Annotated in this window: 106 protein-coding genes, 1 other RNA gene and 4 pseudogenes (1 of these 111 cut by a window edge); 45 read left to right on the top strand and 66 right to left on the bottom strand. The window is 34.3% G+C overall.

Going from position 1 to position 115,343, the window contains the following annotated elements; genetic code table 11:
* The 4 genes in view from xerC to FC97_RS08260 are tightly spaced (at most 19 nt apart) and all read left to right on the top strand, a layout consistent with a single transcriptional unit that may run on beyond the window.
* Positions 1-786, top strand: partial view of a tyrosine recombinase XerC gene (gene xerC / locus FC97_RS08275; RefSeq protein ID WP_054642269.1) — the 3' portion only. Its footprint begins 114 nt before the window's first position; the window shows 786 of its 900 coding nt (coding positions 115-900); its start codon lies off the left edge, out of view; its stop codon occupies positions 784-786.
* An 11-nt stretch (positions 787-797) separates the two neighbouring features.
* Positions 798-1,322 (top strand): HslVU peptidase proteolytic subunit, encoded by a 525-nt coding sequence (hslV, locus tag FC97_RS08270; protein WP_054642268.1) that lies wholly within the window; start codon positions 798-800, stop codon positions 1,320-1,322.
* Between the two features lie 19 nt (positions 1,323-1,341).
* The gene (hslU, locus tag FC97_RS08265; protein ID WP_054642267.1) at positions 1,342-2,781 is read left to right on the top strand and encodes an ATP-dependent protease ATPase subunit HslU; all 1,440 of its coding nucleotides are present in this window, start codon (positions 1,342-1,344) and stop codon (positions 2,779-2,781) included.
* Between the two features lie 9 nt (positions 2,782-2,790).
* Positions 2,791-3,672, top strand: a complete 882-nt coding sequence (locus FC97_RS08260) for an aldose 1-epimerase family protein (protein ID WP_056968063.1) — start codon at positions 2,791-2,793, stop codon at positions 3,670-3,672.
* A 149-nt stretch (positions 3,673-3,821) separates the two neighbouring features.
* Here the strand turns inward: FC97_RS08260 and FC97_RS13575 are convergent, their stop codons facing one another.
* The 3 genes from FC97_RS13575 to plsY all read right to left on the bottom strand — a co-directional run bounded on the left by FC97_RS13575 (position 3,822) and on the right by plsY (position 5,833).
* Positions 3,822-4,154 carry a hypothetical protein gene (locus tag FC97_RS13575; protein ID WP_054642266.1) on the bottom strand — a complete coding sequence of 111 codons (333 nt, stop codon included), beginning with the start codon at positions 4,152-4,154 and terminating at the stop codon, positions 3,822-3,824.
* Between the two features lie 220 nt (positions 4,155-4,374).
* Positions 4,375-5,082 carry a DUF3862 domain-containing protein gene (locus tag FC97_RS08250; protein ID WP_054642265.1) on the bottom strand — a complete coding sequence of 236 codons (708 nt, stop codon included), beginning with the start codon at positions 5,080-5,082 and terminating at the stop codon, positions 4,375-4,377.
* Between the two features lie 130 nt (positions 5,083-5,212).
* Positions 5,213-5,833, bottom strand: a complete 621-nt coding sequence (plsY, locus tag FC97_RS08245) for a glycerol-3-phosphate 1-O-acyltransferase PlsY (protein ID WP_054642264.1) — start codon at positions 5,831-5,833, stop codon at positions 5,213-5,215.
* Between the two features lie 209 nt (positions 5,834-6,042).
* Here plsY and parE point away from each other — a divergent pair, with 209 nt between their 5' ends.
* The 11 genes from parE (at position 6,043) to rbsK (ending at position 19,747) form a co-directional block, all read left to right on the top strand.
* A complete protein-coding gene (gene parE, locus FC97_RS08240; protein ID WP_054642263.1) occupies positions 6,043-8,046 on the top strand; it encodes a DNA topoisomerase IV subunit B in 2,004 nt (667 codons plus the stop codon).
* A gap of 10 nt (positions 8,047-8,056) precedes the next feature.
* Positions 8,057-10,504 carry a DNA topoisomerase IV subunit A gene (parC, locus tag FC97_RS08235; protein WP_087882313.1) on the top strand — a complete coding sequence of 816 codons (2,448 nt, stop codon included), beginning with the start codon at positions 8,057-8,059 and terminating at the stop codon, positions 10,502-10,504.
* A gap of 88 nt (positions 10,505-10,592) precedes the next feature.
* Positions 10,593-11,552, top strand: a complete 960-nt coding sequence (locus FC97_RS08230; protein WP_054642262.1) for a LysR family transcriptional regulator — start codon at positions 10,593-10,595, stop codon at positions 11,550-11,552.
* 24 nt (positions 11,553-11,576) lie between these two features.
* Positions 11,577-12,512 (top strand): manganese-dependent inorganic pyrophosphatase, encoded by a 936-nt coding sequence (locus FC97_RS08225; protein WP_054642261.1) that lies wholly within the window; start codon positions 11,577-11,579, stop codon positions 12,510-12,512.
* A 332-nt stretch (positions 12,513-12,844) separates the two neighbouring features.
* A complete protein-coding gene (rbsU, locus tag FC97_RS08220) occupies positions 12,845-13,729 on the top strand; it encodes a ribose/proton symporter RbsU (RefSeq protein ID WP_054642260.1) in 885 nt (294 codons plus the stop codon).
* 146 nt (positions 13,730-13,875) lie between these two features.
* Positions 13,876-14,892 (top strand): LacI family DNA-binding transcriptional regulator, encoded by a 1,017-nt coding sequence (locus tag FC97_RS08215; RefSeq protein WP_054642259.1) that lies wholly within the window; start codon positions 13,876-13,878, stop codon positions 14,890-14,892.
* 15 nt (positions 14,893-14,907) lie between these two features.
* Positions 14,908-15,300: a D-ribose pyranase gene (rbsD, locus tag FC97_RS08210; RefSeq protein ID WP_054642258.1), complete on the top strand. Its 393-nt coding sequence runs from the start codon at positions 14,908-14,910 to the stop codon at positions 15,298-15,300.
* 16 nt (positions 15,301-15,316) lie between these two features.
* A complete protein-coding gene (locus FC97_RS08205; protein ID WP_054642257.1) occupies positions 15,317-16,816 on the top strand; it encodes a sugar ABC transporter ATP-binding protein in 1,500 nt (499 codons plus the stop codon).
* Positions 16,800-17,786 (top strand): ABC transporter permease subunit, encoded by a 987-nt coding sequence (locus FC97_RS08200; RefSeq protein WP_056968061.1) that lies wholly within the window; start codon positions 16,800-16,802, stop codon positions 17,784-17,786. Before FC97_RS08205 ends, FC97_RS08200 begins: the two co-directional genes overlap by 17 nt.
* 24 nt (positions 17,787-17,810) lie before the next feature.
* Entirely contained in the window at positions 17,811-18,770 is a 960-nt protein-coding gene (locus FC97_RS08195; protein ID WP_054642256.1) for a D-ribose ABC transporter substrate-binding protein, read from the top strand.
* A gap of 65 nt (positions 18,771-18,835) precedes the next feature.
* Positions 18,836-19,747 (top strand): ribokinase, encoded by a 912-nt coding sequence (rbsK, locus tag FC97_RS08190; RefSeq protein ID WP_056968059.1) that lies wholly within the window; start codon positions 18,836-18,838, stop codon positions 19,745-19,747.
* 263 nt (positions 19,748-20,010) lie between these two features.
* On the opposite strand, the gene FC97_RS08185 is transcribed toward rbsK, so the two are convergent.
* The 3 genes from FC97_RS08185 to FC97_RS08175 form a co-directional block, all read right to left on the bottom strand.
* Positions 20,011-20,580, bottom strand: coding sequence for an LOG family protein (locus tag FC97_RS08185; protein ID WP_054642255.1), 570 nt, complete (start codon positions 20,578-20,580; stop codon positions 20,011-20,013).
* A gap of 15 nt (positions 20,581-20,595) precedes the next feature.
* Positions 20,596-21,423 carry a site-specific integrase gene (locus tag FC97_RS08180; RefSeq protein ID WP_056968057.1) on the bottom strand — a complete coding sequence of 276 codons (828 nt, stop codon included), beginning with the start codon at positions 21,421-21,423 and terminating at the stop codon, positions 20,596-20,598.
* A gap of 124 nt (positions 21,424-21,547) precedes the next feature.
* Positions 21,548-22,027, bottom strand: a complete 480-nt coding sequence (locus tag FC97_RS08175; protein ID WP_034543968.1) for a PTS sugar transporter subunit IIA — start codon at positions 22,025-22,027, stop codon at positions 21,548-21,550.
* Between the two features lie 245 nt (positions 22,028-22,272).
* On the opposite strand from FC97_RS08175, the gene FC97_RS08170 reads away from it, so the two are divergent.
* The 6 genes from FC97_RS08170 to FC97_RS08145 all read left to right on the top strand — a co-directional run bounded on the left by FC97_RS08170 (position 22,273) and on the right by FC97_RS08145 (position 28,377).
* On the top strand, positions 22,273-22,773 hold the full coding sequence (locus FC97_RS08170; RefSeq protein ID WP_054642254.1) for a methylated-DNA--[protein]-cysteine S-methyltransferase: 501 nt from the start codon (positions 22,273-22,275) through the stop codon (positions 22,771-22,773).
* 94 nt (positions 22,774-22,867) lie between these two features.
* Positions 22,868-23,593 carry an ABC transporter ATP-binding protein gene (locus FC97_RS08165; protein ID WP_054642253.1) on the top strand — a complete coding sequence of 242 codons (726 nt, stop codon included), beginning with the start codon at positions 22,868-22,870 and terminating at the stop codon, positions 23,591-23,593.
* A complete protein-coding gene (locus tag FC97_RS08160; RefSeq protein ID WP_054642252.1) occupies positions 23,590-24,690 on the top strand; it encodes an ABC transporter permease in 1,101 nt (366 codons plus the stop codon). The genes FC97_RS08165 and FC97_RS08160 overlap by 4 nt, the downstream gene beginning before the upstream one ends.
* A 4-nt stretch (positions 24,691-24,694) precedes the next feature.
* Positions 24,695-25,339, top strand: a complete 645-nt coding sequence (locus FC97_RS08155; RefSeq protein WP_054642251.1) for a TetR/AcrR family transcriptional regulator — start codon at positions 24,695-24,697, stop codon at positions 25,337-25,339.
* A gap of 65 nt (positions 25,340-25,404) precedes the next feature.
* Positions 25,405-27,201 (top strand): DNA helicase RecQ, encoded by a 1,797-nt coding sequence (recQ, locus tag FC97_RS08150; RefSeq protein WP_056968055.1) that lies wholly within the window; start codon positions 25,405-25,407, stop codon positions 27,199-27,201.
* Between the two features lie 273 nt (positions 27,202-27,474).
* Positions 27,475-28,377, top strand: a complete 903-nt coding sequence (locus tag FC97_RS08145) for a metallophosphoesterase family protein (RefSeq protein ID WP_054642250.1) — start codon at positions 27,475-27,477, stop codon at positions 28,375-28,377.
* A 464-nt stretch (positions 28,378-28,841) separates the two neighbouring features.
* Here FC97_RS08145 and FC97_RS13615 read toward each other — a convergent pair whose 3' ends face one another.
* From FC97_RS13615 to FC97_RS08130, 4 genes are all read right to left on the bottom strand, one after another.
* Positions 28,842-29,081 (bottom strand): hypothetical protein, encoded by a 240-nt coding sequence (locus FC97_RS13615; protein WP_220096033.1) that lies wholly within the window; start codon positions 29,079-29,081, stop codon positions 28,842-28,844.
* A 202-nt stretch (positions 29,082-29,283) separates the two neighbouring features.
* Positions 29,284-29,718 (bottom strand): HAD family hydrolase, encoded by a 435-nt coding sequence (locus FC97_RS08140; RefSeq protein ID WP_275472410.1) that lies wholly within the window; start codon positions 29,716-29,718, stop codon positions 29,284-29,286.
* A gap of 78 nt (positions 29,719-29,796) precedes the next feature.
* Positions 29,797-30,552, bottom strand: a complete 756-nt coding sequence (locus tag FC97_RS08135) for an SDR family NAD(P)-dependent oxidoreductase (RefSeq protein ID WP_054642248.1) — start codon at positions 30,550-30,552, stop codon at positions 29,797-29,799.
* A 61-nt stretch (positions 30,553-30,613) separates the two neighbouring features.
* On the bottom strand, positions 30,614-31,357 hold the full coding sequence (locus FC97_RS08130) for an SDR family oxidoreductase (RefSeq protein WP_054642247.1): 744 nt from the start codon (positions 31,355-31,357) through the stop codon (positions 30,614-30,616).
* Positions 31,358-31,766: 409 nt separating this feature from the next.
* On the opposite strand from FC97_RS08130, the gene FC97_RS08125 reads away from it, so the two are divergent.
* Complete coding sequence (locus FC97_RS08125; protein ID WP_054642246.1) at positions 31,767-33,149, top strand: hypothetical protein; 1,383 nt, start codon at positions 31,767-31,769, stop codon at positions 33,147-33,149.
* A gap of 88 nt (positions 33,150-33,237) precedes the next feature.
* On the opposite strand, the gene FC97_RS08120 is transcribed toward FC97_RS08125, so the two are convergent.
* Both FC97_RS08120 and FC97_RS08115 read right to left on the bottom strand, forming a co-directional pair.
* The gene (locus FC97_RS08120) at positions 33,238-34,131 is read right to left on the bottom strand and encodes a MurR/RpiR family transcriptional regulator (protein WP_054642245.1); all 894 of its coding nucleotides are present in this window, start codon (positions 34,129-34,131) and stop codon (positions 33,238-33,240) included.
* A 25-nt stretch (positions 34,132-34,156) separates the two neighbouring features.
* Positions 34,157-35,647, bottom strand: a complete 1,491-nt coding sequence (locus FC97_RS08115; RefSeq protein ID WP_199800796.1) for a glycoside hydrolase family 1 protein — start codon at positions 35,645-35,647, stop codon at positions 34,157-34,159.
* Between the two features lie 210 nt (positions 35,648-35,857).
* On the opposite strand from FC97_RS08115, the gene FC97_RS08110 reads away from it, so the two are divergent.
* On the top strand, positions 35,858-37,726 hold the full coding sequence (locus FC97_RS08110; protein WP_054642244.1) for a beta-glucoside-specific PTS transporter subunit IIABC: 1,869 nt from the start codon (positions 35,858-35,860) through the stop codon (positions 37,724-37,726).
* Between the two features lie 104 nt (positions 37,727-37,830).
* Here the strand turns inward: FC97_RS08110 and FC97_RS08105 are convergent, their stop codons facing one another.
* From FC97_RS08105 to FC97_RS08070, 8 genes are all read right to left on the bottom strand, one after another.
* A complete protein-coding gene (locus FC97_RS08105; protein ID WP_054642243.1) occupies positions 37,831-39,024 on the bottom strand; it encodes an MFS transporter in 1,194 nt (397 codons plus the stop codon).
* Positions 39,025-39,097: 73 nt separating this feature from the next.
* Positions 39,098-39,757, bottom strand: coding sequence for an NAD(P)H-binding protein (locus FC97_RS08100; RefSeq protein WP_054642242.1), 660 nt, complete (start codon positions 39,755-39,757; stop codon positions 39,098-39,100).
* Between the two features lie 8 nt (positions 39,758-39,765).
* Positions 39,766-40,113, bottom strand: a complete 348-nt coding sequence (locus tag FC97_RS08095) for a cyclophilin-like fold protein (protein ID WP_054642241.1) — start codon at positions 40,111-40,113, stop codon at positions 39,766-39,768.
* On the bottom strand, positions 40,106-40,543 hold the full coding sequence (locus tag FC97_RS08090) for a cupin domain-containing protein (RefSeq protein ID WP_054642240.1): 438 nt from the start codon (positions 40,541-40,543) through the stop codon (positions 40,106-40,108). Before FC97_RS08090 ends, FC97_RS08095 begins: the two co-directional genes overlap by 8 nt.
* Before the next feature lie 15 nt (positions 40,544-40,558).
* Positions 40,559-41,053, bottom strand: a complete 495-nt coding sequence (locus FC97_RS08085; RefSeq protein WP_054642239.1) for a YbhB/YbcL family Raf kinase inhibitor-like protein — start codon at positions 41,051-41,053, stop codon at positions 40,559-40,561.
* Between the two features lie 15 nt (positions 41,054-41,068).
* On the bottom strand, positions 41,069-41,707 hold the full coding sequence (locus FC97_RS08080) for an NAD(P)H-binding protein (RefSeq protein ID WP_054642238.1): 639 nt from the start codon (positions 41,705-41,707) through the stop codon (positions 41,069-41,071).
* 9 nt (positions 41,708-41,716) lie between these two features.
* Positions 41,717-42,460, bottom strand: coding sequence for an SDR family oxidoreductase (locus tag FC97_RS08075; protein WP_054642237.1), 744 nt, complete (start codon positions 42,458-42,460; stop codon positions 41,717-41,719).
* A 12-nt stretch (positions 42,461-42,472) separates the two neighbouring features.
* A complete protein-coding gene (locus FC97_RS08070) occupies positions 42,473-42,859 on the bottom strand; it encodes a hypothetical protein (RefSeq protein ID WP_054642236.1) in 387 nt (128 codons plus the stop codon).
* 132 nt (positions 42,860-42,991) lie between these two features.
* Here FC97_RS08070 and FC97_RS08065 point away from each other — a divergent pair, with 132 nt between their 5' ends.
* Positions 42,992-43,900 (top strand): LysR family transcriptional regulator, encoded by a 909-nt coding sequence (locus tag FC97_RS08065; protein ID WP_054642235.1) that lies wholly within the window; start codon positions 42,992-42,994, stop codon positions 43,898-43,900.
* Positions 43,901-44,409: 509 nt separating this feature from the next.
* On the opposite strand, the gene FC97_RS08060 is transcribed toward FC97_RS08065, so the two are convergent.
* Entirely contained in the window at positions 44,410-45,792 is a 1,383-nt protein-coding gene (locus FC97_RS08060) for an MFS transporter (protein ID WP_082604736.1), read from the bottom strand.
* 299 nt (positions 45,793-46,091) lie between these two features.
* On the opposite strand from FC97_RS08060, the gene FC97_RS08055 reads away from it, so the two are divergent.
* Complete coding sequence (locus tag FC97_RS08055; RefSeq protein ID WP_054642234.1) at positions 46,092-46,718, top strand: TetR/AcrR family transcriptional regulator; 627 nt, start codon at positions 46,092-46,094, stop codon at positions 46,716-46,718.
* Between the two features lie 161 nt (positions 46,719-46,879).
* Here FC97_RS08055 and FC97_RS08050 read toward each other — a convergent pair whose 3' ends face one another.
* The 4 genes from FC97_RS08050 to FC97_RS08035 all read right to left on the bottom strand — a co-directional run bounded on the left by FC97_RS08050 (position 46,880) and on the right by FC97_RS08035 (position 49,148).
* Positions 46,880-47,449 (bottom strand): sugar O-acetyltransferase, encoded by a 570-nt coding sequence (locus tag FC97_RS08050; protein WP_054642233.1) that lies wholly within the window; start codon positions 47,447-47,449, stop codon positions 46,880-46,882.
* Between the two features lie 713 nt (positions 47,450-48,162).
* Entirely contained in the window at positions 48,163-48,366 is a 204-nt protein-coding gene (locus tag FC97_RS08045) for a hypothetical protein (RefSeq protein WP_054642232.1), read from the bottom strand.
* Positions 48,367-48,624: 258 nt separating this feature from the next.
* On the bottom strand, positions 48,625-48,885 hold the full coding sequence (locus FC97_RS08040) for a Txe/YoeB family addiction module toxin (protein WP_054642231.1): 261 nt from the start codon (positions 48,883-48,885) through the stop codon (positions 48,625-48,627).
* Complete coding sequence (locus tag FC97_RS08035) at positions 48,885-49,148, bottom strand: type II toxin-antitoxin system Phd/YefM family antitoxin (protein WP_054642230.1); 264 nt, start codon at positions 49,146-49,148, stop codon at positions 48,885-48,887. The genes FC97_RS08040 and FC97_RS08035 overlap by 1 nt, the downstream gene beginning before the upstream one ends.
* Before the next feature lie 248 nt (positions 49,149-49,396).
* Between FC97_RS08035 and FC97_RS08030 the strand changes: the two genes are divergently transcribed.
* Both FC97_RS08030 and FC97_RS08025 read left to right on the top strand, forming a co-directional pair.
* A complete protein-coding gene (locus FC97_RS08030; protein WP_054642229.1) occupies positions 49,397-50,650 on the top strand; it encodes a bifunctional helix-turn-helix transcriptional regulator/GNAT family N-acetyltransferase in 1,254 nt (417 codons plus the stop codon).
* A 146-nt stretch (positions 50,651-50,796) separates the two neighbouring features.
* Positions 50,797-51,705, top strand: coding sequence for a LysR family transcriptional regulator (locus FC97_RS08025; protein ID WP_056968051.1), 909 nt, complete (start codon positions 50,797-50,799; stop codon positions 51,703-51,705).
* A gap of 29 nt (positions 51,706-51,734) precedes the next feature.
* On the opposite strand, the gene FC97_RS08020 is transcribed toward FC97_RS08025, so the two are convergent.
* Complete coding sequence (locus FC97_RS08020; RefSeq protein ID WP_054642228.1) at positions 51,735-54,461, bottom strand: HAD-IC family P-type ATPase; 2,727 nt, start codon at positions 54,459-54,461, stop codon at positions 51,735-51,737.
* A gap of 359 nt (positions 54,462-54,820) precedes the next feature.
* Between FC97_RS08020 and FC97_RS08015 the strand changes: the two genes are divergently transcribed.
* Positions 54,821-55,654 (top strand): N-acyl homoserine lactonase family protein, encoded by an 834-nt coding sequence (locus FC97_RS08015; RefSeq protein WP_054642227.1) that lies wholly within the window; start codon positions 54,821-54,823, stop codon positions 55,652-55,654.
* Here FC97_RS08015 and FC97_RS08010 read toward each other — a convergent pair.
* The 9 genes from FC97_RS08010 to FC97_RS07970 all read right to left on the bottom strand — a co-directional run bounded on the left by FC97_RS08010 (position 55,643) and on the right by FC97_RS07970 (position 61,594).
* Entirely contained in the window at positions 55,643-56,176 is a 534-nt protein-coding gene (locus FC97_RS08010) for a TetR/AcrR family transcriptional regulator (protein WP_054642226.1), read from the bottom strand. The genes FC97_RS08015 and FC97_RS08010 overlap by 12 nt on opposite strands.
* Before the next feature lie 111 nt (positions 56,177-56,287).
* Positions 56,288-56,947 carry an NAD(P)H-binding protein gene (locus tag FC97_RS08005; RefSeq protein WP_054642225.1) on the bottom strand — a complete coding sequence of 220 codons (660 nt, stop codon included), beginning with the start codon at positions 56,945-56,947 and terminating at the stop codon, positions 56,288-56,290.
* A gap of 13 nt (positions 56,948-56,960) precedes the next feature.
* Entirely contained in the window at positions 56,961-57,311 is a 351-nt protein-coding gene (locus tag FC97_RS08000) for a cyclophilin-like fold protein (protein WP_054642224.1), read from the bottom strand.
* 15 nt (positions 57,312-57,326) lie between these two features.
* Positions 57,327-57,965 carry an NAD(P)H-binding protein gene (locus tag FC97_RS07995; RefSeq protein ID WP_054642223.1) on the bottom strand — a complete coding sequence of 213 codons (639 nt, stop codon included), beginning with the start codon at positions 57,963-57,965 and terminating at the stop codon, positions 57,327-57,329.
* 14 nt (positions 57,966-57,979) lie between these two features.
* Positions 57,980-58,723: an SDR family oxidoreductase gene (locus FC97_RS07990; protein ID WP_054642222.1), complete on the bottom strand. Its 744-nt coding sequence runs from the start codon at positions 58,721-58,723 to the stop codon at positions 57,980-57,982.
* Positions 58,724-58,735: 12 nt separating this feature from the next.
* Entirely contained in the window at positions 58,736-59,125 is a 390-nt protein-coding gene (locus FC97_RS07985) for a lipocalin-like domain-containing protein (protein WP_054642221.1), read from the bottom strand.
* Positions 59,126-59,321: 196 nt separating this feature from the next.
* Complete coding sequence (locus FC97_RS07980; RefSeq protein ID WP_054642220.1) at positions 59,322-60,329, bottom strand: alpha/beta hydrolase; 1,008 nt, start codon at positions 60,327-60,329, stop codon at positions 59,322-59,324.
* 23 nt (positions 60,330-60,352) lie between these two features.
* A complete protein-coding gene (locus FC97_RS07975) occupies positions 60,353-61,087 on the bottom strand; it encodes an SDR family oxidoreductase (protein WP_054642219.1) in 735 nt (244 codons plus the stop codon).
* The gene (locus tag FC97_RS07970) at positions 61,088-61,594 is read right to left on the bottom strand and encodes a DapH/DapD/GlmU-related protein (RefSeq protein ID WP_054642218.1); all 507 of its coding nucleotides are present in this window, start codon (positions 61,592-61,594) and stop codon (positions 61,088-61,090) included. It abuts the gene before it with no gap.
* A 110-nt stretch (positions 61,595-61,704) separates the two neighbouring features.
* On the opposite strand from FC97_RS07970, the gene FC97_RS07965 reads away from it, so the two are divergent.
* From FC97_RS07965 to FC97_RS07960, 3 genes are all read left to right on the top strand, one after another.
* Entirely contained in the window at positions 61,705-62,583 is an 879-nt protein-coding gene (locus FC97_RS07965; RefSeq protein ID WP_054642217.1) for a LysR family transcriptional regulator, read from the top strand.
* Positions 62,584-63,156: 573 nt separating this feature from the next.
* Complete coding sequence (locus tag FC97_RS13270; RefSeq protein WP_225868691.1) at positions 63,157-63,450, top strand: type II toxin-antitoxin system Phd/YefM family antitoxin; 294 nt, start codon at positions 63,157-63,159, stop codon at positions 63,448-63,450.
* A gap of 436 nt (positions 63,451-63,886) precedes the next feature.
* The gene (locus FC97_RS07960) at positions 63,887-64,474 is read left to right on the top strand and encodes a site-specific integrase (RefSeq protein WP_025085773.1); all 588 of its coding nucleotides are present in this window, start codon (positions 63,887-63,889) and stop codon (positions 64,472-64,474) included.
* Between the two features lie 412 nt (positions 64,475-64,886).
* Here FC97_RS07960 and FC97_RS07955 read toward each other — a convergent pair whose 3' ends face one another.
* The 8 genes from FC97_RS07955 to FC97_RS07925 all read right to left on the bottom strand — a co-directional run bounded on the left by FC97_RS07955 (position 64,887) and on the right by FC97_RS07925 (position 70,785).
* Entirely contained in the window at positions 64,887-66,371 is a 1,485-nt protein-coding gene (locus FC97_RS07955) for a phage tail tape measure protein (RefSeq protein ID WP_054642216.1), read from the bottom strand.
* 2 nt (positions 66,372-66,373) lie between these two features.
* The gene (locus tag FC97_RS07950; RefSeq protein ID WP_054642215.1) at positions 66,374-67,630 is read right to left on the bottom strand and encodes a hypothetical protein; all 1,257 of its coding nucleotides are present in this window, start codon (positions 67,628-67,630) and stop codon (positions 66,374-66,376) included.
* Between the two features lie 421 nt (positions 67,631-68,051).
* A complete protein-coding gene (locus tag FC97_RS13705; protein ID WP_234030744.1) occupies positions 68,052-68,288 on the bottom strand; it encodes an NAD(P)H-binding protein in 237 nt (78 codons plus the stop codon).
* A gap of 111 nt (positions 68,289-68,399) precedes the next feature.
* On the bottom strand, positions 68,400-68,540 hold the full coding sequence (locus tag FC97_RS13700; RefSeq protein ID WP_235628559.1) for a hypothetical protein: 141 nt from the start codon (positions 68,538-68,540) through the stop codon (positions 68,400-68,402).
* A gap of 22 nt (positions 68,541-68,562) precedes the next feature.
* A complete protein-coding gene (locus FC97_RS07940) occupies positions 68,563-68,841 on the bottom strand; it encodes an SDR family NAD(P)-dependent oxidoreductase (RefSeq protein WP_225868668.1) in 279 nt (92 codons plus the stop codon).
* Between the two features lie 304 nt (positions 68,842-69,145).
* Positions 69,146-69,490, bottom strand: coding sequence for a cyclophilin-like fold protein (locus FC97_RS07935; protein WP_054642213.1), 345 nt, complete (start codon positions 69,488-69,490; stop codon positions 69,146-69,148).
* A 531-nt stretch (positions 69,491-70,021) separates the two neighbouring features.
* Positions 70,022-70,513 (bottom strand): hypothetical protein, encoded by a 492-nt coding sequence (locus FC97_RS07930; protein ID WP_054642212.1) that lies wholly within the window; start codon positions 70,511-70,513, stop codon positions 70,022-70,024.
* A gap of 20 nt (positions 70,514-70,533) precedes the next feature.
* The gene (locus tag FC97_RS07925; RefSeq protein ID WP_054642211.1) at positions 70,534-70,785 is read right to left on the bottom strand and encodes a hypothetical protein; all 252 of its coding nucleotides are present in this window, start codon (positions 70,783-70,785) and stop codon (positions 70,534-70,536) included.
* A gap of 321 nt (positions 70,786-71,106) precedes the next feature.
* Here FC97_RS07925 and FC97_RS13265 point away from each other — a divergent pair.
* The 3 genes and pseudogenes from FC97_RS13265 (at position 71,107) to FC97_RS07915 (ending at position 75,292) form a co-directional block, all read left to right on the top strand.
* Positions 71,107-71,663: pseudogene (locus FC97_RS13265) on the top strand (tyrosine-type recombinase/integrase).
* A 199-nt stretch (positions 71,664-71,862) separates the two neighbouring features.
* On the top strand, positions 71,863-73,587 hold the full coding sequence (locus FC97_RS07920; protein ID WP_054642210.1) for an ATP-dependent nuclease: 1,725 nt from the start codon (positions 71,863-71,865) through the stop codon (positions 73,585-73,587).
* Entirely contained in the window at positions 73,577-75,292 is a 1,716-nt protein-coding gene (locus tag FC97_RS07915; RefSeq protein WP_056968049.1) for a UvrD-helicase domain-containing protein, read from the top strand. Before FC97_RS07920 ends, FC97_RS07915 begins: the two co-directional genes overlap by 11 nt.
* 573 nt (positions 75,293-75,865) lie before the next feature.
* Here FC97_RS07915 and FC97_RS13695 read toward each other — a convergent pair.
* From FC97_RS13695 to FC97_RS07905, 3 genes are all read right to left on the bottom strand, one after another.
* Positions 75,866-76,027, bottom strand: coding sequence for a TetR/AcrR family transcriptional regulator (locus tag FC97_RS13695; protein ID WP_225868667.1), 162 nt, complete (start codon positions 76,025-76,027; stop codon positions 75,866-75,868).
* Positions 76,028-76,262: 235 nt separating this feature from the next.
* On the bottom strand, positions 76,263-77,561 hold the full coding sequence (locus FC97_RS07910; protein ID WP_054642207.1) for a CAP domain-containing protein: 1,299 nt from the start codon (positions 77,559-77,561) through the stop codon (positions 76,263-76,265).
* A 130-nt stretch (positions 77,562-77,691) separates the two neighbouring features.
* Positions 77,692-78,558 carry a DegV family protein gene (locus FC97_RS07905; protein WP_054642348.1) on the bottom strand — a complete coding sequence of 289 codons (867 nt, stop codon included), beginning with the start codon at positions 78,556-78,558 and terminating at the stop codon, positions 77,692-77,694.
* Between the two features lie 135 nt (positions 78,559-78,693).
* Between FC97_RS07905 and FC97_RS07900 the strand changes: the two genes are divergently transcribed.
* Entirely contained in the window at positions 78,694-80,358 is a 1,665-nt protein-coding gene (locus FC97_RS07900) for an Rqc2 family fibronectin-binding protein (RefSeq protein ID WP_054642206.1), read from the top strand.
* Positions 80,359-80,403: 45 nt separating this feature from the next.
* Here FC97_RS07900 and FC97_RS07895 read toward each other — a convergent pair whose 3' ends face one another.
* The 7 genes from FC97_RS07895 to FC97_RS07865 form a co-directional block, all read right to left on the bottom strand.
* Complete coding sequence (locus tag FC97_RS07895; RefSeq protein ID WP_054642205.1) at positions 80,404-82,797, bottom strand: ATP-binding protein; 2,394 nt, start codon at positions 82,795-82,797, stop codon at positions 80,404-80,406.
* On the bottom strand, positions 82,788-83,876 hold the full coding sequence (locus tag FC97_RS07890; RefSeq protein WP_054642204.1) for a carbamoyl phosphate synthase small subunit: 1,089 nt from the start codon (positions 83,874-83,876) through the stop codon (positions 82,788-82,790). Before FC97_RS07890 ends, FC97_RS07895 begins: the two co-directional genes overlap by 10 nt.
* Before the next feature lie 28 nt (positions 83,877-83,904).
* Positions 83,905-84,432: a bifunctional pyr operon transcriptional regulator/uracil phosphoribosyltransferase PyrR gene (pyrR, locus tag FC97_RS07885; protein WP_054642203.1), complete on the bottom strand. Its 528-nt coding sequence runs from the start codon at positions 84,430-84,432 to the stop codon at positions 83,905-83,907.
* Positions 84,433-84,525: 93 nt separating this feature from the next.
* The gene (locus FC97_RS07880) at positions 84,526-85,434 is read right to left on the bottom strand and encodes an RluA family pseudouridine synthase (RefSeq protein ID WP_056968101.1); all 909 of its coding nucleotides are present in this window, start codon (positions 85,432-85,434) and stop codon (positions 84,526-84,528) included.
* Positions 85,427-85,891, bottom strand: coding sequence for a signal peptidase II (gene lspA, locus FC97_RS07875; RefSeq protein WP_054642201.1), 465 nt, complete (start codon positions 85,889-85,891; stop codon positions 85,427-85,429). The genes FC97_RS07880 and lspA overlap by 8 nt, the downstream gene beginning before the upstream one ends.
* The gene (locus tag FC97_RS07870; RefSeq protein WP_054642200.1) at positions 85,891-87,573 is read right to left on the bottom strand and encodes a formate--tetrahydrofolate ligase; all 1,683 of its coding nucleotides are present in this window, start codon (positions 87,571-87,573) and stop codon (positions 85,891-85,893) included. The genes lspA and FC97_RS07870 overlap by 1 nt, the downstream gene beginning before the upstream one ends.
* Entirely contained in the window at positions 87,557-87,955 is a 399-nt protein-coding gene (locus FC97_RS07865; protein WP_054642199.1) for an EbsA family protein, read from the bottom strand. The genes FC97_RS07870 and FC97_RS07865 overlap by 17 nt, the downstream gene beginning before the upstream one ends.
* A 28-nt stretch (positions 87,956-87,983) precedes the next feature.
* Here FC97_RS07865 and FC97_RS07860 point away from each other — a divergent pair, with 28 nt between their 5' ends.
* The 3 genes from FC97_RS07860 (at position 87,984) to FC97_RS07850 (ending at position 90,506) form a co-directional block, all read left to right on the top strand.
* Complete coding sequence (locus tag FC97_RS07860; RefSeq protein WP_056968047.1) at positions 87,984-88,385, top strand: ribonuclease HI family protein; 402 nt, start codon at positions 87,984-87,986, stop codon at positions 88,383-88,385.
* 69 nt (positions 88,386-88,454) lie between these two features.
* Positions 88,455-89,468, top strand: coding sequence for a lipoate--protein ligase (locus tag FC97_RS07855; protein ID WP_056968045.1), 1,014 nt, complete (start codon positions 88,455-88,457; stop codon positions 89,466-89,468).
* A 93-nt stretch (positions 89,469-89,561) separates the two neighbouring features.
* Complete coding sequence (locus FC97_RS07850) at positions 89,562-90,506, top strand: magnesium transporter CorA family protein (RefSeq protein ID WP_054642198.1); 945 nt, start codon at positions 89,562-89,564, stop codon at positions 90,504-90,506.
* Here the strand turns inward: FC97_RS07850 and FC97_RS07845 are convergent.
* From FC97_RS07845 to FC97_RS07835, 4 genes and pseudogenes are all read right to left on the bottom strand, one after another.
* Complete coding sequence (locus FC97_RS07845; protein ID WP_054642197.1) at positions 90,503-91,621, bottom strand: THUMP domain-containing class I SAM-dependent RNA methyltransferase; 1,119 nt, start codon at positions 91,619-91,621, stop codon at positions 90,503-90,505. The two genes, FC97_RS07850 and FC97_RS07845, sit on opposite strands and share 4 nt — an antisense overlap.
* 77 nt (positions 91,622-91,698) lie before the next feature.
* An RNA gene (rnpB, locus tag FC97_RS13260) (RNase P RNA component class B) lies at positions 91,699-92,057 on the bottom strand.
* A gap of 225 nt (positions 92,058-92,282) precedes the next feature.
* A pseudogene (gene gpsB, locus FC97_RS13255) lies at positions 92,283-92,699 on the bottom strand (cell division regulator GpsB); the annotation flags it as partial.
* A gap of 63 nt (positions 92,700-92,762) precedes the next feature.
* Positions 92,763-93,314, bottom strand: a complete 552-nt coding sequence (locus FC97_RS07835; RefSeq protein WP_054642196.1) for an SLOG family protein — start codon at positions 93,312-93,314, stop codon at positions 92,763-92,765.
* A gap of 66 nt (positions 93,315-93,380) precedes the next feature.
* Here FC97_RS07835 and recU point away from each other — a divergent pair, with 66 nt between their 5' ends.
* The 5 genes and pseudogenes from recU to FC97_RS07810 all read left to right on the top strand — a co-directional run bounded on the left by recU (position 93,381) and on the right by FC97_RS07810 (position 101,507).
* On the top strand, positions 93,381-94,010 hold the full coding sequence (gene recU / locus FC97_RS07830; RefSeq protein WP_054642195.1) for a Holliday junction resolvase RecU: 630 nt from the start codon (positions 93,381-93,383) through the stop codon (positions 94,008-94,010).
* Entirely contained in the window at positions 94,007-96,496 is a 2,490-nt protein-coding gene (locus tag FC97_RS07825) for a transglycosylase domain-containing protein (RefSeq protein ID WP_054642194.1), read from the top strand. Before recU ends, FC97_RS07825 begins: the two co-directional genes overlap by 4 nt.
* A 192-nt stretch (positions 96,497-96,688) precedes the next feature.
* A pseudogene (locus FC97_RS13250) lies at positions 96,689-97,138 on the top strand (glycoside hydrolase family 3 protein); the annotation flags it as partial.
* An 11-nt stretch (positions 97,139-97,149) separates the two neighbouring features.
* The gene (locus FC97_RS07815) at positions 97,150-99,954 is read left to right on the top strand and encodes an alpha-L-rhamnosidase (RefSeq protein ID WP_054642192.1); all 2,805 of its coding nucleotides are present in this window, start codon (positions 97,150-97,152) and stop codon (positions 99,952-99,954) included.
* A 5-nt stretch (positions 99,955-99,959) separates the two neighbouring features.
* The gene (locus FC97_RS07810; protein WP_054642191.1) at positions 99,960-101,507 is read left to right on the top strand and encodes a glycoside hydrolase family 43 protein; all 1,548 of its coding nucleotides are present in this window, start codon (positions 99,960-99,962) and stop codon (positions 101,505-101,507) included.
* A 74-nt stretch (positions 101,508-101,581) separates the two neighbouring features.
* Here FC97_RS07810 and FC97_RS07805 read toward each other — a convergent pair whose 3' ends face one another.
* Both FC97_RS07805 and FC97_RS07800 read right to left on the bottom strand, forming a co-directional pair.
* A complete protein-coding gene (locus tag FC97_RS07805; RefSeq protein ID WP_054642190.1) occupies positions 101,582-104,167 on the bottom strand; it encodes a glycosyl hydrolase in 2,586 nt (861 codons plus the stop codon).
* Between the two features lie 12 nt (positions 104,168-104,179).
* A complete protein-coding gene (locus FC97_RS07800) occupies positions 104,180-106,066 on the bottom strand; it encodes a beta-glucoside-specific PTS transporter subunit IIABC (RefSeq protein WP_056968040.1) in 1,887 nt (628 codons plus the stop codon).
* A 113-nt stretch (positions 106,067-106,179) separates the two neighbouring features.
* Between FC97_RS07800 and FC97_RS07795 the strand changes: the two genes are divergently transcribed.
* Positions 106,180-107,184: an AraC family transcriptional regulator gene (locus FC97_RS07795; protein WP_054642189.1), complete on the top strand. Its 1,005-nt coding sequence runs from the start codon at positions 106,180-106,182 to the stop codon at positions 107,182-107,184.
* Positions 107,185-107,222: 38 nt separating this feature from the next.
* Here FC97_RS07795 and FC97_RS13885 read toward each other — a convergent pair whose 3' ends face one another.
* The 3 genes from FC97_RS13885 to FC97_RS07785 form a co-directional block, all read right to left on the bottom strand.
* On the bottom strand, positions 107,223-107,450 hold the full coding sequence (locus FC97_RS13885) for an alpha-L-rhamnosidase C-terminal domain-containing protein (protein WP_225868687.1): 228 nt from the start codon (positions 107,448-107,450) through the stop codon (positions 107,223-107,225).
* 43 nt (positions 107,451-107,493) lie between these two features.
* Positions 107,494-109,134: an MFS transporter gene (locus FC97_RS07790; protein WP_054642188.1), complete on the bottom strand. Its 1,641-nt coding sequence runs from the start codon at positions 109,132-109,134 to the stop codon at positions 107,494-107,496.
* A gap of 171 nt (positions 109,135-109,305) precedes the next feature.
* Positions 109,306-111,690 (bottom strand): glycoside hydrolase family 2 TIM barrel-domain containing protein, encoded by a 2,385-nt coding sequence (locus tag FC97_RS07785; protein WP_054642187.1) that lies wholly within the window; start codon positions 111,688-111,690, stop codon positions 109,306-109,308.
* 117 nt (positions 111,691-111,807) lie between these two features.
* Between FC97_RS07785 and FC97_RS07780 the strand changes: the two genes are divergently transcribed.
* A complete protein-coding gene (locus FC97_RS07780; RefSeq protein ID WP_054642186.1) occupies positions 111,808-112,776 on the top strand; it encodes an AraC family transcriptional regulator in 969 nt (322 codons plus the stop codon).
* A 446-nt stretch (positions 112,777-113,222) separates the two neighbouring features.
* On the opposite strand, the gene rhaD is transcribed toward FC97_RS07780, so the two are convergent.
* The 4 genes and pseudogenes from rhaD to FC97_RS13690 all read right to left on the bottom strand — a co-directional run.
* Positions 113,223-114,056 (bottom strand): rhamnulose-1-phosphate aldolase, encoded by an 834-nt coding sequence (rhaD, locus tag FC97_RS07775; protein WP_054642185.1) that lies wholly within the window; start codon positions 114,054-114,056, stop codon positions 113,223-113,225.
* A gap of 41 nt (positions 114,057-114,097) precedes the next feature.
* A complete protein-coding gene (locus FC97_RS07770; RefSeq protein WP_054642184.1) occupies positions 114,098-114,820 on the bottom strand; it encodes a class II aldolase/adducin family protein in 723 nt (240 codons plus the stop codon).
* 23 nt (positions 114,821-114,843) lie between these two features.
* On the bottom strand, positions 114,844-115,098 hold the full coding sequence (locus tag FC97_RS07765) for a hypothetical protein (RefSeq protein WP_054642183.1): 255 nt from the start codon (positions 115,096-115,098) through the stop codon (positions 114,844-114,846).
* 19 nt (positions 115,099-115,117) lie between these two features.
* Positions 115,118-115,343, bottom strand: a pseudogene (locus FC97_RS13690) (PTS galactitol transporter subunit IIC); the annotation flags it as partial.

The raw sequence follows: 115,343 nt of genomic DNA, 5'->3' as shown, positions 1-115,343 counted from the left end.
TTGTCTAAAAATGGTGGTTTTACTGGATTCACTAAAATTGGCCGAGTTGATGTTGAAACCTACCTGACGTACTTAGATGAGGAGAACTATGCTACCGATACCGTGGCACGAAGGATCTCAGCCTTACGCTCGTTTTATAACTTCTTGGTAAGAAATAAGTTCATTAAACAAAATCCATTTGATTTAGTACAGATACGTCATAAGGGACGCAAGTTGCCGCGATTCTTTTATGAAAAAGAAATGGAAGAATTGTTTAGTGCGGTCAAAGGGGATGAACCGTTATCCCAGAGAAATTCAGCTTTGTTAGAATTGCTCTATGCCACTGGCATGCGTGTGAGTGAATGTGCTAATCTAGTATTAGACCAGCTTGACTTTGCTAACAATATTGTTTTGATACATGGTAAAGGGGATAAGGATCGTTACGTTCCCTTTGGAAGTTATGCCAAAAGTGCGTTAGAGAAATACTTCAATGATGGTCGCAAAGAATTGATGCAAAAGAATCATCAGGACCACCAATACGTTTTTGTAAATAGTCGTGGTAAAGGTTTGACAAGTAGAGGAATTGAGTATATCTTGAATCAAATTATCAAGAAAACTAGCTTAACAGCTGATATTCATCCGCACATGATTCGTCATACTTTTGCTACACATATGCTGGAACATGGTGCTGATTTAAGAACTGTCCAAGAATTATTGGGACATGCCAGTTTGTCGACGACGCAGATATATACGCACGTGACAATGGAACATTTGCAAAAAGATTATAAAAAATATTTTCCAAGATAGAAGGTAAATAAATGACTACAATAGTTGCTGTAAAACATGATGGACACACTGCAATTGCCGGTGATGGCCAAGTTACATTAGGTGAAAAATATATTATGAAGGGCTCAGCCCATAAAGTAAGACGCATTTTTGATGATCAAGTTGTCATTGGATTTGCTGGTGGTGTAGCAGACGCTATTACACTTCAAGATTGGTTAGAAAAGAAATTAAAGGCCTATTCAGGTAATCTAAAACGTGCCGCAGTTGAATTGGCACAAGATTGGCGTAAAGATCCAACTTTACAGAAACTTGAAGCTATGTTAATTGCTATGGATAAAGATAATCTTCTTTTAATTTCTGGTAGTGGTGAAGTTATTGAACCAGATGAAGATGTTGTAGCAATTGGTTCAGGTGGTAACTTTGCTCAAGCAGCTGCCATCGCTATGCAACGTCATGCTAAAGATATGGACGCCCAAGAAATGGCTGTCGAAGCCATCAAGATTGCTTCTTCAATCGATATCTTTACCAATGAAAATATTATTTCAGATAAATTTTAATTAGAGTGAGGATTAATAAATGACAGAAGTATTGACACCAAAACAAATTGTTGCTCAATTGGATAACTATATTATTGGTCAAACTGATGCTAAAAAGGCCGTAGCGATTGCTTTATATAATCGTTACCGTCGTATGCAAGTACCTGAAAAGTTACAACAAGAAATCACACCCAAGAACTTAATGATGATTGGACCTACAGGTGTTGGTAAAACTGAAATTGCCCGTAGATTAGCTAAAATTGTTAATGCTCCCTTTGTTAAAGTAGAAGCTACTAAGTTTACTGAAGTTGGTTATGTTGGTCGTGATGTTGAATCGATGGTTCGTGACTTAGTTAGTGTTGCCGTTTCAATGGTTGAAAAGGAAAAGATTGATGACATCAGACCAGAAGTTCGTCGCGATGTAGATAAGAAATTGGTTAAATTGTTAGCTCCTGGTGTTAAGAAGGAACAAAAGCAAAATAACAATGACTTCATGAGCATGCTTAACAACATGCAAAATGGTGGAGGTCAGGCTTTAGGCAATATCTTTAATAATGCTGATACAGTTGACGAAGATCCTGATGCTAACGCTGAAGTTACAGACGATATTCGTGATCAACGTTTGTCAGTTAAAGAACAATTGGATAAAGGTTTACTTGAAGATGAAGAAGTAACTATCAAAGTTGAAGAGTCTAAAAAAGTTGGTCCTATGGATGATCAAATGGGACAAATGGGCCTTGATATGAGTGGCATGATGGATTCATTGATGCCTAAGAAGACTATTACAAGAACATTGCCTGTTAGAGAAGCACGTGAGTTATTGATTCAACAAGAGTCTCAAAAGCGTATTGATCATGATGAGATTTATCAAAAAGCTATTGAAAGAACTCAAAATAACGGAATTATCTTTATTGATGAGTTTGATAAAATTGCTGCTGGAGATAAAAAGACATCTGGTGAGGTTTCTCGTGAAGGTGTTCAACGTGATATTTTGCCTATCGTTGAAGGTTCAAGAATCAATACTAAATATGGTCCAGTAGATACTGATCATATTCTCTTTATTGCCAGTGGTGCATTTGCCGAAAGTAAGCCAAGTGATTTGATTGCCGAGTTGCAAGGACGTTTCCCAATTCGTGTTGAGTTACAAGACTTGACTGAAGATGACTTCATTCAAATTTTGACTAAACCGGATAATGCTTTAACGAAACAATATGTTGCGCTTACAAGAGCTGATGGAATACATTTAACATTTACTAAAGAATCAGTTGAAGAAATTGCAAAAATTGCTTTTGAGTTAAATAATAGTAATCAAAACATCGGTGCAAGAAGACTTTCAACTGTATTAGAGAAGATTCTAGCTGATATTCTCTATGAAGGTCCTGACATGCAAATGGGAGATATTACTATTACACGTGAATATGTTCGTGAACAAGTTGGTAAGATTGCCAGCGATCAAGATCTTTCACGTTACATTCTATAGGGGGCAATTATGACAGTCTATCAATTAAAAAATGACTTTTTAACAGTTAAGGTGGAGTCTCTAGGTGCTGAGGTAATCAGTGTCAAGAATACTAAAGGGGTAGAATTCATGTGGCAAGCTAACCCTAATGTTTGGGGAAGACATGCTCCAGTATTGTTCCCAATTGTTGGTCGCTTAAAAGATAATCATTATTATGTTGATGATAAAGAGTATCAAATGACACAACACGGATTCGCCAGAGATCAAGAATTTGCACTTGATTCTCAGTCAGATTCTAAATTGGTTTTGAGTTTAACAACAAGTGAAGCCAGTTTAGAAAAATACCCATATCACTTTAAGTTAAGAATTGTTTATCAATTAGTTAAGGGAACACTTCAAATTTCCTACTTAGTTGATAGTTTGGAAGAATCAGAAGATATGTACTTCTCAATTGGTGCACATCCTGGATTCTCAGTGCCTTTTGAAAAGGGACTTAATTATGAAGACTTTACTGTCAAAGTTGATCCCAAAGAATCCAGAACTTTGATTCCAATTAATGGAGAAACAGGAAATATTGATCTTAACAACGAAAAGAAAGTTGATAATCAAGATTTCCCATTGAGTCATGAAGCTTTTGTTAATGATGCAATCGTTTATCGCTTGAATGAACCCACACAAGTGACAATTTCAAGTGATAAGAGTGAACGTCAGGTCATCCTAGATACAGGTAACGCTAAATTCTTTGGTATGTGGTCCTCATATCCCACAGAAGGCAATTTTATGTGTATCGAACCCTGGTGGGGGATTGCTGATAAAAATGATAGTGACAATCAATTAAAGACTAAATACGGTATTAACCGTTTAGCACCTAATGAACAGTTCGAAGCATATTTCAGTATATCGGTTAAATAAAATTTAAAGCTCTAATACCTCAAATGGGATTAGAGCTTTTTTATGTAATTTATTTGATAAAAGGATTAAAAATTACAATTTCAATCTAAATAAAAAGCATCCTGAATAAAGAAATTACTTTACTCAAGGATGCTCTTTAAATTGTTTTTTTATTTATGATTACGTCTTTGACGATATTGAGATCTAGTAGGCATGGAATTAAATTCTTGATTAGAAGAATAATTACTAGCTTGAGTTTGATTTTTCATATTACTATTATTGTTGATTTTATTGGTAATAATATGCCATATCAAGAAGCCAAATCCAATAATAAACCCAAGTATGATCCAAACTAATAAATCCTGATATACTTTATCAGAATTTGCTAGACCAACGATTCCAAATAGTCCTAAGATAATTGCATTTGCTATATCCCCACCAAGGCCGCTTTTCTTTCTAGTAACGATGTATACAATTCCTGTAGCAAGAAAGCCGATTGCCATTATAACTCCGGCAGACCCACTAGTATTTCCTTTGTTCTAAACTGTATTAACAAATCCGGCAGCCATGCTTTCGAAAAAAATGAATAGAGATAAGACAATCATAAGTATGCCAATAACTAATTTAGTAACTTTCAAGATTTAAACATCCCCCTACGTTATCTTTATAAGAATATTGTATGACTTAGTGAAGGCAATATACAGTGATCTACTTCTTCAATCATTATTTTAATCCGGTTTGACTTTTACCACTAACATTACCATTAGTGAAATTGATCGTGCAGTTAGCACCATCTTCGCCATCTAATCCAGTTGTATATTTATATGTTGTATTTGTAGTACCATCGACATTCGTTTCAGAATAATAATTGGGTTTGCCAAGTGTTTGAGTAACTTGATCAGTTGTTTGATCATTATCGATCTTTGCATAATCAGCTAGAGTGATCTTCGAATTTCGATTAACTGTAAGTCCGGAGATAGTTTTTTCAATGGCGTGATCATTGTAAAATTGTACGACCAGTTTGGAACCCTTAGTACCATTAGCAATTTTAGACCATGTTTCCATATTAGTCTGTTTATCATTTACCTTACTTACAGTGCTAGTTTTAGACTTACCGAAGAATTTCGTTAAAATATCTAAAGATAGACCGTCCTTGTCACTGATATAAATGCTATTGTACTGTTTTAAAGTTATCCCCGAAGAGGTTACTGATTTTTTCTTCTTTTTGGGTTTAGCTTTTGAAGTAGTAGTTTTCTTTTGAACATTCGAGGTATTTTTTTCCTGGGAATGAGAATATAAATAATAACCGCCAGCGCTTCCGCCAACAATTAAAAGAATAATTATGATCCAGAACCACCATCTTTGATAGAAAGATTTTTTAAGACCATTTGAACGACGATATTCGGATCTACTAGGATATTTTTTATCCATTGTCATGTTCCCCCTAAACGGTGCTAATCACTTTAATCATATTTTATCAGTAACTAGGGCTTTTGAGGCTTAATTTAAAGAAAATAAAAGAAAAAAACGGCCAATTAAATGGTCGTTTTTTAAGCGGTAATTATTTTTGTTGTTTCCTTTGTTGTTTCTTATATCTCAAACCAATTGGAACTAAATTTTCTTTTCCTTTGAGTAGTCGCTTGATATTTGGAATATGACGTACATAAATAATAACAGTAATAATAGCGGCAACGGTAGTTAAAATCCAATCGTGAAGGAATAGAGTAGCAATCGTAAAGAATAGAATTGTAGTTAAACTGGCTACACTAACCATGCTTGTTGTATAAACTATTGTGGCAAGGAAAGCAAAACAAATGACAAATAGTAAAGGATTGTAAGCCAGTAGAATTCCTGCACTGGTTGCGACAGCCTTTCCACCACGGAATTTAAGGAAAATAGAGAAACAATGCCCAATAACGGCGAAAATACCGATAAATAAAATCCAGTGACGATCGAGATTAAAGAAGACTGGCATCAATGCACCTAAAGTTCCCTTTAAAATATCGATAACTAGGACGACTGTTCCAGCAAATTTGCCAAAAACACGGTAAGCATTGGTAGTTCCTACGTTTCCACTACCGTAATCAAAAATATTTTTATGAAAGAAAACTTTTCCAACGATATAGGCGGTTGGAAATGAGCCAATTAGATAGGCTAATATTGCACAAATGAGAAGTTTCATCAAAAAATCACTCTCTTAGCTTTATTTTTTGGTATATTGTATTTCTATGGTGCTTTTATTAGAGAATTATAAATACCAACCTAGACATTATCCACTATTTTGTTAGAAATTAAAAGATTTCTTATGTACGAACATATATTCGTGTTAAGGTAATAGTGTTATAATATTGAAATATTGCACTACGTAGTAAATGAAAAGGAATGATATAAATGCCAAAATCATCTTATGATGATTCGTCAATTCAAATCCTTGAAGGATTAGAAGCTGTACGAAAAAGACCAGGTATGTACATTGGTTCCACTGATTCACGTGGATTACATCACTTGGTATATGAAATTGTCGATAATGCAGTCGATGAAGCTCTATCAGGATTTGGTAAAGAAATCAACGTTACTATCAATGAAGACAGTAGTATTACTGTTGTTGATCATGGACGTGGAATGCCAACAGGGATGCACGCTAGTGGTAAGCCAACCATTGAAGTAATTTTGACGGTTCTACATGCCGGTGGTAAGTTCTCAGAAAATAGTTACAAGACGTCTGGTGGACTGCACGGTGTTGGTTCTTCAGTTGTTAATGCTTTATCAGAATGGATGACTGTTCGAGTTGTTCGTGATCATAAAGTTTATGAAGAACGCTTTGAAAATGGCGGTCATCCAGTTGGAACTTTGAAGAAGACTGGTACTACCAAAGAAGATAGTGGAACAACCATTAGTTTTAAACCGGATGCTACTATTTTTCAAACTACTAAATTTAACTACGATACGTTAGCTGAAAGATTAAGAGAATCAGCTTTTCTACTAAAGGGTGTTAAATTTACTATCACTGATAAACGTGGTGAAGAAGAAAAACAAGATATTTTTCATTACGAAGATGGAATCCAATCATTTGTAAAGTACTTGAACGAAGGAAAAGATGCTTTAGGCGGAATTTTCTATGTTGAGGGTACTAACTCTGATATTGAAATCGAATTTTCTGGTCAATACAATGACGGTTATTCGGAGAACATCATCTCGTTTGTTAATAACGTACGTACTGCCGATGGTGGGACACATGAAGCCGGAATGAAGTCTGGTTTGACTAAAGCCTTTAATGACTATGCTCGTAAGGTAGGATTATTAAAAGAAAACAGCAAGAACTTAGAAGGTAGCGATGTTCGTGAAGGTCTATCAGCTATCATTTCTGTTCGAATTCCTGAAGAAATTCTACAATTCGAAGGTCAGACAAAGGGTAAGTTGGGAACTCCTCAAGCTAGATCGGCTGTTGACCAATTAGTTTATGAACAAATGAGCTTTTATCTATTGGAAAATGGTGAACAGGCTCAAATGTTAGTCAAAAAGGCTTTGAAGGCCCGGGAAGCTCGTGATGCTGCACGTAAGGCTCGTGAGAGTACTCGTAGTGGTAAAAAGAATAAGAAGACCGATGGTCTGCTTTCTGGTAAACTAACTCCTGCTCAATCTAAGAATCCTGATAAGAATGAATTATTCCTTGTCGAGGGTGATTCAGCCGGTGGTTCCGCAAAACAAGGACGAGACCGTAAGTTCCAAGCCATCTTGCCTTTGCGTGGTAAAGTTTTAAATACTCAAAAAGCCAAATTGGAAGATATTTATAAAAACGAAGAAATCAATACTATGATTTATACAATCGGTGCCGGTGTTGGTGCTGATTTTAAATTGGAAGATCGTAATTATGACAAAGTTATTATCATGACTGATGCCGATGATGATGGCTCCCATATTCAGATCTTGTTATTGACTTTCTTCTACCGTTATATGCGCCCCTTAGTTGAATCTGGACATGTTTATATTGCTTTGTCACCACTTTACAAGCTTCAAAAGGGTAAAGGTGCTAAGACTAAGATTGAATATGCCTGGACTCCAGATGAACTTCAAAAGGACATCGAAAAGATGGGTAAAGGTTATGAATTGCAGCGTTTCAAAGGCTTAGGTGAAATGAATGCCGATCAACTTTGGAAAACAACAATGGATCCAACAAATCGTATTCTAATCAGAGTTAATATCGATGATGCTGCTTTGGCGGAGCGTCGTGTAACAACTTTGATGGGTGATAAAGTTAAGCCTAGACGTGACTGGATCGAAGATAATGTTCGTTTCAATGGAACTGAAGAAGGCGACAATATCTTGGAAAAAGTTGATGAAGATACTGATCCAATTGATAGTAAACTCGTTGACGATTTATTGAATAAGGAATAGGTGATATATAGTGACTGAAAATTCTCCTAAAATTCAAGATATCTCGCTCGAAAAAATCATGGGAGATCGATTTGCGAGATATTCAAAATCAATTATTCAAGAAAGAGCATTACCAGATATTCGTGACGGCTTGAAACCCGTTCAGCGAAGAATTCTTTATTCAATGTTCTTGGATGGTAATACTTATGATAAAGGTTTTCGTAAGTCAGCCAAGGGTGTTGGTAACGTCATGGGTAATTTTCATCCCCATGGTGATTCTTCAATTTATGAGGCGATGGTTCGTTTGTCTCAAGATTGGAAATTGCGTAATCCCTTAATTGAAATGCATGGTAACAATGGTTCAATGGATGGTGATCCACCAGCTGCTATGCGTTATACTGAAGCACGTTTAAGCAAGATTTCAACTGAAATGTTGCGTGATATTAACAAAGATACTGTTGATGAAGAATGGAACTTTGATGATACCGAAAAAGAACCTAAGGTTTTACCAGCTCGTTTCCCTAATTTATTAGTTAACGGTGCCACCGGAATTTCAGCTGGTTATGCCACAGAAATTCCACCTCATAATTTAGGTGAGGTTATTGATGCCACAATCAAAATGATCGATAATCCTGACATTACTTTGGATGAGCTGATGAAGATCGTTAAGGGTCCAGATTTTCCAACTGGTGGTATTTTACAAGGTAAACAAGGAATTAAAGATGCTTATACCAATGGCCGTGGACGTGTCTACATTCGTTCCAAGACTTCAATTCAAGAGATTCGTGGACATAAGTCTCAAATTGTTATTACTGAAATTCCATACGAAGTTAATAAGGCTCAACTGGTTAAGAAAATGGACGAAATCCGTGTTCTTAAAAAGGTTGAAGGAATTGCAGAAGTACGTGATGAGAGTGACCGTCAAGGATTGTCAATTGTTGTTGAATTAAAGCGTGATGTTGACGCCAATGGTATCTTGAATTATTTGTTTAAGAATACTGATTTGCAAGTTTCATACAATTTTAATATGGTTGCCATTGCTGACATGCGTCCTCAACAGGTCGGTTTGATTCAAATCCTGAAGGAATATATTAAACATCAAGAAGACGTCGTCTTACGTCGTAGTAGATTTGACTTAAACAAGGCTAAGAAACGTCTTCATATTGTTGAAGGTCTGATCAAGGCTTTATCAATTTTGGACAAGGTTATTAAAACCATTCGTTCAAGCAAGAATAAATCTGATGCTAAGAATAACTTAATTGAGAGTTATAAGTTTAGTGATGAACAAGCTGAAGCTATCGTTTCCTTGCAGCTATATCGTTTAACTAATACCGATGTAACAGAGTTGGAAAAAGAAGATGCAGAACTTCACAAGCAAATTGACCATTTGAATGGAATTATTGATAATCACACTACTTTGATGACATTAATCAAAAAAGAATTGACACAGGTACGAGATACTTATGCCGATAAGCGTCGTACTAAAATTGAAGCTAAAGTTGCCGAGATAGAAGTCGATACAAAAGTTATGGTTGCCAGTGAAGATGTTCGTTTATTGGTTAGTCATGATGGTTATGTTAAACGAAGCAGTTTACGTTCTTATCAAGCTTCTGATGCTGGTGATAATGGTCTGAAGAATGAAGATTATCCAATTATTGATGAAAACGTTAATACATTGGATCACGTCTTTATTTTCACTGACAAGGGTAATTTGATTTATCGTCAAATCTTTGAAATTGAGGATAGTCGTTGGAAGGATACCGGATCACATCTTTCCCAAGAAATTGGATTGGATACGGATGAATCAATTCTTAAGGCTTTTGTTTTCAAGAAACTGGAAGAAGAAACTGGTAACTTCTTGATAGGAACCAATGAAAACTATATCAAGCAAGTAGCATTTAGTGACTTATTGCCAGGAAGAACTTACAAATCTAGAGCTTCTAAGTATTGTAAGTTGAAGGCTGATACTTCACGAGTAATGGATGTCTATTATGTACCAAATGATTCTAAGAAATTGGTTTACGTCTTTACAGAACATTCATATGCTTCAGCCTTTCCAATTGAGGAAGTACCAGTTGTTAGCGGAAAAGCTATGGGTGTTAAATTTGTCAGTTTGAAGGACGATGATCAGTTGGCTGGTTATTTCTTAGCTACTAACGACAATGATAAGATTGCAGTCTTGACGCAACGTGGATCTTACAAGCAAATGAAACTGTCTGAAATACCCGTAACTAGTCGTGCTCGTCGTGGTGTTCTAACTCTCAGAGAGTTGAAACGTCAACCACATCGTATTTGTTTAGTAACAAACATCAGTAACGATATACAATTATCGATTGTAACGGATTCAAATAAGGAAATTGAAATCGATCCATCAATGCATCAAAATGCTGACCGTTATTCCAATGGTTCCTTTATAATGGATCCAGAGACGGATGGTACCCCACTCAGATTTGTGAAAAAAATGTTAGAAAATGAGTAATATGAATAACAGATTTTCAATTTATATAGTATTATTATCTTATTGATTACATTATTTTTTACTTCCACAAACTAGGAGGATCTTCTTATTGCTAGATGAGAAATCGAGACGTGTTTTTAGTTCTAAAGCATTGAATTATTTTGATGAATTAACTAAGAATATGAGTTATACAAAAACCGCTCAATTGTTGGGAATCACACAGCCTGCATTGACACAACAGATTAAAAAGATTGAAAGAGTTGTTGGTGCACCATTGTTTTATAGTATCGGTAAGAAGATTTATCTAACCGATGCAGGTACTTTACTTTTAAAGTCAACGCATCAGATGTTTGACTTGATCAATGATGTAACTGATCAAATTCAGCAAGAGTCTTCGGAGAGATCTGGAACAATTAGTATTGGACTTTTGTCGACCGCTGAGTCAGTTGTAATTGAAGATTTTATCGTCGAGTACAATCGAGTTAATCCTAATGTTGTTATTGATTTGAATTTATTAACTCGTAAAGAACTTTGGGATAATATTCAAAATAATAAAATTGATCTAGCCATTATGTATTTACCAGATAAAAGTATTAAGAGCTGGAAAATTTATCGTTCTAAGAAGATTATGAGCGATAATATTATGTTGGTTCACAATGATGAAAAGATTAATAAAAAGAAAAGTGTCAGTTATAAGGATGCCACAGCCAAACCTTGGGCTACTTATTTGAAGAGTTACTATTTTTATGAATTGATTAGTGAGAGATATCGGGATGCTTTAGTTGATTTTCCTAAAGTGATTGCTCGATTCTCAGCACCTTATCAATTATTGAAATTTGCACAGGAGTCATCAGATGTTTATACGGTTTTACCATTGAGTTTTTGTATTGCACATCAGTCAATGTTTAAACTTTATCAAACACCACTTGAACCAGCCATAACAAGTGATTTATCATTTGTATATCGAGAGGATAAAGAGAAGATTCCAAGAATTGAAGATTTCCTCAATGAATGGGATAATTTCTTAGATAAGATGAGCTATGTTGATCGTCTTAAGTCTTCAAGATAAATATTAAAAAGGGGCGCACAATTCATGCCAAAAGAAAAAGAATTAGTTTTTGGACACAGAAATCCTGATACAGATGCAGTTTCAGCAGCTGTTGCTTATTCATATTTACAAAATCAATTAGGATACAATACTGAAGCCGTTGCTTTGGGTGAACCTAACTTGGAAACAAAATTTGTTTATAATCATTTCGATGCTAAGTACCCACGTATCATTTCAGCTATCGATGGTGAAGTTAAAAAAGTTATGTTAGTTGATCATAATGAAAAACAACAAAGTGTACCTGACATCGATGATGTTCAAATTACACATGTTGTGGACCATCATAGAATTGCTAACTTCGAAACAAAATTGCCTCTATATTACCGTGCAGAACCACTTGGCTGTGTAAGTACAATCATCTGGAAGATGTACAATGAAAATGATGTCGAAGTTCCTGCTAAAATTGCTGCATTGATGGCTTCATCAATCATTTCTGATACTCTACTATTGAAATCACCTACAACAACTGATGAAGATAGAGCTGCTTTGAAGAGCCTAGCTAAGACAGCTGGTATCGACTACGAAGCATATGGTCTTGAAATGTTGAAAGCTGGTACAAATCTTGACAGCAAATCAACACAAGAATTAATTGATATGGATGCTAAGAGCTTTGATATGAAGGGTAATAGTGTACGTATTGCTCAAGTTAATACTGTTGATATCGATGATACTCTCAAGCGTGAAGCTGACTTTGTTAAAGACATTAAAGCTGAAAGTGCTGACAAAGGCTACAACCTGTTCGTATTACTAATTACAAATATTCTAACAAGTGACACAACTGGTATTATTATCGGTGACGATAGTGCTGTTAAGACATTTGAAGAGGCACTTAATACTAAAGTTTCAGACAACAAGGCTAGTTTGCCTGGTGTTGTATCACGTAAGAAGCAAGTTGTTCCTCCATTGGATGCTAAATTTTAATTCAATATTATAATTTTAAAAAGATAAGAAATCCTTTTGGGTTTCTTATTTTTTTTGTGGCTAGGATTTTTAAAAATCGTTATGTTATAAGAGAACAAATTATCAGAAATTTTAACATACGCTTTCATAATAATTTTTGTAAAGAATAATTAAGTGATTTGGAGGAATACTATGGCTATCAGTACTTATTTGATTTATCAAAATTAAAATATTGATAATAAAATTAATGAAAACGAACATTTTTCTTGAAAACGTATTCTTAAGTCTGATATAATGGCAACATTGTTGAAAATTTACTTTTTTATTTTAGAATTAGAGGGAGTCTTTTTTTTATGAATGTTATGAATATTTTAATTGGTCTTTTGCCAATGATTGGTTGGGGTGTTTTCCCAATTATGACTGGAAAGTTCGGAGGGAAACCAGTCAATCAAATTATTGGTGCTACATATGGTACTTTGCTGTCAGCAATTGTTGTTGCAGTTGCTATGCAGACGCCTTTGTTAACAGGTAAGAATTTCTTATTTACATTTTTGTCTGGTGCTTGTTGGTCTATTGCACAAAGTTTAGTATTCTATGCTTTTGGTGAAATGGGTGTTTCTAAGACAATGCCAGTTTCGACTGGTTTTCAATTGATCGGTACTTCATTATGGGGTGTAGTAGTTTTAGGTGAATGGCCCTCAGTAACGGCTAAACTGATTGGTTTCTTCTCAATTGTATTAATTATTATCGGAGTTTACTTAACAACATATAGTGAGAAAAAAGTTTCAGAGAGTGAATCAAGTGTTGTTAAAGGTATTTCTTTAGTTTTAATTGCTACAATTGGTTATGTTGGTTATTCAGCATTTCCACAGGCCGTGTCTGTCGATAGTTTTCAAGCATTCTTGCCACAAGCTTTAGGTATGGCAGTCGCATCAACTATCTTTGCCTTTATTACAAAGAGTAATCGTCAAGCTAAACCATATAGATCTAAAAGCACTTATTTGAATATAATCAGTGGTATTTTCTTTGCTTTTGCTGCTTTGACATATTTGATCTCGTCACGTAAAGACGTGAACGGATTAGCCACTGGATTTACTCTTTCTCAAATGAATGTTATTATCGGAACCCTTGGTGGTATCTACATTTTGCATGAAGGAAAAACTCATAAAGAAATGATTATGGTTATTTCTGGTTTGATTTTGGTAGTTGTGGCCGGAATTATTACAGCTTTTATATAAAATTTATTTAAGTCTTGATTCGAAAGGATTGAGACTATTTTTCTCCGTGACTTATACAAAATTATTGTTGACAGCGCTTACATAACGGGATATGATGTGCTCGTAAGCTTAGTAAAACGGTTTACTGATTTGAGGGGTGATTTACTTTGAAAGGAAATCATAAGACAACAATTAGAGATGTTGCAAGTAAGGCAGGTATTTCAGTTACGACGGTTTCTTTAATCCTAAATGGCAAAGGGGAACGATTCAGTGAAGAAACGAAAGAAAAGGTTCATAAAGCCCAAACTGAATTAGATTATTATCCGGATTATTATGCAAGAGGATTGGTTGGACAGAGAACTAATTCAATTGGAGTTGTGATTCCGGATATTATGAATCCTTTCTTTGCTAGTTTAGGATTAAGTGTTGAACAGGCCGCTATCCCCAAAGGCTACTTTCCTCAAATCTTCAGTGTTAATGGTTTCAAAGAGAATATTGATTATTTTATTGAGCAATTTGCTTCAGGAACGCAAAAGGGATTAATCTTGGCGGCTCCAGGAGCATCTAAAGAAATTGTCGATAAATTATCAACGCATAATAATGTTCCCATGGTACTTACTGACCAAGCTGATTTAAATATTAACGATGATCGGGTTTTGATTGATGAGGAAGAATCAGGAGAAAAAATTGCGGAATATATATTATCTTTAGGGCATAAGCATGTTGCGTTTGTGATACCTGAAATGTTGACAATGAACTTAGTAAAACGTTTTACTGGTTACGAGAAGGCTTTTGAAAAATATAGTTTAAAGATAGAAAAGGAGCTAATTTTTAAAGCAACTTTTGGACCAGAGGGTGGTGTTGAAGCAGCACATAAAATTGTTCAGACCAATGCAACAGCCATTATAGCCATTAATGATGATGTAGCAATGGGTGTTTACAAAGGATTGAACCTATTGAATAAAAGAATACCTGAAGACTATTCGGTCGTTGGTTTTGATGATATTAGTTTGAATAAGTATCTAACACCAAGTTTAACGACTATGGCTCAGCCAATAAATGAAATTGGTGAACAAGTAGTAAGGTTATTAATTAATAGAATCAAGAATCCCAGTAGTGCTAAAAAGACAATTATTCTGAATACTAAATTAAAAATTGGGGATTCTACGCAAGAACTAATTTAAGAAGGGGACAAACTGATGAAAAAAGGTTTAGTTTTAAATACTCAAATTTCTGCAGTAATAGCTGACATGGGGCATTTCGATACTTTGTCAATTGGAGATGCCGGTATGCCGGTACCTGCTGGAACTAAAAAAATTGATTTAGCTGTTCAAAAAGGTTTACCAAGTTTTATCGATGTTTTACAGAATGTACTGTCAGAATTGCAAATTCAAAAAGTATATCTAGCAGAAGAAATTAAGACACAAAATCCTGAACAATTATCTAGTATTAAAAAACTGATTGATGTACCGATCGAATTTATTCCACACGATGAAATGAAAAAAAGATTAAGTACTAATAAGGCTTTTATCCGTACTGGCGAGGCTAGTCCGTTTTCAAATATCATTTTAGAGAGTGGAGTCACATTTTAACCGGAGGTGATTTTTTATGAAGATTGAAATGAAAAATATTTCTAAAGCCTTTGGTACTAATAAAGTTTTGGAAGGTGTTAATTTCACTGTTCAATCTGGAGAAGTTCATGCTTTGATGGGTGAAAATGGTGCTGGTAAATCGACACTGATGAATATTCTTACCGGCCTTTATAGTGATGATGGTGGAGAAATTTATGTCGATGGTAAGCAAACACAATTTAATGGCCCACTTGATGCGGAACAACATGGAATTTCTTTTATTCATCAGGAAATGAATAATTTCTTGGAAATGTCAGTTGTTGATAATATGTTTCTTAACAAAGAAATAAAAAACAAATTTGGCATTATGAATGAAAGTAAAATGCGTGAACAAGCTCGATTTTACTTAGATAAATTGGGCACTAAGATTGATGTCGATAAACCAATTGGAACGTTAAGTGTTGGACGCCAACAGATGATTGAAATTGCTAAATCCTTGATGACTGATGCTAAGATCATTATCATGGATGAGCCAACAGCAGCTTTAACTGAAAATGAAATTGCACAACTATTTGAAGTAGTACGTGATTTGAAAAAGCAAGGTGTTGGTTTCATCTATATTTCTCATCGTATGGAAGAGATTTTTGAAATTGCGGATAAGGTAACAGTAATGCGTGATGGTATTTCTATCAATGAGTATTCAACTGAAGATGTAAACATGAAGCAATTGGTTAAAGATATGGTTGGACGTGAAATTGGAGACTTTTATCCAGACCGTAATCCTCATTTTGGGAAGGTTTCACTTGAAGTTCAGCATTTGTCGGAAAAAGGTGTTTTCAATGATGTTAATTTTCAAGTTCACGAAGGTGAAATTCTAGCATTTTCTGGATTAATGGGTGCTGGAAGAACAGAAATAATGCGTTCTATCTTTGGAATCGATCCGCATAATGAAGGTAAAATCTTGATCGATGGTAAAGAAGTACATATTCATTCACCCCAGGAGGCTATCAAAAATCAAATAGGTTTCTTAACAGAGAATCGTAAAGATGAAGGGCTAATTTTAAATGACTCATTGCGAGATAATATTGCGTTACCATCAATTGGTGGATTTGTTAAACATGGGATTATCGATGACAAATCTGTAAACGATTTCACAAATATGTTAATGAAACGTTTAACTGTCAAAGCTCAGAGCGCTGATGTTAGTGCAGGTAGTTTAAGCGGTGGTAATCAACAAAAGGTAGTTTTAGCTAAATGGGTTGGGTCAGGATCTAGAGTACTGATTCTAGATGAACCTACTCGTGGTGTTGATGTTGGTGCTAAACGTGAAATTTATGATTTGATGAATGAATTAACTGATCGGCATGTTGCTATTATTATGATTTCAAGTGATTTACCAGAGGTCTTAGGTATGAGTGATAAAATCGCAGTCGTTTATGAAGGCAAGATTACAGGAATCGTAGATACAAAGACAGCAACACAAGAGTCAGTTATGACTTTAGCGACAGGGGGATCAAACGATGGAAGAACAAACTAAAGTTGCTGAGAAAAGCGAAAAAAGTGGTTTCAATTTCAAAAAGTTTATTAGTAAGTTAGGACCTTTAGTAGCCTTAATTATTTTGATTATCTTGGTTACTGCTCTGAGTCCAGGATTTATTCAACCTAGTAATTTGTTAAATCTATTAAGACAAGTATCAATTAATGCCGTAATTGCCTTTGGGATGACCTTTGTTATTTTAACTGGTGGTATTGATTTGTCAGTTGGTTCAATCCTTGCTTTAACTGGTGCAGTAACGGCTTCAATGTTGGCCAGCGGAACTTCAGCAATTATTGCTTTGTTAGTTGGATTCTTAATGGGAGGACTCCTAGGTTTTCTAAATGGGGTTTTGATTGCCTATGGTAAGGCAGCGCCATTTATCGCCACACTGGCTACTATGACTATTTTCCGTGGTGCTACATATGTATTTACAAATGGTAATCCTATTACTGGAGCCAAAATGAATAATAGTTTTCTTTTTCAATTCATGGGTCGTGGCTACTTATTAGGTATTCCAGTTCCAATATTTATTATGGCAATTGTTTATTTAATTTTATACGTCTTGTTACATAAGACGACATTTGGACGTAAAACATATGCTTTGGGTGGCAATGAACAGGCCGCTTACATCGCCGGCGTTAAGACAAAAATCGTTACAATGTGGATCTATACTATTTCTGGATTAATGGCATCATTAGCTGGAATTATTTTAACTTCTCGTTTGAGTTCTGCTCAACCAGATGCTGGTACATCTTATGAAATGGATGCTATTGCTGCCGTTGTTTTGGGTGGTACGTCATTAGCCGGTGGTAAGGGTAGAATCTTTGGAACCTTAATTGGTGCCCTAATTATTGGTACATTGAATAACGGAATGAATTTGTTGGGAATTTCTAGTTTCTATCAACAAATTGTTAAGGGTATTGTAATTTTGATTGCTGTACTACTAGATAGACGTTCATCAAATGATTAATCATATTAAGGGGGATTTTCTATTATGAAGAAATCTTTAAAGCGTGTACTTTTGGCAGTTAGTATCTCTGCATTAGCTATGTTTACTTTAGCGGGATGTGGCAAGTCAGGCCTTGATTCAGGTGGATCAAGTGATTCTAAGGTGGAAACTAAGAAACCTAAGGATATTAAGGTTGGAGCTTCATTATCAACTTTGTCTAATCCATTCTTCGTATCTGTTAAAAAAGGTATCAACGATTTAGCTAAGAAAAATGGAACTAACGTTCAAGTCTCCGATGCACAAAATGATACAGCTAAGCAGAATAATGATATTGAAGATTTAATTACTAAAAAAGTCGATGTTTTGATTGTTAATCCAGTAGATTCATCAGCCATTACACCAGCCGTTAAAGATGCGAATGACGCAGGTATTCCAGTCATTACTGTTGATCGTTCTAGTGAAGGTGGAAAGGTTTTGACTTTGGTTGCTTCTAACTCTACTAAAGGTGGTAAGATGGCCGCTGAATTCTTGATCAAGAAGTTAGGTGACAACGCTAAAGTCGCTGAACTACAAGGAATTCCAGGAGCTTCAGCAACTCGTGAGCGTGGTAAAGGTTTTGATAAGTATGCTAAAGGTAAACTAGATGTTGTTGCTAAGCAAACAGCTGGATTTGATCGTGCTAAAGGTTTGAGTACAACAGAAAACATTCTTCAAGGAAATTCAGATATTGTCGGAATCTTCTCGCAAAATGATGAAATGGCTTTAGGTGCTGTTCAAGCTGTTAAGTCAGCTAACAAAGATATTGCTATCGTTGGATTCGATGGTGAGGAAGATGGTATTAAAGCTGTTAAGTCAGGTAAAATGGCCGCAACAGTGGCACAACAACCAGAAGAAATGGGACGTTTAGCATTACAAGCTGCATATGATCATTTCAATGGTAAAAAGGTTAAAAAGAATATTGAATCACCATTGAAGTTAGTTACAACTGATAGTTTAAATAAATAATAATTAACATGAATTAAAGGGGAATATGAATTTACTTCATGTTCCCTTTTTTGGAGGAGAGCAAAATGACAAATAAAGTAGTTGTAATCGGAAGTATTAACGTTGATAGTATCATGCATATTGATAATTTACCTAAACCTGGTGAAACTATCAAAATGAATTCTTTCTCAAAAGCTGGCGGCGGTAAGGGTGCTAATCAGGCTGTTGCGGCGGCCAGATCAGAAGCAGAGACTAGTTTCATTGGTCGTGTTGGGGATGATAGCAATGGGAAATTAATGTTGAAACTTCTAAAAGAAGATCACATAGATACCCAACATATCACTGTGGTTCCTAAGGGAGATACAGGTCAATCATATATTCTTTTACAAAAATCAGGGCAGAACTCCATTATTTATCAAGCAGGTGCCAATTCCTTAGTAACTGCAGAAGATGTTGATCAAGCTCAAGATATCATCAAACAGAATGATTTTATCGTAACAGAGTTCGAGACACCAATTCCAGCTGCTATTGCTGCCTTTAGAGTCGCCCGTACGGCTCGGAAGGTAACTATTTTGAATCCTGCTCCTGCTGTAAAGAAAATCCCTGAGGAGCTCTTAAAATTGACAGATATCATTACTCCTAATGAGACAGAAAGTGAATTAATCTCAGGTATTAAGATTACTGATGAAGATTCTTTGAAAAAATCAGCCGATTTCTATCATAATTTAGGAATTAGCGGTGTAATTATTACTTTGGGATCAAAAGGTTCATTTGTTTCTCTCAACGGTAAATCAGAACAAATTCCGGCCTTCAAAGTTGATGCTGTCGATACTACAGCTGCAGGTGATACCTTCATCGGTGCGTTGTCGTCTGAATTGAATCCTGATCTATCTAATATTCATGATGCAATTGTCTATGCAAGTAAAGCCTCATCATTAACGGTTCAAAAGTTAGGAGCTTTTCCATCAATTCCTAAACGCGAATCGGTTCTCAAATAAATCAAAAAACACGTCGAAAATTAATTCGGCGTGTTTTGTTTATTTATTGATTTTTATATCAGAGAGTTTATAAATTTATTGATTTGTATCTCAATACTATACAAATTGGGAGGATATTTATTATAAGTAGTATTAATGAGAAAATCACATTTGTAATGTATATATCTAAGGAGAATATTTTCGCCAGATATTTTTGTCTATATCTATCTGACGGCTATAATATACTTCCTTTTGAAAAAAATGTTAAATAAAAGGTCTTGAAATCACTTCTGATATTTACGTAATTTTGGTGGAGTGTAGCTTTGAATAAAATTGTAAATTTCGGTTAGAGAATCGCTGAATAACAGGGTTCTTCGAGTTTCAGTTACCATGAATCCTTGATCAACCATTTCATCGAAGAAACTTTCCAATTTGTCATAATAGTGGTTTACATTGTAAAAAATACAGGGATGTGTGCTGACACCGATAATGGTCCACGAAAATGCTTCGGAGATTTCCTCAAGTGTTCCAGGACCGCCAGGTAAAGCAATATTAGCGATGGAATCTTGTAACATTGCCTCTTTACGTTCTGACATTGTAGGAACGATATCTAACTTTGCCAAATTTGTGTGTGCCAGATGACGATCGAAAAGTTGTTGAGTGATAATACCATGGACAAAGCCGTTATCAGACAAAACACTGTTAGCAACAACATTCATTAGACCGTTATTACCGCCACCATAAGTTAGACCGTAATTATTTTGAACTAACCAGTGACCAAGGTCTTGGGCGCTAGTAGTATAAATGTCTTGGTTACCAGTAGAGGAACCACAATAAACAGCAATATTTTTCATTTCTTAGCCTCGTAATTAAATATCAAAATTAGTTTCTCGCTTGAGTCGACGGTAGTAAAGAACCGAAGCAGTATCTAGAGCATCCAGGGCACGTAGTTGATCGTCAGAGAGTTCTTTAGTACTCAGGGCCAACAGGATAAAAGTTGTATAAAGCTTCTTAGGTGACAAATCTAAGCCTGTAGATTCACTATCACGTTTAAGGTCACGGTGTAGAGCAGGAACAGTCAGTAGTGGAGTATTGGCAGCCTTATTACGACTCAAAAAAAGATTTTGATCATCCCAAAATGATCTGAAGGGTTCAATATAAGTTTTATAAGTGTCAAGAAATTTTTGCTCGTCAGAATTAAAAGCCAATTGATTGAATTTACGATAGAAACCAGGTGCTAAAGCTTCTTTATAGTTAAACCCTTTAGAGATAATTAAAATTAGTAGTCTCGTATAAACACTTAAATCTGATTTCAAATATTCGGGTAGTTTCAAGAAGACAACCGTAGGAAAATCAGTCTGCTTGGGGACTGTAACACTATTGATATTCAGAGTTGGTATTTCAGGTGTTTTTTTAACACTAAAGAGATACTTGAAGTAAACGTTGAGGTTACTGATAACTTTGTTGATTGTACTAGGACTGAGTTGTAAGTTTTCGAGCATAAAGTCCTTAAAGAGACGAACGTCCATCTCATGGACATCTTGAATATTTTCGGATATTTTATATTCAGTATTGTGTTGAACCGTGTAATTGAAAAAGTCAGTTAGTGAGTTCAGATATTCTGTGTGTGCTTTATCAGAAATATGCCTAGTTTTTAAATGAGCTTCAAAACCAGCTAAATAGGGGATTTTTACCATATGAGACCCTCCTTTTGTCAACATTATACCGTTAGTTAAAACGACTAACCAAATTTAGTCTAATTTTGACCAAATAAATAGTGACAGTAATCTATGATCACTGTCACTAAGGGATGCTATTGTATTAATTAATTGTTACATCTAAAGCTTGATCACCAGCTAGGACATCTTTTTCTTCGAAAGTACCCATTTCCTTAACAGCATCAGAATTGGTGATGATTGTCATGATTGAAGAATCCTTCTTAGCAGCCTTGACTTGTTCAAGATCCATTGTTGCTAATTTTTGACCAGTTTTAACGGTGTCACCTTCTTTAATAAACATTTCGAAAGGTTTACCTTTTAATTCAACTGTATCGATTCCTAAATGTAACATGATCTCTAGACCATGTTTAGAAGTAATCATTAAAGCATGCTTAGTAGGGAACACTGTACCAATCACACCACCGATAGGTGCTACAATCGTATTATCTGATGGAGCAACGGCAAAACCATCACCCATAAGCTTTTGTGAAAAGACAGGATCACTAACTTTGTCCAAGTGTATTAATTTACCATTTGCAGGTGCGACGAATTCATCAACTTTTTTTCTAGAGAACAACCCCATAATTAAATCTTCCTCCTTGATGTTTTAGCAAGTAAGGATGGTGCAGATATAAGTTTATACTTGCTAATGCGCTTAAACTATTTATGATAAAAGTATAACCAAGCTTATCTGAAAGCGCTTAACCACTAGTACATAGTATAACTACTGAAACATAATTTCAATAAAAAACGGGTATATACCACAATCCTTAATATAAAAACAATAAATAAAAATGATTTTTTAATAAATCGAAAGAGGAAAAGTAAATGTTTACTAGAATTTATTATCATATATATTCATTTAAAGACCATAAATACGTAGTTGGGGCCACTGAGAAGGGGTTGTCGTTTGTTGGTTCTCGTGATCAAGGTCTTGAAGAAATAAGACAATTTTATTCTGGAGCCAAGTTGGTGGATGCTGAACAAATGGTGAATAAATATGCGAACCAAATTGGAGAATACCTTGAAGGAGAAAGACAAGAATTCACATTAAAATTGGATGTTTCTGGAACAAAATTTCAAGAATCAGTCTGGGAACAGTTAAAGAAAATTCCATATGGAAAAACAAACAGTTATACAGAGATTGCACAGGCGATTGGCAATCCTAAAGCTGTTCGTGCTGTTGGATCTGCTATTGGTAAGAACCCAGTTTTGATTGTTGTTCCATGTCATCGGGTTATAACTAAAGATCAGCAGCTGGGTAATTATCGTGGTGGTCTAGCAATGAAGCGAGAACTGTTAACTTTAGAAGGAGCAATTGATCAATAATGGTTTACTTTTCACTAATCGTGGGGTAAACTTGCCCTTGAATTTAAGTGAGTAAATACTTACTCACTATACTTTTCTCCAGGGGTGACTATAGATGGTAATAACAGCTATTTCCATAAATGACGTATCTAAAAGCTTTGATAAGCAATTAGTTTTAAAAGATATCAATCTACAAATCTCGGAGGGTAAGATTATTGGTCTAATTGGTCCTTCAGGTGCTGGTAAATCAACTATTATCAAAATCATTTTAGGAATGGAAGTACCAGATTCCGGAACGACAATGATTTTTAATCAAAAGATGCCTAACCGGAAATTATTAGGTCAAATAGGTTATATGGCTCAGACAGATGCCTTATATGAACAGTTAACAGGACGTGAAAATCTTAAGTTTTATGCTGACATGAAAGGATTAAATAAACGGGATGCTATAGAACAGATAAAACATGTAGCCCGAGTAGTTGATTTAGTGGCCGACTTGGATAAACGTGTTAGTGGTTATTCAGGTGGAATGAAGCGTCGTTTGTCTTTAGCCATTGCTTTACTAGGGTTTAACCAAATTTTGATTTTAGATGAACCAACGGTAGGTGTTGATCCGGCCTTACGTAAACAAATTTGGTCTGAGTTGCAAAAATTAAGGAATGAAGGAAAGACGATTCTGGTAACAACACATGTTATGGATGAAGCTGAATTAACCGATGAGGTGGCTCTTTTGTTGGGCGGGAAGATTATCGCCGATGATACTCCTATCAAATTAAAACAAATTTATCAGGTAGAGTCGGTTGAAGAAGTCTTTTTAAAAGCGGAGGCACAACAAAGATGAGAACATTAATGATTGCTCAAAGGGTTATTAAAGAATTATTGCGAGATAAAAGAACGTTGGCACTGATGTTTCTAGCACCTGTTTTGATTCTTTTTTTAATGAAATTAGTTTTCTCTGTTAATTCACAGACGGATGTTAATGTGGCAACGGTTAATGTTAGCACTAGTTTGAACGAAAGTTTGAATAAAGATAGTCACGTGTCAATTATTAAATACAACCAAAATAAGCAAGCTCTAAGGGCCTTAGAGGATAAGAAAGTTGATGCTGCAATCAACTACCACGATAATAATTTTTATGTCAAATATAGCAATGTTGATGCCAGTAAAACTAATGCTACAAAATTAGCTTTAAACAACGCTTTATTACTCAACTCGACAAAACGAATGAAACAACAATTACAAAAACTGCAATCAACTCTAGGAATACCAGTGAATAAAGTCATGTCATCAAGTAAGCCGAAAATCTATAATAGTTATGTCTATGGAAACTCGAAGACAAATTTCTTTGATAAAATAGTACCTATCTTAATGGGATTTTTCGTCTTCTTCTTTGTATTCTTGATTTCAGGGATGGCTTTACTGAATGAACGAACATCTGGTACTTTGAGCCGATTGTTGGCAACGCCGGTTAAAAGGTCGGAAATTGTTTTTGGATATATGCTCAGCTATGGTGTAATTGCTATTCTACAAACATTAGTGATTGTCTTATTTACTGTGTGGGCTTTGAATGTTGAAGTTGTCGGAAGTATTTTTTACGTAATTTTAATTAACTTCGTTTTAGCATTAGTCGCATTAGCATTCGGTATTTTAATGTCGACGTTTGCTAAATCGGAATTTCAGATGATGCAATTTATTCCATTAGTAGTCATTCCACAAATATTTTTCTCAGGGATCATTCCATTAGATACGATGGCTAAAGGTGTCAGAGTGATTTCATATATTTTACCTTTGAAATATGCAGGTGATGCGTTAACTGGAATAGTTATGTCAGGGGATGGTTTTGAACAGATAGTAATACCTATAGTAGTGTTATTAGGATTCTTAATTATTTTGACAGTGTTAAATATCTTAGGTTTAAAGAAATATAGAAAGGTTTGATTAGATGGAGAAAGCATTTCAAGATTTAGACGATTGGTTAGCTGTAGAGAAGATGCCTAATGGTAAGAAACGTGTCCTACAGGCAGCTGTAACACTTTTTTCTCAACAAGGATATGATGGGACTTCAACGGCGCAAATTGCTGAGATGTCTAAAATGAGTCAAGCTACGATCTTTAAGTATTTCAAATCAAAAGAGGAATTACTGCTGTTTATAGTAAAACCACTGGTTGAACATATATTGCCGGGATATGGTAAGTCATTTGCTCAACAACTACAGAATAATGGGGATGATTTAGAAAGCTTAATCCACTTTATTGTTTTTAATCGTTATCAATTCTTAGTTCAGAATAAAGATGCGGCAATTATTTTGATTTCACAGCTTCTGATCAACGATGAAATTAAGAATATGCTCTTTAATGAAATTCAGACGATGAAGGATATATTTATCGATAATGTCTGGAAACCATTGGTTAAGACCGGTGAGTTGAGGGATGATCTTGATCTATTGCAGTTTTTGAGAACTGTTATTGGACAAATTCTCTTATATTTCCTACAGAGTCAGCGGATTTTACAAGTCAATGATCAGGAACAAATTGATTCAGATTTGATTAAAATTGAACGTACAATTATTTTAGCAATTAAAAAATAGTTCTATTTGCCAAGTGTGATATGCTTGTTTTAATTGATTTTAAACAGTCTGAGGAGTAGTTTACCTTGAATTTAGAAGCCATTTTAAAAGAAGAATTTGGATATGATACATTTAGAATCGGCCAAAAAGAATTAATTGAAAAAGTTTTATCCGGTGAAAAGGCAATGGGGATAATGCCTACCGGTGGTGGTAAATCAATCTGTTATCAGTTACCGGCCACTGTTTTACCCGGAGTGACATTGGTCGTTTCACCCTTGATTTCTTTGATGAAGGATCAAGTTGATAGTTTGAATGAAGTCGGTATTCCGGCTACTTTTTTGAATAGCACTGTTGAGTGGCATGATCGTGAAGAACGTATGCGCTATATCGAGACTGGTGCCGTCAAATTGCTATTTGTAGCACCTGAAAAGATTGTTAACGATGAATTTTATAGTTGGTTGTCACAATTGGATATATCATTGATTGCTATTGATGAAGCTCACGTCTTGTCTTCTTGGGGGCATGATTTCCGTAGTAGTTATTTAGAGATGATACCATCTTTGAAGAAATTACCAGGTAATCCAGCTTGGCTAGCATTGACGGCTACAGCCACACAGCAAGTTCAAGATGACTTGGCAGGCATCTTAGATATACCGGAGCAGAATGTTGTTAAAACCGGTTTTAAACGCTCTAATTTGACCTTAAAGATTGAACGAGGTGTTGATAAGCTTAAATTTGTCTCCAATTACGTTCAAAATCATGCAAAAGAATCAGGAATCATTTATGCTGGTCGACGAGAAGATGTTGACAATTTATATAATTATTTTCAAGGTAAAGGTATTCGTATTGGACGCTATCATGCTGGTTTGAGTGATGAGGAACGTCATCAGCAACAAGAAGACTTTCTCTATGATCGTACAGATGTTATCGTAGCAACAAATGCCTTTGGAATGGGAATCAATAAGACTAATGTACGTTATGTTTTGCATTATTCCATTCCCGGGACGATTGAAAGTTACTATCAGGAAGTTGGTCGTGCAGGACGTGATGGATTACCAGCTGAAGCAGTACTATTGTATGCACCGGCAGACCTGAATTTACATCGTTTCTTTATTGATAAGTCTTTGGGTGACGATGATTACAAATTGAGCCTAAAGAATAAGCTATTTAAAATGAGTCAATACGCTGAAACTGAGTCTTGTTTGATGAAATTCATCTTGGATTATTTTGGTGAAGAGAATACGGAACCGTGTGGTAAGTGTTCGAATTGTTTGGATAATCGTGAGATAGTGGATATCACTTCGGATGCACAGAAGGCTTTGAGCTGTGTTGTAAGGATGGATCAGAAGTATGGTAAGAAGATGATCACCAGAGTTTTGGTAGGAAAAGACGATGTAGCTAATGATTGGCGCCACTTTGAAAAATTGTCTACTTTTGGTATTTTTAAAGACAATACTTTGAAACAAACTAGCCGTCTATTGGATTTTTTAACAGCAAACGGCTTTTTAAAGAGTAGTGGAGGAAAGTATCCTATTCTATTACTGTCTGATAAAGGTTTGGATGTTTTGAAGGGAAAGATTTCGGTCGCTAGAAGAAAAGAAGAGAAGGTAGCTGCAGAATCGAAATCCATCGTTGCTGATGGCAGTTTTGATGAGGCTCTCTTTGAACAATTACGTAAATTGCGTTTGAATTTGGCTCGTGAACAGGGTGTAGCACCGTTTATGATCTTCTCTGATAAGACTTTAAAGAATATGTGTCAAAGTATGCCAACTAATAATGAAGAGTTCTTAGCTGTTAGTGGGGTAGGAAAAGTCAAATTAGAGCAGTACGGTGAAAAATTCATTTCAGAAATAGGGCAGTATCAAAAAGAATTGCAGGCCTAACAACTAAATAATAGAGTGGTTAAGCTAAATGTTTTACGAAAACACCAAAAATAATTCATCTCTTATAACCACTGGTATAATAGGATTTATTAAAAGTGGGAAAGCTTAAAGTGGTTACATGAATCCTCTAACAGGGTAGAAAAGCCATATTATGAGTCATATATGAGTCTGAAAATGATTTTTTGTGATGAGTTGTTGGCTAAAAATAGTGAACTTGATGTCTGAGAACGCCTCTCAAACATTAGGATTTTTTGAATTCACATTTTAAATTAAATGTTTTACGAAAACATAAATCAAAAAAACAAAAAAAAGAAGGTAACTAAGACGAAAAAAATTGCCATTATCTCAGATATACACGGAAATTTCACAGCATTTGAGAGGGTAGTTGAAGATGCAAAAAAAGAGGGTGCCGATGAATATTGGTTTTTGGGTGACCTATTAATGCCCGGCCCAGGAACAAATTCAATTCTTAAATTACTTGATTCATTAAATGCCCCTATTAAGTTAAGGGGAAATTGGGACGATTTTCTTTTTGAGGATATTTTACCCATCAGCAAAGCCTATATTGATGAACCCCAAACTACCTATATAGTGGAATTGTACAAGTACATTTATGATCACCTAGACCCTAAATACCTAAAAGAGATGCGTCAATGGCCTATTTATTGTCAGACTACTGTCAGTGGCTTTAATATTGTTTTGGCTCACAATTACCCTAAAAAGAATTTTGGTCATGAGTTGTTACCTTATGCTGAGCAAAAGAACTTTGACAAGCTTCTTTTTGGTAAACCCTTTGATATTGCTATTTATGGTCATACACATCATCAATTAATGCGAACTAGTAGCAAAGATCAATTAATTATTAATCCTGGCTCCATTGGACAACCTTATACAGCTTGGGATAAATTCAGTGCTGACAGACGCGCTCAGTACGCTATTTTAACTTTTGATAAGACAAGTTATCGTGGAATTGATTTCCGAAAAGTCTCTTATTCAATTGATGACGAGTTGGCATTTGCTAAAGCCAATGAATTACCATTCTACGAGTTATATGAACGTATTTTTACTGAAGGCAAAGCTTTTACTCATAATAATGATGCTTTAAATGAAATTATTACTAAATATGATTACAAACCCGACGTTTTGACATATTTAAAACATTTAGAAAATAATTAAACTTGATAATGGTTGTTGAGATCAAAGATGATATTAGAGCTTTGATCTTTTTGTGTTTTATATATTAAAATATTGCACTTGAGCTTGACATGTCCCCAAATAATGTAACTTCTTATAATACATATTATGTAACCTTAAATATTAAAATACATTTTAATCATTGAATTCTGATATATTTTGTCTACTCTTCTACAAAGAAAGTTAAATCTTGTCAACTCGATAAAAATTACGTTTAATACCGATATGATAGTATTCTTCTTGGAAATGAGGAAACCTCCTTGATGACAAGACCTAACTTTCGTAAATGCGATCCTTAGTATTGACAAGATTTAACTTTCGTATAAAAAAGGACACCTAATTATCCGAATTAAACTAAAAACAATCCGTAGATTTTACTTTGCGGATTGTTTTTAGTTTAAGCATATACCCCGATAATATTCAAAATATATGTTCCAGATCACATATTAATCAATGTTTGGGTTTTTATTACTACTACATAAATTATTTTGATCACAATAAACCAACAAAACATTGACCGTATCTTTAATTGTTATTGATGGGAAAAACCATATTCCATTGCTAAAAATGACTCTTTTTAGCAATGAAACTTCCGCAGTTTCAATAATATCCTTTTCCTCCATCAAAATTCGTATGAGTCTTAAGAATGCATCCAAATATACATGAAAAGAGTTTGTTTCTGACAAAATAATGTCATATTGAAACGAGCTCAAAGAAATGTGAAACTGCTTGTAAAGTGTATCGTAAGTATACTTACTATTACAAATGAACTCATTCAATACGTACCTATGAAAAGTCACTGAACGATCTTCTCGATTATGCATCGATACTGGAGACTGGTTAGCCAAATCTATGATAAATTGTAAATTATATATTCTTAGTCACATATTAATTAATATTTTCAATTAAATTGTTAGCTCTACAAAATTCATAGATTCCATCATCAGTGACATTTCCAATCACTTCATCAGCAACTGATTTTAACTCATTAGATGCGTTGCCCATTGCTAATCCCCAACCGACAGCTTCTAACATTTCAATATCATTATTGCCGTCTCCAAAAGCAATCGCTTCAGATTTATCAAGACCATAATAATTCAATATTTTGTTAATTCCTATTCCTTTGCCTCCGTTAGCAGGAATGATGTCTACAGCACGATTCCACCAGGCGGTGATCTTTGAATCAGTAGTTTCACTCATGACATCTTTATAGTCTTGCTTTCGAGATCCTGTCATTAATTGATATATTTTGTCGTTCTCAACAGTAGCATCAAAATCAGTCGATACAATTGGTTCTTGATTTGCAAAGGAAAAGTATTCAATTAGATCTTGATCTTTACCATTGGCAATACAAAGTAAAATATTTTGCTTTTTTAAAGCATTTATCGAGTTGCTATCATTCTAGTGAATCGTATAACCACCATCAACCGGAATACCTTGGCCCACAATATAGCTAGCATCATCACTGCAAAGGAATAACACAACATTAGCAACTTCTTCAGGATGAGCTAATCTACCAATTGGAACCTCTCTCATAAGATCATCCATTTCAGATTTTTCAGTCTTATCCATTCGTTTAACCATTGGTGTTTCAATAATTCCGGGACAAACGGCGTTAATTCTGATACCATCTTGGGCATATTCCAAAGCACTACTCTTTGTTAATCCTAGGACACCATGTTTTGCGGCATGATAAGCTGAACGACCAGCGATACCAACTAATCCACCCATTGATGAACAATTAACGATTGCACCTTTTGATTCTTGTTGACTCATTTGCTTCAATTCATATTTCATTGAAAGAAAAATTCCCTTCAAATCAATATTTAAAACATTGTTATATTCATCTAGTGACAAGTCTTCGGTCCTTGTGACTGGACTTTGAATACCGGCATTATTATATGCATAATCCAGCTTACCAAATTTCTTAACTGTGAAATCAACCATTGCTTTAACATCGGCCTCTTGAGAGACATCAGCTTCAAAAGAAACAGCATTATAGCCTTGTTGAACTAAATTATTAGCTTCTTTTTTGGGCTCATGCCTACCAACTAAAATCACGGTTGCGCCAGCCTTTGCAAACAAGGTTGCAGCGCTCAAACCAATTCCAGTTCTAGCTCCAATTACAATTACTACTTTTCCGTTAAAATTATTCATTTTATTTACCTTCTATTATTTATTTAAATTAAATTCTATTTTTGATGGTGAAGATTTTCTTTTAGCCTTGTTTTGTAGGATAAACCGTAAATTCATTGATGTTGACATCTTCTGGTTGATCGATTGCAAAGTTTACCACTCGAGCAATAGCATCTGGTGTAATACCGACTGATTGATAAAGCTTACTCATACCCTGCTTAGAATTCTTATCAGTGATGTGTTGCAACAATTCAGTATTGATAGCAGCTGGATAAACAGTTGCTGTTCTAATATTTGTGTGTTCTTGAGCACTTTCCATACGGATTACTTCCATTAAATTCTTGACAGCAAATTTAGTGGCACCGTAAACTCCTGATCCGATGAAGCTCTTCAAACCAGCAACGGATGATGTTGTAATAATTTGCCCGTGTTTTTGACTAGTGAAATCTGGCATAACTGCTGCCACACCATTCAAAACACCTTTCAAGTTGACATCAATCATGGCATTCCATTCATTTACCTTTAAAGCGCTAATTGGTGAAGTTGGCATGATACCAGCATTGTTATAAATCACATCAATAGATCCAAACTTTTCTTTAGCCAATGCTACCAATTTCTTTAGATCTTCAGGATCAGTCACATCAGTTACTCGATAAGCAGCCTTACCACCGTTATCGATAATATTTTGACTAATCTCTTGCAAACGTTCTTCACGTCTAGCTCCTAAAACAACGGCTGCCCCATTGCGTGCTAACAACTTAGCGGTTGCTTCTCCGATACCTGATGATGCTCCTGTAATTATGACTACCTTGTTCTCTACTGACATATTAATGTCCTCCAAATTTTTATTTAAAAACTTTTTGTTCACCCTACTATCTTTCTGAGTGAATGTTGCTTGATTACAAATACTATTATAGTCGGGTCCTAAGCAATTTGAAGAATCCAAAAATTGATATGGTATCAACCTACGGTTTATAGTGGTACCAAAAAAGCTGTCCGGACATCAGATTCTTAAACCTGTTCCAAACAGTTATCAGAGAATTTTTATAGATTGTGAATGCCAGGGTATTAAAATCTAGTTGTATTTAATAGTAGAAATTTTTGATCAATCAATTAAATATCGAAACACCATCAACCATAAGTTAATAGTTAGTCAACCTATTGACTCTTCTAATTAAGTTCAAATCACTTAGAATTATAAATGTAGAAAAAATTTAATTTAGAAGGTTATATATATGTCATTAAAAGATAAGTATTACCGAGTTTTCATACTGCTATTGGTTTTATTGCAAATGGTAGATATGATCTTCAAGTTCGATTTAACATTTTTGATTTTCCTAGTTTCAATTCCTATTTTTACCCTAGGAATCACTCGACTTAGTAATTCATTTAAGATTGCTACAATAATTTTTATAGTGGTGGGAATTGTTCTATTGTTCACTGGCACTTTTAGTATTCAGGCACTCTCAAAAGCAGTAACATCAATGATCGATATCGTCGTTCTTCTAGTCGTAATGCAGTTATTTATGCTACCTGTCACAGTAGGTAATTATCAAAGGGCTGTTGAACAATTTATGGAAAACAAACTTCATACACCTAGGTCTATTTACGTATTTGTAATGTTAATTACGCACTTGCTCTCAAGTATCCTTTCAATGGGAACTGTCTCAATCGTAATATCCGTTTTAGGCGATAGTATCAAAAAAAGAGTTACTGATTATGAGCATTTCTCTGGTACCGCTATAACAAGAGCATTTACCTTAGGTACTCTATGGGCTCCAGGAGCAGCTACTATCTTCTTGATCAGTACTGTGACCAAAGTCCAATGGAGTTCATTATTTCTTCCATGTATACTCCTAGGGGTCTTAGGTTTGATATTAGCTTATCTAATGGAATCCAAGAAGGATTATTTGCAGCCAAATAATAAAGTTGTAAAAACTAATTTGAACACGGAGAATAAGGGCCAATCACTTATCCCAGTTTTAATAGCTATCTTAGGATTGTTACTATTAAGTTTTGGTTTCATGCACTTTAAAATTGGTTCCTCAATGGATTCAGTGACATTGGCGGGAATCATCGTCGTAGCATTGTGGTTAGTGATCCTATTCTTATTTAAGAACAAAATAAACACTAAACCAGCTGAACCTGCAGTGAAAGAATATCTTAATCATGGTATTTTTAATGGAGCTTCACTGTCACCTTTCTTCATTGCCATCGGAACTTTTACATACGGCTTTGAACATTCACAATTGAGTGTATTATTGATCAAAACTTTAAGACCAATTTTTGCCCAACTCGAATGGTATCTAGTAATTCTGATTCCTCTAATTGTTGTTGTTTCTTCGCTTATTGGAATTCATCCTTTAGCATCAGTTGCATTAGTGGGAAAAATTGTAATGTCCGCTCATATCGCTATTTCGCCTCTGTTAATTGCCTTAAGCCTTAATATTGGTAGCGTGATTGCTTACATGGTTTCACCATTTGCAGGAATTATCATTATTGTAGCTTCACTATTGAATGTTAAGCCAACCATGATTTCATTACGTTGGAACTGGCTATTCTGTGTAATGTTTGCCATCATAGGACTCACTTTTTCAGTTCTATTTAGTTTGATTTAAATAAATTAAAGTAAAACACACGTCATTATTTTTTAAATGACGTGTGTTTTTATATGACCGTTTTTTTAAAACCATAAATATTAATCAACTATTTGTTTTCTTTTATATCAAACAACTCTGAATCACGACGATATTCATATTTTTCTGAGTTCTTTAATTTGTAGTTATAGTTGTGAATAAAGTTTCTGGAAAAGCAGCAAGCATATATAAGATTGAAAATATGCAGGATTGATTCTTCAGTAGTAAAGTTACCAATTTTACTGTAGAGCTTTTCTCGAGAAGAAATCGTCAAGGTACAATCGGTGTTATTACGTAAATAGTTGTTTTCCTCGCTAGTGATTGCAATCACGTTAACATTATTGTCCTGAAGTGTCTTTAGATATCTCATCGGTTCTCTAGTCTTATTGTTCCCCGAATAAGAGACCAGAATTGCGCAGTCGCCGTCTCTTAAAGCATTTGATAACATACCACTTTCGTCGGTACTGGCCACTGTTAAGATTATCCCAATGCTATCCAATTTACGCCTAAGAAGTTGTCCCATAAGATTGTTTGGACTTATACCAAATAGAACAATATTCTTCCTTGCATTAATGATCCAATCAACTGCCAAATTTAACATATCTACATCCAATATATCAGCCGTATTCCTGATACTTTCCATCTGGATTTCAGTTAGTTTTTCGATAACCGAGTCAGCTGACTCTCCTGCCAAGAAAGGAAGATTAGGATCAATATCAGAATAATGTTTATTAATATATGATATTTCCTGAAGAAAGACCTGAATCATTTCTTTCCAGCCGGTATAGTTCAAACTTTGAGCAAATCTAAACAACGTTGATTTTGACGTAAAAGTTTGATCGGCCACCTGTTGCATAGAATATTGCCCTATTTTTTCTTTTTCTTTTAGAAGGAAAGCCGCAATATATTTTTTTGCATTATTTTCGCTAACTGAAATCTCTTCCAATTCTTGAATTAAGGCCATTTGAGTTACCCTCTAATCTAATTTATTAGTTAAGTATACTTGCTGCGTTTGATTTTATAACATCATGATACCAATAAAATGAATCTTTCTTATATCTATTATACGAGCCTGTTCCATCATCGTTTAAATCTACATATATAAACCCATAACGTTTTGACATTTGGATTGTTGAATTCGAGAGTAAATCAATTGGTCCCCATGGAGTGTAACCCATCAAGTCAACGCCATCTTTGGTTATTGCATCATACATTGCAGAAATATGTGCTTTCAAATAGGTGATTCTGTAGTCATCGTGTACCTGATGATTGGAATCAATGACATCTCTTGCCCCCAAACCATTCTCGACAATCATAAGAGGCTTTCTATATCTATCATAAAGGTCAACAAGCGATATTCTAAGCCCTGTTGGATCAATTTGCCAACCCCACTCACTGGACTTCAAATATGGGTTTTTAACGCCAATTGTAGTATTCCCATTAGTTAATTCCAAATTTGATTCATCCGCAGCTACACATGAAGTTTGATAATAACTGAAGGAAACAAAGTCAACTGTATTTTGACTGAGAATCTTAAGATCATCTTGATTCATGTCAACGTTTATTTGTTCATTTTTAAATTTAGACAATAGATAAGCTGGATATCGACCGAATACTTGTATATCAGCAAAGGCATACACTTGACGCATTTTTTGCTGTGTTGCAAGGACATCAGCAGGTTTACTTGTAAATGGATAATAAGTCAACTTAGTGGTCATGCAACCAACCTTATCATCGGGATAGTTTTCATGAATAAACTTAGTTGCAAGGGCACTAGCTACCAATTGATTGTGCATTGCTTGATACAAAACGCTTTGGAACTCTTCTTTTTTAAAACGACTCTCTATTAATCCTCCCGTCATAAAGGGGTGTCTTAAAATGCTATCTATCTCATTAAACGTTAACCAATACTTCACGTCTTTACCAAAATGAGTAATGACAGCCTTCACGTAGTTAATGAAGAAGTCAATTGTCTTTCGATTATACCAGCCATTATATCTAGTACAAAGTGTTAATGGAATCTCATAATGAGATAAAGTAATAATCGGTTGGATATTATATTTAGCACATTCTTTAATAACTTTATTATAAAATTCCAATCCCTTTTCATTTGGAGCTGATTCATCACCATTAGGAAAGATTCGACTCCAAGCAATAGAAAAGCGATAAGTGTTAAATCCCATTTCTGCAAATAATTTTATATCTTCTTTATAATGATGATAAAAATCAATACCATGCCTTTTCGGATAATCAGTTGTACTATCGCTAACAATCGCATTTTTAATCATGTCATCGTCAGTATCTGTATTACCTTTTACATTGTTCAATTCATCGAGTGTTTTTGGATTTCTAAATAGTTGAACATCTGCTACAGAAAGTCCCTTTCCATCTTCATGCCAAGCACCTTCAATTTGATTTGCAGAAGTTGATCCACCCCACAAGAAATTTTCTGGAAAACAATTTACTTTATCAGTCATCATAATATTTATCTCCAATTCCTAAATCTTTTAAATTTAGTTTAACAGGATAATTTACCATCAAAGAATCATCATATTTCACTATTTAATATCAAAAGACGCTTTTTGCGAAACAGCGTTCCTATCTGTTTGAAAGCGGTTGCTTTTGGCTTAAATATGCTTTAATTTTAAAAGCGCAAGCCGGCGAATTAAAGATACATGAGGTGAAAAATTATGAGTTCAAAATACCGTTCACTAGCAAAGGAAATTGTTGATAATGTTGGTGGCATTAAAAATATTGATTCATTGCATCATTGTCAAACCAGATTAAGATTTAAATTGAAGAATAATGATTTAGCGAATCAGAAAAAGATTTCTGATAACAAAGATGTTTTAAAAGTAGTTATTAGTGGCGGACAATTCCAAGTTGTTATTGGAATGCAAGTTGCCGATGTTTATGATGAAGTTGTTGCGTACATGAATAATCAAGGTTTTGATCAAGAAGTTGATTCAAAACCAGATACGGGAACTCAGAAACCAAAAAACAAATTTGATCTTGTTGCTGATTTTATTTCGAGTATTTTTTCTCCAATTATTCCCGCATTAGCTGGTGCCGGAATGGTTAAAGCATTGTTGGCCGTTCTTGTAACGTTCAATGTTATCTCTCAAACAAGTCAAAGTTATGTGATTCTTAACATGATTGGCGACGGGACATTCGCTTTTTTGCCAATTCTATTAGCATTCACTACGGCTCAAAAATTAAAAACTAATCCATTCTTGGCCGTTGCTGTTGCTGCTATAATGGTTCACCCTACCTGGGCAACTCTTGTAGATGCAGGTAAGCCTATCAGTTTATTTAATATTATTCCCATGTACGCTGTTAAATATACTGGAACCGTTATCCCTGTTATTTTAGTGATATTATTACAGGCACCAATTGAACGATTTTTGAATAGAGTAATTCCACAAGCAATTAGAATTGTCTTTGCTCCAATGATCCTATTCATTATTATGGGAATATTAGCTCTATCAATTGTTGGGCCATTCGGTGATTTCATCGGGTCTGGTTTAACATTTGTCTTCACCTGGTTAAGTAAGAACGTTAGTTGGGCTCCTCCATTTATTCTTGGTGGGTTTTATTCGATTTTAGTAGTCTTCGGATTGCATCACAGTCTTGCTCCTATTGGGTTTATTCAATTATCACAAATGGGTTACGATTCAGTCTTCGGACCTGGTGTTCTTCTAGCTAATATTGGACAAGGAACCTCTGCATTGATGGTTGGTCTATTATCGAAAGATTCAAAAACAAAACAAATTGGTACCTCAACAGGTATCACCGCATTAATGGGTGTTTCTGAGCCCGCCCTTTATGGACTTAATTTCCCTAAGAAATATCCTCTTATTGCTGGTTCAATCGGTGGTGCCGTTGGTGGTATATTAGCTGGTATGACAGCTACAAGACGATTTGCAACCGGATCATCAGGACTACCAGCAGTTATGATGTACATCGGTGATAATACAATGAGTTATTTTTACCAAATCATTGCATCCATCGCTATTACGATGATTGTTACCGTCATTGCTACTTTGGTTTTATTTAAAAAATATGAAAAAACCTCTAATACGGTCAAAACGGAAGAACCATTACTTTCAAGAACAGGATCTGACCAAATATATGCTCCTGTTCAAGGGCATGTGATTGACTTATCATCGGTCAACGATGATGTTTTCTCTCAAAAATTACTCGGCGATGGATTGGCAATAGAACCGACTGATAATAATATCTATGCACCGTTCGATGGAAAGATAACAGCCCTATTTCCAACAAAACATGCTATTGGATTAACCTCAAATAATGGGACTGAAGTATTAATTCACATTGGTATCAACACGGTTGAATTAAATGGTAAATACTTTACACCTCATATTAAAATTAATGATGTTGTAAAAAAGGGACAATTATTAATGACGGCTGACTTTGATAAGATAAAACAAGCTAGTTATGATACCGTTATACCGATTATCTTGACAGATACAAAAGATCTTGTTTCTAAAGAATGCGACGATACAGTTACAAATGGCGATATTCTTCTCTCAATTTAACTCACATACTTGTATTTCTACAAATTAATATTACTAGTATATTTCAGAGCAAAAAACAATTCACAAAGTTTCCAATTTGGGATTCTTAGTGGATTGTTTTTTTATTAATCTTTAATTGTAGATTTTTTTCTATTAATATGGAGATTCGATAAAACTATAAGTCCAACTAAAATAACCAATATCACATATCCTAAGGTAATCTGATAAAAGTTAAAAGCTCCACTAACCTTACCTGCTATAAAGCTTGGTAAACCAGCTCCGATATAAGAAATCATGTAAACAACAGATAGCAATCCTGTACTTTCAGATTTTATAACTCTCCTCAATAAGGCATTCAAAGAACTACTGTAGGCGATTCCCTGCATAATTCCGGCAACAATAACGAAGATCAAGTAAAGAGCCATATTCTTTATTTCGATGCTGACAAACATTAAACAAATAGCTAAAACAAAGCCTATAATTCCGATGAATTGTCCCTTTTCCACATTAAATCGATTACTCAAATTACTTCCGATAATATTTGGAGCCATATATGAAACCAAAATGATGGCTGCAATAAGTGGGCTATCCAAATTAAAAACAGATTTACTAATAGTGGCGCTAAAAGCTTGGAAATATCCGCCGAAGGCCCATGTTGCAATAAAACAACCTGCTGCCGGTATAATAATATTAAAGGTATTTTTAGGTAAATTAACTTGTGGCTTCAATGATTTAATAGCACCCTTTTTTAATTCAGTAGTTTCAACTCCAAAGGATATCCCAATCATCGTCACTACTAATAACATTACCAAGATAAAATAAGTTAAATTACGATTATTGGGCAATACTTGAGCCGCTACGCCAGCCATAAGTCCCCCAATTGCAAGTCCTAGTAGAACTGCAGAACCAGCAATGGATGCGACGAGATTCTCATTCTTATTCAATCCACTTTCGATAATTAATACGGACAGTGTACTTGATCCTAGCCCACAACTAAAACCCTGAATACTTCTTGCAATTAATAACATATCCCCATTTCTTGTATTAATTAATAGTAAAAGTCCAATTATGGACAAAAGTATTGTAAATACTGCTACCTTTTTTCTACCAATAAAGTCTGAAACCCGTGAAAAAACCAACAGTGCTAAGATACATCCGACAAAATAACTAACTGCTGTCATAGATATCGTTCCAGTAGAAATATCAAATTCATTTTGCATCCGTACATATGTGGGAATGGGACTGGCTGATGCAGCAAAAATCAATATCAAACCAATTGTTGCAAACATAAATGTTAAATCTAGTTTTCTTTTTGTCATTAAGATCCTCTTTCTTTGCTCTTTTCAAAATAAAACAAGATCCAATAAGTTGTTCAGCGCTTATTGAACCTTGTTAAATATCATGCTCAATTTTTCTAATTTCATTCAACATGTCATCTGTACCCGGTTTGCTGATTCCAAAGCTTTCTAAGGCATATTTTTGTGGATCATTAATAATCTTAACTACGAAATCAGCAATACTAGCTCGAGAGATCATTGTTCCCTTAAATGACTCTCCCTTTTTAGTTAATTCATAATTTACTTCTTCATCGTTTGTCATGTAGGCGGCTCGAATTATTGTATAACTCAAATCACTGTTTTCGATAATTCTTGCAGCACGTCTGGTATCTTCTTTTGATTCATGACCAACATAGTTTTCAACCCATGAACCGAATGGGTCGGGAACCTCATGATAAAGTCCAGATCCGGTGATCCAGATCAATTTATTTACATTTGAGACCTGCATTGATTCGACAATGTTTTTTGCCCATTGCTCCATAGAACCATTGAGATTGGCGTAAACAATATCTTGATCATTCATAACAGATTGTAGAAGTTTAATATCTCCAACACTGCCCTCAACCAGTTTGATATTATTAGCCGAATTTAGTTGTTTTAGTCTGTCAGTGTGTCTTAAAAGTAGGGTTAGTTCATAATTTTCATTATTTAGGAGTCTCTGCTCAACGATTCGGGCAATTTTACCATTGGCTCCCAATATCAGTATTTTTTTCATATGATCTCCTATTTGTTAAATGTCATTTCCGTATCGCCTAAAGAACTAAATCCAGAAATATCTGAAGTGATATGTCCAACTATTTGTAAATCACCAATTACTTCACCGGTCTGTTTGTAAAAAATCACAAAACTATGACGTGGTTTCCAGTAGCCGATATCCCCAGCTTCATAACCGCCAGTTTTGGCCTTTCTAGCAGGTAAAGCTTCCTTAAAGCGATATGTCATTTCTCGAGAATATAGATTCATCATATTTAACTTTAAAGGAAATCTATCCATTAAACTTTTGGCGGTATCACTGCTATTAAAATCAGCCTCTAATTCTTGATTATTAAAATTAATTGTTACTTTAGTCATTATTTACGTCCTCCGTTGAAAGTTGATCATAGTCTGCATCTGAAACAGGTTCTTCCCAGATAGGTGTACCTGCGGTAATTGCAATGTGGCTAAACCAGCTATCTTTTGTCGCACCGTGCCAATGTTTAACACCATCTAAGGTAATAACAACATCTCCTGGATGAAGCAGACGGGCTTTTTTGCCTTCTTCTTGGTACCAACCTTCTCCTCCAGTAACTAGGAGAATTTGATAACCATTGTGGTGAATATGCCAATTATTACGAGATCCGGGCTTAAAACTGACGTTACTGACAGTGACATTAACATTAGAATCCTTAACTAATGAGTTGTGGAACGTCAATCCTGTAAAATACTTTTGAAAAGCAAGATTCTCATCGCCGATTGGAAATAGACCATTTTTAACTTCATTTTCATTATTATTATTATTCATGAATAAAACCTCCATTTAATTTTTAGCTTTTAAACCTAATTCGGTTTGTTCAATAACTTTGTTTTTAATTGCTTCACGAAATTCGTTATAAAAGAAACCATTATTTAACTTAGTTGCACCACTCAAAGCATATACAGTCAAAGTATAGGTATGCGATTTATCTGGTGGAACTGGCCCGGCATAGTGATTCATTACGTACTCATCATCTAAATCATAGAATCTTGAGAACCAAGCATTCTTACCTTGTGGGCCTGTGAAATTTCGACTGAAATCTTCCGGAATCTGACCAGTTACAGGAATATCCACTGCCAACCAATGAATAAATGGAAAACCAGTTCGAGGAACCGCATCATAATCAATTAACGAGATTGCCAAATATTTGGTCTTATCAGGCAAGTCCTCTAATTTGATTGGAAAAGAGATAATTGGTTGATTACTTTGCTTAATTTCAGCCAATTTACTGTATTTATCAGGAATAAAATGATTCTCTAAATCAACACTAATCTTCATTAAGAAAACTCCTTTTTAATAAAATGATGGTTTGTCCCATTCAGTATTAGGTTCAACGACACCAATACTTTGGGCTTTGTACAACTCTGGATCGATCACCATATCAGTAATCAACTTAGCAACGGCTTGTCTAGTAACTTGTGTACCTTTCATTGGCTGCCCTTGAGGAATAACCTCATATCGATAATTATTATCTTGGTTATAGAGCCAACTCATTCTTAAAAAGGTATAGTCGAGCTTACTTTCGTCAATTACAGCCGCAGCTTTTTTAATTCCGGTATAGTCCCCCATCATTCGAGCATTCCATTGGCCAAATTTGCCAGCCACTTCATCATATATTCCCAAACCACCAGCAACAATCAGGCGTTGTACTTGATTATTTTTCATAGCTTGAATGACATTTTTATTTGCATCAATGAAATGACCAGTGGCAAGATAGACGATATCCTGTCCCTTAATGGCACTGTCTAGATCACTTAATTCATTCCAATTACCATTAATAATAGTAATTCGAGAGTTCTCGTTATAATCTGTTAATCTCTTTTGGGCATTACGAGCAAATAAAGTGATTTCTGAATCAGTTTCCTTTAATAACATTGGAATTAAATATTTAGAAATGTTGCTGGTAGCTCCTAATAAAATAACTTTTTGCATAATTTTCTCCTAGCCTTGTTTTGTTGGATAAACGGTAAATTCATTAATATTTACATCTTCTGGTTGATCAATCGCGAAGTTGACCACACGTGCAATCGCATCTGGTGTAATACCAACTGATTGATATAACTTATCCATACCTTGCTTAGCCTTTTCATCAGTAATATGTTGTAACAATTCGGTGTTAATAGCGGCTGGGTAAATAGTAGCCGTTCTAATGTTGGTCTTTTCTTGGGCACTTTCCATACGAATTACTTCCATTAGATTTCTAACGGCAAACTTAGTTGCTCCATATACTCCGGAACCGATGAAACTCTTCAAACCGGCAACAGATGATGTAGTAATAATTTGACCATGTTTTTGAGCGGTGAAATCTGGCATTACTGCGGCTACACCATTGAGAACACCTTTCAAATTAACATCGATCATAGCGTTCCATTCATTAACTTTAAGAGCACTAATTGGTGAGGTTGGCATGATACCAGCATTGTTATAAATCACATCAATAGCACCAAATTTATCTTTAGCTAAAGCCACCAACTTCTTTAAATCTTCAGGATCAGTCACATCAGTTACTCGATAAGCTGCTTTACCGCCGTTATCAATAATACTTTGACTGATTTCTTGCAAACGTTCTTCACGTCTAGCTCCTAAAACAACGGCTGCCCCATTGCTTGCTAACAACTTAGCGGTTGCTTCTCCGATACCTGATGATGCTCCTGTAATTACGACTACTTTATTTTCAACTGACATATTAATGTCCTCCTATTTTTTGTTTAAAATGTGATGATGACTGACGACGTTCATTTGGTGATTATTCTTTTTGCTTATAACAATTTTTTCACCATAAGGTGCTAATTTAATAGTTCTTTTACCAACAATCTTCCAGGTTCCTGAATAAATATTTTTGACACCATGTTGATTCTCGTGCCAATGATGATTTTTCGTAAAGGTTATTTTTTGATGAATATCTTTATTGTGATGATTGATCCAAACACCAACAATATCCGAATTCTTAATTTGTTTAGTTTGTTTCTGTGAACTTCCTTGAACTACGGTTAAATCATCTTGTGGAGCGTATTTAAAACTTATGGTTAATAGAACACCAACAAATAATAATGTTCCTATTAAGTGCTTAAACTTTTTGTTCATTCACATTTCCTTTCACGGTGACTCGTTCTTGATTACAAATACCAGTATAGTCGGATAAAAAGCAATTTGAAGAATCTAAGAGTTGATATGGTATCAACTAAAGGTTTATACTGAATCTGTAAGGAGAATATTATGGATATTACACAATTACAAACTTTTATCAGGGTCAGTCAATACGGTAGCTTCACTAAGGCGGGAGAACAGAGTTTCATTTCTGGTACCGCAGTTATGAAACAAATCAATCGGCTTGAAAATGAATTGAACCTTAAACTGTTTGTTCGAACAGCGACTGGGACTAAGTTAACTATTGAGGGGCAAACTTTCCTGCCTTACGTTAAACAGATACTTGGTTTATTAGATACAGCTATCGAAGAAACTAGAAAATCAGTCACTTCTGGTCAATCAATTATTACAGTTGGTACTTCCATCCTTCATCCGGCAGACCCATTCATGGATCTTTGGAAAAAAATAACTGCACAGATGTCAGATTTCCAAATCCGCATCGTACAGTTACAAGAAGACCTACAATCAAAAAATCGTGAGTATGCCACTTTAGGTAAAAGCTGCGACTTGATCGTAGGAACGTTTGATAATGCCACTTTAAAACAATCGTTCAATGCTATTACTTTGGGACGATATGATTTTGGAATTGCAGTTAGAAGTGACAATCCATTAGCAAAATTAAGCAAGGTCAGTTTTTCCGACTTAAATAACAAACAGTTATTGAGTGTACCTATGGGAATCAGTGAAAAGAATGATCAACTACGATCAATAATTGAAACCAAGTATCCTCAAATACATGTAGTTGAAACAACTGGGCGTTATGATATGAATACTTTTAATCAGGCAGTTGAAGAGAATATTCCACTCATAACAGTCACTCCTTGGAAGAGTATTCATCCTAATCTAGTGTCAATTCCCTTAGATACCGATATTCAAGTGCCTTTTGGAATTCTGACTACTAAGTTTCCTGGTAGTAAGGTTGAAAACTTTTTAATAAAGTTGTCAAAGGTTTTAGAATTAATAAAAGAAACCAAATAAAAAATGATCAGGCCTAGAAGTATAAGGCTTGACCATTTTGAGTTGAATAATTTAATTTATCTTTTTGTACTGCTTGTAATATTTCACAAAAAGGAACACCTTAGCAATGACAAGATTTAAGTTTCGCACATTAGTGGTGACAAGACCTAACTTTCGTTGCACATTCCCACTTATTACATTGGTTCTGTTAAATGAAAATCAAAAAACACATCAATCAAATTTTTCTGACTGATGTGTTTTTTAGTTGTTAACTTAACAAGATTCTGACGGATCAGATGACTCTTTATTAGTAGTTGATGGTGTTATTATATCGAAGCAATCATAGAACACGTATCAGCGATACATACAACGTAAATAAATTAAAGATTTGCTACTAACCCAATTATTTCAATATTTATGTGATGAGTAACATATATTATAGAATAATTGTATTTTAAAGCTATACCCCCGACAAGTTATAAATTATATGTTCCTGTTCACATATCTAGTATAAATTATCATATGATAATTTATTCCTTTACCAAATACTTTTTCTTTGTGGGAAATGAAAACATAACCGGTAATAATAATATCAAAACAGGAATCCAAATATTATATATCGATAGATATGCATGATTAAGTTTAGTTAGATCTATAACCCTTAAAATCTTTAGATTTGAACTCATCATTGATAAAAATACAGATACGCCTAAAACTGAACCTATTTGTCTCACCACACTAATGACACTTTGTGACGATGTAAGTAATGATCCGCTGAAATTAGAAGCGGCCAATACATTTATTGGCCCTACAATTATGCCAAAGCCGATACCCAGTATAAGTAACGCTACAGAAAGCCAAGCAGAATTCGTTGCTCCATTCATTACAATCAAAATGTACGACAACAATATACTAATCATACCGACAAGAACTAATAATCTTGGTCCTAATTTATTAATAACCAGACTGCCTAATCCTCCGAATGCAAATACAGTCAAGGACATTGGCAATAAAATTAATGCTGCTTCCAACGCCGTTTTGTGATCTACATTTGTTAAATAACTCGGAATAACAACTACTACTCCTATATAAAAAAATTGTGCTAATAAAGCGACAATTGCAGATGCGGAGAAGTCCTTAACTTTGAATAAGTTTAGATTTACCATCGGATGTTTCACAGTTCTTTCTGCAAATATGAAAAGACTTATTAAAACAATGCTAATTAGAAAACACATAACAGTTTTAATATCTTGAATTCCCCAATCCTTCAGTTTAATCAACCCAAGTGTTAGAAAAAATAAACTCAACATTGATATAAGACTACCTACCCAATCGATTTTTTCTTTCGATTTTATATCCTTGTTAAAGTTCAAAGAAATACCAGATAAAAATATTCCAATAATAACAATTGGAATATTCATTAAAAAGATCCAATGCCAGCCAAAAAAGTCAGTGATGACTCCTCCTAATGTTGGTCCTATTGCAGCAGCTCCTCCTTGGGTCAACCCTAAGATAGCAACTATTTTAAAGCGATTCTTCATATCCCAATTAGATAAACCTATGGCATTTCCTAGTGGAAGTAAGATTGAAGCTCCTAAACTAGAAAAGATTCGTCCGATTATCAGATATACAAATGTGGTAGCAAAACCTGAAAATAAACTGCCTAGTCCAAATAGAACTAATCCGACAATATAGGTTTTATTCTTTCCAAAAATATCACCAAATTTGCTTAAAGGAATTGTACATGTAGCAAATATAATCGTATAAATATTTAAGGCCCAAGAAAGCTGATTGTAATCAACTTCAATCCCTTTTTGTATAGCTGGTAATGCTATATTCATGATCGTAGTATCGAGCATAACAAGAAATATTCCTAAGGCCATTGCTATTGTTATGCTTATTTTTTTATTCAAAATCATTCCTCCATGGCAAATTTCAGTAATTTCTCTTTTGTTTATGAATTATTACTCGCGTTAAATATTTTCTAAATAGATTGATTTCTATGGTCCGGAATAACTTAAGGTAGTAATTTTCATATATCACCTCATATATGAGTAAAAGCTCATCTTTTGAATAAGAGTATCAAAAAAATGGCTTGAGAACAGTATTTTGTAAATAATATTAATCAGAATATTTTCAAAAAACACGAGCTTGGACTCATGCTTATGTGATATACTAAACTACTACAAAAAAATATAAATGAAGTGAAAAAATGGATAAAAGAAAAGATACTAGAATCCCTGTTCAAAAAAGAGGTAAAGATAAGAAGAATCGGATTCTTTTGACAGCAAAGAAACTATTCATAGAAAAAAATTATTTTGAGGTTTCAACGAATGAAATTGCAAAACAAACTGGAGTATCAATAGGAACACTCTACTCATACTTTTCTAGTAAAGATGATATTCTTGCTGAACTCTTGAATGATTATAATAATTCTTTTTTGCCTATTTTGAAGAAAATAAATAATCAAGAATCCTTTCAGGCGTTTAAAACCGATACTAAATCTTGGTTATCTTATTTAATAGATCAGTTAACTGATGCGGAAGATAAAGAGTTTCACTTACAAATTGAGATGTTGTCTTTTGTCGTGCCTAAGGTATTTGATCTGCGGAAGAGACATAATGACCAAATTACGGATTTGATCTATGAGTATTTTTTATACTATGCAAATAACACGACTGTTCATGAAATTAGATTTTTATCTATTATTGTTTTTGATTATATATCTGCCCTAGTTGATGAGTTATTGTATAACAAACATTCATCTTCTGAAAAAGATGACATAAAAAAGTACGGAATTAATAGCATTCATACTGTTATCAAGACGCATTTAAATTAGTTAAATATATGGCTCCTTGTCAAATCGTATTGAGGAATGAATTGATTTTATTTGAAAATTCATTAGAAAAAAATAGAGACTCAATTAGTGAGACTCTAAGCATTGAATCGTCAGAATACTTAATGATTTAAATAGAATAAATTTTCAGGATTATTGATGAATCATACCAATTTGTCACTTTCCCTGATCTCTCGAATTACTTTGCATGGATTACCAGCCGCTATTACGCTAGCAGGTATATCTTTAGTAACTACACTTCCAGCGCCAACTATTGATCCCTCACCAATCGTCACTCCTGGAAGCACAACTACATTTGCCCCTAGCCAAACTTTATCCTTTATTTCAATCGGTTTGTATATCTGTAATCCTTCTGCTCTTTCTTCAGAATCAAAAGCATGATTTACAGTATAAAGCCCAACGTTAGGAGCAATTCTTACATCATTACCAATTGTTATTTTACCATTATCTGAAAAAACACAATTGTAGTTAACAAATACTCTATCACCTACAAAAATATTAAATCCAAATTCACAGCGAAAGGCTGGCATAATCATTACATCATTGCCTACTGATCCCAACAATTTCTCTAACAATTTTTGCTTCTTCTCCTCATTTCTTACTGGAAGTTGATTATACTCATCAGTCAATTCAGCAGATTTCAGATACATATCCATCATTTCTGAACTAAAGATATGTGGTAATCCCTTTTGTGATTTTTCAAATTCATTCATAATATGTTTATTCTCCCTTCATCATCAAAAATTAGATTCTGTTGGAATTGAAGTATTAATATTTTTGGAAATACTTTCAATTACAACATAAATAACTATTTAATCGTAACTCAAATAAACTATACTAATATAGCTAAAACATTAAAAGGAATAATAGTATCATTAAATATAAAAATCGTATCAAAAGGTGGACAATATTATGCAAATTATCTAAAACCTATAAGTGAATACGTTGTAAGTTTTCGTAGATATGGTCTAAAATCATCTACTTATTGGCAATAATCGTTGATAGTCCGAATAATATATGATCAACAAACCTATCTAAAGAGAATTTAGCGACCCTTTCTCATCATTTATCTCTCCTATAATTTACTGGCAAACTAATATGCTATGTTAAAAATGTTTTGTCAAACTAAAATTCATGTTTAGTTCTTCTCCGTATTTTATTTAATCTGAAAAAGTAAGATAATGTAATTACTAATAAATTATATGTTGAGATTTTTATAAATATGGAGGTTTTGTATGATTACACTTTTGGGCATAGGGTTAATAGTCTTAGCAATTTTTGCTATTGTTGGTAATATTAGTAATTCCAAACAATTTGGTAGAAAGATTATGTCGGATAAATTAATTTTTTACATATTAATATTGATTGGCGGTATAGTCTTAATTATTTTTTAGATGTATTAAATTTTATTTTTACAATTTACAATTTAGTAATCTCTATTTGAAATATGTCGAATAACGTTATCGGCAATCTTATATAAAGACTCTCCAGTTAAGTCCTTATTTTGATTAGGCTGAATATCAATATGATTGATTCCAAAACGGTCTAATAAATTAATAGATTCTTGAAGGCTATTCTTATTTTTTGAAGTATCAACGAGTATTAAATGCGTTTTATCAGTTTGATTCATCGCCACCAAAATGCTTTTAGTCTTAGCACCTAAATCAATGCCGCTGATATTCGCATAAATATTATCAGCTGATTACATTACCCGCCCTGCTTTTAGAATTATTTGAGTAAAAAGGCTATAACTAGAAATTAGTTTACAATTTCTAGTTATAGCCTTTTAATTATCATCATATATTGATGGACTATTTCATTATTTAATAATACTTTGCAGAACTAATTTGAAAAATTCCATTTTTAGTTTCTATCTAAAAAGTTATTCTTAATGGTTCCATGCCGAATAGATATAAACTATCTTTTGTTCTTCATCAACTGAGTAAACCACTCTATGTTGAATGTTAAGCCTTCGAGAATAAAAGTTATTTTCCGGTGGAACCAATTTTTCAAAGCTATTAGAAGGATCATATGGATTTTTTGATAATTTTTGGACTATTTCATCGAATTTTTTCCGTAACGAACTATGTTTTAACTTTTTTAAATCACCTTTAGATGACTTGCGAAACATTACTTGGTATTTAGGCATTAGATTTTATCCCAATCAACACCATTAGTAATATCCATATCTCCAGAGTCATCATTTACGGCTTTGTGTACTTTATTAAGAGTACCATCATTCATGAGATAGAGTGTTTCTTGTAGTGCCTTGTAATCTCTAGAACTCATAATTACAGCACTGTCATCTTCAGATCTACCATTGATTTCAATCGGAGTAGAATCTTCATTCACTGATTTAATTATCTTGTAAAAATCTTTACGCGCTTGAGTTGGATTGACCATTCTTTGCATGTGATTCTAATACCTCCTTTTTAACTAAAATTCATTATAAGGTACGCTTTTAAGTACGTCAATTATTTGGTTTCTAAAAATAGATATTATTGCATTGGATCCAAGAATATCTGATACTTTTTCCAAATCAAATTCACAATATATAAAATAAATTTTCTCTGAAAATTTTCAAATAAAGGTTTCTAAAATCAACAGTTGAATATGTCAACTAGTTATTCTATACTTATCTTGTAAAGGATGGTATTTCTATGGATAAAGATATTGAAAGAATTAGAGATTTCAATCGTTTCTATGCTAATTACTTTAATCGTTTTGAAAAGGAATTATATCAAGGCTTTCCTTCAATGAATGAAGCTCGAGTTATAGCCTTTTTATATTTCCATCATTCTAGTACGGCGACCGATATTCAAAATGAATTGTGCTTTGATAAAGGTCAGCTAAGTAAGATGTTGACGAAATTGGAGAAAAAAGGCATTTTGAAACGTACTCTCAATCCTGAAGACAGACGACATTATCTTTTGGATTTAACTGATTCCGGTGAAGATCTGCATAAAGAACTTGCTGACAAAGCAAGTTCTTATTTAAAGAATGTTTTTAAAGATTACACCCCTTCTATTTTAAAAATTTTTGCTAATGACGTATCTGAAACACAGACGCTTTTTCAACAAACAGAAAATATTAAGATTCGTCGTGGTAATATGACTGACTTGGGTTTTATTGCTGATCTACATAGTCGAATTTATTCTACCGAAATACCATTCAATCTAATTTTTCATAAGTATGTCTTACAAGCTTTAGCTGAATTGACGGATGATATATCAAAAAGTCTTATCTGGATTGCTCAGTTAGGTAATCGAAGAGTTGGAACGGTTTCTCTAGTGCTAGATACAACTGGAAAATATCAGTTACGTTGGTTCGCCGTTGATCCTGACTATCAAGGTTTAGGGATTGGAACCAAATTGCTGGGTGCTTTAATGGACCAAGTTAAATTGGATAGTATTGATGAAGTCTATCTTTGGACAGTTGATGAGCTCACGGGTGCAAGGAATCTATACAGGAAATTCAAGTTTGCTTTGAGTGAATCGAAAGTTAATAACGATTGGTCCGATCACCCTATTCATGAAGAAAAATGGTTATATCAGAAGGAGAATGAAATAATGGCTGATGAAAAGACGGAATTAATGCGTTTAATTGATACCGCTTATAATAATGTTCAAGATAATAAATATGAAGGTTTTAGAAAAGAATTATTGAAGTATTATACGGCTTTAAATAATGATGAGGATTATATTAAGGTACTGCTTGGCTTAAGGTCAGCTCTATTACAAGCTGATTTAACTTTAAACCTCAAGCAACGTATTTCAGGGTTACCAAGTGAATACAGTGATATATTTAAATTCATTGAACCACAATTAAGGAAAGTCGATTCAAAAACTATAGATAAATATTCTCGTTATGGATTTGTTCCTCTTAAGTTAGGTAGTACGGTCAAGTATTTCTAAACTGTAAATAAAAGCGTGCCTTCACTATATATTGATGAAAGTACGTTTTTTAGTCGCTTGAAAATCTTTGCCTTGTTACTTCTTTGACTTTCCAATATAGTACGTTATTAATCATAGGTTTATACTAAGGACAGAGGATAACTACAATGGATATTACACAACTACAAACATTTGTCAGAGTTAGTCAGTATGGCAGTTTCACTAAAGCCGGAGAACAAAGTTTTATTTCGGGAACAGCAGTCATGAAACAGATTAATCGCTTAGAGAGTGAATTGAATCTAACACTTTTCATACGTAAGGCCACCGGAACTGAATTAACGGTTGAGGGTGAAAGATTTTTACCTTATGTTAAACAGATTCTAAGTTTATTGGATACGGCCGTCGAAGAAACCAGAAAAGCATCCCTTTCAGGGCAAAATATTATTACCGTGGGAACTTCAATTTTGCATCCCGCTGAACCTTTTATGGATATTTGGAAAAAAATAACCACACAAATGTCGGATTTTCAGGTCCGAATTGTGCAGTTGCAAGAAGATATGCAATCAAAAAATCGTGAATATGCTATGCTAGGAAAAAGTTGTGACTTAATAGTAGGAACATTTGATAATGCTACTTTGAAACAATCATTCAAGGCTCTTCCATTGGGAGAATATGATTTTGGTATTGCCGTAAGAAGTGATAATCCCCTGGCAAAGTTAAGTGAAATAACTTTTGACAATCTCAAAGGAAAATCTTTACTAAGTGTGCCAATAGGGATTAGTGATACTAATGATCAACTACGAAAAATAATCGATGATAAGTACCCACAGATTAAAGTAGTAGAAACCACTGGTCGATATGATATGAATACCTTCAATCAAGCAGTTGAAGAAAATATTCCTCTGATCACAGTAACACCATGGAAGAGTATCCACCCTAACCTTGTTTCAATACCATTGAAGACTGATGTTCATGTGCCTTATGGTATTCTGACTACCAAGTTACCTGGTAGCAACGTTGAAGAGTTTCTAATGAAGATAACACGATTATTACAGAAAAAATCACCCTCAATCTAAAAATAGATAAGATTGAGAGTGATTTTTTGTTAGTGAATTGTTTTCTTCAAAACTCTAAAGCGAATGAATTTACCTAATTCAGTAATGGCTAGAACAATAACACCAGCCATGATTGGGATAAACCAGCCGTAGTAGAAATTAATATTAGTTGTTTCAAAAATTGATTGCATAAATGGTAAGTAGATAATTCCCAACTGTAGAACGATTAGGATTGCAACGATTATGAACGCCATCTTGTTTTGGAAGAAGTATTTAGAAACGACCGGATGATCATTTCTTAAGTTGAATAGATAGAATATCTTACCAAAAATAATGATGTTCAAGGCCATCGTACTACCTACAATTGCTGGCAAACCTTTACCAGTTAAGAAATCAAAGGCCCAGATACCTAATCCGGAAATCAATAATGAAACATAAATTATTTCAAAGGTATCTAGTTTGGTCAACAGTCCCGCTTTAACATTTCTCGGACCACGTGCCATAATTCCGGCTTCTGGTGGTTCAAAGATGAATGCAAATTGAATCGTTAAAGCTGAAACCATATTGATCCAAAGTAGTTGTGCTGGATAAAGTGGTAATTCTTGTCCCATTAGAATACTAATAACAACAATTAAACCTTCAGCAAAACTAGTTGGTAATAAGAAACGAATTGTTTTACGAATGTTATCGAAGACATGGCGCCCTTCACGTACGGCTACAACGATATCAGAGAAGTCATCATCGGCTAGAACCATGTTAGCTGATTCTTTAGCAACCTCAGTACCCTTGATACCCATAGCAACACCAATATCTGCTTGTTTCAAGGCCGGTGCATCATTGACACCATCCCCTGTCATAGAAACAACGTGATCATTAGCCTGTTGGGCTCTAACAATACGTAATTTGTTAGCAGGAGTTGTTCGTGCAAAGACGTTATAGTCGTCGATCTTGTTCTTTAATTCTTCATCAGACATAGCGTCAATTTCCGGACCAGTAATGGCCTTAACAACGGAATCTAAATCTAACTTTTTAGCAATGGCAGAAGCTGTATCGGGATGGTCACCAGTGATCATCTTGACTTTTATACCAGCCATTCTTAATTCATGAATTGATTTTCTAGCTTCTTCACGAGGTGGATCGATGATTCCGACCATCCCTGCCATATTAAGGTTCTCGATAAGATTCTTAGAAATACTATCAATAGATGAATCAACTGCTTTATAGGCTAAAGCCACAACTCTAAGACCATCAGTTGATAATTCTGTGATTTTATCGTTCCAATAAGCTTCATCAGTTCCCTGTTTAGAAGCATTGATGATAGTTGTTGGTGAACCTTTAACCATGAGGATTCTTTGATCGTCAAAATCGACTAGTCGAGCTGAATAACGAAAGGCTGAATCAAATGGCAGTGAATCAATTTCATTTACTTCAGGATCTTTACCAGTCAACTTACGATAAAGTGTAGTTAAAGCACCATCGGTCGGTTCACCAGTTAGTTCCCAACGATTATTTTCAAAATGTAGTTGGGCATCAGTAGTTTGACCAGCAATGTTGACCAACCATTTCATACCTTCATCTTTTTGCCAATCGTATTTTTCAGTACCTAATTCCAATTCACCATCGAAATCAAGACTACCGTTAGCATCATAACCGACACCAGTAATACTGAAAGTGTGTTCTGGGGTAACAGCTTTTTTAACAGTCATTTCGTTTTTAGTTAGAGTACCAGTCTTATCGGTATTAACAATATCAACGGCACCTAAGGTTTCAACAGCGGGTAATGACTTGACAATTACCTTACGCTTGGTCATCTTACGTGTTCCCATAGCTAAAACAACTGAAGTACTTGCAGGTAATCCTTCAGGCATAGAACCAACCACCATAGTGATAACTGATATCAATAAGGTTGGCAAACTATAAGTATCAAGGAAGTACCCGACCACGAACAAGAGTACCGCAGTAATCACAATAGCAACTGACAAACCAAATCCTAATGAGTTCAAGTTACGCATTAGTGGTGTTGGCTTCTCTTTAACTGTTTCAACAGAATCTTGAATTTTACCAATTTCAGTATCACCGGCAGTAGCAATAACAATACCTAGTCCAGAGCCACTAGTAACAGCGGTTGAAGCAAAGACCATATTTTGACGTTCAGCCAATGGTAACTTGTCTTGATTCATTGGTTCTTCAATCTTATTGACTGGATTAGTCTCACCAGTTAAAACAGATTCTTGAATACTTAAATTATCGGCAGAGATTAGTCGCATATCAGCTGGTACAGCATCCCCGGCTTCTAGGTTAACTAAATCTCCAACAACTAAGTCACGAGCATCCAATTCTAATTTCTCGCCATCTCTAAAGACAAAGTTCTTAGAAACCAACATTTCTCGAATTTTTTCTAGAGCGTTACCAGCTTGTTGTTCTTGAATATAACCAATAATGGCATTGGCAATAATAACTAAGCCGATAACAATTGAATCGGAATAACGATGCATTAAGAAAGTCATAATAGCGGCTGCAGCTAAGATATAGATAATACTGTTATTGAACTGTTTAATGAATTGAACGAATTTAGAAACCTTTTTGGCCTCTAACTCATTTTTACCATTCTGTTTGAGACGTTTTTCAGCTTCATTAACAGTTAACCCATTTTCGAGGTCAGTTCCGTATATCTTTTTTAACTGTGCCTCATTTAATTTCCAAATCGTTTCTTTGTGACTCGGGGGAAGATCCGCTTGGGATTCTTCATCATTTTGGTACGAATTTTCATCTAGCATTTAATATTTCTCCTAATTATATCTATCTGATGTATTTTGATATTTAATCAAAGTTAGAAAGACCAATTTTCTCACATCCCTTTCAGTACAGTATTTAAAAACTAATTAACTGTTCCTTATATGATTAATATATAATATTTTATCTTAATAGTGTTAATAAGTAACTAATAAAATTTTAATGGCCCGAAGAATTGTATTTCTTAATACATATTTCATTTAACCAAATAAACTGAATCTGTTTGTTACGAAACATATTTTTTCAGAGTGTCTCTTATCTGTCAGATCCGATAAATTCGGTTGTATTCAAAGTGATGATTAATTTGTATGATGATGACATCAATTAATCGGAGGCATTTAAAATGGCTAACAAGCAATCAATTAAAATTCATATATTACATACAGGTCTAGTAAAGGTAGATAAGGCCCTACCTTTTCATGGACAGTTTCGTAACCCTTTGGCTTTTACAGGTTTGTTCCGTTCAGAAAAGAATCAAATTGTATTACCCGTTTCAAGTTATCTAATTGAGCATCCCAAGGGATTGATTCTAGTTGATACGGGTTGGAATAAATTAGTTAGACAGAGTAACTGGAAAGAATTAGGACCACAAGTACAAATCAATACTGGTTACCTTCCCCAAGGCTGGTCGGTTGATGAACGACTTCAAAAGCTTGGTTATAAACCTTCAGATATAGATTATTTATTATTGAGTCACTTGCATTGCGATCATGTCAGCGGTTTGAAGCAAGTTAAGGATGCTAAGAATATTCTTGTATCACAACCAGAATGGGAAATTGCTAATCATTTACCAATGGTTTACTTGCCTCAAGAATGGAAAGGAGTTAATGTGCAGACCTACAAATATGATCATTCTGATATTGGTCCCTTTGGTGAAAGCTTTGATCTTTTCGGTGATGGGAGCATTGTACAAATTCGTACGCCAGGTCATGCTACAGGGATGTCGGCAACTATGATCAAGGGTAGTGATGGCAAATACGTCCTTTTGGCAGCAGATACTGGATATGCCGCTCGTTCATGGGAAGAAATGTTGACACCAGGTATTTGTACTAATCGAAAGGATGCCATAACCTCTTTAGGTTGGGTTCGGGAACAAGCCCACAGTGAAAAATGTATAGCTGCAATTGCTAACCATGATCCTAAAGTTGATTCCCAAATTATAGAATTACCCTATTGATTTTTTAACTAATCCATTCATAAATGTGGAAATCTCTTCTTGGTGACCGTGTTTGAGAGACCAAAGAATTGCTGTTAAAGCGCTATTAGCATAAAAATCACTCAAAAAATCATTAGGAACTTCTATTTTAATTTGTGATGATATTTTAATAAAATATTGTTTCAAAAGTTTGAAATAAGTAGCTTCTAGATTATCTCTGACATCAGATACTTGTACTAATGTAGTGATTACTTTACTATCTGGAACAAGGCTGTTGTATAGGTTAAGTAACAGTTCATCCTGATTTAATTGTTCTATCCTGTTGGAGAGAAGAATATTGAATTTTTTGGCCTGAGTATGATTCATTTGTGCCAACAGGTCATACTTATCCTGATAATGATGGTAAAAAGTACTGCGACCAACTAGACTAGCGGTACATATGTCATTTACCGTAATTTTTTCGAAAGGTCTATCTTGTAATACTTGGATAAAACCATTTTGAATATCTCGAATTGTTTTAATTACTCTCAAATCTTCAGTCATTTACTTACCTTTCCTGCTTTAGTTTCTAAAACTACCTTACTGTTTCAACAAAAACAAAGCAATACAAAAAGATCCTTACAGAATAAATAAAGTGTAAGGATCTTTTTGTGTTTAGAGATCATGTTCAATTTCTCGAATACGATGAAGCATACCGTCTGTACCAGGCTTACTGATACCAAAGCTTTCACGTTGATATTTATTAGGATCGTCGATGATCTTAATAACGAAGTCCGCAATGCTACTTCTAGAAATCATGGTTCCTTTGAAAGTTTCACCTTTTTCAGTTAACTCGTAATTAACTTCAGCATCATCGGTCATATAGGCGGCACGGATAATGGTATATGATAGTTGACTGTTTTCAATAATTTTAGCAGCACGTCTAGTATCTTCTTTTGAGGCATGTCCAACGTAATTTTCAACCCATGAACCAAATGGATCAGGTACTTCATGATAAAGTCCAGAACCAGTTATCCAAATTAATTGTGTTACTGAGTTTTGTTGCATCGCGAAAACAATATTTTGCGCCCATTGTTCCATTTGTCCATTGAGATTAGCATAAACTATATCTTGACCAGCAATTATCTTTGTCAAAAAGTCTTTATCGCTGACATCCCCTTCAATTACGGTTACATTATCGTGATTCTTTAGTGAATTCAAACGATTAGCATGTCTTAAAACTAAAGTTAATTGATAATTGGGATTATCTAGAAGTCTTTTCTCTACGATACGAGCAATCTTACCATAAGCTCCTAAAATCAATACTTTTTTCATATGATGTTCTCTCCTATTCTATAGAGAATTCTATATCGGCATCTCCTAATTGATTAAAGAAGGAGATGTCATCTTTAATATGACCAATCTTTTGTAGATCACCGATTACCTCACCGGTCTGTTTGTAAAAGATGACAAAACTATGGCGTGGTGCCCAATAGGCAATGTCACCTACTTCATAACCGCTAGTTTTGGCTTTCTTGGCAGGCAAGGCTGTTTTAAAACGATAAGTCATTTCACGTGAGTAGAGGTTCATCATTGATACTTTTAATGGAAATTGAGCCATAATGGCTCTAGACGTATCGTTGTCGTCAAAATCGGCAGTCAGTTCTTGATTATTAATAATTAATTTTACTTTTGTCATTTATTTTCTCCTGAATTAATAAAAAGATGGTTTGTCCCATTCAGTATTTGGCTCTACAACACCGATACTTTGTTTAGCATAGAGTGTTGGTTGTTTAACAATATCGGTTATCAATTTAGCAACGGCCTGACGCGTTACTTGAGTTCCCTTCATTGGTTGACCTTGAGGAACTACTTGATAGTTGTAATTACCATCTTGGTTATAAAGCCATGTCATTCTAAAGAAAGTGTAGTCTAATCCACTATTATCAATGACAGCAGCGGCTTGTTTGATGACGGTATAATTTCCCATCATACGAGCATTCCATTGTCCAAATTTTCCGGCGACTTCATCGTAAATACCGAGACCACCGGCAACAATCAAACGACTAACTTTATTCTGTTTCATAGCTTGAACAACATTTTGATTTGCCTCTACAAAGTGTCCTGTGGCTAGATAAACTATATCTTGTCCGGCAATAGCTTGATTGAGGTCCTTTAATTCATTCCAATTGCCATCAAAGAGTGTTATTCGAGAATTGTTATTGAATTGCGTTAAACGCTTATTAGCATTTCTAGCGAATAATGTCAGATGGACATCAGTTTCTTTCAATAGCATGGGAATCAAATATTTAGAAATATTGCTTGTGGCGCCTAATAAAATAACGTTTTGCATTTTATTCTCCTTAATTATCCTTGTTTAGTTGGGTATACAGTAAACTCATTTACATTAACATCTTCCGGTTGATCGATAGCAAAGTTGACTACACGAGCAATTGCGTCAGGTGTGATACCGACTGATTGATAAAGTTTGTCCATCCCTTGTTTAGCATTCTTATCAGTAATATGTTGTAGTAATTCGGTATTGATGGCGGCTGGATAAATTGTAGCAGTACGGATATTGGTGTGTTCTTGAGCACTTTCCATACGGATAACTTCCATTAAATTTCTAACAGCAAATTTAGTAGCACCGTAAACACCTGATCCAACAAAACTCTTTAAACCAGCAACGGATGATGTTGTAATGATTTGACCATGCTTTTGAGAAGTGAAATCGGGCATAACCGCTGCGACACCATTAAGAACACCCTTCAAGTTAACGTCAATCATGGCATTCCATTCATTAACTTTTAAAGCACTGATTGGGGATGTAGGCATAATTCCAGCATTGTTATAAATAACATCGATAGTTCCAAATTTTTCTTTGGCTAGGCTCACTAAAGCTTTCAAATCTTCAGATTCAGTAACATCGGTAACACGATAAGCAGCTTGTCCACCGGCTTCGATAATATCCTGACTAATTTCTTGAAGACGAGATTCACGTCTAGCTCCTAAAACAACTTTGGCACCGTTCTTAGCTAATAGTTTAGCTGTAGCTTCTCCAATACCTGATGATGCTCCTGTAATAACAACGACTTTATTTTCTACTGACATATTAATGTCCTCCTAATTTTTGTTTAAAATATGATTATAATTAACGACGTTCATTTGTTTCTTGTTATGTTTATTGAAAACAATTTTTTCATCATATGGTGCAAGCCGAATTGTTCGTTTACCGACTATCTTCCAGGTACCAGAATAAATATTGGTGATACCATGTTGATTTTCTTTCCATTTATGATTTTTAGTAAAAGTAATTTTTTGATGAAGGTTCTTGTTGTGATGATTGACCCAGGTTCCGACAACGTCTTTGCTAGTGATTTTATGTAACTGAGTAGTAGTTACATTGTTATTGCTAGCCGAGATATCATCTTTGGGTCCAAACTTGATACTGATAATCAGTAAAATTCCGAGTACCAGTAAAGTACTAATGATGTATTTTAACTTTCTGTTCATTCTCATTTCCCTTCTTTCATATCCCCTTGATTACAAATACTAGTATAGTCGGATTTTGATTTATTTGAAGAATCCAATAATTAACATAGTATAAACCGTTAGTTAATACTTAAGACAAAAAATACTACTATTCTAATATGGTTATTTAGAATAGTAGTATTTTTATGAGTTTACTTGTACATAAAGAAATAACTAATTAAAGATTTTCCTTAAAGAAGCTAGCAAATTTATCAAATGGAATCAAATTCATTTGATCATATAAGTCAGTATGTGTAGCACCTGGAACAATAACTAACTCTTTTGGATCTTTCAAACGGTTATATGATTCTTCGGCCATATAACGTGAATGAGCTTTTTCGCCGGTAACGATAAGGACTGGACGTGGAGAAATTGTTTCAATATGTTCTTGCAAATGGAAATTGTAATAACTCCATGGAGTTGTAGCAGTCCAAGCTGAAGCTGAATTAACTGAACGGGGATGGAAAGCACGACCACGATAGTAATTAAAGAACTCTTTTGTTACAGAGTCAGCATTAGCTGGTAAGTTTTCTGGGAATAGAGTATCTGATTGAAGTGGTTCGTCATTTTCATCAAATGGTAATTCGTGTAATCCGGTAGCAGGTGTACCTTTTTCAGCATCTTCCCAACGTTGGTTTGCCAAAGTTTGCTTTTCGATTTCACGTTGTTTCTCAGTCTTAGAATTATTTAGTCCCATCCACATTGAATCAGACATATCATACATAACTGACGTGGCAACGGCTTTGATACGAACATCAATTGATGCTGCAGTTAAAACGTGACTACCTAGACCACAGATACCGATAGCACCGATTCTTTCACGATCAACAAATTTTTGAAGTCCAATGAAATCAACAGCGGCAGAGAAATCTTCGACAAAGATATCTGGTGAAGCAACATTTCTAATACTACCAGAACTTTCTCCAGTGGTTGATTGATCAAAAGCTACAGTAACAAAGCCTTTTTCAGCTAATGTTTGAGCGTAAAGACCGCTTGATTGTTCTTTGACCGCACCGAATGGTCCTGAGATAACGATTGCAGGATACTTCTTCTTACTATCAAAGTTTAATGGTAGATAGAGGTGTCCAGCTAGAATAAAACCAAAACGATTTTTAAAACGAACATTTTGAACTTCAATTTCTGGATTTATTTTAAAAACTCTTGTATCATTTGCTAATTTACTCATAATTTATTTTTTCTTTTCTTCTATTATATGTCTTGTTTGATGGGACGAATGATAACTTCATTTACGTCCATGTTGTCTGGTGAATCAATGGCAAAAGCAACTGACTTTGCAATGTTTTCAGCTGACAAGCCAATTTGCTTTTCTACTTCGATCTCAGCCTTTTGATTGTCAGGATTTTTAATTGATTTATATAGTTCTGTAGAAACTGAGCCCGGTGAAACTATAATTGTTCGAATATTGTTGTTGTGCTGTTCTTGACGTAATCCTTCCATAATTGCTCTAACTGCGAACTTGGAACCATTATAGACGGCTAGATTAGGAACAACCACGTGTCCAGCTACGGAATCAGTTGCAATAATATGACCTGACTTTTGCTTGACCATAGTTGGTAGAACAGCTGCAATCCCATTTAATACACCCATGATATTAACGTTTAAAATCTGTTGCCATTCGTCGCGAGCACGATTGATTAATGCATTAACGGGCATTACTCCAGCATTATTGTATAAGACATCGATACGTCCAAATTCATTATTGGTTGTATCTATCAAAGCTTCTACTTCGTTAAAGTTAGTTACGTCTACCTTTTGAGTGATGATCTGCTCATTAGGAAACTCAGCTTTTAATTCATTTAATCGTTCTAATCTTCTGGCGCCAATAACTAATTTGGCATGATGCTTAGCTAACTCTCTAGTTGTGGCAGCTCCTATACCACTTGAGGCTCCGGTAATAACAATAACTTTATTTTCAATACTCATCTATTTTTCTCCTTTATTTATAACTTTTGCAGGATTACCAGTGACAACACTATTGGCGGCAACATCTGTGGTAACAACTGAGCCAGCAATAACGGTAGCTTCTTTACCAATAGTGACACCAGGTAAAACAGTTACGTGTCCACCAATATTAGCTCCCTTTTCAATTACGATGGGTTTCTTTTCAGACTTAGTAGAGTAATCCGTTGTCAGCAAAGTTGTATTAGGACCAATAATTACATTGTCCCCGATTTTGATAGTTCCGATATCGATCATGGTTACATCACAATTAATAAAAATATTTTTTCCAAGCTTTATATTGCGACCATAATCGGTATGAAATGGTAATCTAATATCATTAGTGGAATCCAATTGATAACCGAATATCTCACTTAGCAATTGATTAGTTTCGCGGGAACAAGTTCGACCAGTATTTAGATGTTGCAGTAAACGTTGATTCTGTTCAACTAATCGTTGGTCAACCTTAAACAGGTCAGTTTGACATGTCATTTAATTGCTCCTTTCAACTGAATGACTATAGTATAAAAGCATTTGCCATCTATGTGAAATACTTCTAAGATATAGATAAACATAAATAAAAGTTATAGAAGGAAAAATAAATGGAATTACGAGTTTTACGATATTTCTTGGCTGTTGTTCAAGAGAAGAATATTACTAAAGCAGCAGATAAACTGCTTATCTCCCAACCGGCACTTTCTAAACAATTATCAGATTTAGAAAATGAATTGGGTGCTCAATTATTTATCCGCGGACATAGACAAATAACTTTAACATCTGAAGGCGAATATCTTCGTTCGAAAGCTAGTGAAATTGTTGATTTGGCAGATAAGACCACTGCGAATATCTTGACTGATCAAGTGATTGGCGGTGATTTAACAATTGGTGCTGGTGAAAGTGTTGGAATGAAACGAATTATTGACGTTATGGGAAGTATTAATCAAGACTATCCTGATGTTAAAGTTCATTTAATTAGTGGGGATGCCAATGAAATGGAGAGTAAATTAAACAGTGGTACGCTGGACTTCGCTGTGTTCATGGGAGAACGTGATTTAAGCAACTTTAATTATTTACAAATTCCTGAAATAGATCAATGGGGTGTGATTATGCGTCAAGACGCTCTATTAGCTACTAAAGAATTTGTAACTCCGAAAGATTTATTGGGATTACCTATCCTGATTTCTTCACAGGCAAAGACAAATAACAGTTTTGATAATTGGTGGGGAAATCTTGGCCCTAAGATGAATATTATGGGTACCTTTACCCTATCTTTTAATGCTGAACTATTGGTGGAAAGTAGTCATTCATATATGTTGACGTTCGATCACCTTTTAAGTGATAACGATAGTAAAGTACTTACCTTTAGACCACTAAAACCAAAGATAACTGAACCTATTACTGTAGTTTGGAAGAAGAATACTGTTTTATCGAAAGTTGATCAATTGTTTGTAAAGAGACTACGGGCTTCACTTAATGGATGATGATATATTCATCCTGTCTATTCTTAATTATTTGATCTGTTATGCAGTGGTGATACTATAACAATGTGCTAAGAGCATAAGACCTCTTTTACTCATATGTTTCTCTCCTAGATTTGGGAAGAAAAGAATATCATTTTTGTAATCTGTTAAGATTACAAGTCCGTTAAAGTTTAAGATATACAAACGAGTTTTGTTCAACTTTAAAGACTAAAAGAAATAAATGTGACAGTTTAATTTAAAATAAGCATCCTTACTTAATGAAGCAATTGCCTAACCCTAAGTGGGATTTACTTTACATAAATAATATGCTTGAAGCATGAAAAGCTCTTTGTTAATATGTTTCTTCTTTTCTATATCCATATTAGAAAAAGAGACAGTTTAAATAAATATAGCTTTGAAGACTATCCTTTAATGATTTTTAGGGTGGCCTTTTTTATAAATACTATATTTTGACTATGTGTACTAAATATTGCACACTTCTTATGAAGAATATTATATTATTTCGTGAAAAGGAGCTTATATAATGGCAATTACTGTAACTAATATTTCAGAAGCAAGAAAAAATTTAAAAAAATAACTGATGATGTAGTAGATTATGATGATCATGTAATTATTACTAAACCCAGAAATCGAAATGTAGTAATTATGTCGGAAAAAGAGTATGAATCTTGGAAGGAAACAATATATTTGTTTGGCACTGAGTCGAATAGGAAAAACTTAAATGAATCTTTAGATCAACTCGGAAGAGATGACTTAAAGACGCTTTCAAAAAAGAATGGGATAAACTCTCCCATGAAAATTAATCGAGTAAGTCTCACTATAAAACGCCCTTTCGAATTATCAGTATCGGTAAAAGCAAGATCGTAAAGCTCTAAAAGCTTTAAATAAAATAATCGATAATATTGTTTATACTGTAACGAAAGATTCTATTATTATTATCCAGTGTCGTTATCATTATTAGTTCTGAAGACCCTGATGGGTCTTTTTTATTGTTCAAAATTATCGATGCTGACAGACGCGTTCTACGAAACAAGAATGTATAGTTGGTCATTAAAAGAATGAACTGGACCGTAGAATTAAGATTCACTAAAATCACCTTTTTCTGACAAAAACAGGGGCTATTTGTAAGAAATAACCCCTGTAAAACATTGACGTAGCAAGCTGAAAAAATTACAATTAATACCTAGGGGTTATTTATTAAATATGCTAAATAATACCCCCCTATGATAGAGAAGCCTATTAAACCGGTATTTTAAGCGATTGACTTCTAAAACCACTATCAATTGTTTTGAATGGAGAAATGATGAAGCAATTAGTTTTACCAATTAAAGACAGCAACATTTTAAGTGAAGTTCAAGATACCTTATTACGAAATTTTAAATATGGACGCAGAAATTATACGATCTTTCAAACTGGCAAAGCTACCCTACTCCGAGTCTCTGACGTTTTGGCTCTGAAGTACGACGATGTTTTTGACAAGTATGATGAGTTAAAGAAAACGGCCTTTATTCACGATAAAAAAACTGGAAAACCCAATACCTTATATTTGAAACCTATTACTCGTGATTTATTAATTTATCAGAAATGGTTGTTAGAAAATAAAGTAAATTCTGAATGGCTGTTCCCGTCAATGCAACGACCGGAACGACATATAACTGAAAAACAGTTTTATAAAGTGATGGCAAAGACTGGTGATTTATTGAATATTAATTATCTCGGTACACATACGATGAGAAAGACTGGTGCTTATCGTGTTTATGTTCAATCTAATTACAATATTGGTTTAGTGATGAGACTATTGAACCATAGTAGCCAGCAGATGACCTTGGCATATTTGGGACTTGATCAAGAATCACGTGAAGCAATGCTTGATCAGATTGATTTCGGATAATTATGTTTGATTAAATTTGGAAAGAATTTATTTTCCTCGTATATAGGGCAGCTTTTTTCTGAATAAATACACTTAGTTACTTCGTTTAAGTAAAAAAATAGAGCCCTCACAGGCTAAATTACACTGGCTTGTGGGGGCTCTATTGAAAGTTAAGGTGCTGATTGCAGATTATTGGTTAATTTAATTATTCATAAGAAATAGAATATCATTAATAATTATAATTTCCTATCATGTAAAAAGCATGTTACAGGTACTTGTCGTCTATTAAGCTTGTCATATAGATAGTATGGAATAATAGTATAGTTTGAGTTACCGCTTTCGTTAATCCATCCCAATTTTTGACCTCCACACTCTTAAAGATGGAGATATCTGTACTTTATTGTTGATTATACATTCTTTAGTCTTATTTATACTAATGTTTATTACCATAATAGTTATTAATTGATTTCCCGATATCCATCAATACTCGAGCAACTTCTGTTGATTTTTCTTCAAATGTATATTTACCGAAAATACTTTCATGAATGTTACTATAATCGGAAGAAATTGTAATATAATTGCCCGATTGTAATGTGGTGATTAAATATCCAGATGATTCCTCCGAATCATCTTCATAATACTCATTTTTCTTGTCTCTATCATTAATCAAATCAATTAAATCTTGCCCTGATAAAGTTTCTCCATAATTATTTTCCTGATGAGTCTTTCCGGTGATTACAATCTCCTTACTTCCTTCACGTTCCTTAATTTGCTTCAATACCCTTTCATCATGCGTTCCAATAGTTTCGTTCCAATATATTTTGCTATCTGCATAAATTAGGAAATCCCCATATACTCCCCAAATAAAATTAGACGGAGAATCACCTTCGTCAAAAGTAAATTCTTTATAATCATTATTTTTAAAACGGTATTCAATCATCGAAGTATCTTCTGTAGTTATACCAGCATAAACCCTACTCGACTTTGATGGGTTAAAATATGAATCGGTATATCCGCTAACCTTTGCGAGTAGCATCTTTTTGATCTGATCAAACTCCTGTTTGCTTTCTATTTCCCTTTGTTTTCTTCTTTCTTCATCTTCTAATTGTTGCTGTGCCAGCTTTTTATCAAGGTCTCTCTTTTGTTCCTCTATTCTTGCTTGTTCTTCTTGATTCTTTTGATTCATTTGACTTATTTTTTCATCTAATAGTTGGCTCTGTTGGAATTCGTAACGTTCTGCAAGCCCCTCTACTCCAATGGTTTCCACCATTCTCTGTAAATCTTCGCTTAATTCAGCTTTATTTCTTTTGGTTATACTAAACAAATCAAAAACCTCTTCATTTGGAAGTTCAAAATTATTTAAGTAACAATACTCCATAACAATTTCCAAAATTATTTTTTGAGTTGTCAAACTTTCAATATTGTCAATGGAATCGAGTTTTACACCAATTTGTGGTTCTGACACCTGTAAGTATTTCATCAAATCGCTTACATATTTCTTCTGAAGCCCATTGAGGTCAAACTCTTGGCTATACGTAAATAAATATCCAATTAGAAATTGACGTTCAGTTGTAGAAAGCTTGAGAACACTATATTGAGAGTCCAATTGAAAAAGTTCTTTTTTTTGAGCATCTGATAGATTTTGTATAATTGTTACTACATTTTTTCCAGTTCGTTGGATATTTTTGTTGGTAGATTCAAAGTTTTCATTTATTGCTGCAATATTCATGGCATTCGCTTGAGAAACTGCATCAGCTCTTTGAACATTGTTATCAACCTGATTCATTTTCTGTGATATTTGTTTGGAATTCTCGGATATTTCGTTTCCCAGATTATTAAATTTATCTTCAAATGGCTTTGCACCATCTTTTAAACCTTGATTGTATTTTTTCTTATTTTTATTGAAAAAAAATCCCATTATTAATACCCCATAATTTCTTTATATAATTTATTTTGCATAAATTCCTGATAAATATCTTCCTGTACTTTAGAATTCCGTAATACAGTCCCAATGGTTACAATTAACCCACCTATGTCCAGATCCTTTATATTGTTTACCCCACAGAATGAAGATATTGCTACAAACAGAACATTGCTCGTACTTGCTATGATATTAGAATAAGAAATGATCTTTTGGGTTCTTACCTTATACAACTCTTCACTGATATCTTTGTCTGGATTGAACATTAACCTATGTATAAATGCAATTATATAGTTAATGACTAACGAATAAGTTGCTTGTTTTGATACTGATAAGAAGTTGGCAAAATCAATTCCATAGTCGCCAGCTTTTTCTGCAAATTGTGGATTAATCTCAGACAAAAATGGTATAGATAATGATTGTTTAGAATACACGTCACTTCGTAGATGTTTAGCTTCCATAAAAAGAGATGCTCCTAAAATCCCATTACTTATATGTTCAAACGGTTCTACCAGTCCATATTTCAAAACTTTACTCGTATCTGCCCTGTTACTGAAATAGTCATTCTGTCTTAATCCATTACCAAATACACCATATTTGATATGATACGATTCAACGAAATTCGAAAGTGTTATCGTTCTTGTGGCAATATTCGCAGTTCCAAATATCCAGCCGAAAATCGGATCGTGACCTAATGTATGATATCGGTGTCCCTTACCGCCACCCATGTTGATTCCAAAACTTGCAGAATTGTTCTGCGTATCGAACGGTACTGGGTTGGAAAGAATTTCAGAAACGGTTGTTTTGTAATAACCTTCACCTCGTAAGTCTCGATTATAGGAATGATTGCCGGCTGCCTGTTTGTCATTAGGACGACTGGCTTTATCCCACTCTACATTTCCTGTCAGCAAATATTGTCTGATTACCTGTAAAGACGTGGCTAAAAATAAAAATACAAAATCCTTTTTCTCAAGCCCCGTTGCACTATCAAATTCACCCGAATACTTCTGAACGAGCTGTTCCATATTACCGGCAGTTTTACCTAATTTATAAGCATTTGATGCTAAATCGTTCCGATCAGCAATTGCTTGTTGAAGACCCTCAAAACTATGTTGATAATCCTGTGAGATTCTTTTTTGCTCAAGTTTTAGTAATTCTTGATTGTACATTAAGTGTTTTTGGTAATTAGAGTTTTCTTCTTGTTCTGAATTTGTCTTATTTTGGTCCTGTAATAGTAAGTCCCAATCATTATTCATAACTGTCGTACTCCATTCGCTTTATAAGTTGAATTATATCCCTTTAAAGGGATTTTTTGAATAATGAATTATAACAACTCCTTCTTTCCAGGGAACCCTAATAACTTAAACATATGTTTCAGATGCTACTAATATAAAAAGGACATATTTTATCAAGCTGCAAAATTATTCAAAGATTGAAGGTAATCTTTGGATTTTCAATTTTCAAACCTTCTAAAAGTAAAAGAGATTCGATAAGTTATTCTGCTTATCGAATCTCTTTTTAAATATCGTGTTCCAGTTCTCTGATTTTATTTAACATATCATCTGCTCTAGGTTTACTGATTCCAAAACTTTCATTAGAGTATTTTTCTTTGGATTTTTTATAATTTTTATAACAAATATTGACAATACTTGCTCTAGAAATCATCGTTCCTTTAATTTAATCACCTTTTTTGGTTAACTCATAATCAATTTCTCCGTCATTTGTCATATAAGCTGCATGAATAATCGTATAGTTTAAATCACTACTTTCGATGATTCTAGCTGCTCTTCTAGTATCTTCTTTAGATTTATGACCAACGTAATTTTCAACCCATGTTCCAAATGGGTCAAGAACTTTATGGTAAAGGCCGAATCCAGTTATCCAGATTAAATCTTTTACATCTGAAACTTTCATTAATTCGACGATATTCTTTACCCATTGCTCCCCATACTACTATTAAGATTAGCATAGACAATATTCATCTCTTTCATTAGAGATTACAGAAGTCTTGTATCACCAACACTTCTATCTATGATTGGTCATATTATCGGCGGATTCCAACCACTTCAATCTAGTAGAATTTCTCAATAGTAAAGTTAAGTCAAAGTCCTTATTATTTAATAATCTTTGTTCAACAATTCGAGCAATTTTTTCATTTGCTTCCAATATTAATATCTTTTTCATATCATTAATGTATTGTGTAACCACCATCAACAAGAATTGCTTGTCTTACTATTATATAGCTAGCAGCGTCACTATAAAGAAATAATACAATATTTACAACCTCCTCAGGATCTGCAAGCCGACCGATTGGAATTTCTCTTATCAAATCATCCATTTCAGATCTCTCTATCTTATCCATTCGTGTAACCATTGTTGTTTCAATGATGCCAGGACAAACAGCATTAATTCTGATACCATCTTTGGCATATTCAAGGGTGCTACTCTTTGTTAGGCTTTGAAGCATGGTAGGCCGCATGTCCAGCAATTCTCCATTGAAGAACAATTAACAATTGATCCTAGTGTCTTTTGTTTACTCATTGTTTTAATTCATAGTTCATTGAGAGAAAGATTCCCTTTAAACAGTAAAATCTACCATAGCTTTAACATCTGCTTCAAAAAATGCAGCTTTATATCCCTGTTGTACTAAATTATTCGCTTCAGCTTTAGCAAACAAATGTTGCGGCACTCAATCCAATTCCTGTTCTAGCTCTTGTTATGATAACTGCTTTTCCATTAAAATCGTTCATAAATTTTATTTCCCGTTTGAATTAATCGAATGTAACCTCCGTATCGCCGACGGCATTTAATAAAGACGTGTCTGAATTTATGTGACCCACTATCTGTAAATCACCAATTACTTCACCGGTTTGCTTGTAAAAAATCACAAAACTATGACGAGATTTCCAATAACCAACATCACCAACTTCGTAACCACTGGTTTTAACTTTTTTTGCTGGTATGAATTTGGAAAAATGATATGTCATTTCTCGTGAATAGAGATTTATCATAGCTAGCTTTAATGGAAACTTTTCAAGTAAAGCTTTTGCGGTATTACTATTGTTAAAATCGGCTTCTAATTTATTTTCGTCTATAGAGATTGTTACTTTAGACATTATCTTGCTCCTTTAAGAGTTGATTGTATTCTGTATCTGATACTTGTTCTTCCCAAATCGGTGTACCTGCGGTAATGGAAATATGACTGAACCCCAATGCTTAATTCCATTGTTTAATTGTGTAGCACTATTCAATGCGTTTACCGTGAGTGTATAGGTTGTGGCCTGTCTGGTGGAACTAGTCCCGCATAATGACTAATTACGTAGTTATTACGGAAATCATAGAATCATGAAATTCACTTCAATTATTAGGATTCCCTTTTTATTATTAAACGCCAACAGGCTCACTAGTATGAATAATCACCTCACATTGCTTGATTTCGAATAATCAAAGCCCTTTCATGCAACACTACCAACTCAATATAGGTCACTGACGGTCATCGCAATTAATGAACTGAAATCAACGAATTAAAACAATTCCAACATTAAAACGGTTCCCAAAATAAAATCACGACGTTCATTTTTAGTTAAGATAAAGAAGGATTTTAGAATAAAGATTAAAGCAGTCGTTAGAAACAGACTTGCTACAAATCAAATTTTCATATATAAGCTATCAGTTCTGAATAAATTGACTGAAAGGAAAATTTCCAAGCTCAATGGCGGTAAAAAAGTTATGTGAAATCCACGAAAACTGATCAGTTTCAAATAGTTTTTTCCTTTGATATGTTCAACAATCGTTGCAACGGCCTTACCGAGAATGGTAAAAGTACTATAACGCTCCTGCAAGGCATCCCTAATTTCAAATGGTATCTTTCGCTGCTTGAATTCAGGGTCAAAGTTATGCCATTTCGATGTCAGAATGGTAGATTTTATTAGAACTACTACGGTAATAATAATCGTCTGCCAAAGATTATTTTTAATAAACAATGTCGGAACCAACAATGCTAGTTTTACTGCGGAACTAATCAGATACAGATTAGTTGTTAAAATATGTTCCCAATCAAAATGAACTACTCTTAACCACAGATAATCATGAATACCTGTAACAGAATATACATGATAATGAATTGTTGAAAACGGCAATGCTACATCCGCAACTAAAACTATTGTAAAAAAGTGTCAGGTGTTGGACAATTTCCATGTAAATCAAAATATAATACAAAGTTATTCAAGATATCAAAAACCAACGGAAAGGCTAAAACAAATCTTCCAATATTTAGAAAGACATTATACTTACGTAAATCACTGATCAAATAGTGGTTTGCGATAATGAATACCAAATCTGAGAACAATTTCAACCAAAAAATCTTGTGATTACTGATCACATTAGTGATTCGGCGTGGTGTGTCTACCAATCATGTCGATTACTCATCCTTGTCATCTCTTAAATAAATGTTCTTAATGTAGTGACCTAAGTTTACCTTTTTAATGAGAATAACTAAGTTTATTATTCTGGTTACACTAATTCCAATTTTTTGTCATTCGTAGTTTTAAATGTTTAAAAATTGATCACTCCTTTGTTTATTGATGATTTTTTAAATATTTACCTAGACCGTTCAAGGAATAAACTAATTTTTGTATAATTAACTAAGGTATAATGTGATCTTCATAAAAATACGAAGGTAACATTATGCCCTTTTTTAGGAAAGTCTAGATAAACGAAATTTATTTTTAAAATAGGGTATAAACTAATCAAGAACAGTAATATTTTGAATGAAGTTCAGGACACCTTATTACACAATTTTAAATACGGTTGTAGAAACTATACGACCTATACGACCCTTCAAGCTGGGAAAGCTACCCTATTCCGTGTATCAGATGTTTTGTCATTGAAGTATAGTGACGTTTTCTATAATTATGACGAATTGAAGAAAAAAGCTCATATTCATGATAAGAAGACTGGTAAGCCAACACATTGTATTTGTAACCAATTACTCGTAATCTATTAATTTACCAAAAATGGCTCTTTCCTTCGATGAAAAGACCTGATCGACATATAACTGAGAAATAGTTTTATAAAATAATGGTTAAAATGATGACTTATTGAATATTAAATACCTTGGTACGCACACGGTGAGAAAGACAGGTGTTATATTCAATTAAATTATAATATCGGCTTAGGATGCGGTTGTTGAGTCATAGTGGCCAACAAATGACACTTGCTTATTTGGGACTCAATCAAGAGTCTTTTGAAGCTATGCTTGATCAGATTGTTCTAACATTTCAAAACTAATATAGACTGATTATTATTAACTACTCAAAATACTAGTATAATTAAAACTATCAATGAACTAGAAAAAAATTACATATTAGACTAATTAATGATTTGCTTCCGATTTTATATTTAATCGCCCGGAAGAGCCTAGAGAACAATATTTAAAACCACATAGCTTTATTTATAAATAAAAACTACGAAAATAAGGAAAATAAAAATGATTATAAAAAAAATAACTATATTTAATTATCGGACTTTAAATGACATACAAATTTCTTTCAATGAGGAAAGTAATTACTTAGTCGGTAAAAATAATATCGGAAAAACAAGTGTTCTAAATCTTTTATCCACTATAATGCGGGGAAAAGATTTTGATAAAGATGATTTTTTAGATTTAAGTAAGCCTATTATTATACGTTTGGTGCTAAAAATAACAGATGATGAAATTGGAATTTTTGGGGACAATTTCTCAACAAATGACAAGAATGAGATTGAATTGAAATTCCAACAAAACTCTCCAATAGAGCGAATTACAATTGTCGACGATGAAAATTCGTCCGAAATACTTACCTCTCAAATTAAAAAATCTAATTTTATTGGATACACTTCAAATATTCGTCCTATCAAAGATAATGATTTGACAATGAACTTCGGTAATTACAAATTAATTCCACAACTAGTAAAAAAATATATTGAACAGCACAACACGGATAATGAGCCAAAAAATGATTTTGATGTACGACTAGTTGATTTTATAAACAGTAACCTTAACAAACTGCAATCTTTTAACCAAAGAAATATATCAGTAGGTTTTGAAGTCAATTATGCTGATCTTATTACTCGCTCACTATCTTTAACAGATAATAAAGGTATAGAATTTTCACGACTTGGATACGGAGTGCAGTTTAGTAGTTTAATCCCACTAAAAATAATTGATACCATTATTAATTGGTCCAAGTATAATCAATTAGATGAACATTTATTAATAAACACTAGTGGCAAAAAGTATTTACAAATAGTTTTATGTTTAGATGAACCCGAAATACATCTTCATCCAAATCTTCAACTCAAACTTATGAAATATCTGAGAAATCTTTTGAGCGGGAAAGACGATTCTTTTAATTCGTTATTAAAAGAACTATTTCAGATAGATTTTATTAAAGGACAACTATTCTCCGTTACTCATTCACCAAATATTCTTTCCACAAATTATCATCAAATAGAACGTTTTTATACCGATAATGGAAAAGTAAAGGTCGTATCTGGGAGAGACCTCTCATTTGACCAATCGCTAAACAAACAATTAAAAAGACAATTTCCATATGTTACAAATGCATTATTTGCTGATGCCGTAATTATCGTCGAAGGAGATTCCGAATTGTCTGCCTTTCCTATTTTTTCAGATACTCTTGGAAAATCAATAATAGATTATAATATAAATATTGTTAAATCTGATGGCTTTCAAAGTATTAAACCTTTAAATCGTTTATTTAATGCTTTGCATATTAAAACTATTTTAGTCGCAGACAATGATAATAAGCATCGAGAGTGGCCCGATAATACATTTGTCACTGATAAAGAGGATTTCGAGTATGAGTGTTTCTCTGTAATGACATTAATTGAAATCAATCAATACTTAAATGATTTTGAAACTATTATTCAGGGTAATACTACTTACACGGGAAGTTTTTGGTTTGAATTTTTAACAGGTGATAAAGATCGAATATTACAATCCAAGAATAAAGTAACCGAAATCAGTAACATTTTGAAATCAAAGAACACTAATGAAAAAAAGAATATTAAATCTCAAATAGAGAAAAAAATAATCAAAAATTACTTAAAGAAGAAATCAATAATAAATGGTCAATTAATTGCTAATAATATTAAAAATGTTCCTGATATTTACAGGAATGCAATCGAAGGAGTAATCGATGAAAAATGAAAAAACGATTAACAATGTTCTGAATTTGGCAAAAAATGATTCAAGTCAATTAGAGGTAATACGAAATGATTCAAAAAAAATAGTAGTTGAGGCCCCTGCTGGATTTGGCAAAACATTTACAATGATTAATATGATCAAATACTGGATTATTACTGGAGTTATAACTAATTATAAGAAAGTTCTTTGTCTTTCCTTTAGTGTAAGTGCAGCTAATAGAATGAAAGAGAGTATCGAATCTTCATTTATTAAAGACAATGATAAAAGACTTTTAAGAGTTATCAAGGCAACAAATTTCCATGGCTTATGTAGAACCATCCTCTCTAAGTATGGTTTTCTTGTTGGACTAGATGTTAAAAAAGTATATCAAAACATGGATTCTTCAGATAAGAAGACTTTATCTTTACTTCCTAAAGGGGAAAGAAAAGTTATTATTGATTTGGATACCTCAATAAAAGCTGCTTCAATTAGTTCAAATGGATTGATAAAAAAAATCAAAAATTATAATAATATAACACGTACCTATTTTTTAACGCAAAACAAGTTACCCTATAATTCGATTATTACTTTAACTTTAGAGTTATTAATAGATAATAATCAAATATGTGAATTTTATCAAAAGTACTTTACTGCAATTTGCATTGATGAGTTTCAGGATACAAATATTCTAGGACTCACACTCATAAAATTGCTTACGGGAAAAAATACTAGATTTGTTGCTTTTGGAGATGATATGCAACAAATATATCAATTCTTGGGTGCAATTCCCTCTTTAATTGATAAATATTCTGAAGATTCTAATGTTAAATACTTAACGTTACAAAATAATTATAGATTTAAGAATAATATTGAAATGCAATTATTAGATTGTCAACTTAGAAGATATAAGGAGACTTTAAATACTGAAGGCTATACAAGAGTTTCACTTAATACAATACATGGAAAAGATTTATCAGATGAAGCACTAAAAATATCCGAATTTATAAAGAAACACTCTACCTATAAGTGTGCGGTATTGTTCTCAAATAATTCCAAAACGACTAAATGCTTAGTTAAGTATTTATTAAACGAAGAGATTACCCCATTTAATGCTCTATTTAGGGATGATGACCAATCGGTCATCGATTTTCATGATATAGCATTAAAAATATATTTTGAAATGTACAGATCCCATCCAATTACTAATAAAGAAGTCACAAATTATATTAAAAAAGTCGAGAAGAGTACTTCTAAAACTGATTATAAACAATCCCTTCTTCTTTTACTTAAAGCCTTAATAAAAAAAAGTATAAAAGAATATTCGAGGGATAATCGATCTGAATTCATTTCTACTATTCTTTCCTCATATTCTTTAAGACAAAATCTTGTTGATGTTAAACATAATATTATATTAAGTACAATACATGGAGCAAAAGGTCTCGAATGGGATTATGTTATTCTTGCAAATTTTGAATATAACGAATTACCAAATTACTTTGAGATTAAAGCAATTGGGAATATTAATAAAAACTCTAAGTTAGTTCCAAATACTGAAAATAAAAAAGATATTCAAGATTTTATAAATAAGTTTTATGTTGCGTTTTCTAGGTCAAAAAAAGAATTTATAGTATCATACAGTGATATGCATTGGGAGGGATGCAGATATAATCAAGCTTCAATCAGTCCAATTGCAAAATTACCTTTTATTGAAATAAAAGAAATAAAATAGGACTGATTTTACCCATATCTATGTAATTGAATTTCCCAAATAAAACATGATTAAGCGAAGCTCACTCCGTACTGAAGGAAGATATAACTTACATTTTAAAAATGAATCAAAATCATTTAATCAACAAGTATCCCTTAGCTTACTGAACCATGCATCCTGTCTAATAAAATCCGATGTAGAAAGTCATAGCATTATGGAAGTTCATCCGGATTCTGAATCAGATTTTATTCCTATCAGAAAATCTATAATAAAACTAATCATATTTTGAATTGGAAGAAGAACCATAGAACTACCGGAAATTTTTACAATTTGCAGACAATCAAATTAAGGATTAAATTTGATTGTCCCCAAGTTGGATTCATTACATTGTCGATCATCTGTTTACGAATGCCTACATATCCACCCACAGAGCTGGAAGTGATTTTATCGTAGGCTTCTCCCTGTTTAGTTGAATATGTAAAGAAAGCACGGACACTTTTAGCTAGGTCTCTTGGGTATTGAAAACTTTTAATCTCTTTAAGTATTCTTTAGCTGGGCTTGCATTTCAATTGGCAAATCATCAAGCACGTTGGGTTAGTATCTATAGAATGTTTCTTTATTGACTTGTGCTAACTCCGCTAATTCCTTGACAGTGATTTTCTGATATTCTTTTTCACAAATCAATTTTTCAAATACTTTATATATGTTTGAAATTGTTCTTTGAACACGTAGATCTTCATAACCAGTTAATTTCATTTAATCCCCCACTTGTTAATTATCTCAAAAATCCAATACGGAATATTTTATCTTTTACAAATTACTATTATATACGTTTTATTAATTTCTGATGGCTAAAGTGTGTTGAATGAATCAGAATATCATATTCTTTAGAAAAGATGGTATTTATTGTACTCATGTTTAACTAATATTGATTTTGGGTAAAAAAATAGACAGCTGGAACATTTAAGTTCTAGCTGTCTATTTATAATTGTTAATTTAATGATAATTGATTTTGTTGAATCCAAGCGTTAGTACCGATACGATACATTTTAACATTAGTTGTAGGGTTAACAGCTCGACGATCAACAATCCATGAAGATCCTCGACTTACAGTGTATCCAGCATAGTTACCACTGTCGTTGTAAACTTTAGCTGTAGTTGTAGCTGTGACAGTTGTTCCTGATAAGAACTTAGCCCATGGTAGAGCATCGTCGGCAGCAACGAAACCGTTGGTACATACATGATAGAAGAAGTTACCATCAATAATTGCAATAATATCTGAAGCCCATGAAGTATCAGGTCCTAAGACGAGATCAACACGTTTATTACCATTACGGTCATAAATAGGTGTCATCTTATTCTTAGTAGTTACACCACCTCTTATATCAGCTACGGCATAATTATCGCGACTGGCATAATCGGCATTTGTACGACCAGTATCAGCAATATCATACTTAGAAACGTTGGAATAATCATTTTCGTTAGTTAAATAGTATGAATAAATGTCTGAAGCATCGTACTTACTGTGGGCTGCTTGATCATTACCCATTTCTTGAGAGAAATAAACCATACCATCAGAACCAATACTTACACCGATACCAACATAATTGATATATGGATTTAGCATGTTCTTTCTGTGTCCGTAGTTAGGTTCGGGGTCGTACATTTCACTATAAAACTCATGTGTAATCTTTTGAGCAATAGTTGTTGGATCGGTTGTACCTAACATTGAATATGGCATTTGAGCAATATTCTCTTCAGCATCCAAGTAATATGGATACATGTTAGCTGAATTCCAGCCGGCATGATTATCCACCCCTGTACTTGTGAAACCATCAGTCCTTGATTGAGCATAATTATTCAATGCCGTTACAGGACTTAAAGCTGATAGACCATTTTGTGCACGTAGACGATTTAACTCATTCAACATGGCAGTCTTAACAGCAACAATATCAATACTATTGTAAGTCGACTGTGTTTTTGCAGTCGATGTAGAAGCGTTTGTGGTGTCACTGTTAGTCACGTTTGTTGTATCATTAGATGGTGTCTTAGTTGCCGGATTAACAACTTGATTGTTTGTATCACTATTGTTATTTGTAGCAGTTGATATACTCGTACCGGTATCAGTAGTTGTGGTGTCACCGCTAGTTGCAGTAGTGTTTGTTACAGAAGTATTATTGCTGGCATCAGTTGAAGTTGTGTCAGCATAAACAATATTCCCTCCCAGACTAGTTGCAAGCAGTGCACTTGCGGCTACTAAAATAGCTGCTCTCTTTGTTTTAGAAAACATGATACTCCCCTTTTCCTTGTGAAAATAATGGTTACACTCATTTTAACTCAATGAAAACATTTATAAAGCATTATTTATAATAAATATTTTATATTATTTCAGTAAAATAAAAAAGCCATATGGCTTTTAGTTATGCTTTATCAAAATCCTTGATCCAAGCAATGGCCAATGCATCTTTACCTAAATGAGCACCGATGACAGGTCCAAAGTATGAACGATCTAGTGTAATATCAGGGTATTTTTCATGTAATTCACTTGCCCACTGATCTCCGTCACTCTTATCGTCAGCGTCGATTACTAATAAACGCAATGGATATGGAGCTTCCTCCATGGCTGTAGCTAATTTTTCTTCAGCTTTTAGCTTGGCTTTTTTCATGGAACGGACTTTATCATAAGCAACAATTTTGTGAGAATCATCATCAAATTCTAGTAATGGTTTAATATTTAACATGGTTCCAATAACAGCAGAAGTATTTGATAATCTTCCACCTTTAACTAAGTTCTTTAAATCATTTACCACAAAAGATTCACCAATAGAACTTCTTAAATCATCTAGACGTTCAAGAATCTCATTAAGTGGTTTATCTTCTTGAGCCATCTTAGCTGCCTCTTGAGCTAAGTAGCCCATTAGGCGTACAGTGATATGTGAATCATAAACAACGACATTGATATCATCAATTGTCTGAGCAGCACTCTTAAGGTTATTTACAAACCCAGAAATAGTGCTTGCCAAATGAATTGAAATTACGGTATCATAGCCTTCTTTAGCCAGCTTGTCGTACACGTTCATCATTTCACCAATTGAAGGTTGAGCCGTTGAGGGTAATTCTGGTGATTCATGTAAGAGTTTGTAGAATTGAGATGTAGTAATATCAATATCCTCACGATATGTTTTGGTATTAAATACTACCTCTATTGGCACAACTGTTATATTATATTTATCGACTGTTTCTTGTGGCAAATAAGATGTACTATCTGTTACAATGGCTATTTTCATAAATTTATCAATTCCTTGTTTGGTTACGTATAATGATTGTATAACCATTAAATTATATCATATTCAATCGGGTTTATATTTGTTACACTGCAAAAGTTTCAGAATTTATCATGCAATATAGAAAGGAAGTCAAATATGTCCTTTGACGGAATGTTTACCCATGTGATGGTAAACGAATTGAATCAGAACCTTCGTGGCGGCAGAATTGCTAAAATTCAACAACCGTTCGCTAACGAATTGATTCTTACAATTAGAAGTAACCGTAAGAATCAACAATTATTATTATCAGCTCATCCCTCATATGCGAGAGTTCAAATTACGGATCAGCCATTTGCTAATCCCGCTAAACCTTCGACTTTTGTTATGTCGCTAAGAAAGTATATCACTAGTGCTATTGTTCAAGACTTCAAGCAATTGAATAATGATCGTATCGTAATCGTAGATTTAAGTGCTAAAAATGAATTGGGTGATATTCACGAATATCGGTTAATTACTGAAATCATGAGTCGACACAGTAATATTTTTCTTGTAAATAAAGAGAATGGAAAGATCATTGACCTAATTAAACGTGTTTCCCCAGAGAATAATAGTTTCCGTGGACTCCTTCCCGGGGACGATTATAAGTTACCGCCTGCACAGAATAAAATCAATCCATTTTCAACGAAAAATGAAAATCTTCAAGATTTATCAGCAGCCGATATTCGTCAAAAATACGAGGGTATTGGTTTAGATACATCGCACGAATTGGAAAAATTTATAGCAGCTGGTAAAACTTTAGATGATTTCATGGATTTGTATGAAAATCATTTGGCCCCTAACACCGCTAACTCTAATGACAAACATAAATTAGGCTTCTTCCCTATCGGTTTTAGCAATACCACGACAGAAGTTAATACTTATGCAAGTTTAAGCGAACTTTTGGATAATTACTACCTTGATAAAGCTCGAGTTGATCGAATCGAGCAACAAACTAAGAGTATCACGCATCGCTTAGATATTATTTTGAAAAAAGATAAATCTAAGATTAAAAAATTGAATAAGCAATTGTCACAGACAGATGTGATGGCTAAATATAATCTTTACGGTGAATTGTTGACGACTTATATGTCACAAGTTAAACGTGGTTCTAGTTCAATTGTTTTGACTAACTATTATAATAATGAAGAAGTAAAAATCAAATTGAATCCCGAATACTCCCCTTCTGACAATGCTCAACATTACTATAAAAAGTATCGTAAGTTACAAAATTCGATTCCTCACGTTCAAGAGCAATTAGATATCGCTACAAATGAAGTTAACTACTTGGAATCAGTTTTGGCATCCCTTGAATATGTAGATATTGAGGATGTTGACGGTATCGTTGATGAATTGATCGATTCAGGCTATATCAAAAAGAAACGTCGTAACGCTCGTAAGAAACGTAAGAAGCATGTTGGTGAAGATTTCCAATCATTAACAGGTATTGATATTGTCGTTGGTAAGAATAATATCGAAAATGATCAATTGACAATGAAATTATCACAAAAGAATCACTACTGGTTCCATGTGAAAGATATTCCTGGATCACATGTTATTTTGAAAACAAGTGATCCTGATGAACAGTCAATTACTGAGGCAGCAACAATTGCGGCCTACTATTCTAAGGCTCGTGATTCAAGCAAGGTCCCAGTTGACTATGTCAAAATCAAGAACATTCGTAAACCTAATGGTGCCAAACCAGGTTATGTTATTTTTGAAGGTCAAAAGACTATTTTAGTTGATCCTGATCGTCAATTAGTAGCTGATTTAAAGGCTAAATAAAGCAAAAAAGTCGAGTTAATCGTTTATGGATTAACTCGACTTTTTTTATCTTAAATTCTTTAACTCGTCTTCCATTTCTTCCTTGTTTAATAGCTTATAACGCTTATCGTCAATTGTTAGAAGATATTGTTCGTCGAAATTATTGAATATTTCTTCGAGTGAAAGATTGTCGCCAATCTTATTACCTAATAGTAATTTAACCAATGTATCAATTACGTGAACAGAACTGGCTAATTCATGTCTAATAATGTCATTAGTCATACCACGATATTTTTTAGTTACGAGCCAATGATCTTTTTGTTTAATCAATTCAAAGTTATAAATGGCCACTTCATGTTCACTCTCTAGTTCCTGAGCAATTAGGTGAGCAAACTCATTATAATTTTCAGGTGACATAAAGTTATTAACGGAACTAACTTCGTAGAGATGATTATTTTTCTTAGTTCTATAAATAACTGATGGCACTAAGAAATTTTCACCATCGGAGACGACCATTACTCTAGCGGAAGTGTCTGCTTGAAGATCGATATTCTTAATCTCTTGAGCACTAAATTGAAATACCCGACTGTCGTCCTCTGTATCGATCAAATTTTTTGATAAATCAATGATATTCAAAATACTATCATTAGGAATCAAATTGAGAGCTTTCATTTCCATATGAGGATCATCAATTTCCACAATCTTTCGGCGCATGGCTAACGGTGCGTTCCAAGGTTCACGTCCAATAATGATGGGCTCCAAGCCATTTTGATCAATTGATTTAGCTAGTTGGAATAAAACAAATTGTCTAATAGTTGTGTCAGTCTTTGAAGTGATTATTGGTGTGCGTACAATAATTTTTTTGCGGTCGCTTAACTTCAATTCATTGCTGATACCTGCGGTAACGAAGTAATTATGGTTAGGATAATTCTTATTGGCCACGGAAATAGCAGTTTTACTTTTTACAACTGATTTCGTAACGATATCGGAACTGTCTAATAATAATTTACTGTGACCTACCCCTTTGACACCCATTTCAACCATACGTTCAACATTATGACCATCAATCTCGCCTTCACGAATAATTAGACTATTATCGATAATATTTTGTAAAGCGGTTAAGTATGGCATGTTGATGCCAGTGATCTCTGATAAAACTGGTTTTTCAAAATTACGACGCATGGCTTCCATCAGAACATCCAACATCCAATTAGTAGGGTGAATGATCTTTTCGAATAACTCATCATCATCCAATTTGCGTAATTCTTCGTATCGATTGAAATTGTTATTCAGTTTATCATTGAGTGCTCCCTTATTGAGAACCTCTTCCAAACTAAAACCATTTACAATAATACTGGAATTTGAAGTCTTGCTAGGTCCTAAATACTTTTGACCAGGAGTATTCCATTGTGGGAAGCGTGAGGTAATGTGATCGACAAATGGTTCAGTTGCTCCATTAAAGAAATTACCTGCATCGAGTTGGAGTTTGTCCAAATGGAAACCAACACAAAGTTCCGCTACGGCTGTGGCAACGGGATAGCTTGTTGCATATTCTAAAAATTTAGTTTCTTCACTTAAGCGAGGTATAAATTCTGTAATATAACATTCGTTGGTAACATGATTGTAAGCAAAGTGAACGGTGCAGACACCAATAATATTGAAAACTCGAGCTAATTTTATTGAATAATTTCTTAAACGTTGTAACTTCGAATCATTTAAAGAGATCGCTGGTGAAATTAGGTTTGAATCCAAATGATGAATACCGATTGGTTCGATATCTTCAATCGTTCCTATTAAGGATGAGTTATCAAAACTATCCCGTAAAATAGTAAAGGAGTATTCACTAAAGCCTCGAATACTTCTTTCAATTTCAATTTTAGTATCTTCCAAATCATCCAAGGCCATGAAATTATCAAGTTCAAAAAGGTTGTTAATGTTAGTCCAGCCACTTGAATGGCGATTGGAATAACGTCTTCTAGCAATAATAGGAAAACCAATTGAACGAATAAAACTGTAAATTTCTTTTTCATCATCTGAAGAAATAAAGTTAATAACTGGCAATCTAGCTTTATTTAAACGTTTGATGAATAGGTCACGCTTAAAGGTAGCTAAAGAAGAGGCATAATTAGCCCCTAAAATCTTGGTACTACCAATCTTACCATTTAAGCTGGAAACGATTCCTAAGGCGTTACGATCACCGACAGTAGGTAAAATAGCGTCGGGATGATACTTTTGAACAAATTTTAATACATTATCACCACTAACTTTTTCGACAACTGTTTTATCAAAGAAAGTTCCCGAGGAAAGTAATGATGTTGGATCTTCAACAATGATTGAAGTTTTGTACCCCAATTGATGCAAAATGTCGACGGTATCATAAAGTGCAGTTGATAGATCAACATTTTTATCACTAATAGTTGGGCCGATGATTAGAATTGTATGTACTTCAGTTAATTCCATTGATTTCCAGCCCCCTCTTGTTGTTTCACTGAATCAATTAAATCGATAAATTCATCGAAGACATAATATCCATCAGTTGGTCCAGGTGCAGCTTCTGGTTCAAATAGTACACCCATAATTGGCAAATATTCGTGTCGAATACCCTCTATAGTTCCATCGGCAACACAAATGTTGGTAACAATGAAGTCGGATGAACCAATATATTTTTGATCCAAGGTATAGGAATGGTTGTGATTAACAAAATCAATTTTGCCACTGGCAACTTCTTTAACAGCTAGGGATGATTCATGATGTGGTGTAGCTAGTTTTTCTATTTGGCAGTCATTGGCTAGAGCTATTAGTAAATTACCAAGACCAATACCCAAAATAGGATATTTCTTTTGTAAAACTTGAATATTCTTAATAACATTTGGCAAGTCCTGTGGATTACCTGGCCCATTAGAATAGATAATACCATCGGGATGTAAATTCTCAATTTCTTTTGCCGTGGAATTGTAATTAACAATAACTGAATTACAGTCCCGGTAGGATAACTGACGCAAAATGGAGTATTTGAGTCCTAGATCAACAATAACAATCTTTCGTCCCATGTTGGGATTTGGATATGATTGACGAGTAGAGACTCTTTTAACTAGATCAGGCGGCAAAACTAAAGCTTTGATTTGATCAATAGCGTGTTCATCGTGAGTATCCATGATGCTAGCTTTCATTTCACCATGTTCGGCAATATGTCTCGATAAAGCTCTAATGTCGACATTCTTGATACCTGGTATTCGTAGACTGGTAATCCAATCTTCAAATGAAACTGAATTATCAACCGTTGAGATACTTGATGAGCCAATAACGACACCTTTACATTGTGAATTGATAGATTCATAAAAATCTCGATTAATTCCTGAGCTACCAACAGAAGGAATTGTGAAAGCAATAATTTGACCCTCGGCATTAGGATCGGTTACGGATTGTTCAATTCCAGTACGATTATTTGATATTACCAATTGTCCCGTGGTAATGATAGAAGATCCGAACCCTTCTCCGGGAAACACAGTTCCGTCTTCTAAAATTAAATAACGTTTCATTCTTCAGCAACTCCTCAAAAAATTGTAGTTATTCGATTTCGATCTTGTCTTCTCCATCGATTTCTTTCATTGAAACTTTAATCTTTTCTTTTTGAGAAGTTGGAATGTTTTTACCAACAAAATCTGCTCGAATAGGTAGTTCTCGATGTCCACGATCTACTAAGACGGCCAAAGAAATTTTCTTAGGACGACCCGCACTCATCAAAGCATCCATAGCTGCGCGGATAGTACGACCTGTGTATAGAACATCATCTGTTAAAATAATATGTTTGTTGTTGATGTCAATATCCAAGGGTTGTGTTTTTACATCAGAGATATCTTTTTCTTCGTGAGTCTTATCATCACGATATGGTGTGATGTCGAGTTCAGCAACAGGAATTGAAATGTTTTCCAATTGCTTTAGTCTTGATTCAATACGGTGAGCAACAAAGACGCCACGTGTCTTAATTCCCACAAGAACCAAATCTTCAATTCCTTTATTTCTTTCAATAATTTCATAAGTTATACGTGTTAAAGCTCTGGTCATTGTTTGACCGTCAATAATTTCTTTAGCCATATTTTTCCCTACTTTCAAAAAAGCACTCACAAAGTGAGTGCTTCAATTTATTTTATAATCGCACACAATTCTATTTGTAGATTATAGCACGACTTAATGTTGAGAACGTAATTGCTTAAGAGTCTCTTGAAAAATTTTTGGAGGTTCAATTGAAAATTGCATCCACTCATGAGTTCTTGGATGTTCGAATCCAAGCGTTTGCGCATGTAAGAATTGTCCCTTACCAGGTAAGGTATTCTTAGGACCATATAGAGGATCTCCAGCAACGGGATGACCAATATACTGCATATGAACTCTGATTTGATGAGTTCTGCCAGTTTCCAATTTTAGTTTTAGTAATGAATAATCCTCAAATTGTTCCAAAACTTCAAAGTGAGTAACCGCATGACGGCCATCTTCTACAACGGCTTGCTTTTTACGATCAAATTTGGATCGACCTAATGGTGCTGTGATCTTACCTTTTTTCTCTTTAAAGTTACCATGAACGATTGCCAGATATTCACGTAAATTACTCTTATCTTTTAACTGTTTCATCAATGATTGCTTAGCTAAGTTATTCTTAGCAATCATTAAGAGACCAGAAGTATCTTTATCAATACGATGTACAATCCCAGGACGGATAACGTCATCATCGTTAATTTGACAATGATATAAGATAGCATTCACGAGTGTTTTATCTGGATGACCAGCGGCAGGATGAACTACCATCCCTTGTGGCTTATTAACAACAATAACATCCTGATCTTCATAAACAACTTCAATTGGAATATTCTCTGGAATAGCCTTGATCGGTTCTTCTTCAGGAATATTAACCGTAATTTTATCGTTAGCCACAACCTTCTGGCCAGTTTTACTAACTGGTTGGCCGTTTACTAAAACATTTTGATCTTTAATCAATTTTTGGATCTGCGATCTTGTTAAGTCATCTAGTTCACCATTCAAATAGGCGTCTAAACGACTTTTTTTTGGTTCATTATATTCTAATTCAAAAGACTTACTTATTATTTTTCTCACCTGCTAGTTGGACAAACAAAGATACAATTATTAGTATTACACCAATCGTAATATAAGTGTCCGCTAAATTAAATATTGGAAAATTCATAAAATCTAAATTAAACATATCTACAACAAAATGTCTAGTGAAACGATCAATTGCATTGCCAATTGTTCCCGCTAATAGGAAAATTAATGCAAATCGATACATGTATTCATTTTTAGCAGCTTTGATGAAGAGATAGACCAAAACGACTACCGCAATTATAGTAATCAGATAGAAGAACATCATCTTACCTTCAAGCATACTCCAAGCTGCACCAGTATTTGTGATATGTGTGATAGATAGGATTCCCGGGATGAACTCGTGGACACTCATTGGATCAATATTACTAGTGACATAATATTTTAGTCCTTGGTCACCAATAACTAAGATTGCACAAAGCAACCAATAAATCAACTGCACTAGAATAATCCTCCGATAGTTCCTTCATTATCAACATCCATATTCAAAGCAGCGGGTTTCTTTGGTAAACCTGGCATTGTCATAATGTTTCCTGTCAATACAACGACGAATCCAGCTCCAAGCTTTGGAACGATGTCAGTAACGTGAAGTGTAAAGTCCTTAGGACTACCTAAACGTTTAGGATCATCACTAAGTGAATATTGTGTCTTGGCAATACAGATTGGTAAATCATCCCAAGCGTTGTCTTTCAAAACTTGGAGCTGATTACGAGCCTTTTTACTGTATTCAACATTGTTAGCTCCGTAAACTTCAGAAGCAATTGTAGCAATCTTAGCTTCAGTAGTTTCTTCATCTTCATAAAGACGTGTATATTGTGATTCCTTTTCAGTAGCCTTAACAACAGCTTTAGCTAAAGCTTGGCCACCCTTACTACCCTCATGATGAATTTCAGCTAGTTGAACGTCAACACCGACTTCGTCACAGAGACTAGTTAAGAGTTTGATTTCGTTATCTGTGTCGGTAGCAAATTTATTGATAGCTACAACAACTGGGACGTGGTAATAACGCATATTATGAATATGACGTTTTAAGTTCTTGAAGCCAAGATTTAAGGCATTAAGATCCTCGTTTTGAATATCTGTGAGGGCTTGACCACCGTTGTACTTCAAAGCACGAATAGTAGCTACGATCACAATGGCGTTAGGGGCATGGCTTAATCTAGGAGCAACGATGTCCATAAATTTCTCACCGCCAAGATCGGCACCAAATCCAGCTTCAGTAACAGCGTAGTCACCTAGCTTCATAGCTAACTTAGTAGCTAAAATACTGTTACATCCATGAGCAATATTGGCAAATGGACCACCGTGAATGATTGCTGGAGTATTTTCAAGGGTTTGTACTAGATTAGGCTTTAAAGCATCTTTTAGTAGAACTGTGATGGCACCTTCAACATGAAGGTCACGAACGAAGATTGGCTTTTTGTCAAAAGTATAAGCAATAAGAATGCTTGAAATTCTTTCTTTCAAATCGTCAATATCTTGTGCCAAACAAAGAACAGCCATTAATTCACTAGCAACAGTGATTTCAAAGTGTTCTTCACGAGGCATTGAGTTGAAAGGACCACCCAGACCAACGACTGTATTTCTTAAAGCACGATCATTGATATCTAAGGCACGTTTCCAAACAATACGACGTGGATCAATATTCAATTGATTTCCCTGATGAATGTGATTATCAATTAAGGCTGCTAAAGTGTTAACAGCACAAGTTAAGGCGTGCATATCGCCAGTAAAATGTAAGTTGATGTCTTCCATAGGAACAACTTGAGCGTAACCACCACCAGTGGCTCCACCCTTCATTCCCATTACAGGACCCAATGAAGGTTCACGTAAAGCTAGAACAGTCTTCTTACCAATTGATTGTAGAGAATCAGCTAGTCCAATAGCGACAGTTGATTTACCCTCTCCAGCTGGAGTTGGATTGATAGATGTAACTAAAATAAGTTTTCCATCGTCTTTCTCCATTGACTTGGTAATACTACGACCAGAAAACTTAGCTTTATAGTGTCCATATGGTTCAATATCATCTGGTGTCAAACCGATTTTATTGGCAATTTCGTTAATATTTTTCATATTATCGTGCTCATTTATTTGAGCAATTTCGATATCACTTGGAAATGACATTGCTTTCACCTGCTTCTTTTCTAATTAATTTTAAAATACCCTTTGTGGAAGTAATCTTAAACGGAAAATAATCATGATTACTGAAATTAAATTCCAAAGTCCATTGGTTATTTGCCCTAATGTTAACATCTTTACTCTCAAAAATACGTGTTTTGTAGTAAGGTTCCTTGATAACAACTTGACCATTCGTAAACTTTACCCAAGAGTTAGATATAATATAGATTACATAGACAGCGTCTAGAATCCAAACTAAAAATGGAACAATACTCAAAGACATTATCTCCAATTGTAAAATAATCCCCAAACATACAAGACTAAGTGCAAGCGACCACATAATTATCCCCCATGGTCCTGCTGGTTGAACAAAATGTTTCTTTGACATAATTTCTCCTGAAAGGTTTTTAATAAATATGATTAAATTGTACACCGATGCTGGATTAAATACTAATTTAAATCTAGGTGTCGTTAGCTTTGTAATAAGGATTGATAACAAAATTTATACTGATGCACAAGTTCAGAATTTTGACGACAATCATTTTTTAGAATTTCTGGCATTAAAAATGGCCTTAAGGAAAATTATAAAAAATGGTTGGAATGATGAGATAGTTTTAATTCATTCTGACAGTCAAATTGTGGTTGATAGTGTAGAGAAAAATTATTCCAAGCACTATCAACCGATATTGGATGAGATCTTACAAAGCTTAGAACAGTTCCCTAGCTATTTTATTAAACATATTGCTGATAAAGACAATCGTGAGGCGCACTCTCTGGTTCGTCAAAAAATGTTGACTGTCCGTAAATATCGCGATTAATTCATTTCTAAATATTGATAACTGTGATAGTATAAAAACGTTTCCAATTCAGATGAGGAGGTACTTTTTATGTACTACGTTGTTATGAAAGATCGCGATATTCGTGATAACCTTGCCACCGAACAATATTTGATGAATAATATTGAGTTCGATGAGCCCTTAGTTCTTTTTTACATTGAAAAGCCTTGTATTATTGTCGGTCGTAATCAGAATACGATTGAAGAAATCAATAGTGACTACATAGCCGATAATCACATCACTGTTACCCGTAGAATTTCCGGTGGTGGTGCAGTATATCAAGATTTAGGTAATCTTTGCTTTAGTTTCGTGGTTGATTCAGATGATAAGAATTTTGGTGACTTCAAATCATTCACACAACCAATTATCGATGCTCTTCATCAAATGGGAGCAACTACTGCTGAGGTCTCTGGTCGAAATGATTTACTAGTTGATGGTAAAAAATTCTCTGGTAACGCCATGTATTCTAGAAATGGAAAGACATTCTCACATGGAACCCTATCGCTTGATGTGGATCTAGATATCTTGACTAAGGCACTTCATGTTCAAAAGGATAAGATTGCTTCTAAAGGTATTAAATCTATTAGAAGTCGAGTAACCAACCTGCGTCCATATTTAGCACCAGAATATCAGGATCTAACGACCGAGCAATTCCGAGATAAACTATTATTGGAATTGTTCCATGCCAATACTTTGGACGAAATCAAAGATAAAGAATATATTGTTACTCCTGAAGATCAGAAACAAATTGATAAGATCAAAGAAGAATATTACTACAACTGGGACTGGGTTTATGGTAAATCCCCTGCCTTTACCGCTAAGCAAAGAAAACATTTTGATATGGGAACAGTTGACATCCGTTACAATATTGAAAATGGTAAAGTTGGAAATATTGAAATTTATGGTGACTTCTTTGGTATGAAAGATGTTAACGATATTAAACAAAAATTATTGAATGTTAAATTTGATCGTGAAGATATTTTAAAAGTATTAGATCAATTTGATTTGGACGACTATTTCAAGGGAATTCCTGAAGTCGAACTACTAAAGCTATTTACGCCATAATTTATTTATATACATAAAAAAGTGGATTGAGAAAAATAATTCTCAACCCACTTTTTATTTTTGGTATCATTATCCTTAATGAGGGGATAAAAAATGATTAATGAAACGGTATTAGACCAAGACTATAAACTAATCGATGTTCATTCAACCAAGAATCTAAATGATTCTGATCGTACATCACTGATTGAAAATTATAATCTGACCAATGAAATTCTAGACTATGCTGATGATGAAAATGAACGAGCTCGATTTGAGTATGACGAATACAGTCAAACTTTTTTGATAGTTTATAATGTGCAGAATGAAAATGAACAAAGCGATGATCTATCACAAAGAGTTTTACCTATTTCCTTTGCCATTAAGGATAAACAACTTTTCTTGTTCACAAATGATGCCACTCACTATGTGAGAGACTATCTTCTTTATGCGAAGAAAAACTTTAGTGAAGGTAAAGAAAATCTGTTATGGGAACTTATTTTTCATACGTTTGATCAAATCTCTAGCGATTACAGCGATCAAATTAGTGAAACTGATTCTAAAAGAAACAAAATTCAACGTTTAATCAAGAAACACCATTCTTCAGAAAACCAGATTTTAGATTTAGCTGAATTACAAGATTTAACAACTTATTTGAGTACAGCCATTAGTGGCAATGCAACCGTCCTTAATGAGATAGAACTCATTTCTAGTGGTAAGGTTCAACAATTACACTTAACTAAGGCTACTCATGAACATCTTCACGATTCAGTTATTGAAATTGAGCAGATCAAAAATCAAGTTAATCTGAGTTCTGATATTATTGATCGTATTTCTAATACTTACAATAATATTTTAAATAATAGAACAAATACGACCATGAAGGTGCTGACAGTTTACACTATCATTTTAAGCATCCCCACGATCGTATCAGGTTTTTATGGTATGAATATGAAGTTACCTATTGCTGACCAGGAGTGGTCCTGGATATTTTCATTAATCATCACCATTGTTATTATTTTAATCATTCTTTGGGACTTGCATAGACGTAATAGTCTCTAATGTTTAGCCCAATATTGGTACATGTCAGTTCTAATAGAACCATTGTAAAGTTTACGTTTCTTAGTAGCTAATTCGCCATAGTATTTTTCGAATTCAACATCACTAGTTAAAATATATTTATTCCAAGTGGGAGCGGTCGAGAAGACTTCTCCCATTTCTTTATATAGTTTTCTAACGCCGGCCATATCACTCATACGTTGACCGTAAGGTGGGTTAGAAATGATTGTTCCATAGTTCCCTTCGATCTTCAAGTCTTTAACAGCAATTTGCTTAAATTGAATATCGTGTAGGACACCAGCATCATGAGCATTTAATTTGGCTACGTCAATCATCGAACCATCAATATCACTGGCAAAGATATCTAAATCGAGATCCTTTTTTACGCCAGCTTTAGCCTCTTCTTTAAGATTAGCTAGAATCTTAGGATCAAACCAATCGAAATCTTCAAATAGGAAGTGACGTAAGATACCAGGTGCAATGTTTTTGGCCATACGTGCAGCCTCAATAGCGATAGTACCAGAACCTGTTGTTGGGTCCATGAAAGGATCTTCTTCAGGATGCCAGACAGTTAAAAGAATCATGGCTGCCGCAAAGTTTTCCTTCAAAGGAGCAGCACCGTGTTCAACACGATAACCACGTTTGTACAATGATTCACCGGTTGTATCAAGTGTTACCTCTACAACATCTTTGTGAATACGAGTTTCAATTTGAAATTTTGCACCAGTCTCAGGTAAACGTCCACGACGCATGAAAATATCGGCCATTTTATTAACAATGGCTTTTTTAGTAATAGCTTGAATATCACGTTCTGAATGTAATTGTGATTTGACAGTTCTAGCCTTAATAGGGAAGGCCGCATTTAAAGGTAGCCAATTGTCCCAATCGATTGCATAAACTTTATCGAATAACTCTTCAAAAGTTGTTGCTTTGAAAGTACCAATCAAAATCTTGATTCGATCAGCACTTCTAAGCCACAAGTTAGTTTTAGCAATATCTTCGTATTCACCGTCAAAATAGACCTTACCGTTCTCGGTCTTTGTATCGTATCCCAAATTCTGTAGTTCTTTTGCGGTTACAGATTCAAAGCCGCTTGACATAGTCGCAATTAATTTCATATTGCTCCCTCTTAGTTTAATTTTTAATTGATTGTATAAAAAAAGGACGAACAAGTCGTCCCTTTGCCTCGATAAACTCCTATAGGCCACGTTCTGTTCATGTGTTAGGCTGGCAATCCTAACACAGTTAGTAATCATCTATCTACAATTAAGCCTTCACAGTAGATTCATTTCTCGTTATGAAGCGCCCCTACCAAAGTTTGGGTTGCCCGCTTGCGGGGTTTACCTCGTTCCACCATTGCAATTTCTCACAATAATTCGTCTCTGTGGCACTTTCAAGCTATTAACACATAGTCAAAAGACCTTAGTGCTTTCACTGCCGTTACCCTAAGGCACCTTGGCTTATTGGGCCAAGCACAAACACTGCAAGCATCTCAGCTCGCGCGGGCGTGGACCTTCCTCAGCCTAGATAACTAGACCGCGATTACTCGTAATTTACCGACTTGAATAGTATACACTAAAATCTGTTAAAATTGTTATTATTATTAAAATTATTTTGATTTTGTCCAGAATTGCCATTCATAGGGCGGTTTCCTTGAAAATTATTTTGATTATTGAAGCCATTATTCATATTAGGATTGATTTCAGTATGACCACTTTCAACCCCATCATGATTGTTCATATTGTTAGGAACAACAGCTGATGCAAATTGTTTAGCATTATCGTTATTGTTTTCAGGAACACCGTTAGCAAAATCATGACCGAAGACACGTTTTTCAAGATTAGAAAGACGTCTCAAAATATCATAGTTAGTTGAAGCCTCAGCAATTGAGCTTGAAACTGGTTTTTGTTGTGGTTGTGGTCTTCTGTTTTGAACTTGAGGTCTATGTTGTGCTGGTTGATTTGCATTCATACCACGTGATTGCATTAAACTTTCATTCTCAGCCTTTAATTGACCAATTTCATTTGTAAAAGTTTCATAGTCCTTAATAATACCATCCAAGAATTGATCGACTTCGTTAGGGTCGTAACCTCTCATCTTTGTCTTAAATTCTTTTTGCAAAATATCATTAGGTTGGTAGTTTAAGGCAAATTCATTGCCATTGTTATTACCGTTGTTACTACCGTTTTGGTTCATTCCATTCATATTGTTCATTATTAAACACCCCAGTGTTAATTATTATTCTAAAAACGACTGAAACTAGCTATCTGATAACATATTAGCAAAATCCTGCATAGAATCAAAATCTATTAATTCCAGTTGATAATCAGTTCCACCATCCTGATAAGATTTAATAGCCTCATAGTCATATTTTGGCTTACCACCGCTATCGGGATCGTAAAAAATCAAAGCTCCGTTTGTATGTTGAAGCATAAAACTTTGCCATACTCTTAATTGTCTACCTGAATGATAACTCATATTGGAAACTTTGTTGACATAGTCAGCATTTCTTAAATAATTTTTTAGTAATAGCTGATTGTTCTCATTCCACTTATTTCCAAATTCAGCATATGGTAATATCACTGCATGTCTTATATTATAGCCTTTTTTCTTAACTTCTTGTATAGATTTACCCACAATTTGTTCCGTTCCTAATTGTGCACCAGTAATTATCCATTCTGTTCCATTTTCGGCATAATTAATTAGTCTTTCTTGAAAAAAGTCTTGAATTACTTTGGCTTTTGGGTCATCATCTTTAAAAATACCTAGCTCAAAAGATCGATAACCTGTTATCCATAAATTTTTTAACATAAAGAAATCTCCCCTAATTAATATTTTTGCCATCATGGTATAATTTGCACAGTAGGAGTTGATATTTTGAAAATAAACTACCCTGATGGTCAAGTTTTTAATAGTAAACCATCACAATCTCCTCTTAGTGAATCGAGTGCCAAAAAGAAAATGATTTTTGGTGATCGTGGTATGACTCTGGAGGAAGAAATTAATGAAAGTAATAAATATTATCGTAGTCACGATATAGCGGTAATATATAAGAAGCCAACACCTATTCAGATCGTTAAAGTAGACTACCCGAAAAGAAGTAGAGCCGTTATTAGAGAGGCTTACTTCCGGCACGCTTCTACTACCGATTATAATGGTGTTTACAATGGCTATTATGTTGATTTTGAAGCTAAGGAAACTAAGAACAAAAATATCTTTCCATTAAAGAATTTTCATCAACATCAAATTGATCATTTGAAGATGTGTCAAAAGCAAGGTGGTATCTGCTTTGTCATTATAAAATACGTAGAATTAAAACGCTATTTTGTAACGCCTGCCGACGAAATCTTTTTACATTGGGATGCACAAAAAAATGATGGTGCAAAATCAATTCAGTTGAAGGATATTGTTAATAGTTCCATTGAAATCAAATCAGATTATAATCCTACTTTACCCTATATTAATGCTGTTCAACAGTTAATCGAAAGTGGGAAGGAGAAAAAATGAAGAATAAGAATACCAGTATATTAACTTTCAAAAATATTTTGAAATGGATTCTCTCCATTGTGGCCGTTTTAGCCGGAATATTCTTGTTTGTCTTTGTATACTATGCTTTCAGTGCTCCAGCGATTAGTCAAGAAAATCTCCAAAGCGGTGGTTCTTCAACAATCGTAGATTCCACTGGTAAGCAAATCGCGTCTTTAGGTGATAACAAAAGGAATTACGTTACGATCGACAAGGTTCCACAACAAATGGAAGACGCCGTTGTATCTATTGAGGATAAAAATTTTTATAACGAGCCTTTAGGTATTGATCCCGTCAGAATTGCTAAATCAGCGTTTAACAATGTTACCAAGGGTACTCTCCAAGGTGGAAGTACTTTGACGCAACAATTGGTTAAATTGACGGTCTTCTCTACTGAAACTAAAGATCAGACTTTTAAACGTAAAATGCAGGAAGCTTGGTTGGCAATGAGGGTCAGTCAAAAGTTTTCTAAGCAACAAATTCTTGAGTTTTATATGAATAAAGTTTATTTGAATAATGGTATCTATGGTGTTGAAACTGGTGCTAAATACTATTATGGCAAGAAATTGAAACAACTTAGTTTACCGCAGATGGCTCTATTAGCCGGTTTGCCAAATGCTCCAAGTAATTATGATCCTTATACTCACCCAACTGAAGCTAAACAACGTCGTGATTTAGTTATTCAAGCAATGTATAACAACAATAAGATCACTAAAGCTCAGGCTGACGAAGCTATGAATACACCAATTACTTCAGGACTACAGCCATATAAGAAAGTAAGCAACAGTAATAATTCTAAACGAATCGTTGCTGATCCTTACATCAAGGAAGCAATTACAGAAGTTAAGAAGAAGGGCTTTGATCCTTATCGTGATAATCTAAAGATTACCGTTAATATGGATTATGATGCTCAAAAACGTCTTTACAATATTGTGAATTCTTCTAACTACGTATCTTTCCCTGATTCAAAAATGCAGGTTGGTGCATCCGTTGTTAACCCTAATAATGGTAAAGTTGTGGCTATGATTGGTGGACGTAATCTAGGTAATGTTCAATTTGGTTTGAACCGTGCTGTTCAAACTGGACGCAGTAACGGTTCAACAATGAAACCTTTACTTGATTACGCTCCAGCTATCGAAAATCTAAATTGGTCCACGTACCATCAACTTGAGGACACCGAATATACTTATGCTGGTACTAATATCCAATTGAAGGACTGGGATGAGCAATATGAAGGTCAAATGAGTATGCGTAAGGCTTTGGTCAACTCGAGAAATATTCCGGCTGTTAGAACCTTATCAGCAGTAGGACTTTCTAATGCTAAGAAGTTCGTTAAAAAATTAGGAATTACTGTTAAAGATGATGGTTTGTCAGTTGGTATCGGTGGTAATGTTTCATCACTTCAAGGTGCGGCAGCATATTCTGCCTTTTCTAATGGTGGAACATATTACAAACCATACTATGTTTCTAAGATTGAAACGGCCGATGGCATTACTCATACCTACGGTAAGAATGGTAAGCAAGCAATGAAAGATTCAACAGCTTATATGATTACCGATATGCTTAAAGGTGTACCGTCAAGTTATGCTACATATGCTAACATTTCCGGTTTACATCAGGCTGGTAAGACTGGTACAACCAACTATGACTCTGATTCTATCGCCCAAAATTCTGCTTTGAGTGGTACGGCTAAAGATTCATGGTATAACGGTTATACAAAGAATTATTCAATTAGTGTTTGGACCGGTTACGATTCTCCAAATCAGAATGGTATTTCATCCACTTATCAAAGTGTTGCTGGAAAGATCTACAAAGCTGAAATGAGTTATTTGGCTGAGAATACTAACAGTAATCCTAACTGGAAGAAACCAAGTTCCGTTGTTTCAATGAGAATTCAAAACTCTGGTTCAGAAACACCAGTTGTGGCCTCCCCTAGTTCCAGTTCATCTAGTTACACTAAAGAGTTGTTTGTGAAGGGACATGCACCATCAAATCCATATAAGGATTCTGATTATTCTTCAAGTAGTGCATCTAAGTCCAGCAGCAATGAAGTAACGACAAATAATCATTCAAGCAGTTCATCTGAATCAACTGATTCCGATAATGATACAACTGATAAAGATAATACTGAAACAGGTACAGGTACAAATTCCGATAGTAACAGTAGTAGTGATAGTGATAACACAACAACCAATAATTCGAGTGATTCATCTACTACAAATAGCAACTCTAATACTGGTAGTACAAATTCCAATAATAGTGGCAATACTAATACAGGAAATAGTAATAGCAGTAATAGTGGTGGTACCTCAACTAATAATAATTCTGGTAGTGATAGCAGCAATGGCTCATCTAATACCGGTGATTCAAATAGTGGTGGTACAACAAATGGCAATAGTAACAGTGGTAGTTCTACTAATAGTGGTGCTACTACTAATGGATCTTCCACTACTGAAGGTTCGAATTAGTAAATGAGTAAAAAATCCGCATTCAACGTAAAAGCTGAATGCGGATTTTTTTGGTTCTGAATAATGGACGTCTTTACAAAAATAAAATGTTTATGACTATTTTGTAAACAATATATTAAAAACTCTCCTTTAAATTTGCTTGATCCTTAACGAAAGCTGAATCTAATTCATTAATTTTATTTAGATCCCCATGGTGGTTTTAAAGAAGGTGGGCATGTAACTGCCCTCTTTAAGGAAAAATTAGAAGCTCAAGGTTTCAAAGTTTCGCTGTTTGATTGTAAGAACTTAGATTTCCATGAAGTATTTGAAGAAGGCGTTCAAGATTTAAAGGATAAATTTGATTTAGCTATTTATGTTGCCAATATCGAAACTGCAAGTAATCAAACTACAACTAGAATTGACTGGATACATTTGATGGCCGCAGATGCTCCTTGGTATATGCGCTCCATTCCAACATTATTTATTTCTATGTGCAATCCATATCATCTCTTTGATATCCCTGATATTTCAACCATGATTAATGCTTATACAGGTAATCCTGAATCAATCGATGCCGTTGTTAAGAAGATTACTGGTCAAGAAAAATTTGTTGGTAAGAGCCCAGTAGATCCATTTTGCAATAGATTAGACACTAGACTGTGAGGTAAAAGAAAATGAATATTGAAAACATCCAAGTAAACCATATGACTGAACCACTAGGATTTGATCTTAGTGACCTTAAAATTGAATTTGCAGTAAATTCTAAAGAGAATGTTGCCCTAGAGAAGAAATTAAAAATTTTTGTTAATGATAAATCTGTTTACCAAACTGATTGGCAAGTCTATACAAATAATTATTTCATCCCTGATTTAAAATTAAAACCAAGAACTAAATATAGCTTTACAATCAGTGTTAGAAATATTGACGAAGATATCTCCGCTTCAGCAACTAGTTTCTTTGAAACTGGCAAGATGGACGAACCGTTTACTGCTAAATGGATTGGTAATGACAATAAGGACATCCAAAACACTCTGCTAAAACGTGATTTGAAAATTTCTAAAAAAATCAAATCAGCACGTATTTACATGTCAGGCTTAGGGGTTTATGAATTGAACATCAACGATAAAAAGGTTGGTGATGAATTCTTAGCTCCAGGTACAACTAATTATGATAAATTAATTCAAGTTCAAACATATGACGCTACCGATTCATTTATTCAAGGTGACAATTCAATTGAAATTTCTCTCGGCGATGGCTGGTACAAGGGTAATCTCGGTTTCGACGGTGGTAAAGATAAAATCTATGGTGACCAACAACGCGCTATCCTAGAATTACATTTACTTTATACCGATGGTACTGAAGATATTATCAATACTGATGACCAGTGGTTAACAACTGCTGGAAAAATCACTAAGTCGGCTATTTATTATGGTGAAGATATCGACGATACAATTGTTCCAGCAGATTGGGTAAATGCCTCTGTTTTAGACTATTCTTTTGATACACTTGCTGACAGATTGAGTTTGCCACTTAAAGTTCAAGAATACTTACCTGCTAAGGAATTGATCCATACGCCTAAAGATGAACAAGTTATCGACTTTGGACAAAATAATGTTGGTATTATTGAATTTTACAACCGTGAACCTAAGGGAACTAAAGTTACAATTGAAGTCGGCGAAATTCTTCAAAAAGGTAACTTCTATCGTGATAACTTGCGTGAAGCTAGAGCTGCCTTTACTTATATTTCAGACGGTACTAACAAATGGATTCGTCCACACTTCACTTATTATGGCTACAGATATATCAAAATTTCCGGAAATACTCAGCCGTTACAATTGAAAGATTTCCGTGCCGCCGTCATCTATTCTGATATGAAAATGACTGGTGACATTAAGACTGATAATTCTGAAGTTAATCGCTTATTTGAAAATGTACAATGGAGCCAAAAAGGTAATTTCTTTGATGTACCGACAGATTGCCCTCAACGTGATGAACGTTTAGGTTGGACTGGTGACGCCGAAATCTTCTCTAATACTTCAACTTTTAATATGAATGTTTATGCATTCTTTAAGAAGTACGCCAAAGATATAAAGATCGAACAAGATAATCATGATGGTATGTTAACAATGTATGCTCCTTCCCTTCACGTCGACGAAGGTGGAGCTGCCATTTGGGGTGATGCTGCCACAGTTATTCCTTGGAATATGTATAACAAATATGGTGACACGGCTATTTTGAAACAAAATTACTCTAGTATGAAAGACTGGGTCGACTGGGTTCGTAAGAATGTTGAAAAGAGTGGTACTGGGCTTTGGACAGGTTCTTTCCAATTCGGTGACTGGTTATCCCTTGATAGTGAAAATCCAGCTGTACCAAATGGTAAAACTGATGAGGACTTTATCGCTTCTATTTATTACTATTATTCATCAACTATCGTAGCTAATGCAGCTAAGATTTTAGGTAATGAAGAGGATCATAAATTCTATACAGATCTATGTAAAACTATTAAGCAAAACATTTTGAAAGAATATGTCACTGAAACTGGTCGTGTAGCTATTGATACGCAAACTGCATATGCTTTAGTACTCGAATTCAATATTGTTCCTGAAAATTTGAAGTCACGTGTCGTTGCTGATTTAGTTCAACGTTTGAAGAAAGATAACGATCACTTACAAACAGGTTTTGTTGGTACCCCATTCTTGTGTCAAGTTCTATCAGAAAATGGACAACATGAATTAGCAACCAAGATCTTCTTGAACGAAGATTATCCAAGTTGGCTTTATGCTGTCAAATTGGGTGCCACAACTATTTGGGAACGTTGGAACTCTGTCCTATCAAACGGTTCAATGAATCCTGAAGGTATGAATTCACTCAACCACTACTCAATTGGTGCCATTATGGAATGGGCTTATAAGTATGTCTTAGGACTTCATGATCAAGACAATGGTTATCAAACAGTTTATGTTGAACCTAAATTTGATTACAGAATGAAACACATTAGTGGTCATTACGATAGTTCTTACGGTGCTTTGAAGATTAAGTATGATCTTGAAACAGATGAAGAGCACACTATTGCACTACAAATTGACGTACCTTATGGACAAACCGTTAAATTAACACTTCCAAGAGTTGGTAACAGTGTTAATGTTGATGATCAAATGGTAAATGATAAGGTTATTACTTTAATAAATGGTCATCATCAAATTTCATATATCCCTACTAGTGATTATATCGGCAGATACACTATGGACAGTAAACTTGCTGCAATCACTGCTGATAAGGAACTCTTTGATAAGATTAAGTCAATTACTAAAGAATTGGATATGTTTAATGATCCTGAAAATGTTGATCGATTAGGACATATGTCTATTAAGGAAGCCAATATGTTGTTCCCATTCATCAACATTCCTACTTCAGAAATGAAACAGATTAATCAGACCCTTACAAGTACACCAGTTTTGAGTGAAAGAGAGGCTTAATTATAATGCAATATAAGAATCCAATATTACGAGGAATGCGTCCAGATCCTAGTATTGTTCATGTTGGCAAGTACTACTATATGGTCAATAGTACTTTTGAATATTACCCTGGTATCACTTTAGCTAGAAGTACTGATTTGCTTAATTGGGAATCTTTACCAGGCATAGCCAAAAAGCATTCTCAAGCTGATCTAACTAAATCCAAATCTAATGAAGGTATTTTTGCAGTCTGTATCAGATACCACAATAATAAATTCTATGTAATCACAACCAATTTTGCCGAATTCAAAACTTTCATCATTACTGGTAGTTTGACTGCTGATGGGAATATTATTTGGGACAATCAACGTATCAATATCAATGTTAACGGAATTGATCCTGATATATTCTTTGACGGTGATCATACTTACGTTCAATATACTGGTTATCTTGAGTCTGGCAAAAAAGCTTTGCAACAAGTCGAAATTGAATTACCTTCTGGCCGTATCTTGGATGGACCTAAGATTCTAACTTATGGTACTGGTGGTCGTGATGTCGAAGGACCACATATTATCAAGAAGTCTGACTACTATTACCTTCTGGCTGCTGAAGGTGGAACTGGTTTAGGCCATATGATTACTATTTTCAGGAGTAAAAATATTTGGGGACCTTTCGAAAACTGTCCGGATAATCCGATATTTACTAATCGAGATCGTGCTGATGAGCCTCTACAAAATATTGGTCATGGCGATTTGTTCCAAGATGAAAGTAAGAATTGGTGGTTAGTTTGTTTAGGTACTCGTCCCGCCAACATTAATTTCAAAACCTTCACTAATACTGGTAGGGAAACTTTACTTTATCCAGTTGTTTGGAATGGAGATTGGCCTGTCGTTAATAACGGTATCCCTACAGAAACAGTTGATATGTCGGAATTTCCAGAACATGCTAAGGCCTTAAAATCTCAGAATATGATTGATTTTACAGATACTTTTAAAGATGAATTTTTGAATCCGGAATGGATTTCATTGAGAAATTCATTAGACAATAGACTAACAATTAAAGCTGATAATTTAACTTTAACCGGTTCTGATTTGACCCTATCAGATATTGATACACCATCATTTTTAGGTTTAAGACAAACTGAGCCAGACGAGACCTTTAAAATTGAATTGGATGCTGATAACTGTCAGTTAACGGATGGTCAGATTGGTGTCGCTGTGACAATTGACAGTACCCACTTTGCTAGTCTGATGATCAAGAAAAATAAGAACGGTCATTTCGATTTGATCAAAGCAGTTCGTGTCTTTGACTTAGTTGTCGAAAAAAAGATTGCGGAAATTAATGACTTGCCAAAGGAATTCAGTATTATCAATCATCCTTCTAACAAGGAATTCTTGATACAAACTGCTGACGGCAAAGACTTAGGTTTCAAGATTGCTGCAATGCATTTTTCGAATGAAGCTATTAGTGCCTTGAATACTGGTGATATGTTGGGAATTTACGCTTTAGGTACCGATTCGAAATTATCTATCAAAAAAGCACGTCGCTTCCCTATCGATAAGGAAGAAAACTAGTTTTACCTCACTTAACCATATACTAATAAAAAGAACAGGATTGGAAGAATAAAATTTCCAATCCTGTTCTTTTATTAGTATTTAATATTGATAGGACCTAATAGGCCTGCTGGTTTAATAAGCATGTACTGTGATAAGAAATCCTGTTGCTGTATACCTAGATTGTTAACCACAACTATTTCTACTTCATTGACTCCAACCTTTAAAAATTTGGATATATTATCAAATTGATATGGATAAGCAATTCTTGTTCCTAAGGGATGACCATTTAGTTTAACCGTTGCAATCTCGTTAACGGTACCTAAATCCAAAGACATCATCTCAGTGACTTTGTCTAAATTGAATTGAAAAGAATACTTCATATTTCCACTGAATTCTCTTAATCCATCTAATAAATTAATGCTTTTTAATTGATCAAGTTTTCTCGTTGACTCAAAATTAGGATACGATTCAGCTGAGGCAAGCGATAAGGCTATATTTTGGGGTTCCAATAATACGCTATGATGTGATTTATTATTTGAAATTACGTTGTAGTTGTTACCTTTAATTAATACTATTGATTGTCCTGGTGCGAGATTTAATTTATACTTGCCATCCACAATATCAATATTTTGCATCGTATTTGTCATTGCATCATATTGGTAAGCAAATTTTTCCTTAATGGTTAGCGTCGTATCAATAACCTTTGAAGGGTCTTCATTTAAGAACATTAATAAATGATCATCCTCATTTTGGTAATTATAGAATCTCAAGTAAGGTTCAACAGTATCTGCTTTAACAAAGATATCTTTATTAGTTAAGTTGTATGGAATATCTTTTAAGCCTATCTTTGTTCCCAATATTTCAGTGACGTCTTTAATATTATTTAGTGATTCGTCTTGTTCAGGATAGTTATTGACGAAAAGTAGCTTTATATCATTTTGTTGTAATACCTTTAGAATCCCTAGCAATTCATGTGGAACATATTTTGTTTCCGGAATAATTAGAGTATCAAATTTTTCATGATTAATTTCAAAATAATTTTTTTGAATGTTTGCGGATTTTAAATAATCTAATGGTGTAATTTCACAATCAATTTGATTTTGCATGAGAACTTTAACTGGTTTTTCAAATGGCATGGCATCTTTATCTAACCATTCATCCTCAGCGTGGTACAAGACGGCCACATGAGCGATATGCTGTCCTCCACTTAGAATATGTGACAATCGATTCATATAATTGAATAATTCTGAATAAGCTCTATTCTCAGGTTCATGACCGTTTGAATAAAAATGTGGTGGGCAGTCTGGGTCTGGAAACTTATTAGGGTTAAAAGCGTGCGGCACAAAATGATTAACACCACGTACAATCATATGATCGGCAATAAACTTCATTAATGTTAATCCTTCGGCCCAACCATAGGCTCCAAAGACTTCACTCATAACACGGCCGTGTTTTTTAGGATCCAAATGTCCTAAGGAAGCTCCCATTTTGGCTAATCCATAATGGAAAAATTCACCATTCCAGCCAGCACCAGTCATCGATTTAAACCAAGTATTATCCATTCCTGGCATAATCTGATTCAAGACAACATCAATACCAGCCATATCTTGGGCATCCAAGGCACGAAAATAATGTCCTGCTCCGTATCCTAATCTAGTATGTGATCCGTTGTCTTCAATTAAATGACCGATATAGTTTACTTCGTGTTCATGACACCAGTCGCTTAAAACTTTAGTAAAATTATGAGAATATAATTTACTGACAAGGTTCATGTACTTATAGCGAATCTTCTTTTCCTGACCATTAGCGGATACGGTGGTTAACAATGGCAATTGCAAATAATCGTCATTAAAAAATTCTTCTAACATCCCATCCCGCCAAGGCAATACCATTTCATCAATACCTAAACGCGATTCAGCTCCATGATGATTACCAAATCTAGGTTCATCACTGAAAAATCCTGCGATAACATTGCCAAACATTTCTTTATAATGTTCATAATGTGGCTTGTAGACCTCATTTAATAAAACTTTTGTAGCATCAGAAACTAAGGGATTTAAATATCCTTCTGTCTCCTTTTCACCACCATGAATAGTTTCGATTAAAGTAAATATTCTCCATTCACCATCAGGAACATTCCAATTAAGTAATCCATCCTTTAATGAATCAGTAATATCAACTAAAGAATTGGCATCTACTTTGTCGTTACCAATCTTTTTTGCGGCAATTACTTTTAAAATTTTTTCTGGCTGTTGAACGTTAGGATCTGCTGGCTGGAATCTTCTGTCAGGACGTAAATATTTCAAAATAATTGTGGCATCTTGTTGTGGGCCTCTGAAATCTAATTGCTTGATGTAAAGATATTTCTTCAAATATTGTGGTAAGTCATTTTTAACTTTACCGTTGGCAAAACCTGTTGGAAAATGGGAATCATCTAGAATCCAAACTTTCATTCCTAAACTCTTAGCTTCATTTAAAATGATGTCGAGATCTTGCCACCATCTATCTCCTAAAAAATCGGGATGTGGACGTGACTCTAGGCAAAAGGCCTTAACACCACTATCATAAATTTTATGGATATTACCTAGCAATGTTTTTTTATCCTCACCATGTAACCACAAGAATGGAAAAATATAATTTTCTGTTTTGTTATTTAATGCATCTGCTAATCTTGTCATAAAACTTTCACCTTAATCAATTCTTAATATTGCATCACCAACTGATACTGGTTGCTTATTTTTCAAATCCAAATTATTAATTTGTTTGTATTCCATGGTATTAGTAATTACAACCATAGTTGTTGGATCATAATTTTTATTCTTAATATCTTGCCAGTCAACTTCAGCCAGCAATTGACCCTTTTTAATCGTGTCACCTGTTTTTACTTTAATATCAAATGGTTCACCTTTTAATTCAACCGTATTGATACCCATGTGAATTAACATTTCGACACCGTTATCGGAAATCAAACCTAAAGCGTGTTTGGTTTCAAAAACAGTAACCACTGAACCATTAAATGGAGCATAAACTTTTGAATCATTATTAGGGATAACCGCAAAACCGCTTCCCATAGCACCACTTGAGAATACTTGATCATTAACTTCTGTTAGTGCAATAGTTTTTCCATCCAGTGGACTATCAATATTTTGATTATTTAAAACAATTCCTGTTGAAGGTTTAGTCTTATTTGTATCAGTTTCACTTTCGTCAACTATATCTTTATAACCAAATAGATATGTCAAAATAGTCGTTACAATTAATGAAACAACGTCGGCGATAATAAAAGCCCATAAACTATTATCAATGCCCTTAGGGTTAATATACAAAGGGCCAGAGAAGATACCGTTAGCACCAAAGGAATACATTTTTGCGTTCATCAATGTCATAATGGCACCACCGATACCACCACCAATAAAAGTCATGGCAAAAACACGTTTAAATTTTAATGAGATACCATAAATAGCGGGCTCAGTAACACCTAAGAATGCTGAAAATGCTGCAGCACCAGCAATATTCTTAGTCTTAGTTTGCTTTGATTTCAACCAAACTCCCAGAGCCCCACCCATTTGGGCAAATACAGTAACGGTTAAAATGGCGTTAATTGGATCATAGTGTAAAGTCGTGATATTGTTCATCAATACGGGAATAAAGGCATAGTGTAGTCCAAAAATAACAATAACCTGCCAGAAAGCACCTAGAATAACACCAGCCACTACGGGAGCAAAATTATAGATTCCCAAAACTAGTTTAGATAATAATTGACTGACATAAGTCAAAATTGGACCTGCAATAATCAATGTAGGAAGAATACCAACCAGAAAGGCTAAAAATGGTACAATAATTGATTTAATTGAATCAGATACATGTTTATTTAAATATTTTTCAGTAATTGCCATTAACCAAACCGCAAAAATTACGGGGAAAAGTGATGAAGTGTAATTAGCTAAAACAACGGGAATTCCAAAGAAATTCATTGCTTTTCCAGCCGAATAGGCTTGAACTAATGTAGGGTAACAAAGTGCCAATCCTAAACCAGCTCCAATATATTGATTAGCTTTAAAGTACTTAGCAGCTGAAAAACCAACTAAAACTGGTAGGAAATAAAACATTGCATCACTAATTGCATATAGAATTGTATATGTTGAAGATGTATTTGAAATGACATGAATTGATGTTAATAAAGCGGTAAGTCCCTTTAAAATACCAGCTGTAGCAATAACGCCAATCATCGGTCCAACAATAGCAATAATCATATGAACAAAACGATTAAATAAGTTTTGTTTTTCCTGATTATCTGATGTTTTTTCCTTAACGTCGTCATCTTGGCCTTTAATTTGATACTTATTCATAATAGCGTCATAAATAGTTCCGACCTTATTACCAATGACAACTTGGTATTGGCCGCCACTCTTAACTACGGAGATAACTCCGTCTAAATTTCCAATAGTTTTATCTTGAGCGAGACTCTCATCCTTTAATACAAATCTCAATCTAGTAACACAGTGAATCAAGCTTTCAATATTTTCAGTTCCACCAATATTTTTGATGATGGCATCTGCTAACTCTTCATTCTTCATGTGTTTCGACTCCTTTCTATCTCTTTAAGTTTACTTGTTTAGTTTATAAGAAAGCGGTAACATTAAAAATATCAGAAGTTAACTAAAACTATGACAAAACTTAAGGTGATAAATTGACTCCTACCGAAAAATGGCTTCAAAAGCTTTCAACTTCAGAAATTAAACATCGAGACAAGCACGATGATCAATTGGGAATCTACAAAGGTTATCCTCAGCTTCGTTCATTCAATAACCAACCAGTTTATTTGTTTACTTTTAATGCAATTTTAAAATTGGCTTTACAAAAATCAATTTCCTTTTCCAATGAATTATCTAATGAGCCAACCCTGCTGCTTAATCAACATACTCGTTACTCAATTGTCCCCTTGCATGTTCATGATTACATTGAAATTAATTATGTTATTAGTGGTCAGGTGACTGAATGGATTGAAGGAGAAGAATATATATTAAAGAGTGGTGATATGGCGTTTATTAACACTAATACAGCCCATACTCTGTTAAAAACTACAGAAAAAGATATTATCATTAACATACTTATTAAAAAAGAATATTTCACCAGTAGTTTTCTAAATTACATCCCTAAAAGTGGTGAGCTTTCAAAATTTATTGCTCAATGTCTTTCCATTGAGAATAACCAGCCCAGTTTCTTAATCATCCGTAAAGCTCTATCCTTAAAACCACTATTATTGGATATTTTAAAGGAACAATTAGAACATCAGCCAGGTTATAGGCGTATCATGGAGCTTAATTTACAGGTATTCTTCATTCGTATCACTCGCGAACATGAGTATTCCTTATATGGAAAAGCTAACTTGGCCGATAGTATTGAAGATTACATCGAACAAAATTTTCGAACTGTTACTTTAAAGAACGCAGCTGAACATTTTTCTTTTCATCCTAATTACTTCAGTAAGATCGTTCATCAAAAAACAGGTAAAACCTTCAAACAATTAGTACAGGATAAACAATTTGAATTTGCCAAAAATTATCTTATAAATACATCATGGTCAATTTCTCAAATTATTAATGAAGTCGGTATCTCTAACCATTCCTTTTTCTATCAGCGGTTCAATGAACTTTATCATATGTCCCCGAAAGAATTTCGACAGAACAAATAAACGGTTCAATCATTACGATTGAGCCGCTTATTTGTTATCTAAACATTAAATTCATAATCACCGCTACCTAATTCTTTTATTTTCCTCTTTATTATCAATTGGGCCGTTGTATTGAAAGGTACATGTATCTGAACCATTAATTTATCAGCAACACGTTTCCAATTAACTTTTATAAGTCCATTAGATGATTGATAATTCAATTTCGAACTGCTAAATCGTGAATCGTTTGGAATGACAACCTTGAATTTACGATAACCTGGATCAATTGGCGATAATCCACCAATATTTTCTACAATCCAATGATGGTGCCTATGTTAAACCGGTTATCTTTATATAACGGAATCCATGGAACGTAAAATCAGGTGTCAATGTTTCAAAATCACCTCGGCCAACAAAATAGTCTGTTTGATCCTTATTACGACCAGTAATGTTATTAAAGAAATGTCCATCTTTATCCAGAACCTCAGAGTGCTCAATTTTTACAGAAACCCCTATACCTAAATAAGTGGATAATTTGATTTTCCCAGCAATAACTTGTCCAAAATCTACTAAAATAGCATCTTCATCACGACAAATCTTCTTGGCTGAAATTGCCGGCAATTCATGGACGTATTGCGCATCCTGAGGGATAAGGTTATCCAAACTATATGAAACTTCGTCCACATTTTGAGCATTATTCCAATCGGGCTCTTGATTGAGATTCTGCTTCTCGCCAATAAAGATATCACTGTAAATATACTTACCTGTGGTTGATTTGAAGTCCCAATCAGTCTTGATGATATCTTGAGTTTTGTCAGCATAAGTAATAATAATTTCTCCTAAAATACCATTCTTATCACCGAATTGACCACCATTACCCGTGGTGCTAATACAACCAGAATACCAGCCATCAGCAAGTACAACGGTCCAATTGTTAACAGTACCTAAAAATTTGGTGATATCAAAATATTGATATTGGAGAATATTTTTGTAAGACGTAAAATCAGGCATAAATTGAGCTTGAGTTACTCTTTGTCCATTGATCATTGGATAGTAAATGCCATGTGCCGTCATGAATAATTGAGCCTTTTTGACTGGTTTATGTAATTTAAAATTCTTACGGAGATATTGAACCGGTCGCAACCTTTGTTCTGGAGATGTCTGCTTGGGCATAGGTTTACCACCAAACATGGCTGCTAAATCTAAAGGTTCTTCTTCGGAAATGTTATCTTGCTTAGGTTCAATCCATTTAGCATTCCAATGTTTCAATTCAGTTGTGAATACCATTTTAGAAGACCAGGGGCTAACTGTTCGACGGTTATCAGTAACGCGGACTTGCCAGTTATAAGTTGTATGATCTAGTAGATCTGTTGAATTCAAGTGAAACTGATTACTAGATGAATTTATATTAACTTTTTCGACTTTGTCTAAAGGAAGCATAAAGAGAACTAAAAAGAACACCAACACGGCTAATAAAAAGACATAGTAAGAATGGAAACACATTTTACTTCCTAAAATTCCGGCGGCTGACATCATTAAAACGGCACCCAATGAATTAAAGGCCGTATTGAATCCCATCATTGATGCCCTAGCCTCACCTTTAAAGAAGATTGAAATTAACATTGGCGTCAATGTTGAAACAAACCCAACTCCAATACCAACGACGAAAGCACATACTAGCAAAATAGCAATTTGACTATGCCAGAAAATAGGAACTATTCCACCGATAATGACAGATGTAACACCAATCAAAGCTAGTCTTTTCTTAGGAATACTCATGGCTAATCTACCGACTAGTAAACTGATAATTAGTTGTCCTAAACTGGGTAAAGAACCAATCATTTGAATGGTGGTAGCAGGAACCTTAGGAAAAGCTTGAATGATTTCACTAAAAGCTGGGGTAATCACAATCCCACACATTGATAATAAAGCGATACTTAAAATCCCGATTCTAACACGTAATTTACTCACTAATATCAACTCCTAAACGTATTTTTTTGTTTTTCACAAACACTATGTTAGCGCTTACTTAGAACAACGAAAATCCATTTTTCAAAGTTGAATAGTGTTGTAATCAAAGGTTATCGATTCTCATCGAATCAAAAATATCCTCCAAATTATTGGAGGACATTTTTATATAATTTAATTTAGATGAATTCGTAAATCACTATTCTTAGAAACTATTACTAAAGCTAAGCCATTGAATAGATTAACTTTATTGTTATCCATATTCTGATCAATAGGATTACCGTTGCCAGTGCCAATTATTTTTCCGTTAGAGACTTCTAAATTAACTGATTCATTAGCATTCTCAACAAATTTATTATTCTTATCAACAGCTTTTAAGGCAACCAATGTCATATTCTTGCCTTCATATATTTTTGAAGATGATATTTTCTTAGTTGGACCATTGCTGAATCGACTATCTTGAGCTACAACTTTACCTTTTTGATATGCAACGACTTTTAGTTCTCCAGGCTCATATGGAATTGACCAATTGGCGGTACAATCGTCCAAATTCTTTTTGCCGTAACTATGATCATTAACAAATAACTCTATTATTTCAGCATTACTAAAGGTTCTAATTGAAACCTGACCTTGTTTATTTAGTTCCAATTGATCTTTATTCCAACTAGGCATGAGATGAATCATTGGTTCTTTAGTCCAATGCGCTTGATAGTAATAGTAGTAATCCTTAGGGAAACCGCATAAATCAGTTATACCGAATTGTGAACTGATAGCAGGCCAATTGAATGGTGATGGTTCTCCATAATAATCAAATCCTGTCCATAAAAATACGCCACCCATATAAGGATTATTTTTCAAATAATTTATAACTGTTTCCGGATGTGCAGTGCCACCTACTCCGGGGTCACCGGGTTTTCTTACACCAGGTAGAACCATTGAGAAATAAGATCCAAAATTGTTACACTGTCTCTTATCTTCATTATCTTTATAGATCCCTCGTGTTGAAAAATAAGAAGCATTTTCGGTACTCATCATCGGTAATTTAGGATATTTCTTATGAATCAATTTGGCACCAGAACCCATAACGCCGGCTTCGGGATAATTAACACCCAAAACATCTAGATTTTTAACATAGTTTTCATCAATGATACCTTCAGGAGTCAATAGTTCAGCACCAATAATTAGATGTTCATGATCATATTGTTTAATTGTTTGGGTCAATTTTTGTGCAATACGACTACCCAATGGTGTATTGCCAATCAATTCTTCATTAGAAATAGACCAGAACCCGATGGAAGGATGCATTCTATCTTTCAAGACCATTTGCTTTAAATCATTGACACGCCAAGGAGTACTTTCCAATAATCGATTCTCGTTAATTAAAATAATACCAAAACGATCGCAAGCGTTCAGTAGCTCTTCTGAAGCAAAGTGATGTGTGCTACGCCAAGCATTTGCCCCCATACCCTTCATAACTTTAACTTTGTAGTCAACGATATCTTGATTCAGAGCTGTACCAACACCAGCAAAGTCTTGATGTTCACAAATTCCATGTAGTTGATAACTTTGACCATTTAAGAAAAAGCCATCTGTTGTATATGCGAAAGTATGGATACCAAAGTTCTTTAGAATCTTATCTGTATCAATTTCGAATTCGGCTTCGTAACAATATGGAGTTTCCGGAGTCCAAAGTTTAGGCTGCATTAGTGTGATAGTTTTTTCAAAATTATGACACTGGTGACCATCAATCTCCGTTTCATCAAACTGAATGATTTTTTTGCCATCTAAGGAAACTTTTGGTGCAACTACTTGAAGCTCATTAGTATCATTTTTTACAGAGAGCTCGATTCCAAGAACAGCTTTATTATTACTTAAACTCTTCGTGTAGATATAACAATCATCGCTATCAATTGAAATCAAAGGTTTGTATTCGAGCCAAACTGAACGGTAAATTCCGGCACCCTCGTACCACCAACCTTCAGCACCAGTAGTAGTGTCGGCACGAACAAGAACAACATTTTCACCTTCCGCTCCATAGCGAGCCATCTCAGTAATATCAAAAGAAAATGAGTTATAGCCACTATTATTATGACCTAGATACATTCCATTAAGCCAAATATCGGCCATTCTCATCACACCATCAAAATGTAGAATGGTCTTTGTCTTATTTAATTCGCTATCTGACAGTTTGAAAGTTTTACGATAGTAACCGACGGCATCCGGTTTAGAACCGCTCATTAATTTTTCAGGATTATTGACATATGGAACTTTACGATTCCAATCATGAGGTAAGTCAGTATTCTCCCATTCGTCTGCTAATTTGTCCGTCAAATCAGTACCAGCTAAATTCAAGAGTCCTTGTTCTTCATCACCTTGAGCAATCAATTTCAAGAAGTGAGTACCACCTGCACTGATTGGTAAACGATTCCCAACTTCATTGGCCAGTGGAGCTGTAAGTCCGCCAAGAGAAGCTGCCTTTTTAGTAGTTTTAAGTGGTTGACGTTCTAATTCGCCATAATGAAAAAGCCAATTGTTATTTAAAATTTCTTTTTTAGTCATTATTTATCAATCCCTTCATCTACTTTAATCTTAATGTAAAAAGCCCTATGCTATAATGTTTATATACGATTTTTAGCAAACGCTTACTGCAATTTTCCAACTTGGAGGTTTTATTTGATGACTAAAGAAGATTTTAATAATTTAGATACGCCGTCTTCAACTAATGGTCCTGAGATCTCCACAAATTCACCTTTATCAATGTTTTATAAACGTAAAACTAATCAAAGGGTTCTTTACACAATGGTTCAAAACGGTAAATTCAATGTGTTCGAAGCTGATGATTATCAACGAATGCATCGTGATCGAGATTTTGAATTAATGTATATTTTGAAAGGTCAGCTTACTAATTATTTAGAAGATCAAGTCTTTACTTTTAAAGTTGGTGAAGGTTGTTTGTTGAATCCTCAAATGAAACATACTGAAGAACTTCAAGATGACTGTTCAGTTGTATTTATTAATTTGTCAGAGTCATTACTAAATCAGCTTTTATCGGGAATTGATATTTCAGGTCCTATTTTTACCTTCTTACAACATAATTTAGAAGATAAAAATAGTTGGCAAAGAAACTATCTAAAATTTCATACTCAAGTAAACGATTCAGATAAGGCGTTTAAAATAATCTTGGATTCTTTACAGCAAGAAATTACGACTGTTAAGATAGGGTCAAATTATCTACAGCAGGGATTAATTTTACGATTATTGTCTGAATTACAGGATAGGCATCACTTTCAAGTGACTACTAATTTGTTGGATCATTCAAAAAAGGATTATTTGGTAAATCAGATCCTGCAACTGATTGAAGATAATGCGGGTAATATTAGTCGTAAAATTTTGGAAGAAGAATTACACTATAATGCTGAATATTTGAACAGAATTTTAAAAGAGAAAACAAATAAAACTCTAACCTCCTATTCACAAGAAGTTAGAGTTCATAAGGCACAAGAATTATTGACTACTACTGAACTAACTGTACAAATGATTGCTGAAAAATTAGGATTCTCTAGCGAAAATTATTTCTACCATTATTTTAAAAGACATGTGCAGTTGTCGCCTAATGTTTATCGTCAACGATTTAGAATTAAATGATATTTTTAGAGGAATAAATAATAACTTTTAGATATAATCAACACATAGTTATATTTTCTCGAACTGATCATTCTTGTTGACTTAGTGAGTTGTAAATATGAATAGTAAGGACCCCTCGATTACATGCGAATGAAGGCCAAACTATGAATAAAAAGAATAAGGTGAATTTGGACCGTGGGTATGTTTGCGGAATCCGTTGTTCAACTAGGTATTGCGAGTTTATTCTTTGCTTGTGCCTATTGGATAATAAAAAAAGCTAATCACAAAGATTAGCTAACCAAAAAATCTATTCTACTCATGATTGAGATCGTAGGAGTGCATTCCTGCGATCTCTTTTCGATTACATATATATTATATATGAGATTAAGGTAGACTTACAAGTTTTAAATTGTACTCAAAAATCCGTTCAGATTGACTCCTAAGGGACTATCTGAGCGGACTTTTTATTAACTATTCACAGTTTCAGTAGAAAGAAAGCGTGGGTTTGGTGTAACACCAAACGATTTAGCAAGATCTCTCAAATCATCGTCAGTAATGCTTTGCAAGATATTACCACCTTGGCTTTGAATAGCAGTATAAATCATACATGCCTTCTCTACAGTTTCAATTAGACCATATGTCTCATCCATACTATCACCACAAGCGAAGATTCCGTGATGTGGCCACATAACAATTCTAAATTCGTTCATTTTATCAGCGGTAGCTTGACCAATTTCATTAGTGCCCGGTGTCATATAAGGGATAATTCCCATTCCCTCTGGAAAGACAACCAAGGATTCAGCCTGCATCTTCCACAATAGACGACTGACACTTGCCTCATCTAGTTTATGTGTAAATGATAGTGCAACTAAATTTGTAGGATGACAGTGCATGACAATCCGTTGATCAGAATCAATTTTTTGTCGTGAAATATGTGTCATTAAATGAGCTGGAAATTCACTGGTTGGTTGTCCTCCATCGCTAAATCCCCATAGAAGATCAACCGAATTTCCTTTGTCTGTAATCCGAACAAGTCCTGTATCTCGTTCGGGATAATTGTGAACATTTTTAAAGTAACGACCTGTTCCTGTTACTAAGAAATATTGTCCTGCTAAAGCACTAGCATCAAATTTAATGGGGATATTTCTAATGGGATCATTCAAATCGTTGAATCGATTGACTTCCTCTTGAGTTAGACGAAGACTGACATTTCCACCATTTCTTTCATCCCACCCATGTTTATATAATTCATTTGTAATCTCACACATTTTTTTAACAAATTCAGAATCAATAAATTTCATAATAAAAGCCCTTTCATATAAATGTAAAATTAACTCTCGTCTTAATCCAAAAAGGCGGTTGTGTCTTTACCACAAGACTTATAGTTTTTGAGTAATCCCAAGGATTTAAAGATGGTTTCTTGATAAGCAATTTTAGCATTCCACTCTACAGTTTCAAGTATTCTCGTGGCTGCATGCAAGTCAGTACAAGTAATTAATACTCCATGACTATTTAGTAAGAAAATATTCTCCAGGGCATCATCACCGATAGCAACTAAATTTTCATGAACTAGGTCAGCCAATTCTTTAGAACATGCAGGTCTATATGGCAAACACTTAATTTTCTTTAATGACATAGTATCTGAAGTTATTTCGGTTACGTTAGGCATATCTTGGCCGATCGTTGCCCAAAACATTGATTCTTCAGCGTGTGAATGATAAACGCAAGTAATACCAGGATTGGCCTTATATGCTTCAATATGCATGTTAATTTCTCTGGTCAATCGACCAACACCATCAATTTGTTTCCCATTTTCTAAATCAACAACGAGAATTTGTGATCCATCTAGTTTTTCATACCAAGATTCAGACATCATTGTCGGCGTCATAATAATATAATCGTGGTTCTTTTTTATATGTACGATTCCAAAATCGATATCTTTAGAAGCTGTAATTTTTACTGAAATATTGCCTCCTGCAACATTAGTGTTTTTACGATTAAACATTTCTCTACAAACCATTGCTAAATCTCTGCGTTCTGGTTCGAATACGTATTGTTCTGTCATTATTGAAATCTCCCATCACATAATTATTTGTTTGAGTTTAATGCACGTTGTTTTAGATACTCCTGTCGGCGAAGTTCTCTTTTCTTTTTCCTACGCGCATCGAATTCCCCAAAAAGATATTTATTTCCCTTAAAGTTAATAAACTCACTTATTACCATTACAACTACCATGATCCAAATAGTTTGTGTAGCGATTGATTCGATAAATAATAGGACATCGATAAAGAGCAAAAACGACCAAAATATTCTTTTCAATTTATAATCCCTATTCTTTTCCATTCAAATCGCCTCTTATTATTTATTTTTTCTTATTAGAATTTCCAAAGTCCATTCCATCTAAGTCATCTAAACTGATATCATCATTTGATACTGCCGTAGTTGTTTTTGAAGCACCACCAAAATCCATTCCGTTCAAATCATCTAATCCAGTATTCGATGTATTTTTAGAGAATATTGAACTATTTGTGTTAGAATTTTTAGTTACTGATGCATTCTTTACAGTCGCATAACGTTGGCTAGGTAAT

The sequence above is a fragment of the Companilactobacillus kimchii DSM 13961 = JCM 10707 genome, assembly GCF_001435445.1.
Lineage (GTDB): Bacteria > Bacillota > Bacilli > Lactobacillales > Lactobacillaceae > Companilactobacillus > Companilactobacillus kimchii.
Note: the sequence above shows the minus strand (reverse complement) of the source record. Positions and strands in the feature narration are given on the sequence as shown.

Coding starts and splice junctions, on each gene's coding strand:
- hslV (WP_054642268.1), top strand. CDS start 798: ATGACTACAATAGTTGCTGTAAAACATGATGGACACACTGCAATTGCC.
- hslU (WP_054642267.1), top strand. CDS start 1,342: ATGACAGAAGTATTGACACCAAAACAAATTGTTGCTCAATTGGATAAC.
- FC97_RS08260 (WP_056968063.1), top strand. CDS start 2,791: ATGACAGTCTATCAATTAAAAAATGACTTTTTAACAGTTAAGGTGGAG.
- FC97_RS13575 (WP_054642266.1), bottom strand. CDS start 4,154: ATGGCAATCGGCTTTCTTGCTACAGGAATTGTATACATCGTTACTAGA.
- FC97_RS08250 (WP_054642265.1), bottom strand. CDS start 5,082: ATGGATAAAAAATATCCTAGTAGATCCGAATATCGTCGTTCAAATGGT.
- plsY (WP_054642264.1), bottom strand. CDS start 5,833: ATGAAACTTCTCATTTGTGCAATATTAGCCTATCTAATTGGCTCATTT.
- parE (WP_054642263.1), top strand. CDS start 6,043: ATGCCAAAATCATCTTATGATGATTCGTCAATTCAAATCCTTGAAGGA.
- FC97_RS08225 (WP_054642261.1), top strand. CDS start 11,577: ATGCCAAAAGAAAAAGAATTAGTTTTTGGACACAGAAATCCTGATACA.
- rbsU (WP_054642260.1), top strand. CDS start 12,845: ATGAATGTTATGAATATTTTAATTGGTCTTTTGCCAATGATTGGTTGG.
- rbsD (WP_054642258.1), top strand. CDS start 14,908: ATGAAAAAAGGTTTAGTTTTAAATACTCAAATTTCTGCAGTAATAGCT.
- FC97_RS08205 (WP_054642257.1), top strand. CDS start 15,317: ATGAAGATTGAAATGAAAAATATTTCTAAAGCCTTTGGTACTAATAAA.
- FC97_RS08200 (WP_056968061.1), top strand. CDS start 16,800: ATGGAAGAACAAACTAAAGTTGCTGAGAAAAGCGAAAAAAGTGGTTTC.
- FC97_RS08195 (WP_054642256.1), top strand. CDS start 17,811: ATGAAGAAATCTTTAAAGCGTGTACTTTTGGCAGTTAGTATCTCTGCA.
- rbsK (WP_056968059.1), top strand. CDS start 18,836: ATGACAAATAAAGTAGTTGTAATCGGAAGTATTAACGTTGATAGTATC.
- FC97_RS08185 (WP_054642255.1), bottom strand. CDS start 20,580: ATGAAAAATATTGCTGTTTATTGTGGTTCCTCTACTGGTAACCAAGAC.
- FC97_RS08180 (WP_056968057.1), bottom strand. CDS start 21,423: ATGGTAAAAATCCCCTATTTAGCTGGTTTTGAAGCTCATTTAAAAACT.
- FC97_RS08175 (WP_034543968.1), bottom strand. CDS start 22,027: ATGGGGTTGTTCTCTAGAAAAAAAGTTGATGAATTCGTCGCACCTGCA.
- FC97_RS08170 (WP_054642254.1), top strand. CDS start 22,273: ATGTTTACTAGAATTTATTATCATATATATTCATTTAAAGACCATAAA.
- FC97_RS08165 (WP_054642253.1), top strand. CDS start 22,868: ATGGTAATAACAGCTATTTCCATAAATGACGTATCTAAAAGCTTTGAT.
- FC97_RS08160 (WP_054642252.1), top strand. CDS start 23,590: ATGAGAACATTAATGATTGCTCAAAGGGTTATTAAAGAATTATTGCGA.
- FC97_RS08155 (WP_054642251.1), top strand. CDS start 24,695: ATGGAGAAAGCATTTCAAGATTTAGACGATTGGTTAGCTGTAGAGAAG.
- FC97_RS08145 (WP_054642250.1), top strand. CDS start 27,475: ATGTTTTACGAAAACATAAATCAAAAAAACAAAAAAAAGAAGGTAACT.
- FC97_RS08135 (WP_054642248.1), bottom strand. CDS start 30,552: ATGAATAATTTTAACGGAAAAGTAGTAATTGTAATTGGAGCTAGAACT.
- FC97_RS08130 (WP_054642247.1), bottom strand. CDS start 31,357: ATGTCAGTAGAGAACAAGGTAGTCATAATTACAGGAGCATCATCAGGT.
- FC97_RS08125 (WP_054642246.1), top strand. CDS start 31,767: ATGTCATTAAAAGATAAGTATTACCGAGTTTTCATACTGCTATTGGTT.
- FC97_RS08120 (WP_054642245.1), bottom strand. CDS start 34,131: ATGGCCTTAATTCAAGAATTGGAAGAGATTTCAGTTAGCGAAAATAAT.
- FC97_RS08115 (WP_199800796.1), bottom strand. CDS start 35,647: ATGATGACTGATAAAGTAAATTGTTTTCCAGAAAATTTCTTGTGGGGT.
- FC97_RS08110 (WP_054642244.1), top strand. CDS start 35,858: ATGAGTTCAAAATACCGTTCACTAGCAAAGGAAATTGTTGATAATGTT.
- FC97_RS08105 (WP_054642243.1), bottom strand. CDS start 39,024: ATGACAAAAAGAAAACTAGATTTAACATTTATGTTTGCAACAATTGGT.
- FC97_RS08100 (WP_054642242.1), bottom strand. CDS start 39,757: ATGAAAAAAATACTGATATTGGGAGCCAATGGTAAAATTGCCCGAATC.
- FC97_RS08095 (WP_054642241.1), bottom strand. CDS start 40,113: ATGACTAAAGTAACAATTAATTTTAATAATCAAGAATTAGAGGCTGAT.
- FC97_RS08090 (WP_054642240.1), bottom strand. CDS start 40,543: ATGAATAATAATAATAATGAAAATGAAGTTAAAAATGGTCTATTTCCA.
- FC97_RS08085 (WP_054642239.1), bottom strand. CDS start 41,053: ATGAAGATTAGTGTTGATTTAGAGAATCATTTTATTCCTGATAAATAC.
- FC97_RS08080 (WP_054642238.1), bottom strand. CDS start 41,707: ATGCAAAAAGTTATTTTATTAGGAGCTACCAGCAACATTTCTAAATAT.
- FC97_RS08075 (WP_054642237.1), bottom strand. CDS start 42,460: ATGTCAGTTGAAAATAAAGTAGTCGTAATTACAGGAGCATCATCAGGT.
- FC97_RS08070 (WP_054642236.1), bottom strand. CDS start 42,859: ATGAACAAAAAGTTTAAGCACTTAATAGGAACATTATTATTTGTTGGT.
- FC97_RS08065 (WP_054642235.1), top strand. CDS start 42,992: ATGGATATTACACAATTACAAACTTTTATCAGGGTCAGTCAATACGGT.
- FC97_RS08055 (WP_054642234.1), top strand. CDS start 46,092: ATGGATAAAAGAAAAGATACTAGAATCCCTGTTCAAAAAAGAGGTAAA.
- FC97_RS08050 (WP_054642233.1), bottom strand. CDS start 47,449: ATGAATGAATTTGAAAAATCACAAAAGGGATTACCACATATCTTTAGT.
- FC97_RS08045 (WP_054642232.1), bottom strand. CDS start 48,366: ATGAATCAAACTGATAAAACGCATTTAATACTCGTTGATACTTCAAAA.
- FC97_RS08040 (WP_054642231.1), bottom strand. CDS start 48,885: ATGCCTAAATACCAAGTAATGTTTCGCAAGTCATCTAAAGGTGATTTA.
- FC97_RS08035 (WP_054642230.1), bottom strand. CDS start 49,148: ATGCAAAGAATGGTCAATCCAACTCAAGCGCGTAAAGATTTTTACAAG.
- FC97_RS08030 (WP_054642229.1), top strand. CDS start 49,397: ATGGATAAAGATATTGAAAGAATTAGAGATTTCAATCGTTTCTATGCT.
- FC97_RS08025 (WP_056968051.1), top strand. CDS start 50,797: ATGGATATTACACAACTACAAACATTTGTCAGAGTTAGTCAGTATGGC.
- FC97_RS08020 (WP_054642228.1), bottom strand. CDS start 54,461: ATGCTAGATGAAAATTCGTACCAAAATGATGAAGAATCCCAAGCGGAT.
- FC97_RS08015 (WP_054642227.1), top strand. CDS start 54,821: ATGGCTAACAAGCAATCAATTAAAATTCATATATTACATACAGGTCTA.
- FC97_RS08010 (WP_054642226.1), bottom strand. CDS start 56,176: ATGACTGAAGATTTGAGAGTAATTAAAACAATTCGAGATATTCAAAAT.
- FC97_RS08005 (WP_054642225.1), bottom strand. CDS start 56,947: ATGAAAAAAGTATTGATTTTAGGAGCTTATGGTAAGATTGCTCGTATC.
- FC97_RS08000 (WP_054642224.1), bottom strand. CDS start 57,311: ATGACAAAAGTAAAATTAATTATTAATAATCAAGAACTGACTGCCGAT.
- FC97_RS07995 (WP_054642223.1), bottom strand. CDS start 57,965: ATGCAAAACGTTATTTTATTAGGCGCCACAAGCAATATTTCTAAATAT.
- FC97_RS07990 (WP_054642222.1), bottom strand. CDS start 58,723: ATGTCAGTAGAAAATAAAGTCGTTGTTATTACAGGAGCATCATCAGGT.
- FC97_RS07985 (WP_054642221.1), bottom strand. CDS start 59,125: ATGAACAGAAAGTTAAAATACATCATTAGTACTTTACTGGTACTCGGA.
- FC97_RS07980 (WP_054642220.1), bottom strand. CDS start 60,329: ATGAGTAAATTAGCAAATGATACAAGAGTTTTTAAAATAAATCCAGAA.
- FC97_RS07975 (WP_054642219.1), bottom strand. CDS start 61,087: ATGAGTATTGAAAATAAAGTTATTGTTATTACCGGAGCCTCAAGTGGT.
- FC97_RS07970 (WP_054642218.1), bottom strand. CDS start 61,594: ATGACATGTCAAACTGACCTGTTTAAGGTTGACCAACGATTAGTTGAA.
- FC97_RS07965 (WP_054642217.1), top strand. CDS start 61,705: ATGGAATTACGAGTTTTACGATATTTCTTGGCTGTTGTTCAAGAGAAG.
- FC97_RS07960 (WP_025085773.1), top strand. CDS start 63,887: ATGAAGCAATTAGTTTTACCAATTAAAGACAGCAACATTTTAAGTGAA.
- FC97_RS07955 (WP_054642216.1), bottom strand. CDS start 66,371: ATGGGATTTTTTTTCAATAAAAATAAGAAAAAATACAATCAAGGTTTA.
- FC97_RS07950 (WP_054642215.1), bottom strand. CDS start 67,630: ATGAATAATGATTGGGACTTACTATTACAGGACCAAAATAAGACAAAT.
- FC97_RS13705 (WP_234030744.1), bottom strand. CDS start 68,288: ATGAAAGTTTCAGATGTAAAAGATTTAATCTGGATAACTGGATTCGGC.
- FC97_RS07940 (WP_225868668.1), bottom strand. CDS start 68,841: ATGCTTCAAAGCCTAACAAAGAGTAGCACCCTTGAATATGCCAAAGAT.
- FC97_RS07935 (WP_054642213.1), bottom strand. CDS start 69,490: ATGTCTAAAGTAACAATCTCTATAGACGAAAATAAATTAGAAGCCGAT.
- FC97_RS07920 (WP_054642210.1), top strand. CDS start 71,863: ATGATTATAAAAAAAATAACTATATTTAATTATCGGACTTTAAATGAC.
- FC97_RS07915 (WP_056968049.1), top strand. CDS start 73,577: ATGAAAAATGAAAAAACGATTAACAATGTTCTGAATTTGGCAAAAAAT.
- FC97_RS13695 (WP_225868667.1), bottom strand. CDS start 76,027: ATGAAATTAACTGGTTATGAAGATCTACGTGTTCAAAGAACAATTTCA.
- FC97_RS07910 (WP_054642207.1), bottom strand. CDS start 77,561: ATGTTTTCTAAAACAAAGAGAGCAGCTATTTTAGTAGCCGCAAGTGCA.
- FC97_RS07905 (WP_054642348.1), bottom strand. CDS start 78,558: ATGAAAATAGCCATTGTAACAGATAGTACATCTTATTTGCCACAAGAA.
- FC97_RS07900 (WP_054642206.1), top strand. CDS start 78,694: ATGTCCTTTGACGGAATGTTTACCCATGTGATGGTAAACGAATTGAAT.
- FC97_RS07895 (WP_054642205.1), bottom strand. CDS start 82,797: ATGGAATTAACTGAAGTACATACAATTCTAATCATCGGCCCAACTATT.
- FC97_RS07890 (WP_054642204.1), bottom strand. CDS start 83,876: ATGAAACGTTATTTAATTTTAGAAGACGGAACTGTGTTTCCCGGAGAA.
- pyrR (WP_054642203.1), bottom strand. CDS start 84,432: ATGGCTAAAGAAATTATTGACGGTCAAACAATGACCAGAGCTTTAACA.
- FC97_RS07870 (WP_054642200.1), bottom strand. CDS start 87,573: ATGTCATTTCCAAGTGATATCGAAATTGCTCAAATAAATGAGCACGAT.
- FC97_RS07865 (WP_054642199.1), bottom strand. CDS start 87,955: ATGTCAAAGAAACATTTTGTTCAACCAGCAGGACCATGGGGGATAATT.
- FC97_RS07860 (WP_056968047.1), top strand. CDS start 87,984: ATGATTAAATTGTACACCGATGCTGGATTAAATACTAATTTAAATCTA.
- FC97_RS07855 (WP_056968045.1), top strand. CDS start 88,455: ATGTACTACGTTGTTATGAAAGATCGCGATATTCGTGATAACCTTGCC.
- FC97_RS07850 (WP_054642198.1), top strand. CDS start 89,562: ATGATTAATGAAACGGTATTAGACCAAGACTATAAACTAATCGATGTT.
- FC97_RS07845 (WP_054642197.1), bottom strand. CDS start 91,621: ATGAAATTAATTGCGACTATGTCAAGCGGCTTTGAATCTGTAACCGCA.
- FC97_RS07835 (WP_054642196.1), bottom strand. CDS start 93,314: ATGTTAAAAAATTTATGGATAACAGGTTATCGATCTTTTGAGCTAGGT.
- FC97_RS07825 (WP_054642194.1), top strand. CDS start 94,007: ATGAAGAATAAGAATACCAGTATATTAACTTTCAAAAATATTTTGAAA.
- FC97_RS07815 (WP_054642192.1), top strand. CDS start 97,150: ATGAATATTGAAAACATCCAAGTAAACCATATGACTGAACCACTAGGA.
- FC97_RS07810 (WP_054642191.1), top strand. CDS start 99,960: ATGCAATATAAGAATCCAATATTACGAGGAATGCGTCCAGATCCTAGT.
- FC97_RS07805 (WP_054642190.1), bottom strand. CDS start 104,167: ATGACAAGATTAGCAGATGCATTAAATAACAAAACAGAAAATTATATT.
- FC97_RS07800 (WP_056968040.1), bottom strand. CDS start 106,066: ATGAAGAATGAAGAGTTAGCAGATGCCATCATCAAAAATATTGGTGGA.
- FC97_RS07785 (WP_054642187.1), bottom strand. CDS start 111,690: ATGACTAAAAAAGAAATTTTAAATAACAATTGGCTTTTTCATTATGGC.
- FC97_RS07780 (WP_054642186.1), top strand. CDS start 111,808: ATGACTAAAGAAGATTTTAATAATTTAGATACGCCGTCTTCAACTAAT.
- rhaD (WP_054642185.1), bottom strand. CDS start 114,056: ATGAAATTTATTGATTCTGAATTTGTTAAAAAAATGTGTGAGATTACA.
- FC97_RS07770 (WP_054642184.1), bottom strand. CDS start 114,820: ATGACAGAACAATACGTATTCGAACCAGAACGCAGAGATTTAGCAATG.
- FC97_RS07765 (WP_054642183.1), bottom strand. CDS start 115,098: ATGGAAAAGAATAGGGATTATAAATTGAAAAGAATATTTTGGTCGTTT.